At 71.8% G+C, this 81,941-nt stretch carries 75 protein-coding genes, 3 tRNA genes and 1 pseudogene (1 of these 79 only partly in view); 38 read left to right on the top strand and 41 right to left on the bottom strand.

The genetic code is table 11. From position 1 onward, the window contains the following. The first annotated feature begins 158 nt into the window (after positions 1-158). Positions 159-1,409, top strand: coding sequence for a phosphoribosylamine--glycine ligase (gene purD, locus AB0J36_RS10390; RefSeq protein ID WP_357395034.1), 1,251 nt, complete (start codon positions 159-161; stop codon positions 1,407-1,409). Between the two features lie 4 nt (positions 1,410-1,413). On the opposite strand, the gene AB0J36_RS10385 is transcribed toward purD, so the two are convergent. The 3 genes from AB0J36_RS10385 to AB0J36_RS10375 form a co-directional block, all read right to left on the bottom strand. Next, positions 1,414-2,976, bottom strand: a complete 1,563-nt coding sequence (locus AB0J36_RS10385) for an AMP-binding protein (protein ID WP_357395035.1) — start codon at positions 2,974-2,976, stop codon at positions 1,414-1,416. Between the two features lie 248 nt (positions 2,977-3,224). Further along, the gene (locus AB0J36_RS10380) at positions 3,225-4,439 is read right to left on the bottom strand and encodes an acyl-CoA dehydrogenase family protein (RefSeq protein WP_357171679.1); all 1,215 of its coding nucleotides are present in this window, start codon (positions 4,437-4,439) and stop codon (positions 3,225-3,227) included. A 1-nt stretch (position 4,440) separates the two neighbouring features. Next, positions 4,441-4,893 carry an SCP2 sterol-binding domain-containing protein gene (locus AB0J36_RS10375; RefSeq protein WP_355048433.1) on the bottom strand — a complete coding sequence of 151 codons (453 nt, stop codon included), beginning with the start codon at positions 4,891-4,893 and terminating at the stop codon, positions 4,441-4,443. 68 nt (positions 4,894-4,961) lie between these two features. Between AB0J36_RS10375 and AB0J36_RS10370 the strand changes: the two genes are divergently transcribed. Further along, on the top strand, positions 4,962-5,600 hold the full coding sequence (locus AB0J36_RS10370) for a TetR/AcrR family transcriptional regulator (protein WP_355048432.1): 639 nt from the start codon (positions 4,962-4,964) through the stop codon (positions 5,598-5,600). Here AB0J36_RS10370 and AB0J36_RS10365 read toward each other — a convergent pair. Continuing rightward, a complete protein-coding gene (locus tag AB0J36_RS10365; RefSeq protein ID WP_357132279.1) occupies positions 5,575-6,231 on the bottom strand; it encodes a VTT domain-containing protein in 657 nt (218 codons plus the stop codon). The two genes, AB0J36_RS10370 and AB0J36_RS10365, sit on opposite strands and share 26 nt — an antisense overlap. 167 nt (positions 6,232-6,398) lie before the next feature. Here AB0J36_RS10365 and AB0J36_RS10360 point away from each other — a divergent pair, with 167 nt between their 5' ends. Then, positions 6,399-7,550 (top strand): histidine kinase, encoded by a 1,152-nt coding sequence (locus AB0J36_RS10360; RefSeq protein ID WP_357395036.1) that lies wholly within the window; start codon positions 6,399-6,401, stop codon positions 7,548-7,550. Then, complete coding sequence (locus tag AB0J36_RS10355) at positions 7,547-8,188, top strand: response regulator transcription factor (protein ID WP_357132182.1); 642 nt, start codon at positions 7,547-7,549, stop codon at positions 8,186-8,188. Before AB0J36_RS10360 ends, AB0J36_RS10355 begins: the two co-directional genes overlap by 4 nt. Before the next feature lie 24 nt (positions 8,189-8,212). Here AB0J36_RS10355 and AB0J36_RS10350 read toward each other — a convergent pair whose 3' ends face one another. Together AB0J36_RS10350 and AB0J36_RS10345 are read right to left on the bottom strand one after the other, a co-directional pair. Continuing rightward, positions 8,213-8,833, bottom strand: a complete 621-nt coding sequence (locus tag AB0J36_RS10350; RefSeq protein ID WP_355048429.1) for a DedA family protein — start codon at positions 8,831-8,833, stop codon at positions 8,213-8,215. 122 nt (positions 8,834-8,955) lie between these two features. Continuing rightward, positions 8,956-9,885 (bottom strand): SMP-30/gluconolactonase/LRE family protein, encoded by a 930-nt coding sequence (locus AB0J36_RS10345; protein ID WP_357395037.1) that lies wholly within the window; start codon positions 9,883-9,885, stop codon positions 8,956-8,958. 110 nt (positions 9,886-9,995) lie between these two features. Between AB0J36_RS10345 and AB0J36_RS10340 the strand changes: the two genes are divergently transcribed. After that, the gene (locus AB0J36_RS10340) at positions 9,996-10,490 is read left to right on the top strand and encodes an Lrp/AsnC family transcriptional regulator (protein ID WP_357395115.1); all 495 of its coding nucleotides are present in this window, start codon (positions 9,996-9,998) and stop codon (positions 10,488-10,490) included. On the opposite strand, the gene AB0J36_RS10335 is transcribed toward AB0J36_RS10340, so the two are convergent. The 6 genes from AB0J36_RS10335 to AB0J36_RS10310 form a co-directional block, all read right to left on the bottom strand. Next, positions 10,482-11,750: an adenylosuccinate synthetase gene (locus AB0J36_RS10335; RefSeq protein WP_357395038.1), complete on the bottom strand. Its 1,269-nt coding sequence runs from the start codon at positions 11,748-11,750 to the stop codon at positions 10,482-10,484. The two genes, AB0J36_RS10340 and AB0J36_RS10335, sit on opposite strands and share 9 nt — an antisense overlap. Next, the gene (locus tag AB0J36_RS10330) at positions 11,747-12,706 is read right to left on the bottom strand and encodes a hypothetical protein (RefSeq protein WP_357171672.1); all 960 of its coding nucleotides are present in this window, start codon (positions 12,704-12,706) and stop codon (positions 11,747-11,749) included. Before AB0J36_RS10330 ends, AB0J36_RS10335 begins: the two co-directional genes overlap by 4 nt. A 10-nt stretch (positions 12,707-12,716) precedes the next feature. Continuing rightward, positions 12,717-13,682: a serine/threonine protein kinase gene (locus AB0J36_RS10325; protein ID WP_357395039.1), complete on the bottom strand. Its 966-nt coding sequence runs from the start codon at positions 13,680-13,682 to the stop codon at positions 12,717-12,719. Continuing rightward, positions 13,679-14,434, bottom strand: coding sequence for an NUDIX domain-containing protein (locus AB0J36_RS10320; RefSeq protein ID WP_357395040.1), 756 nt, complete (start codon positions 14,432-14,434; stop codon positions 13,679-13,681). Before AB0J36_RS10320 ends, AB0J36_RS10325 begins: the two co-directional genes overlap by 4 nt. 88 nt (positions 14,435-14,522) lie before the next feature. Then, complete coding sequence (locus tag AB0J36_RS10315) at positions 14,523-15,338, bottom strand: MaoC/PaaZ C-terminal domain-containing protein (protein ID WP_357171826.1); 816 nt, start codon at positions 15,336-15,338, stop codon at positions 14,523-14,525. A gap of 233 nt (positions 15,339-15,571) precedes the next feature. Further along, positions 15,572-16,918 (bottom strand): 3-oxoacyl-ACP reductase, encoded by a 1,347-nt coding sequence (locus tag AB0J36_RS10310; protein ID WP_357171668.1) that lies wholly within the window; start codon positions 16,916-16,918, stop codon positions 15,572-15,574. A gap of 54 nt (positions 16,919-16,972) precedes the next feature. Here AB0J36_RS10310 and AB0J36_RS10305 point away from each other — a divergent pair, with 54 nt between their 5' ends. The 4 genes from AB0J36_RS10305 to purB all read left to right on the top strand — a co-directional run bounded on the left by AB0J36_RS10305 (position 16,973) and on the right by purB (position 23,311). Beyond that, positions 16,973-18,265, top strand: a complete 1,293-nt coding sequence (locus AB0J36_RS10305) for an acetyl-CoA C-acetyltransferase (RefSeq protein WP_357132160.1) — start codon at positions 16,973-16,975, stop codon at positions 18,263-18,265. Positions 18,266-18,423: 158 nt separating this feature from the next. After that, positions 18,424-19,437 carry a glycosyltransferase family 2 protein gene (locus AB0J36_RS10300; protein WP_357395041.1) on the top strand — a complete coding sequence of 338 codons (1,014 nt, stop codon included), beginning with the start codon at positions 18,424-18,426 and terminating at the stop codon, positions 19,435-19,437. Then, positions 19,391-21,826 carry a hypothetical protein gene (locus AB0J36_RS10295; protein WP_363660417.1) on the top strand — a complete coding sequence of 812 codons (2,436 nt, stop codon included), beginning with the start codon at positions 19,391-19,393 and terminating at the stop codon, positions 21,824-21,826. The genes AB0J36_RS10300 and AB0J36_RS10295 overlap by 47 nt, the downstream gene beginning before the upstream one ends. Positions 21,827-21,886: 60 nt before the next feature. After that, a complete protein-coding gene (gene purB / locus AB0J36_RS10290; protein ID WP_357132151.1) occupies positions 21,887-23,311 on the top strand; it encodes an adenylosuccinate lyase in 1,425 nt (474 codons plus the stop codon). Positions 23,312-23,476: 165 nt separating this feature from the next. On the opposite strand, the gene AB0J36_RS10285 is transcribed toward purB, so the two are convergent. Together AB0J36_RS10285 and AB0J36_RS10280 are read right to left on the bottom strand one after the other, a co-directional pair. After that, positions 23,477-24,040, bottom strand: a complete 564-nt coding sequence (locus tag AB0J36_RS10285) for a YbjQ family protein (RefSeq protein WP_357132148.1) — start codon at positions 24,038-24,040, stop codon at positions 23,477-23,479. Positions 24,041-24,063: 23 nt separating this feature from the next. Beyond that, entirely contained in the window at positions 24,064-24,747 is a 684-nt protein-coding gene (locus AB0J36_RS10280; RefSeq protein WP_355245595.1) for a trypsin-like serine protease, read from the bottom strand. A 356-nt stretch (positions 24,748-25,103) separates the two neighbouring features. Here AB0J36_RS10280 and purS point away from each other — a divergent pair, with 356 nt between their 5' ends. Genes purS through AB0J36_RS10260 form a run of 4 tightly spaced genes read left to right on the top strand, consistent with a single transcriptional unit; the run spans position 25,104 to position 29,559 of the window. Beyond that, complete coding sequence (purS, locus tag AB0J36_RS10275) at positions 25,104-25,367, top strand: phosphoribosylformylglycinamidine synthase subunit PurS (protein ID WP_007454310.1); 264 nt, start codon at positions 25,104-25,106, stop codon at positions 25,365-25,367. Next, positions 25,364-26,047, top strand: a complete 684-nt coding sequence (purQ, locus tag AB0J36_RS10270; protein WP_355048413.1) for a phosphoribosylformylglycinamidine synthase subunit PurQ — start codon at positions 25,364-25,366, stop codon at positions 26,045-26,047. The genes purS and purQ overlap by 4 nt, the downstream gene beginning before the upstream one ends. Before the next feature lie 55 nt (positions 26,048-26,102). Then, positions 26,103-28,799, top strand: coding sequence for a phosphoribosylformylglycinamidine synthase subunit PurL (purL, locus tag AB0J36_RS10265; protein ID WP_357132140.1), 2,697 nt, complete (start codon positions 26,103-26,105; stop codon positions 28,797-28,799). Positions 28,800-28,803: 4 nt separating this feature from the next. Continuing rightward, positions 28,804-29,559 (top strand): 2-phosphosulfolactate phosphatase, encoded by a 756-nt coding sequence (locus tag AB0J36_RS10260; RefSeq protein ID WP_357132267.1) that lies wholly within the window; start codon positions 28,804-28,806, stop codon positions 29,557-29,559. Between the two features lie 255 nt (positions 29,560-29,814). Here AB0J36_RS10260 and AB0J36_RS10255 read toward each other — a convergent pair whose 3' ends face one another. Further along, a complete protein-coding gene (locus AB0J36_RS10255) occupies positions 29,815-31,596 on the bottom strand; it encodes a carboxypeptidase-like regulatory domain-containing protein (protein ID WP_357395043.1) in 1,782 nt (593 codons plus the stop codon). 427 nt (positions 31,597-32,023) lie between these two features. On the opposite strand from AB0J36_RS10255, the gene AB0J36_RS10250 reads away from it, so the two are divergent. The 5 genes from AB0J36_RS10250 (at position 32,024) to amcA (ending at position 36,736) form a co-directional block, all read left to right on the top strand. Beyond that, entirely contained in the window at positions 32,024-32,377 is a 354-nt protein-coding gene (locus tag AB0J36_RS10250) for a sterol carrier family protein (protein WP_357132134.1), read from the top strand. Between the two features lie 168 nt (positions 32,378-32,545). Continuing rightward, complete coding sequence (gene purF, locus AB0J36_RS10245) at positions 32,546-34,084, top strand: amidophosphoribosyltransferase (RefSeq protein WP_363660416.1); 1,539 nt, start codon at positions 32,546-32,548, stop codon at positions 34,082-34,084. 62 nt (positions 34,085-34,146) lie between these two features. Next, complete coding sequence (gene purM, locus AB0J36_RS10240) at positions 34,147-35,301, top strand: phosphoribosylformylglycinamidine cyclo-ligase (protein ID WP_355048408.1); 1,155 nt, start codon at positions 34,147-34,149, stop codon at positions 35,299-35,301. A 126-nt stretch (positions 35,302-35,427) separates the two neighbouring features. Further along, positions 35,428-36,531, top strand: coding sequence for a cyclophane-forming radical SAM peptide maturase AmcB (gene amcB, locus AB0J36_RS10235; RefSeq protein ID WP_357171825.1), 1,104 nt, complete (start codon positions 35,428-35,430; stop codon positions 36,529-36,531). Continuing rightward, positions 36,500-36,736 carry a multiple cyclophane-containing RiPP AmcA gene (gene amcA, locus AB0J36_RS10230; protein ID WP_357132129.1) on the top strand — a complete coding sequence of 79 codons (237 nt, stop codon included), beginning with the start codon at positions 36,500-36,502 and terminating at the stop codon, positions 36,734-36,736. The genes amcB and amcA overlap by 32 nt, the downstream gene beginning before the upstream one ends. A gap of 142 nt (positions 36,737-36,878) precedes the next feature. Here the strand turns inward: amcA and AB0J36_RS10225 are convergent, their stop codons facing one another. Both AB0J36_RS10225 and AB0J36_RS10220 read right to left on the bottom strand, forming a co-directional pair. Further along, positions 36,879-37,094, bottom strand: coding sequence for a DUF3073 domain-containing protein (locus AB0J36_RS10225; RefSeq protein WP_007454329.1), 216 nt, complete (start codon positions 37,092-37,094; stop codon positions 36,879-36,881). A 302-nt stretch (positions 37,095-37,396) separates the two neighbouring features. Continuing rightward, positions 37,397-38,479 carry a Glu/Leu/Phe/Val dehydrogenase gene (locus AB0J36_RS10220; protein ID WP_357395045.1) on the bottom strand — a complete coding sequence of 361 codons (1,083 nt, stop codon included), beginning with the start codon at positions 38,477-38,479 and terminating at the stop codon, positions 37,397-37,399. A gap of 195 nt (positions 38,480-38,674) precedes the next feature. Here AB0J36_RS10220 and AB0J36_RS10215 point away from each other — a divergent pair, with 195 nt between their 5' ends. Continuing rightward, a complete protein-coding gene (locus tag AB0J36_RS10215) occupies positions 38,675-39,514 on the top strand; it encodes a hypothetical protein (protein WP_357132123.1) in 840 nt (279 codons plus the stop codon). Positions 39,515-39,765: 251 nt separating this feature from the next. Further along, positions 39,766-39,975 carry a BldC family transcriptional regulator gene (locus AB0J36_RS10210; protein ID WP_007073996.1) on the top strand — a complete coding sequence of 70 codons (210 nt, stop codon included), beginning with the start codon at positions 39,766-39,768 and terminating at the stop codon, positions 39,973-39,975. An 82-nt stretch (positions 39,976-40,057) separates the two neighbouring features. On the opposite strand, the gene AB0J36_RS10205 is transcribed toward AB0J36_RS10210, so the two are convergent. Beyond that, positions 40,058-40,450 carry a PPOX class F420-dependent oxidoreductase gene (locus AB0J36_RS10205; RefSeq protein WP_363660415.1) on the bottom strand — a complete coding sequence of 131 codons (393 nt, stop codon included), beginning with the start codon at positions 40,448-40,450 and terminating at the stop codon, positions 40,058-40,060. A gap of 53 nt (positions 40,451-40,503) precedes the next feature. Between AB0J36_RS10205 and AB0J36_RS10200 the strand changes: the two genes are divergently transcribed. Then, the gene (locus tag AB0J36_RS10200) at positions 40,504-41,283 is read left to right on the top strand and encodes a class I SAM-dependent methyltransferase (RefSeq protein ID WP_357132117.1); all 780 of its coding nucleotides are present in this window, start codon (positions 40,504-40,506) and stop codon (positions 41,281-41,283) included. A 45-nt stretch (positions 41,284-41,328) separates the two neighbouring features. Here AB0J36_RS10200 and AB0J36_RS10195 read toward each other — a convergent pair whose 3' ends face one another. Further along, a complete protein-coding gene (locus AB0J36_RS10195) occupies positions 41,329-41,619 on the bottom strand; it encodes a hypothetical protein (protein ID WP_357132114.1) in 291 nt (96 codons plus the stop codon). A gap of 178 nt (positions 41,620-41,797) precedes the next feature. Between AB0J36_RS10195 and AB0J36_RS10190 the strand changes: the two genes are divergently transcribed. Then, positions 41,798-42,655 (top strand): 3-hydroxyacyl-CoA dehydrogenase family protein, encoded by an 858-nt coding sequence (locus tag AB0J36_RS10190; RefSeq protein ID WP_357132261.1) that lies wholly within the window; start codon positions 41,798-41,800, stop codon positions 42,653-42,655. Further along, positions 42,652-43,395: an enoyl-CoA hydratase/isomerase family protein gene (locus AB0J36_RS10185; protein ID WP_363660414.1), complete on the top strand. Its 744-nt coding sequence runs from the start codon at positions 42,652-42,654 to the stop codon at positions 43,393-43,395. Before AB0J36_RS10190 ends, AB0J36_RS10185 begins: the two co-directional genes overlap by 4 nt. 68 nt (positions 43,396-43,463) lie before the next feature. Here the strand turns inward: AB0J36_RS10185 and AB0J36_RS10180 are convergent, their stop codons facing one another. Further along, positions 43,464-44,807 carry an ABC transporter substrate-binding protein gene (locus tag AB0J36_RS10180; RefSeq protein WP_363660413.1) on the bottom strand — a complete coding sequence of 448 codons (1,344 nt, stop codon included), beginning with the start codon at positions 44,805-44,807 and terminating at the stop codon, positions 43,464-43,466. A 155-nt stretch (positions 44,808-44,962) separates the two neighbouring features. Here AB0J36_RS10180 and AB0J36_RS10175 point away from each other — a divergent pair, with 155 nt between their 5' ends. After that, entirely contained in the window at positions 44,963-45,352 is a 390-nt protein-coding gene (locus AB0J36_RS10175) for a hypothetical protein (protein WP_363660412.1), read from the top strand. A gap of 40 nt (positions 45,353-45,392) precedes the next feature. On the opposite strand, the gene AB0J36_RS10170 is transcribed toward AB0J36_RS10175, so the two are convergent. After that, the gene (locus AB0J36_RS10170; RefSeq protein ID WP_357171662.1) at positions 45,393-45,842 is read right to left on the bottom strand and encodes a hypothetical protein; all 450 of its coding nucleotides are present in this window, start codon (positions 45,840-45,842) and stop codon (positions 45,393-45,395) included. A 128-nt stretch (positions 45,843-45,970) separates the two neighbouring features. Here AB0J36_RS10170 and AB0J36_RS10165 point away from each other — a divergent pair, with 128 nt between their 5' ends. Then, positions 45,971-46,675, top strand: a complete 705-nt coding sequence (locus AB0J36_RS10165; protein ID WP_357171661.1) for a DUF2786 domain-containing protein — start codon at positions 45,971-45,973, stop codon at positions 46,673-46,675. A 97-nt stretch (positions 46,676-46,772) separates the two neighbouring features. Here the strand turns inward: AB0J36_RS10165 and AB0J36_RS10160 are convergent, their stop codons facing one another. Beyond that, positions 46,773-47,297 (bottom strand): SRPBCC family protein, encoded by a 525-nt coding sequence (locus AB0J36_RS10160; protein ID WP_355048395.1) that lies wholly within the window; start codon positions 47,295-47,297, stop codon positions 46,773-46,775. A gap of 166 nt (positions 47,298-47,463) precedes the next feature. Here AB0J36_RS10160 and AB0J36_RS10155 point away from each other — a divergent pair, with 166 nt between their 5' ends. Both AB0J36_RS10155 and AB0J36_RS10150 read left to right on the top strand, forming a co-directional pair. Continuing rightward, a complete protein-coding gene (locus AB0J36_RS10155; protein ID WP_363660410.1) occupies positions 47,464-48,456 on the top strand; it encodes a hypothetical protein in 993 nt (330 codons plus the stop codon). 140 nt (positions 48,457-48,596) lie between these two features. After that, a complete protein-coding gene (locus tag AB0J36_RS10150; RefSeq protein WP_363660409.1) occupies positions 48,597-48,923 on the top strand; it encodes a hypothetical protein in 327 nt (108 codons plus the stop codon). 126 nt (positions 48,924-49,049) lie between these two features. Here AB0J36_RS10150 and AB0J36_RS10145 read toward each other — a convergent pair. From AB0J36_RS10145 to AB0J36_RS10110, 8 genes are all read right to left on the bottom strand, one after another. Further along, positions 49,050-49,123, bottom strand: a tRNA-Phe gene (locus tag AB0J36_RS10145). 99 nt (positions 49,124-49,222) lie between these two features. Beyond that, a tRNA-Asp gene (locus AB0J36_RS10140) sits at positions 49,223-49,296 on the bottom strand. Between the two features lie 31 nt (positions 49,297-49,327). Beyond that, a tRNA-Glu gene (locus tag AB0J36_RS10135) sits at positions 49,328-49,400 on the bottom strand. Positions 49,401-49,543: 143 nt separating this feature from the next. Next, complete coding sequence (locus AB0J36_RS10130; RefSeq protein ID WP_357132069.1) at positions 49,544-50,344, bottom strand: polysaccharide deacetylase family protein; 801 nt, start codon at positions 50,342-50,344, stop codon at positions 49,544-49,546. A 76-nt stretch (positions 50,345-50,420) separates the two neighbouring features. Further along, positions 50,421-51,365 (bottom strand): MerR family transcriptional regulator, encoded by a 945-nt coding sequence (locus AB0J36_RS10125; protein WP_357171658.1) that lies wholly within the window; start codon positions 51,363-51,365, stop codon positions 50,421-50,423. Beyond that, entirely contained in the window at positions 51,355-51,978 is a 624-nt protein-coding gene (idi, locus tag AB0J36_RS10120; RefSeq protein WP_357132063.1) for an isopentenyl-diphosphate Delta-isomerase, read from the bottom strand. Before idi ends, AB0J36_RS10125 begins: the two co-directional genes overlap by 11 nt. Beyond that, positions 51,975-53,456: a phytoene desaturase family protein gene (gene crtI / locus AB0J36_RS10115; RefSeq protein WP_363660408.1), complete on the bottom strand. Its 1,482-nt coding sequence runs from the start codon at positions 53,454-53,456 to the stop codon at positions 51,975-51,977. Before crtI ends, idi begins: the two co-directional genes overlap by 4 nt. Before the next feature lie 28 nt (positions 53,457-53,484). Continuing rightward, complete coding sequence (locus AB0J36_RS10110) at positions 53,485-54,627, bottom strand: polyprenyl synthetase family protein (RefSeq protein ID WP_357132057.1); 1,143 nt, start codon at positions 54,625-54,627, stop codon at positions 53,485-53,487. 64 nt (positions 54,628-54,691) lie between these two features. On the opposite strand from AB0J36_RS10110, the gene AB0J36_RS10105 reads away from it, so the two are divergent. Both AB0J36_RS10105 and AB0J36_RS10100 read left to right on the top strand, forming a co-directional pair. After that, complete coding sequence (locus AB0J36_RS10105; RefSeq protein WP_363660407.1) at positions 54,692-55,615, top strand: phytoene/squalene synthase family protein; 924 nt, start codon at positions 54,692-54,694, stop codon at positions 55,613-55,615. Next, complete coding sequence (locus AB0J36_RS10100; protein WP_357132051.1) at positions 55,612-56,937, top strand: deoxyribodipyrimidine photo-lyase; 1,326 nt, start codon at positions 55,612-55,614, stop codon at positions 56,935-56,937. The genes AB0J36_RS10105 and AB0J36_RS10100 overlap by 4 nt, the downstream gene beginning before the upstream one ends. On the opposite strand, the gene AB0J36_RS10095 is transcribed toward AB0J36_RS10100, so the two are convergent. Next, complete coding sequence (locus AB0J36_RS10095; protein ID WP_357171655.1) at positions 56,938-58,014, bottom strand: serine hydrolase domain-containing protein; 1,077 nt, start codon at positions 58,012-58,014, stop codon at positions 56,938-56,940. An 89-nt stretch (positions 58,015-58,103) separates the two neighbouring features. On the opposite strand from AB0J36_RS10095, the gene AB0J36_RS10090 reads away from it, so the two are divergent. The 8 genes from AB0J36_RS10090 (at position 58,104) to AB0J36_RS10055 (ending at position 72,960) form a co-directional block, all read left to right on the top strand. Beyond that, on the top strand, positions 58,104-59,579 hold the full coding sequence (locus AB0J36_RS10090; protein WP_357171654.1) for an FAD-dependent oxidoreductase: 1,476 nt from the start codon (positions 58,104-58,106) through the stop codon (positions 59,577-59,579). A gap of 101 nt (positions 59,580-59,680) precedes the next feature. Further along, positions 59,681-60,685 (top strand): LacI family DNA-binding transcriptional regulator, encoded by a 1,005-nt coding sequence (locus AB0J36_RS10085; RefSeq protein WP_357171652.1) that lies wholly within the window; start codon positions 59,681-59,683, stop codon positions 60,683-60,685. A 294-nt stretch (positions 60,686-60,979) separates the two neighbouring features. Then, the gene (locus tag AB0J36_RS10080) at positions 60,980-62,359 is read left to right on the top strand and encodes an extracellular solute-binding protein (protein ID WP_363660406.1); all 1,380 of its coding nucleotides are present in this window, start codon (positions 60,980-60,982) and stop codon (positions 62,357-62,359) included. A gap of 83 nt (positions 62,360-62,442) precedes the next feature. Continuing rightward, positions 62,443-63,402: a sugar ABC transporter permease gene (locus AB0J36_RS10075; RefSeq protein ID WP_357132035.1), complete on the top strand. Its 960-nt coding sequence runs from the start codon at positions 62,443-62,445 to the stop codon at positions 63,400-63,402. Positions 63,403-63,413: 11 nt separating this feature from the next. Beyond that, positions 63,414-64,301 (top strand): carbohydrate ABC transporter permease, encoded by an 888-nt coding sequence (locus AB0J36_RS10070; protein ID WP_357132032.1) that lies wholly within the window; start codon positions 63,414-63,416, stop codon positions 64,299-64,301. 98 nt (positions 64,302-64,399) lie between these two features. Further along, a complete protein-coding gene (locus AB0J36_RS10065; RefSeq protein WP_363660405.1) occupies positions 64,400-66,061 on the top strand; it encodes a glycoside hydrolase family 13 protein in 1,662 nt (553 codons plus the stop codon). A gap of 142 nt (positions 66,062-66,203) precedes the next feature. Next, the gene (locus tag AB0J36_RS10060; protein ID WP_363660404.1) at positions 66,204-69,122 is read left to right on the top strand and encodes a discoidin domain-containing protein; all 2,919 of its coding nucleotides are present in this window, start codon (positions 66,204-66,206) and stop codon (positions 69,120-69,122) included. Between the two features lie 133 nt (positions 69,123-69,255). Then, the gene (locus AB0J36_RS10055; protein WP_363660403.1) at positions 69,256-72,960 is read left to right on the top strand and encodes a discoidin domain-containing protein; all 3,705 of its coding nucleotides are present in this window, start codon (positions 69,256-69,258) and stop codon (positions 72,958-72,960) included. A 1-nt stretch (position 72,961) separates the two neighbouring features. On the opposite strand, the gene AB0J36_RS10050 is transcribed toward AB0J36_RS10055, so the two are convergent. Further along, positions 72,962-73,762, bottom strand: coding sequence for a crotonase/enoyl-CoA hydratase family protein (locus AB0J36_RS10050; RefSeq protein ID WP_357132020.1), 801 nt, complete (start codon positions 73,760-73,762; stop codon positions 72,962-72,964). A 78-nt stretch (positions 73,763-73,840) separates the two neighbouring features. On the opposite strand from AB0J36_RS10050, the gene AB0J36_RS10045 reads away from it, so the two are divergent. Next, complete coding sequence (locus AB0J36_RS10045; protein ID WP_357132017.1) at positions 73,841-74,695, top strand: DUF2231 domain-containing protein; 855 nt, start codon at positions 73,841-73,843, stop codon at positions 74,693-74,695. Between the two features lie 682 nt (positions 74,696-75,377). Here AB0J36_RS10045 and AB0J36_RS10040 read toward each other — a convergent pair. The 9 genes and pseudogenes from AB0J36_RS10040 to AB0J36_RS10000 all read right to left on the bottom strand — a co-directional run. Next, positions 75,378-76,427 (bottom strand): annotated as a pseudogene (locus AB0J36_RS10040) (LysM domain-containing protein); the annotation flags it as partial. 14 nt (positions 76,428-76,441) lie between these two features. Then, positions 76,442-76,888: a pilus assembly protein TadG-related protein gene (locus tag AB0J36_RS10035; protein ID WP_357132014.1), complete on the bottom strand. Its 447-nt coding sequence runs from the start codon at positions 76,886-76,888 to the stop codon at positions 76,442-76,444. Further along, positions 76,885-77,352, bottom strand: a complete 468-nt coding sequence (locus tag AB0J36_RS10030; RefSeq protein WP_357132011.1) for a TadE/TadG family type IV pilus assembly protein — start codon at positions 77,350-77,352, stop codon at positions 76,885-76,887. Before AB0J36_RS10030 ends, AB0J36_RS10035 begins: the two co-directional genes overlap by 4 nt. Continuing rightward, complete coding sequence (locus AB0J36_RS10025) at positions 77,349-77,795, bottom strand: TadE family protein (RefSeq protein WP_357171646.1); 447 nt, start codon at positions 77,793-77,795, stop codon at positions 77,349-77,351. Before AB0J36_RS10025 ends, AB0J36_RS10030 begins: the two co-directional genes overlap by 4 nt. A 5-nt stretch (positions 77,796-77,800) precedes the next feature. Next, a complete protein-coding gene (locus AB0J36_RS10020) occupies positions 77,801-78,004 on the bottom strand; it encodes a hypothetical protein (protein ID WP_357132005.1) in 204 nt (67 codons plus the stop codon). Between the two features lie 24 nt (positions 78,005-78,028). Further along, complete coding sequence (locus tag AB0J36_RS10015; protein WP_357132258.1) at positions 78,029-78,898, bottom strand: type II secretion system F family protein; 870 nt, start codon at positions 78,896-78,898, stop codon at positions 78,029-78,031. Between the two features lie 37 nt (positions 78,899-78,935). Next, positions 78,936-79,838, bottom strand: coding sequence for a type II secretion system F family protein (locus AB0J36_RS10010; protein WP_357132002.1), 903 nt, complete (start codon positions 79,836-79,838; stop codon positions 78,936-78,938). Positions 79,839-79,842: 4 nt separating this feature from the next. Beyond that, positions 79,843-81,378: a CpaF/VirB11 family protein gene (locus AB0J36_RS10005; protein WP_357171644.1), complete on the bottom strand. Its 1,536-nt coding sequence runs from the start codon at positions 81,376-81,378 to the stop codon at positions 79,843-79,845. Further along, positions 81,368-81,941, bottom strand: the 3' portion of a protein-coding gene (locus AB0J36_RS10000; RefSeq protein WP_357131996.1) for a ParA family protein. The gene runs 227 nt beyond the window's last position; 574 of the gene's 801 nt are visible here — the last part of the coding sequence; the start codon falls outside the window, past its right edge; it ends in the stop codon at positions 81,368-81,370. The genes AB0J36_RS10005 and AB0J36_RS10000 overlap by 11 nt, the downstream gene beginning before the upstream one ends.

The following is an 81,941-nucleotide window of genomic DNA, read 5'->3' as shown; positions in this document are numbered from 1 at the left end:
GATCAAGAGGTTTGCGTCAAATCCGCGCCCCTTCCTGACGCAAACCTCTTGATCACCGGGGGGCGGGGGCTGGGGGCCGGGGCCGGGGGCGAGGGCCCGGGGGGCGGCGGGGCGGCGGGGCGGGGTGGGGGGTTGGGTGGGCAGTAGGATGGGGCGTTGTGCGGGTTCTCTTGGTGGGTGGTGGGGGGCGCGAGCATGCGCTTGCCCTCGGGTTGGTTCGTGATCCGGCTGTCGACGCGTTGATTGCCGCTCCGGGTAATCCGGGGATCGCCGAGGTCGCCGAGATGAAGGCCGTTACCGCGACCGATCCGGCCGCCGTGGCGGCGCTGGCGGTGGAGACCGCAGCCGACCTGGTGGTGATCGGCCCGGAGGCGCCGCTGGTCGCCGGTGTCGCCGATGCCGTACGAGCCAAGGGCATCGCCGTTTTCGGCCCGTCGGCCGAGGCCGCCCAGTTGGAGGGTTCGAAGGCGTTCGCCAAGGACGTGATGACCGCCGCCGGTGTGCCGACCGCCCGGGCGTACGTCTGTACGGACGAGGAGAGCACCGCGCGTGCGCTCGACGAGTTCGGCGCGCCGTACGTGGTGAAGGACGACGGTCTCGCCGCCGGCAAGGGCGTGGTGGTGACCGACGACCGGTCCGCCGCGCTGGCGCACGCCGCGGAGTGCGGCCGGGTCGTGGTCGAGGAGTTCCTCGACGGCCCGGAGGTCAGCCTGTTCGTGGTCACCGACGGCGAGGCCGCCCTGCCGCTGCTGCCAGCGCAGGACTTCAAGCGGATCGGCGACGGCGACAGCGGCCCCAACACGGGTGGCATGGGAGCGTACGCGCCGCTGCCGTGGGCACCGCCGGGCCTGGTCGACGACGTCATGCGCGACGTGGTGCACCCGACGCTGGCCGAGCTGCGCCGCCGGGGCACGCCGTTCGCGGGCCTGCTCTACGTCGGCCTGGCGATGACCGCCGCCGGCCCCCGGGTGATCGAGTTCAACGCGCGCTTCGGTGACCCGGAGACCCAGGTGGTGCTCGCGCTGCTGGAGACTCCCCTGGGTGGGTTGTTGCAGGCGGCGGCCACCGGCACGCTGGCCGAGCACCCGCCGTTGCGCTGGCGGGACGGCGCCGCCGTCACCGTGGTGCTCGCCGCGCAGGGCTACCCGGCCGCGCCGCGCACCGGCGATGTGATCACCGGCGCGGACCGGCCGGGAATCATCCACGCGGGCACCGCCCGCCGGGCCGGCGACGGCGCGTTGCTGTCCGCCGGCGGCCGGGTTCTCTGTGGTACGGCCACCGGCCGCGACCTGGCGGCTGCCCGGGAGGCGGCGTACGCGCTGGTGGACGGGGTGGAGTTGGCGGGCTCGCAGCATCGCACCGACATCGCCGCGGCCGCGATCGCCGGCCGGATCACGATCCCGGGCTGACCTCTCAGCCGTAGTAGCGGCGCAGCTCGCGGGCGAGGACCTTGCCGGTGGCGTTGCGGGGCAGGTACTTCACGTAGACCACGTCCCGGGGTACGGAGAAGCGGGCCAGGTAGTGCCGGACGTACTCGCGGACGGCCTCGGGGTCGAGCGTCTCGCCGGGGTGCAGGGCGAGGAACGCGGCGAGTCGCTGGCCGTACTCGGGGTCGGGTACGCCGATCACGGCGGCCTCGCGTACCTGCGGTAGCTGGGCGAGCAGGTCCTCCACCTCGGACGGGAACACGTTCTCGCCGCCGGAGACGATCATGTCGTCGGCCCGGCCGTCCACGAAGAGCAGTCCGTCGGGGTTGAGCCGGCCGAGGTCTCCGGTGTCGAGCAACCCGTCGCGGGTCTCCCGGGTGGCACCCGAGGTGTATCCCTCGAAGAGCATCTCGTTGCCGACGAAGATGCGCCCGACCTGTCCCGGCGGGACCGGTTGGCCGGCGTTGTCGAGCAGTTCCAGTCGGGTGCCGTGTGGTGGTCGGCCGGCCGTGGTGGGTGCCTGGCGCAGGTCCGCCGGGTTGGCGATGGACGCCCAGGAGACCTCGGTGGACCCGTACATGTTGTAGAGGACGTCTCCGTACGCGTCCATGAACTTCGGTGCGAGCCCGCCGGGCAGGGCCGATCCGCTGACCGCGACGACCTTGAGCGTGGGGCGTGGGTCCGGTGGGGGCACCTCCAGCAGTCGTTGGAGCATCACGGGTACGGCGAAGAGGGCGTCGCAGCGGTGGGTGACCAGGGCGGCGAGTGTGGCGGCCGGGTCGAAGCGGCGGTGCAGCACGATGGTGGCCCGCAGCGCGAAGCACACCTGGAGCGCGGCGAATCCCCAGGTGTGGAAGATCGGGGCGGCGATCAGCACCCGGTCCTTCGTGTGCAGGGGTATGCGGTCGATGATGGACACGAGCGGCCCGAAGCCGCTGGGTGTGGGACGGCGGGCGCCCTTGGGAGCACCGGTGGTGCCCGAGGTCAGCACGATGATCCGGCCGTCGCGCTCCGGCGGGTGCAGCTCGCCCGGTAGCGCCCCGGCCACCAGTTCCTCGCGGGCGCGTTCGTCGAGGCGGGGCAGTTCGGCGGGGAGGCCGAGGACCCGTTCGGCGAACTCGTCGTCGTGCACCAACAGCCGCAGCCGCTGTTCCTCGGCGACGGTGGCGAGTTGGGCGGCGGAGAGGCCCGTGTTGACGAGCACCGCGTCGACACCGAGCAGGGTCGCCGCGACGATCGTCTCGATGAGCCCGTGGTGGTTGCGGCAGAGGACGCCGATCCGGTCGCCGGGTTGTACGCCGAGCCCGGACCGCATCGACCGGGCCATCCGCTCGGCCCGGTCGAGGAGCGCCTGGTAGGTCAGCTCGACGCCGTTTTCGTCGATGATCGCCGGTCGCCCGGGGTCGCGGGCGGCCGCCTGGCGTAGTTCGCCGGCGAGGCTCCATCCCCAGGTACGCAGCGCGTTGAGCTGCGAGGCGATTCGGACCGGGCGGCCCGGGGTGAGCAGACCGCGACGGGTCAGCGTGGTGACGACGAACGGCAGGTCCATGCCGCAGACCTCCTTGGGGGCGGTGCGCGGACAGCCCCATCCGGCGGGGCGTCTTCCTTGATCATGCACCCGACGCGCCGGGCGGCCCAGCCGACGTCGGCGTGGGGTGACGTAGTCGGCACGGTTAGGCAGAAGCAGGATCGCCGGGTACGGGTCTGGCGGCACCGACCTGGGCCCGCGCCGACCGGTCGGGCCGTCGGCCGGAGCGGCCGCCGACCCGACGCTGGTCGGGCGCGAGGAGCGGAGGGTCAGCGGATCTGCATGCCGGAGATCGCTCGGGAGATGACCAGTCGCTGGATCTCGGACGTACCCTCGAAAATGGTGTAGATCTTGGCGTCGCGGTACCAGCGCTCGACCGGGTGGTCGCGCAGGAATCCGGCGCCGCCGAGCAGTTGTACCGCCTTCTCGGTGACGGACACCGCGACCTCGCCGGCCTTGAGCTTGGACATCGAGCCCTCGCCCGCGGTGAACGGGCGGTTGTTGCGGCCCATCCAGGAGGCCCGCCAGACCAGCAGTCGCGCGGCGTCGATCTCCATGCGCATGTCGGCCAGCGTGAACGCGACCGCCTGGTTCTCGATGATCGGCCGTCCGAACTGGACCCGGTCCTTGGCGTAGTCCAGGGCGTACTCGTAGGCGGCCCGCGCCACGCCGAGTGCCTGCGCGCCCACGGTGGGTCGGGACAGTTCGAAGGTACGCATCGCGGCCTGCCCGCTGGCGCGTTGCCCGGACCGGGCTCGTGCCAGGCGTTCGTCCAGGGCGTCCTTGCCGCCGAGCAGGCAGCGGCCGGGCACGCGTACCTCGTCGAGGAAGACGTCGGCGGTGTGCGACGCGCGCAGGCCGAGCTTGCGCAGCTTGCGGGTCGCGGCCAGGCCGGGGGTGCCCGGCGGTACGACGAACGCCGCCTGACCGCGCGAGCCGAGCGTGGGATCCACGGAGGCGGTGACCACGTGCACTCCGGCGATGCCGCCGTTGGTGGCGTACGCCTTCTGGCCGGTGAGCACCCACTCGTCGGTGGCCTCGTCGTAGACGGCGCGGGTGCGCATCGCGCTGACGTCGGAACCGGCCTCGGGTTCGCTGCTGCAGAACGCGGCGACGGCGGGCGAGTCGACGTCGCCGAAGCACTGCGGCACCCACTCGACCATCTGGTCCGGGGTGCCGGTGCCGTAGATGGCGGCGACGGCGAGGGAGGTGCCGAAGATGCTCAGGCCGATGCCGGCGTCACCCCAGAAGAGTTCCTCGCTGGCGATGGGCAGGGACAGCCCGGTCGGGTCGGCCCAGCAGGTGGCGAGGAACTCGAAGCCGTAGAGGCCGACCTTCGCGGCCTCCTGGATCACCGGCCACGGGGTGTCCTCGCGTTCGTCCCACTCGGCGGCGGCCGGGCGCACGACCTCGGCGGCGAAGCCGTGCACCCAGTCGCGTAGATCCCGCTGTTCCTCGTTCAGGTCGAGCGAGAACTCGGCCATGTCAGGCCTTGGGGATGTCGAACAGGTTGGCGATGTTGGCGGCGAGGCCGAGGTCGCCCTTCGCCTTCAGCTTGCCGGTCATGAACATCATGACCGGGTTGGCGCCGCCGGAGACGATCTTCAGGAACTCGACCGGGCCCATGGTGAGGCTCAGCTTCGGGTCGTGCTGCGGGGTCTCGTTCACCTCGCACTTGCCGTCGGCGATGGCCACCTCGTAGGTGTCGCTGCCGCCGTCGGGGCGACCGGTGATGATCCAGTGGATGACCGCGTTGGTGGAGCCGGCCCGGTCCGCGCGGAACAGCGACGGCATCCGGCCGAACACCTCACCGAGGACCTTGCCGCGCAGCTCGCCGGCCATCACCTGGGCGATCTTGTCGTCCGGGGTGGACTTGACCAGCTGGGCGAACTCCTTGGGCCCGACGTTGGCGAAGTTGGCCGGGTCGAAGTCAGTCATGAGACGCGCCTTCCGGAAGATTTGGCTACTCGTGCGTAACCCTACGCACGAGTAGGTATGCTCGCAAGGTGTCCACGCCTCCCGCGTTCAAGCGCCTCCCGCGCGCCGTACGCGAGCAACAGATGCTCGACGCGGCCGTGAAGGTCTTCTCCCGGCGCGGCTTCCACGCCGCCAGCATGGACGAGATCGCGGAGGACGCCGGCATCTCCAAACCCATGGTGTACGCGTACCTCGGCACCAAGGAGGAGCTCTTCGTCGCCTGCCTGCACCGGGAAGGGACCCGGATGATGCAGGCCATCGCCGGTGCCGCCGCCCCCGACCTGCCGGCCGACGAGCGGCTGTGGCGTGGACTCAAGGCGTTCTTCGGCTTCGTGGGCGCGCACCGCGACGGCTGGGCGGTGCTCTACCGGCAGGCCCGCGGCGAGCAGCCGTTCGCCGGTGAACTGGCCACCATGCGCGCCCGGCTGGTCGAGGTGGTCGCCGGGATGCTCGACCACGCGCTGCGCGAGGAGGGTCGCGAGATCGCGCCCACCGACCTGGAGGTCGTCGCGTACGCCCTGGTCGGCGCGACCGAGTCGCTGGCCGACTGGCTCGCCGACCACCCGGAGGCCGACCCGGAGAAGACTGCCACCCGGATGATGAACGTGGCCTGGCTCGGCGCCGCCCAGCTTCTGCACGGCGTCACCTGGCGTCCGCCGGTCGACTGACGGCCTCGGCGGAGAAAGCCTCGGTGTCCGGCGTCGCACGGCGGTGGTTGCGCAGCCAGCGGGCCACCTCGACGACCACCGTCACCGTCAGGGCGAGGCCCAGACCGAGCAGGAGACCGCGAAGAGGGTCCTGCTCGAACGCCAGCCCGCCGACGTAGCCGACCAGCGCCGAGTAGAGCCCCCACGAGCCGGCGGCGAGCGCGTCGAAGGCCAGAAAACGTCGCCGGGGGAACCGCACCGCACCCATGGTGAGGGTGACCGCGGTCCGGCCGCCCGGCACGTAGCGGGCCACGGTGAGGATCAGACCACCGCGCGTCGCGATTCCCCGACGGGCCCGGTCGATGGCCCTTGAGCGTCGGCCGTCGGCCGGCAGCCGGCCCAGCAGTCGCGCTCCGCCGCCCCGCCCGATGGCGTACGAGACGTGGTCGCCGACGAGCGCCCCGGCGGCGGCCACCACGATGACCGCGGGCAGGTACGGCGTTCCCGAGGCGGCGAACACCCCGGCCGTGATCACCGCCGTCTCGCTCGGCACCACCGGAAAGAAGCCGTCGAGCACGGCGATGGCGAAGAGGGCCAGGTACACCCAGGGCGAGGACATCGTGTCGTGCAGCAGGTCGAGCAGATCCATGATCCTGATGCTGCTGTCCGGGGCGGCCCCCGCCATCGGCCAGTGGTCAGGCGGGCGACACTACTTAGGTAGCTGTCGGCCCGGACGACGGCTCAGGGTGTTCCCCCACCACACCCCCGTCCTGTGCCGCGAGGCGGGCCGGCCCGTCCACCAAGCCCTACGCTCGCTGCGTGGCATCCACCACCGTCGCCGTCCGGCGAGCCTTCCAGCGGTACGCCTCGCTGCTGCTCGCGGTCGTTGTCGGGGCAGCGGTGTGGGCCAGCGCGGCCGGTGACCTCGGGGTCCGCTCGCCGCTGCCGGGCGTCGTCACGCTGGTCCTCGCCGTCGCCTCCGGCTGGGCCAGCGCTGCCGTGGGTACCCGTCGCTGGCCGTTGTTCCTGGTCGCGGCGGTTGGTTGGCTGGTGCTCGCCGCCGCGGCGGCCGGGGTGGTCGCCTCGTACCAGGCGGGGGTGCGGCTGCGGGGCCGCCAACTTGCCGGCTACCTCGTCGGCGTCGCCGTGGTGCTCGGCGGTGGGGTCGTGGTCGGGCAGCAGGTGGGTGGCGTACGCCGGATCACTACCGCGACCACCGGCAACGTGCTGCTGCTCGCCGTCTGCCTGGTCGGGCTTCCGTTGCTCTTCGGCCTCTGGATCCGCGCGCGTCGGGACACTCTCGCCGCGCTGCGGGACCGGGCCGAACGGCTGGAGCGCGAGCAGGAGGCCCACGCCGACCGGGTCCGCGCCGAGGAGCGGACCCGGATCGCGCGGGAGATGCACGACGTGGTGGCGCACCGGGTCTCGCTCATGGTCGTGCACGCCGGGGCCCTGGAGGTGACCGCCGCGAACCCGGCGACCGTCGAGACCGCCGCGCTCATCAGGACGACCGGCCGGGCGGCGCTCACCGACCTGCGTGAGGTGCTGGGTGTGCTCCGCCAGGCCGAGGCGGCGGTGTTGCCGGAGCGGGGGCTCGACGCGCTGGACGAGCTGATCGGGGAGTCCCGTGCCGCCGGTCTGCGGGTGTCCCGGGAGGACGAGGGCGCGCCGACCGCACTGCCCGCGACGTTGGGGCGCACCGCGTACCGGGTCGTCCGCGAGGCGTTGACCAACGTGCGCAAGCACGCGGCCGACGCCGAAACGGTCGTTCGCCTGCGCTTCCTCCCCGACGGGCTGGAGGTCGTCGTGCGCAACGGTCCGTCCGTGGCCGGGCCGGAGCTGCCCGGTGCCGGGCAAGGGCTGCTCGGGCTGCGGGAGCGGGTGGAACTGCTCGGCGGCCGGCTGGACGCGACGTCCGTCGACGGCGGTTTCCTGGTCCGTGCCCTGCTCCCGTTGGCGGGTGTGGCGTGATCCGGGTGCTGGTCGTCGACGACGAGCAGCTCGTCCGCGCCGGGCTACGGCTCATCCTCGAGGCGGCGAAGGACATCACCGTGGTCGGCGAGGCGGCGAACGGCGCCGGCGCGCTGGAGCAGGCCCACCGGTTGCGCCCCGACGTGGTGCTGCTCGACGTGCGGATGCCGGGCGTCGACGGGCTGACCGTCGCGCCGGAGTTGGTCGCCGCCGGCCCGAGGGTGATCATGCTGACCACCTTCGACCTCGACGAGTACGTGCACGGGGCGCTGCGTGCCGGTGCGGTCGGCTTCCTGCTCAAGGACACTCCGCCCCACGAGTTGGCCGCCGCCGTCCGTACGGTGGCCGCCGGCCACGCGATGCTGGCCCCGACGGTGACCCGGCGGCTGATCAGCTCGTTCGCCGAGCGAGGTCCGGCCCGTCGGGACGCGGCTCGCGAACGGCTCGCCGCGCTCACCGGACGGGAGCTGGAGATCGTGCGGGAGGTGGCACGCGGGCACGGCAACGCCGAGATCGCCAGGCGGCTGACGATGAGCGAGGCCACCGTGAAGGCGCATGTCAGCCGGGCGCTGGCGAAACTGCACGTGGGCAATCGGGTGCGGTTGGCGATCCTGGTGCACGACGCCGACCTGCTGTGACGTACCCCGGTGGCCGGGCGGCGATCACCGGCGGGAGGCCGCGCGCCGGTGTGCCTGGCGGCGCAGCCACCGGATCCCCTCCAGGCCGAAGGTGATGACGAGGGAGACTCCCACCCCGACCAGTACGCCCTTCACCGGGTCGCGTTCGAAGGCCAGCCCGCCGAAGTATCCCAGCAGGCCGCAGTACACGGCCCAGGTGAACGCCCCGATGCTGTCGTAGAGCAGGAACGCGCGGCGGGAGTAGCCCACCGCGCCCATGGTGAGGGTGACGGCGGTCCGGCCACCCGGGACGTACCGGCTGGTGGTCAGGATCATCCCGCCCCGGCGGTCCACCGCGCGGCGGGCCCAGTCGGAGCTGGCTCGCCGGCGGCTGCCGTCGGGCAGCCGGGCCAGCCGGCTCGCGCCACCGCCGCGCCCGATGGCGTACGAGATGTGGTCGCCGACCAGCGCGCCCACGCCGGCGCTGACGATCACGAGGGTGAGGCTGGGGTGACCGCCGCTGGCGGACAGCACCCCGGCGGTGATCACGGCGGCCTCGCCGGGCACCGCAGGGAAGAACGCGTCGACCGCGGTGAGGCCGAAGATCACCAGGTACACCCATGGCGAGGTGACCGTCCCACGGAGGAGGTCGAGCAGGGCGTCCATGCCCCCATGTTTGATGGCTCGGCGGCGGTCGGTGGCGCTTCGCCGACATTGCGCCGAATGGTCATCCGATCACCCCCTTGGCGCGGGCGACGAACTCCCGCACCTCGGGGGCATGGCCTCGCTCACTGCTTCTCGCTGCTGGGCGGAGGGTAGTGGGCGCCGTTGAAGGTGACTCGCAGCGAGTACACCGAGGTTCCGGCGGTGATGAACAGGTGGTTGCGTTTCGGCCCACCGAAGGCGAGGTTGGCTACCGGTTCGGGTAGCAGCAGCTTGCCGATCAGGGTTCCGTCGGGATCGAAGCAGTGCACACCGTCCCAGGCCCCCGCCCACACCCGCCCAGCGTCGTCGAGACGAATGCCGTCGAAACGGCCGAAGTCGCACTCAGCGAAGATCTTCCCACCGCTGAGGCTGCCATCGGCGGTGACGTCGAAGACGCGGATGTGACTCGGGTCCTGTCGGGTGTCCACCACGTAGAGCTGCTGTTCGTCGGCCGAGAACGCCAGGCCGTTGGGGCGGCTGAAGTCATTCGCGACGACGCGCATGTCGCCCGTCCCAGGGTCCAGGCGGAACACATAACAGGCGCCGTCGAACTCGTTGTCGCCTCTGTTGCCCTCATAGTCGTTGTGGATGCCGTAACTCGGGTCGGTGAACCAGATCGTGCCGTCGGCGCGGACGACCACGTCGTTGGGGCTGTTGAGCCGCTTGCCCTGGAAGCCGTCGGCCAGCACGGTGATCGTGCCGTCGTGCTCGGTGCGGGTGACCCGCCGATTGCCCTGCTCGCACGTGACAAGCCGACCCTGGCGGTCCACGGTGTTGCCGTTGGCGTAGCCCGAGCCGTGGCGGAAGACGCCGACAGCGCCGGTGGTCTCATCCCAGCGCAGCATCCGGTCGTTGGGGATGTCGCTCCACACCAGGTAGCGGCCTGCCGGAAAATACGCCGGCCCCTCAGTCTTGCGTGCGCCGCTGTGTAGCAGTTCGACGACAAAGTCGCCGTCGCAGCCACGGAACCGCTCATCCAGCAGGCGGAATTCAGTGGGAACAGTGTCGGTCATCGCCATCCCTCCCCTTGCGTCGGAGCATCATTCGGCAAAGGCACGTGGAAACCATACCTGGTATGGTAGGCAAGCCGGTCAACCGAATTGCGTTCAATGGAGATGCCTCGGTGGTAGATGACATCGACCGCGCGCTGCTGGCGCAGCTGCAGCGCGACGCCACCCAGTCCTATGCGGCACTGGCCAAGGCGGTGGGACTGTCCGCCGGCTCCGCCCATGACCGGGTACGCAAGCTGCGCGAACGCGGCGTGATCCGCCGGACCACCGTCGACGTCTCCCCGGCGCTCGTCGGCCGTGGCGTGTCGGCGTTCGTGATGGTCAGTGCCGACTCCTGGATGGGCGACGCCCGGACCAGCGACGCGCTTGCGGCTATTCCCGAGATCCAGGAAGCGCACATCATCGCCGGCGCGGCATCACTGCTGGTGAAGATCCGTACCGCGACGACCGAAGACCTGCAAGCGGCGCTGCGCCGCATCTTCGGCGTCGACGGCGTCACCGGCACCCAGGCCATGGTCGTGCTCGAGACGTTCTTCGAACGGCCGGTGAGCGTGCTCGACCAGCCCAGCGACCCGCACCCGCCGGACGCCGACGCGCCGCTACGTTGAGACCGAGCCGACCAGGGCCGGTGGGGTGAGCAGCGGACCGCACGGGATCTTGTCGTCGGCGGTGGGCCCGTGCGAGGTCAGCACCACCGGCGTGGCCAACTCCGCGCCCACCGCCTCGGCCCAGTCGGCCGGAGCGTCGTCGTACACCGGGCGGGAGCGCAGCAGGCGGTCGGTGAGCGCGGCCTGCCGGTCCAGGTCGCCGGGCGGGCCGGGGATGAGCCGGTCGCCGGTGTCGTAACGACGGCAGATCCGCAGGTCGGGACCGGCGAGGTCGAGATGGGTCAGCGCCAGGCCGTCGACCCCGCCGGCCGCCGCGAGGGCGTACCGGTGGGCGACGGCGTCGAAGTGGCCGAACCGGAACCGGCCCTGCCACGGGTTCGTCGGGTTGTGCCCGTCGACGAAGGGCAGCGTCGGGTCCTCGGTCACCAGCGGGCCGGGACCGTGCCGGGTGGTGACGGTCCGCAGCACGCCGATCCGGGTCAGCTCGCCGGCCTGTCCCGCCTCGGCGAGCAGCCGGTCGACGTTGGTGAACGTGGTGGTGCTCCACGTCGTGTACGGGTGGAAGCCGTGCCACTCGTCGAGCAGCACCCCCTGCGCGCCCTCGAAGACGCAGGTCCCCGAGCGCAGCGCCCCGGCGAGCCAGGTCCGGTCGACGATGGCGACCCGGCCGGCGAACCCGGTGTACGCGGGCAGGCAGTCCTGCACCGGCGGCGCGTCCAGCGGGCCGAGTTCGGCGGTCAGCCGGTCCCGCAGAACCGTCAACCGGCGGCGCAGCAGGGCAGGACGCCGGCAGTCGCCGACCCGGGGCGCGTCCTCGGGGTGGGCGAGGCCGTACGCGACGGTCTCGCCCACCCCCAGCCCGCAGGAGCCGTGCCGGGCGGCGCCCCGGGCGATCTCCCGGGCCCGGTTGGCGGCCTGGTGGTACGGGGTGGCGAGCAGCGCCTCGGAGTCGACGGTCAGCCGGTCCAGCGCGTCGGGCACCCCGACCGTGGCGAGATGGTCGGCCTCGGCGGCCAGGGCCAGCGGATCCACCACCACGTGCCGGGACAGGTGTGTCCCGACGCCGGGGTGGAACGTGCCCGCGCCGAACTGCGCGAACGTGTGGTGCCGCCCGTCGCGCAGGACGACGTTGTGCGCCGCCTGCGCGCCCCCGTTGAAGCGGACCACCGTGTGCACCGGGCGGGTGGCGCAGAGCCAGTCCACGACCGTGCCCTTGCCGGCGTCGCCGAAGCCGAGGTCGACCACCGCCACGTGATTCACAGCCGGGTCACCCCGCCGGTGGTGTCGTGGAACGCCGGCAGCGTCGACACCTCGGCCCGCCGACCCCGGCCGAGGCGGGCCAGCGCCTTGGACACCGTGCCGGTGGCGCCGGAGCCGGCGCGGTCCAGGTGGCGCAGGCCCTCGTCCAGGTCGATGGCCTGCTCGCCGAGGCCGATGGTGACCGCGATGGTCTCGCAGACCGCGTCCAGGTCGTCGAGCACGACGGCGTTCTGCCCGAGCAGGTCCCGCCAGAAGTCGAGCACCTTCGTGTTGCCGGCGTGGCTGCTGCCGGCGGGGAGCAGGTAGTAGGTGTCCCACCGCCGGGTCACCTCGTCGACGATCTGGCGCAGCGCCACGTCCTCGCCCAGGTTGTCACCGATCAGGCCGGCCACCTCCCGCGCCTTGACCCGCTGGTACGCCAGTTCGTCGCCGATGACGAACAGGTAGCCGCGCCGGCCGCGCTTCTCCCAGTTGTCGGTGGCGGTGTGCCGGGCCATGAAGTACAGGGCCAGCTCGTACGACTCGCTCATCTGCCCGCCGCCACCACCTTCGAGGACGATCCGGCCGAGGTCGTCGTCCATCCGGTTGTCCGACTCGAACTGGCCCACCTGCAGGGGCACCCGGTCGCAGGTGGCGTCGCCGATCGCGCCGAACATGATCTGCGGGTCGCTGGCGTAGCCCTGCCGTTGCAGGAGCCCGAGCAGTTGCGGCAGCTTGGTCTGCAAAACCCGCGGCACCATGCGCATCGAGCCGGTCACGTCGAAGAGCACCGCGACGGGCGTCGAGCGGGGGTGTTCGGCGGAGTCGCGGCTCTCCCGGGTCGCGTCGCGGGGGTCGAGCGCGGGGTGCACGGTCCGTGCCCCGCTGTCGCTGTAGGAGAACGCGCTGCGGCCGGTGGAGCGCCGGTAGCGGTCGGCGGCGTCGTACACGTCGGTGGACCAGGTTCCACTGCCCATGACAGCTCCTTTAGAGGGTGAAGGGTCGGAAGGTGCGTGGCCCGTAGAGCCGGTCCAGCACCTGGTCGAGTTCGCGCAGCAGGCCCCAGGCGTCGTCGGGCCGGCCGCGCAGGGAGGTCTGCCGGCAGCCCTGCGCGAAGGCGTTTAGCTCACGGGGTGCGCGCGGCCCCATCAGCCAGCTCATGCACGCGCTGGCCATCGCGAGGTCGGTGCCCGGACCGCAGGGCTGCCTGCGCAGCACCTCCTGCGGGTACCAGTCCTCGTGGTCCGGCACGAGCGCCGGGACCCTGGCACCGGCCGGGGCCGAGAAGCACCAGTCGACGAGCACCACGCCGTGGGCGTCCGGCTCGATCAGCACGTGTCGCGGCAGCACCGCGCCGTGCACCACGCCCGCCCGGTGGGCCAGGCCGAGCACCACCAGCAGTCGCCGCCACATCCAGGCCACGTCCCGGGCGTCCAACCCGTCGGGGTACGCGCGCCGCACCGCGTCGAGGTCGTGCAGGCCGGGCGCGGTGGCGAGCACGGTGATCCGCCGTTCCGCGCCGGTCGCGGGGTCGCGGTGCGCGAATTCGTCGACGAGCCGGGGTACGTACGGCAGGTAGCGCGGGTCGCCGCGCTCGGCGATGGTGTGCAGCGCGTGTGCCTCCCGCGCCATCAGGTCGTTGTCGGTGGGGCGTCGGGGGAGCTTGAGCAGCCGGTCGTCGCCGACGTCGTACAGGTCGGCCAGGTCGCCCGAGTGCGCCGGCGTGCCGAGCCGGTAGTCGCCGAGGACGGTGGTCCGCCGGGCCTGCCACCGGGTCGTGACGTGGACGAACGCGTCGAGGGCGTCGGCGCGTACCCCCGGGTCTGTCGGCAGCCGGTCGGGGTGCAGGGCCGCGACCAGCTCGCGGTAGCGGCGGGCCGGCTGGTCGGCGCCGAACAGCTCGGCGTCGGTGCGGGCGGCCGTGACCAGGTCGATGGCCTCGGCGGTCCTCATCGCACCGTCTCCTCGCGGGCCGGTCGCAGCAGCGCCGGGTGCAGCAGCCGGGCGTCGCCGGCCCGGTAGAGCCGGGCGCGGGGGCCGCCCCGGGCACCGCCGCGCTCGGTGCTCGCGCCGGTGCTCTCCACGAAGCCCGGCACGGAGAGCACCTTGCGGTGGAAGTTGCCGGCGTGCAGCGGGTGACCCCAGACCGTCTCGTAGACGGCCCGCAGCTCGCTGATCGTGAACTCGGCGGTGAGGAAGCGCGTGGCGAGCGGGGTGTACTCCAGCTTGGACCGGGCCCGCTCCAGCGCGTCGTCGATGATCCGGCCGTGGTCGAAGGCGAGCTGCCGGCTGGTCAGCGCCGTGACCGGCAGCCAGCTCGCCTCGTCGGCGTCCGAGCCGGCGGCGGCGTCCGGCAGGTCGGGGGCGAACGCGAGGTGGGCGATCGAGACGACGCGCATCCGCGGGTCACGGTCGGGAGCGCCGTAACTGCCCAACTGCTCCAGGTGTACGCGCCGGAGCCCTTCACCGCCGAGCCCGGTCTCCTCGGCCAACTCCCGGCGGGCGCCGGCGGTCAGGTCCTCCTCGGGGCGGACGAACCCGCCGGGCAGCGCCCAGTGCCCCGCGAAGGGTGCCTGGCCACGCCGGATGAGCAGCAGGTGCAGTTGGCCGTCGCGAATGGTCAGTGCCACCACGTCGACGGTCACGGCGACCGCCGGGTAGTCCCGAGGGTCGTACGCGGCCAGGAATCGCTGCTCGTCAACCATGTCTCTCTCAATCTGAGAACATCTCGCTGTGAGAACAACTTAGCGCAGACGTGCGCCCCTGCCAACCCCTTGGATCGGCAGGGGCGCGTCAGCGCACGAGACCCACCAGGTGCGGCCGGCCGCCGGAGTCGTGCAGGGCGAACCCGTCGTCCGGCAGGAGGGCGAAGTTCACCGTGCTCGGCAGCGGTACGGGCAGCTTGAAGGCCACCTCGACGGTGTAGGCGTCCGGCAGCCGCGTCTCGAGCGCGGCCAGGCATCGCGCCTTGCTCCACATGCCGTGCGCGATCGGTTGGCGGAAGCCGAACAGTCGCGCGCCGAGCCGGGAGGTGTGGATCGGGTTGTGGTCCCCGGAGACGCGCGCGTACTCGGTGCCCACCCGGGGCTCGACCCGCCACCGGGCGGTGGCCGTGGGCGGTGTCGGACGTTCGCCCCGCTCGCGGCCGCCGGGTGTGCGCTCGCGGCCCAGGTACGTCGAGACGCCGCGCCAGACCTCCTCCCCGTCGACCGAGCCGACCAGCACCACGTCCACCTGCCGCCCCCGGTCGTGCGGGCGCAGGTCCTGGGCGTACGTGGTGAAGTCGAGGGTCTCGTCGGCGGTGATCGGGCGATGGATGGTGATCCGGTTGCCGACGTGCACCACGCCGGTCAGCGCGATGGGGAAGCCGGGCGTGGTCATCAGCCGCAGGGCCAGCGGAAAGCCCAGGATGTGCGGGTACGTCCCGGGCAGCCGGTCGGTGAGCCGGAACCCGCACACCCGGTCGTAGTCGGCCAGGTGGGCCCGGTCGACCCGCACGCCGCGAACGGCGAGCTCGACCGCCGGCAGGTCGTTGCTCTTCCGCCCCCGGCCCAGGCCCGGCAGCGCGCCGAGCGCAGCCCGCCGGTAGAGCGCCCCGGCGGCCGGCATCCGGGCCAGCTCGACGAGCTCGCGGCCACCCGTGCCGGCCGGCCCGTGGCCGCCCAGGTCGGTGGTCACCTCGGTTGCCGACGCGCTCAGGTCGTGTGTCTGCTCGACGCTCGGGTCGGCGTCGGTGGACTCCGGCCGGCGGATCGCGTCCAGGGTCTCCCGCGACAGGATCTCGGTCGGGCCCTCGATCAGCTCGTGGACCGACAGGTCGTCCGGCTCTCTCTTGCGGCCCATCACGCCCCCAGCAGACTCTGGCCGCAGACCCGGACCACGTTGCCGCTGATCGCGCCGCTCGCCGGCCAGGCCAACCAGCCGATCGTCTCGGCCACGTCCACCGGCAGCCCGCCCTGGGCCAGGCTGTTCATCCGTCGGCCCGCCTCGCGGACGACCAGCGGGATGCGGGCGGTCAGCCGGGTCTCGATGAAGCCGGGCGCCACGGCGTTGACGCTGATCCCCCGGTCGCGCAGGGCCGGGGCGAGAGAGTCGACCAGGCCGATCACGCCGGCCTTGCTGGTGGCGTAGTTGGTCTGACCCCGGTTGCCGGCGATCCCGGCGATCGAGGACACCCCGATGATCCGCCCGCCGGCCGGGATCAACTCCCGTTCCAGCAGTACGTCGTTGATCCGCTCCTGACTGGACAGGTTGACGTCGATGACCTGGTCCCACCGGTCGGCGTCCATCCGGCCGAGCGTCTTGTCGCGGGTGATGCCCGCGTTGTGCACCACCGCGTCGACGCGCCCGTGCCGGGTGGCCAGGTGGTCGGCGAGCCGGGTCGGCGCGTCCGGGGCGGTCAGGTCGAGCTGGACCGCCGTACCGCCGATGTCGTTCGCGACCGCCGCGAGGGCGTCCCCGGCCGCCGGGATGTCCAGCGCGACCACCTGGGCGCCGTCGCGGGCGAGGACCCCGGCCAGGGCCGCGCCGATTCCCCGGGCCGCCCCGGTGACCAGCACGACCTGCCCGTCCAGCGGACGGTTCCAGTCGTCCGGGGCGGTCGCCGTGCCGGTGCCGACCCGGACGACCTGCCCCGAGACGTACGCGGACCGGCCGGACAGCAGGAACCGGAGGGTCGCTTCGAGGCTGGTGGCATCACCGTCCCGAGCCACCTGGACGAGCTGGGCCGTGGTGCCCCGGCCGAACTCCTTGCCGATGCTGCGGACCAGCCCTTCCAGGGCCCGCTGGGCGGTCGCCTCGCGCGGGGTCGGGCACTCACCGGGCGGGGTGCCGAGCACGATCACCCGGCCGCTGGGCAGCAGGGTGCGGGCGTGCGGGTGGAAGAAGTCGTAGAGCTGGCGCAGTTGCGTCGAGTCGGTGATGCCGGTCGCGTCGTACCCGAGAGCGCCGAAGCGGTCCTGCCCCTCGGCCGTGCCGCCGTCGCGCAGCTCGACCCCGGCGGCGGTCAGGATCGTCCGGACCGGCTCGGCGAGTCGGCCGCCGTCGGCCGCGCCGAGCAGCGCCGGGCCGGGCAGCAGCGGGTCGCCGGGCTGGTGCCGGCGCAGTCGCGGCGGATCGGGCAGCCCGAGACGCTTCACCAGCGTGCGGCCGGCGGCCGATTGGACGAAGCTCGCGTACCTGTCGGTCATGGGCGTAGCCTACTGGCGAGTAAGGTTCGAGCAACACTCGCGAGGAGGCGGATCGTGCAGAGCATCCGGAGGGTCGCGGTCATCGGGGGCAACCGCATCCCCTTCGCCCGTTCCAACTCCCGCTACGCCGACGCGTCCAACGCCGACCTGCTCGGCGCGGCGCTCGACGGTCTGATCGCCCGGTACGGGCTGGCCGGGCAGCGGGTCGGCGAGGTGGTCACCGGGGCGGTGCTCAAGCACTCCCGCGACTTCAACCTCACCCGCGAGGTCGTCCTCGGATCCCGGCTCGACCCGCACACCCCGGCGTACGACATCCAGCAGGCCTGCGGCACCGGCCTGGAGGCCGCGATCCTCGTCGCCAACAAGATCGCCCTCGGTCAGCTCGACGTGGGCATCGCCGGCGGTGTCGACACCACCTCCGACGCGCCGCTCGCGGTCAACGAGGACATGCGTCGTACGCTGCTCAAACTCAACTCCGCCCGCACGGTCGGCCAGCGGCTGAAGATCGCCGCGAAGCTGCGCCCGCTCCAGCCGTTCAAGCCGGACATCCCCCGCAACGCCGAACCGCGCACCGGCCTGTCCATGGGTGACCACGCCGCCCAGACCGCGCTGCGCTGGCAGATCGACCGGCGCTCCCAGGACGAGCTGGCACTGCGCTCGCACCAGCGGCTCGCCGCCGCGTACGACAAGGGCTTCTTCGACGACCTGATGACGCCGTACCTGGGCCTGACCCGCGACCAGAATCTCCGCCCGGACACGAGCGTGGAGAAGCTCGGCGCCCTCAAGCCGGTCTTCGGCACCCGCGGCCCGGACGCCGAGCAGGCCACCATGACCGCCGGCAACTCCTCGCCGCTCACCGACGGCGCGTCCACCGTGCTGCTGGCCAGCGAGGAGTGGGCTGCCGCGCACAACCTGCCGGTGCTGGCCTGGTTCAGCTGGTCGGAGACGGCGGCCGTCGACTTCGTACACGGCGACGAAGGGCTGCTGATGGCCCCCGCGTACGCGGTGCCCCGGATGCTGGCCCGCGCCGGGCTCACGTTGCAGGACTTCGACTACTACGAGATCCACGAGGCGTTCGCCTCGCAGGTGCTGGCGACCCTCGCCGCCTGGGAGTCGCCGGAGTTCTGCAAGGACCGGCTCGGCCTGGACGCCCCGCTGGGCGCGATCGACAGCGACCGGCTCAACGTCAACGGTTCGTCGCTGGCCGCCGGGCACCCGTTCGCCGCGACGGGTGGGCGGATCGTCGCCACGCTGGCCAAACTGCTCGCCGAGAAGGGCAGCGGACGCGGGCTGATCTCCATCTGCGCGGCCGGCGGCCAAGGCGTGACCGCCATTTTGGAGCGTTGAGCGCTCGATCGTCCCTTACCGGGGTGACCGCCAGCAGGCGTTAACGGACTGTTCAGCGGGCCGTCCGCAGGCGGTGGGTTTACCACGCGACGGTGATCGCTGCCGCGTCTTCGACGCAGCGCTGATCACTCCTGCGTGCGGAACGGGGCCGTATCTCCATGGAGTCCGTCGTCCCCGGGACGACCACCCTGTCGGTGGTCATCCCGATGTTCAACGAGACCGCTGTCATCCCGGCCCTGGTGGCCCGACTGCGGCCGGTGCTCGACGCGCTCGGCGTCGACTACGAGGTGGTCGCCGTCGACGACGGCAGCGCCGACAACACCGTGTCGGTGCTCTTCGACCACGGCCGGAACTGGCCGCAGTTGCGGGTGCTCCGGCTCCGGCGCAACAGCGGTCACCAGGCGGCGTTGACGGCGGGCCTGCACCGGGCCGTCGGCCGGTGGATCGTCAGTCTCGACGCCGACCTGCAGGACCCGCCCGAGGCCATCGCCGAGATGCTGCGGGTGGCCCGGACGGACGCCGTGGACGTGGTCTACGGCGTCCGGGCGGACCGCAGCACCGACACCATCTTCAAGCGCAACACCGCCCGCGCCTACTACTGGGTGATGCGGCGGATCGTGGGCGCCGATCTGCCCGCCCAGGCGGGTGACTTCCGGCTGCTCAGCCGGGACGTCGTCGAGGTGCTGCGGCGGCTGCCGGAACGCGCGCCGGTCTACCGGCTGCTGGTGCCGTCGCTCGGCTTCCCCAGCGCCGAGGTGCGCTACACCCGCGCGGCGCGGGCCGCCGGGGAGACCAAGTACCCGCTGCGTCGGATGGTCGCGCTGGCCTGGGAGAGCACGGCGAACTTCTCGGCCGCGCCCTTGCGCCTGGCCACCTGGATGGGGATGTCGAGCTTCCTGCTCTGCCTGGCCCTGATCGTCTTCGGCATGGTCGTGCACGTCTCCGGTGCCACCATCCCCGGCTGGACCTCGATGTTCGTCGCGGTGCTGTTGCTCAGTGGGGTGCAGTTGGTCTGTCTCGGCCTGCTCGGCGAGTACGTCGGCCGGATCTACGCGACAGTGCAGAACCGGCCCGCCTTCCACGTCGGGTTCGACTCCCGGGACGGGGTTCCGGGCGCGGAGGCAGATGCACGTGGTCGTGTCGGTGACGACGTTGTCCGCCTCCGTGGCTGACGCCCTGCTGGCCGAGCGGGTCGACACTCCGGCCCCAGCCTCGGCCCCGCACCGGAACGCTCTCGTGCCGATTCTCAGCACGCTTCCGTGGGTGCTCGTGATCGGCGCGCTGCTCGTGGTGTGGTCACGGGGCAGCGTGCCGGTGCCGGACCTCGCGGGGTTCTCCGCGTACTGGGCGTTCGCGCTGGTGCTGCCCGGGACCCTGGTGCACCGCGCGCTGCGCGGCGGTCGCGGCAACCTCCCCGAGGACCTCGGCTTCGGCGCGGCCACCGGCCTGCTGTTGGAGATCGTCGCCTGGGCGTTGGCAGCGGCGGCCGGTCAACAGACCCTGCTGCGGTGGTGGCCGCTACCCGTACTCGTCGCGTTCGCCGCCGTGCCCGGGCTGCGCCGGCACTGGCGGGTCGGCGAACGCCGTCCGCTGCCGGTCGGTTGGCACTACGGCATGGGCGCGGCGCTGCTGGTGGTGCTGGCCTGGGGGTACGTCCAGTGGCGGATGGTCCCGCTGCCTCCGGTGTCCGGCGGCTACTACCAGGACGTGCTCTACCACCTGGGTCTGGTGCAGGAGTTGACCCGGGCGATGCCGTTCGAGTTGCCGCACGTCGCGGGGGAGGCGCTGCGCTACCACTACCTCTCCGACGCCCACATCGCCAGCGGCAGCATGATCACTGGCATCGCGCCGACGACGGTGCTGCTGCGACTCTGGTTGGTACCGGTGGTCGGCGTGGCGGTGGTGCTCGCGGCCGGGCTCGCCCGCGACCTGAGTGGAGCGGTCTGGGCCGGTCCGGTGGCCGCCCTCACCGCTTTCACCGGTGCGGCGGTCACGCTCGGCTCGCCCGTGGGTGCGTCCGGCGAGATGCCGCTCTCCTACGCCAGCCCCTCCCAGACGTACGTGCTGGTGCCGTTGTTGCTGCTGGCCGGGCTCGTTGTCGACGCGGCCAGGGGGCGTTCCCTCGGCCCGGCCTGGCCGCTGGTCCCGGCGCTCGGGCTGGTCTGTGCGGGGGCGAAGTCCAGCGCGTTGCCGCCGCTGATCGCCGGCCTGGGTCTCACCGCCGTGGTGTTCTGGTGGCGCAAGCGGCAGATCCCCCGACCCGCCCTGGTGGCGTTGGCCTGCCTGGTGGCGGCGATGGCGCTCGGTTTCCGGCTGTTCGCCGGTGGCGGGGCCTCCACCCTGCGCGTGCAGGCGTTGGCGTTGCTGCACTTCGTCGCCCCGTACGCCGAGACGCTCGGGCCGGGTGACGGGATCTGGCCGAGCGCACCGCTGCCACCGGGCATCAACGACGGTGGTGTCCTCGGATGGCTGCTGGCGTTCGCGGTGGTGGGCTGGTGGGTGCTGGGTCAGTCGCCACGGTGGGTGGGCATGGGCCTGCTCCGCGAGCGTGGGCACCGGGCCGATCCGGCGGTCTGGCTGCTCGCCGGCACGGTCCTCGCCGGGGCCGCCACCACCTGGGTGTTCCAGCACCCGTCGATCAGTCAGATCTACTTCTGGATGGGCGTCATCCCGATCGGCGTCGTGCTCACCACCTGGTCTCTCGCTGCGGCTCGGGCGTCCTGGCCGGTGCTGGTGGTGCCCGCCGTGGCCGGCGGGTTGGCGGGGCTCGCCACCGCCGGCACGGTGGTGGGTTTCGCCGTGCCGAGGATCAGCCGGCCCGGCACCCCCACCACCTCGACGATCGAGGGGTGGCTGCGGGTCCTGGGTCTCTCGGCCGCACGGTACGTGCTGTTCGTGGCGGTTGCCGCCGCGCTCGCCGTCGCAGTGGCGGCCCTGTGGGGGCGTCGCGTTTCGGCGCCGGCAAATGCGGGAGCAGGTCGTCGGCGAACGGTGACGATCGCCGTGGCCGGGGTCACCGCGGCGCTGCTCGGTGCCAGCGCCGCCGTCGTGCTGGGCGGGACGGTTCGCTCGGTGCTGACCGAGCCGGGGCCGCCGGCCACCGGACCGCAGCCGTACTCGCTGACCGCCGCCGAGATGCGCGCGGCGCTGTGGCTTGACGACAACGCCGCCGACGATGACGTGGTCGCCACCAACGTCCACTGCCGGCCGGTGCGGACCACCCCGCACTGCGACGCCCGGGCGTTCTGGGTGACCGGGCTGGGCGGGCACCGCACGGTGGTGGAGAGCTGGGGCTACACCGACGCGGTGGTGGCCGCGCACGGCGTCGACAACCTGGGGTACGCCCGGCAGAGCTTTCCCGACCAGGAGTTGCTCGCGCTCAACGACGGGGTGTTCAGTGCGCCGACCCTGGCCGACCTGGATCGGCTCCGGACGGAGTACGGGGTCCGTTGGCTCTTCGCCGACAGCAGGGCCGGTGCGGTGTCGCCGGAGCTGGCCCGGCTGGCCCAGATCCGGCTGGTCGCCGGCCCGGTGACCGTCTACGAGCTCACCCGATCCTGACCGCCTCCGGGGTCCGGCCCGGTCCAGGCGCCGGTCAGCGGGTGCGGGACAATGAGGTACGTGACGACGATCCCGAACGTGCTCGCCAACCGGTACGCCTCGCCCGAGTTGGTCGCCCTCTGGTCGCCCGAGGAGAAGGTCCGGATGGAACGGCGACTGTGGCTCGCCGTGCTCCGCGCACAGCGTGACCTGGGCGTGGCGGTCCCGGACGGCGTGGTCGAGGCGTACGAGCGGGTGCTCGACCAGGTCGACCTCGCGTCGATCGCCGAGCGGGAGCGGGTCACCCGGCACGATGTGAAGGCCCGCATCGAGGAGTTCAGCGCGCTGGCCGGGCACGAGCACGTGCACAAGGGGATGACCTCGCGCGACCTCACCGAGAACGTCGAGCAGCTTCAGGTGCGTGCCTCGCTGGAGCTGATCCGGGACCGGGTGGTGGCGACCCTGGCCCGGTTGGCGTGGCTCGCGTACGAGCACTCCGAGCTGGTCATGACCGGCCGCTCGCACAACGTCGCCGCGCAGGCCACCACGCTGGGCAAGCGCTTCGCGTCGGCGGCCGAGGAGCTGCTCATCGCGTACGACCGGCTGGAGGAGCTGATCGCCCGCTACCCGCTGCGCGGCATCAAGGGCCCGGTGGGCACGGCCGCCGACCAGCTCGACCTCTTCGACGGCGACGCCGACAAGGTGGCCGAGCTGGAGCGACGGGTCGCCGAGCACCTGGGCTTCTCGCGGGTGCTGGACAGCGTCGGGCAGGTCTACCCGCGCTCGCTGGACTTCGACGTGCTGGCCGCGTTGGCGCAGACCGCCGCCGCGCCGTCGTCGCTGGCCACCACGATCCGGCTGATGGTCGGCCAGGAGCTGGTCACCGAGGGATTCAAGCCGGGTCAGGTCGGTTCCAGCGCGATGCCGCACAAGATGAACACCCGTTCGTCCGAGCGGGTGAACGGCTTCGCGGTCATCATCCGGGGTTACCTGTCGATGGTCGGCGAACTGGCCGGCGACCAGTGGAACGAGGGGGACGTCTCCTGCTCGGTGGTCCGTCGGGTCGCTCTGCCGGACGCGTTCTTCGCCGCCGACGGGCTGTTCCAGACGTTCCTCACCGTGCTCGACGAGTTCGGCGCGTACCCGGCGGTGATCAACCGGGAGTTGGAGCGCTTCCTGCCCTTCCTGGCGACCACCAAGATCCTGGTGGCGGCGGTCCGGCGGGGCGTCGGCCGGGAGGTCGCCCACGAGGTGATCAAGGAGCACGCGGTCGCGGTGGCGCTGGCCATGCGCGAGAAGGGCGCCCCGGAGAACGACCTCTTCGACCGCCTGGCCGCCGACGGCCGCCTCGGCCTGTCCCGCGCCGACATCGACACCCTGGTAGCCGACCGCACAGCCTTCGTAGGAGCGGCCAAGTCCCAGGTGGAGCAGGTAACCCGCAGAATCACCAAGGTCGTGGAAACCCACCCCAACGCCGCCACCTACACCCCACCCCCCATCCTCTAACCCCCCCCCGGTCCCCCCCGGTCCCCCCTCTTGCGCCCCGCGCCCCCTTCTGGCCCGGTGATCAAGAGGTTCGCGTCAACTTTGATCTCCCTGGTGACGCAAACCTCTTGATCACCCGAGGTGGAGGGGAGGTGGAGGGGAGGGGGAGGGGTGGGGTTTGGGCGGTCAGTCGCCGGTGGGGGTTTCGGCGGCTGTTCGCAGGGTGGGGGCGCTTGCTGGTTCGGCGATGCCGCCCAGGGACTCGGCGAAGGCGGGGTCGGTGGCGGTGTCCGCTGCCACCGCCGGCTGGTCGGGCGGCATGACCGCGGGCATCGTCGGTACGGCGACGACCGCCGTGCCGTACGCGCAGATCTCCATCCACATCTCGCCGCAGTCCCGGCTGTCGAAGCGCATACCGATCACGGCGTTCGCGCCGAGCCGCAGGGCCTCCTCGCCGAGGCGGGTCACCGAGTCGGTGCGCCACCGGGTCAGGTTGTCGGGCGCCATCGGGTCGTACGCGCCACCGCGCAGGTTCTTGACCCCCTCGCGGTACGGGTTGCGCGTCCTGGCCATCGATGACACCACCTCACCGAGAATCTGGCGGATCTCGTAGCCGGGCAGTTGCTCTGTCGTCACGACCAGCACGTTTCCGATGCTGTCAGGAGTTGCGCGACCCGATCGGGTGCCGTGTTCACCTGATCGGATGCTGCAAAACGGCGCGGCGCGGACGGCCGGCGCGGGGCCGACCATCCGCGCCGCACGGGCGCTAACCGTCAGACACCGGCCACCGAGGTGATCCAGGCCCGGTTGTACGCGACGCTGCCGTAGTTCTGGATGTTGTAGCCGTCGGCCGTGGAGGCCACGCCGACCTGCTGGCCGTTGTAGAACTGCGGGCCGCCCGAGTCGCCCCGCCAGGCGTTGCCGTTGATCCGGGTGCTGCGGATGGCCTGGCCGCCGTACGCGTCGGTGACGTTGGTGCTGGTCACCTGGACGGTGGCGGTCTTGAGCTGGCTGGACGCGGAGCAGCCGCTGTAGCAGGTCATGCCCCACCCGTAGATCGAGTTGGTCGAGCCGACCGGCGGGTTGCTGCTCGCCAGGGAGACCGTCGAGGTGCTGACGGTGCTGGACAGGCGCATGAGGGCCAGGTCGTTACGGGTGTAGGTGGCGCTGACGGTGCGGGTGACCCCACCGGAGGCGCGGTAGACGCTGCCGACCCGGACGGACATCGTGCCGCTGATGCAGTGCCGGGCGGTGAGCACCCACTGCGCGGCGATCACGCTGCCCGAGCAGGTGAACGAGCCGTTGCTCAGCACGGCGGCGGCCCAGGGGGCGGACGAGACGGTGCCGCCGCCGATGATGGGCTGGGGGCCGGCCGGGGCAGCGGACGCGCCGGACGCGGCGGCGAGGGCGCCGACCAGCGCCGTGCTGATCAGGGCGAGCAGGGGACGAACGCGCATCGGTGGACTCCTTGGGGCGGGTGGGGCCCGGGGTCGCCGGGTGCCCGGGGGCGACGACGGGAGGTCCCCATCGCCGCTGGCATCGAGCCATGTCGATGTACTGTAGGGCTGGCGGACATCGTTTTCAAGAAGCTGATCGAGTTCAGTCAATGTAACGATTCGGCTACCCGCTGCGCCGTATATGCCCTGCTGAGGCGGCCTGTGCCGGGTTGCCGCGCGCGCTCGCCGCCGGTTATGTGGATCACTGCCTGAACTGCGCCCGGCCGGTGCGTCCGCGACGGAATCTGCCAGGTACGCTGGCTGCGCTCGCCCGTTGTGGGTAGGCACCCAACTGCGTACACAGTCAGGAGTGCCCAGTGCCTCGCGTCGTCGTCGACGTCATGCTCAAGCCCGAGATCCTCGATCCGCAGGGCCAGGCCGTCGCAAACGCGCTGCCCCGGCTCGGCGTCAGCGACGTCGCCTCAGTCCGGATCGGCAGGCGGATCGAGATCGACTTCACCGGTGAACCGGACCTGGACCGGGCCCGGGAAATCGCCGACAAGCTGCTCGCCAACCCGGTCATCGAGGACTTCACCGTCCGCCTGGTCGAGACCGACGAGACCGCGGACGCCCGCTCGTGACCGCCCGGGTCGGTGTGGTCACGTTCCCCGGCTCGCTCGATGACGGGGACGCGGCCCGCGCCGTCCGGATCGCCGGCGCCGAGCCGGTCCGGCTCTGGCACGGCGACGAGAACCTGCACGGGGTGGACGCCGTCGTCCTGCCCGGCGGGTTCTCCTACGGCGACTACCTGCGCTGCGGGGCCATCGCCCGGTTCGCCCCGGTGATGGAGACGATCGTCGACGCCGCCCAGGGCGGTCTGCCGGTGCTCGGCATCTGCAACGGCTTCCAGATCCTCTGCGAGGCGCACCTGCTGCCGGGCGCGCTCACCCGCAACCAGCACCTGCACTTCCGCAACCGGGACCAGGTGCTGCGCATCGAGTCGGCCGGCACCGCGTGGACCAACGCGTTCCAGGCCGGCCAGGAGGTGCTGATTCCGGTCAAGAACGGCGAGGGCTGCTACGTCGCCGACACCGCGACGCTGGACCAGCTCGAAGCCGAGGGCCGGGTCGTCGCCCGCTACGTCGGCGGTAACCCGAACGGGTCGCAGCGCGACATCGCCGCGATCACCAACGCCGCCGGCAACGTGGTCGGCATCATGCCGCACCCGGAGCACGCGGTGGAGGCGCTCACCGGCCCCTCGCTGGACGGTCTCGGGTTCTTCACCTCGGTCCTCAAGCACCTGGTGGGGACCCCAGCGTGAGCATCGGTCAGCTCAACCGCCGCTCTGGCGGGCACGAGCGCAGCGAGGAGAGGTCATGACCACCCATCCGGACCCGGTACGGGACACTCCGGAGGCGTACTCCGCCCCGGCGCAGCCGACCGAGCCGCCGGCGCAGCCCACCGCCCCGGCGGTCGCTCCCGCGCAGCCGGCGAGCGCCGACTGGACCGACGGCGTGGACACCGTGCCCCGTGCCGGTGGCACCCCGGGCGAGCTTCAGCCGTACACCGAGCTGGGCCTGCGCGACGACGAGTACGACCGGATCCGGCAGATCCTCGGCCGCCGGCCCACCCAGTCCGAGCTGGCCATGTACTCGATCATGTGGAGCGAGCACTGCTCTTACAAGTCGAGCAAGGTGCACCTGCGTCAGTTCGGTGAGAAGGCCCCGCAGAGCGACCGCCTGCTCGCCGGTATCGGCGAGAACGCCGGTGTCGTGCAGGTCTCCGACAAGCTGGCGGTGACCTTCAAGGTCGAGTCGCACAACCACCCGAGCTTCGTCGAGCCGTACCAGGGCGCGGCGACGGGTGTCGGCGGCATCGTCCGGGACATCCTCGCCATGGGCGCCCGCCCGATCGCGGTCATGGACCCGCTGCGCTTCGGCGCGGCGGACCACCCGGACACCGCCCGGGTGCTCACCGGTGTGGTCGCCGGTGTCGGCGGCTACGGCAACTGTCTCGGCCTGCCCAACATCGGCGGCGAGCTGGTCTTCGACCCGTCCTACCAGGGCAACCCGCTGCTCAACGCGCTCTGCCTGGGCGTGCTGCCGGTCGACCGGCTGCAGAACAAGGCCGCCGCCGGCCCCGGCAACGTGGTCGTGCTGATGGGCGCGAAGACCGGCCGGGACGGCATCGGCGGCGTCTCGGTGCTGGCCAGCGCCACCTTCGACGAGGGCAGCGAGGCCCGTCGCCCGGCCGTGCAGGTCGGCGACCCCTTCACCGAGAAGCTGTTGATCGAGGCGTGCCTGGAGCTGTACGACGGCCAGCTGGTCGTCGGCATCCAGGACCTCGGTGGTGCCGGCCTGACCTGCGCGCTCACCGAGACCGCCGCCGCAGCCGGCACCGGCATGCGGGTCTGGCTGGAGCGGGTGCCGCTGCGGGAGCCCTCGATGGACCCGCACGAGATCCTGGCCAGCGAGTCCCAGGAGCGGATGCTGCTGGTCGTCGAGCCGGACAAGCTCGACGCGGTGCTCAAGACCTGCGAGAAGTGGGGCGTCCTCGGCACCGCGATCGGTGAGGTCACCGCCCCGGAGCCGGACGGCCGCCCCGGTCGCCTGCTGATCACCTGGCGGGACCACCTGGTCGTCGACGTGCCGCCGGGTTCGCTGGTGGACGACGGCCCGGTGTACGCCCGTCCGATGCGTGAACCGGCCGACCTGATCCTGCTCCAGGCAGACCGTGCCGAGACGCTGCCCCGCCCGGCCGACCCGGACGCGCTGCGGGAGACCGTGCTGCGCATGATCGCGTCGCCGAACCTGGCCGACAAGACCTGGGTCACCGAGCAGTACGACCGTTACGTGCTGGGCAACACCGTGCTCGCCCAGCCGGAGGACGGCGGCGTGATCCGGATCGACGAGCAGACCGGGCTCGGCGTGGCGCTGTCGGTGGACGGCAACGGCCGGTACGCCCGGCTCGACCCGTACCAGGGCACCAAGCTGGCCCTCGCCGAGGCGTACCGGAACGTGGCGGTGACCGGCGCGAAGCCGATCGCCGTCACCAACTGCCTCAACTTCGGCTCGCCGGAGGACCCGGGCGTGATGTGGCAGTTCGCCGAGGCCGTGCGCGGCCTGGCGGACGGCTGCCTGGAGCTGGGCATCCCGGTCACCGGCGGCAACGTCAGCTTCTACAACCAGACCGGCGCCGCGGCCATCCACCCGACCCCGGTGGTCGGTGTGCTGGGCGTGCTGGACAACGTGGCCGACCGGGTGCCGATGGGCTTCGTCCCGCGTCCCAGCGGCGACCACGACCAGCTCTACCTGCTCGGTGAGACGAACGTGGAGCTGTCCGGCTCGGAGTGGGCCTGGGTGACGCACGAGCACCTCGGCGGCATCCCGCCGCAGGTTGACCTGCTCCGCGAGAAGGCGCTGGCCGACCTGCTGGCCGAGGCCGCCCGGGTGGGCCACCTCAGCTCGGCGCACGACCTGTCCGACGGTGGTCTCGCCCAGAGCCTGGTCGAGTCCTGCCTGCGGCGTGGCGTCGGCGCCCGGATCGCCGTGCCGGAGCAGTTCGCCGAGGGCTCGATGCCCTTCGTCTACCTCTTCAGCGAGTCCGCGACGCGGGCGCTGGTGTCGGTGCCGCGTGGCCACGACAAGGCGTTCGCGGCGCTCTGCGCCGAGCGGGGCGTGCCGTTCGAGCTGATCGGTGTCACCGACCCGTCCGGCGGGGCGCTCGAGGTGCACGGGCAGTTCCGGATCGGCCTGGACGAGCTGCGCGCCGCGCACACCGAGACGCTCCCGCGCCTCTTTGGTGGCACCGCCGCCGTCGAGGCTGTGCCGTCGGCTGTCACCGAGCCCGCCGTCGCCGAGGTGCCCGCCCCGGCCGCCGGCGTGGCGGGCGCGGTCGAGGCCGTGCCGCTGCCGGCCGCCCCGGCCGAGCCGGTGGACGCGTCGGAGGTGCTCTCCGAGCCGATCGCCTCGGCCGGCCCGTCGCCACAGACCGGGGCTGTCGACCCGATCGGGTCGCAGCAGCCGTCCGAGTCTGGTTCCGGTGCCACCGAGCCGTCGCCTGACGAGCGCTGAGGCGTTGACGGCGGCCGTCTACGGCCAGCCCGGGTCAGGCGCCAGGTTCGACTGGGGCCTGACCGGGGCGGCCGAACTCGGCCGGGTCTGCGCGGCGCTGGTGGTGGTGGACGTGCTCTCGTTCACCACCGCCGTGGAGGTGGCGGTCGCCCGGGGTACGCGGGTGCACCCCTTCCCGTGGGGTGAGCAGGCCGCCGAGTACGCGCTGCGGGTCGGCGCGGTGGCGGCGGTCGGCCGTCGCCGGGTGACAGCCGACCACCCGTGGTCACTCTCACCCGCCGCGCTGAGCGCCGCGCCGACCGTCGCGGACCTGGTGCTGCCCTCGCCGAACGGCTCGGCCATCAGCGCCGCCGCCAGCGCCACCGGGCTACCGGTGGTCGCGGCGTGCCTGCGTAACGCGCGCGCCGTCGGGCGTTGGCTGCGCCGCCAGGGGTACGGCACGACGGACGCCCCGATCGGCGTCATCGCCTCCGGGGAGCGCTGGCCGGACGGGTCGCTGCGCCCCTGCGTCGAAGACCAACTCGGTGCGGCGAGCGTGCTGGACGCTCTGTCCGGGGTGCCGGGCGGTCTCTCCGTGGAGGCGGCCATGGCGCTCGCCGCGCTGGCCAGCACTCCGGACGTACCCGCCGCGGTACGCGGCAGCGTCTCCGGCCGGGAGTTGACCGAGGGCGGCTTCGAAGCCGACGTCGACGTCGCCGTCCAGGTCGGCGTGTCCGAGGTCGTGCCGGTCCTCCGCCAGGGCGTCTTCTCCGCCGCCTGACCCACCCCGCACAGCACCCGCCCCCCGCAGCTCCCGTCCCCGGACGCCCGCCCCGGTGGCACCCATCCCGGCGGCACCCGCCCCGGTGGCGCCCACGGCGATGATCATGAAGTTATCGCCCCGACACGCCGTGCGCGTGGGCAATAACTTCGTGATCGACGAGGTGGGACCGGGTGGGGGTGGGTGGGGGTTACGGCGAACGGCCGCCCGGTCTTCCGGGCGGCCGTTCGCGGTGCGCTGTGGGTAGTGCTGGTGTTAGTCGTCCAGCCAGTCGAGCCGGCGGCCGCCGCGCTCGGTGGGCGGGGGACTGTCCGGACGGGCCCGGCCACCCTGCTGCTGCTGGCCGTAGCCGCCCTGGTCGTAGCCCCGGTCGTCGTAGCTGCCGCGTTGCTGCGGGGGCTCCTGGCCGTAGCCGCCCTGGTCGTACCCGCCGCCAGTCTGGCCGTAGCCGCCCTGGTCGTAGCCCCGGTCGTCGTAGCCGCCGCGTTGCTGCGGGGGCTCCTGGCCGTAGCCGCCCTGGTCGTACCCGCCACCGGTCTGGCCGTAGCCGCCCTGGTCGTACGCGTTGGTCTGCTGGCCGTAGCCGCCCGTCGGCTCCGCCCCACGACCGCCGCCGTACGGGGCGGTCGGGTCGGGCTGGCCGTAGCCCTGGCCCTGCTCCGGCTGGTACACGCCGGTGGCGTACGGGTCGGCCGGCGCCGGGTACTGGGTGCTGTCGCCGGTGTACCGGCCGGTCGGCTCGTCGAAGCGCTCGCCGTAGCCGCCGGCTGCCCCACCGGCGGGAGCCGGCGGGTAGCCGCCCGCGCCGGCCGGCGCGGTGTAGTCACGGCTGCCGTAGCCGCTACCCGAGGAGGGCGCGCCGCCGTAGCCACCATCCGGGGCCGCCGCGCCGCCGTAGCCACCATCCGGGGCCGCCGCGCCGCCGTAGCCCGCGCCGGAGCCGGGTGCGGCGCCGTAGCCGTCCGCGCCACCGCCGTAGCCGCCGTCCGGCGTTGCCCCGGTGCCGTAGCCGCCACCCGAGGCGGGGGCGTTGCCGTAGCCGCCGTAGCCGCCCTGGCCGGGCTCGTCGTCGTAGCCGGTCCCGCCCCAGCCCTGCTGGCCCGCCGCGCCGTAGGGCTGCGCTGGCGCGCCGTACGGGTCCGGCGGGACGTCGTCGACGACCGGGCGGTGCATCATGGTCGGCGCCTCGCTCAGCGCCGCGCCGCCGACCATGGTCGGGTCGGGCGCGCCACCGGGGCGGTTGACCACCCGGGTCTGGTCGTCGGCCCCGCGGAAGGCCCCACGGGCCGCCGGCACCGCGCCGCCGGCACCGGCAGCGCCGGCCGCCGCCGGCTCGTCATCGTCGTCGCCGCTCTCGCGGCGCTTCATCCACAGCAGGACGATCGTGCCGACGCCGGCCGCGACGAGCAGGCCGCCGAGCAGGATGATCAGGTACGAGCCGAAGCCGCCGCCGTCGTCCTCCTTGCTGGCGTTCGCCGGGGCGCCCGGGCTGGCCTCCTCGGAGGGTTGGTCCTCGGCACCCTCCTCGGTCGCCTCGTCGGTGGGGGTGGCGTCGGCGGTGGGCGACGGGGTGGCGCTCGGCGTCACCTCGACCTTGATCTCCAAGGTGATCCGCTGGCCGGTGATGGTCTGCCCGGCGTTCGCGGTGAAGCTCTTGAACGCCTTGATGTTTTCGGAGGACGCACCCAGGTCGATCCGACCGGGAGTGATCGGGCTCTGACTGCTGCCCGTGAACTTGAAGTTGCCACTGCCATCGGCGACGGCGTCGTAGCGGTGACCGGCGGTGTCCTGGAGGAGGACGAACGCGTTCGGCACCGGCTCGCCGTCGGCCTTCTTGACCACCTTGCCGGAGACCGACTTCACCGTCTGGTTCTGCTGCGGCGGGGGCGGCGATGCGGCCTTCGCGGTGAGGTTGACCGTGGTCGAACCCTGTCCGTTTCCGAGGCCGGCGCTGGCCCTGACGGTGACGCGAGCGGACCCGTTCGAAGCGTCGTCCGCCACCTTGAACTTGGCCGTGTAGGTCTTGGCCTCGGTCACGTTCCCCTGCGAGCAACCATCGATGCACTGAAGCTTGGGGTTGTCAGAACTGACAGTTACATCGGCGGGAACTGGTTGGTCGTCGAAGCTGAGCGTGTAGCTCACTGTCGTCTCGCCGCCCGCTTGGACGGTGCCCGGGGAGGCTGAGACGTTTGTGACCTTGGGAGCGGCCATTGCTGGTGTGGCGGGGACGGCGAGCAGAGCGCCGGCAACCAGCGCTGCGACCACACCGGCCCGCTGCTTCCAGGCACGTCGGTGTGTTGACACGTCCACCGCCTTCCGGGCTGACGTCCCTCGACCGGCGGGGCGCCGGGCCGGGGATCATCACGGTACGAATACGCCGTCGGCCACTATGCCTTGTCTCACTGGATCGGCGCGACCCAGGGCCAACGTCAGGTGCTCCACCTGTGGGTCGTATCGTCCCGTCGTGTCCTCTCCGCACAGTAAGTCCGCCGCCGTCGTGGCGGCTCTGTCGGCGCTTGACGAGGGGCGTACGCCCGAACGGCCGGTACTCCGGGAGGCGGTCCGGTCCTTGTTGGCCGTCCTCACGGAGCGCGCCCCCGGCCGATCGGTGGAGGTGCGCGTTCCACCATACGGTGCGATCCAGTGCGTCCCCGGTCCTCGACACACCAGAGGAAACCCGCCGAACGTGGTCGAGATGTCGCCGCAGACCTGGTTGGAGCTCGCCACCGGTCGGCTCGGGTGGGCCGACGCGGTCACCGATGGACGTGTTCAGGTGAGCGGCATTCGGGCGGACATCTCGGCCTATCTGCCCCTCTAGCTGCGCCGATGTCCGAGTGATCGTGACTCTCGGCAGGGAAATCGTGACTATCTGTATTGACGCTGACTCGCGTACACTGTCAGGCGACGAGAGTGGTCCCGGCCGAGAAGTGTGGATCCGACCCGTGATCCCCGCCAGGCCGGTCCAGACCAGCATGAGGGAGCGGTAGTGCCCCGAGGCGACGGCCGGCTGAGCCACGACCTTGACCCCCAACGACCTGGCCCCCAGGATGCCTGCGGCGTCTTCGGCGTGTGGGCCCCCGGCGAAGAGGTCGCGAATCTGACCTACTTCGGCCTCTACGCCCTGCAGCACCGCGGCCAGGAGGCGGCGGGCATCGCGGTCAGCGACGGCTCGGGCGTGGTGGTCTACAAGGATCTCGGCCTGGTGGCCCAGGTCTTCGACGAGCCCACCCTGGCCAGCCTGCGCGGCCACCTGGCGATCGGGCACGCCCGATACTCCACGACCGGCGCGTCCAACTGGGAGAACGCCCAGCCGACCATCCGGTCGACCGATTCCGGCACGACCATCGCGCTGGCCCACAACGGCAACCTGGTCAACACCGCCGAGTTGGAGAAGGAGGTCGCCGAGCGCGGCCTGGTCGCGGACGGCTCGACCAACGACACCTCGCTGGTGACCATGCTGCTGGCCAGCCGCCCCGACCTGTCGGTCGAGGCCGCCGCGCTCGAGGTGCTGCCGCAGCTACGTGGGGCGTTCAGCTTCGTCTTCATGGACGAGTCGACGCTGTACGCGGCCCGCGACCCGCACGGCGTACGCCCGCTGGTGCTCGGCCGGCTGGAGCGTGGCTGGGTGGTCGCGAGCGAGACCGCCGCGCTGGACATCGTCGGCGCGAGCGTGGTGCGCGAGATCGAGCCCGGCGAACTGATCGCGATCGACGAGGAGGGGCTGCGGTCCACCCGCTTCGCCGCGCCCGAGCCGAAGGGCTGCCTCTTCGAGTACGTCTACATCGCCCGCCCCGACGCGACCATCGCCGGGCGGAACGTGCACGCGGCGCGGGTGCAGATCGGCCGCCAGTTGGCCAAGGAGCATCCGGTCGAGGCCGACCTGGTCATCCCGGTGCCCGAGTCCGGCACCCCGGCCGCGATCGGGTACGCGGAGGCGTCCGGTATCACCTACGGCGCGGGCCTCATGAAGAACCCGTACGTGGGGCGGACCTTCATCCAGCCGTCGCAGACCCTGCGTCAGCTCGGCATCCGACTCAAGCTCAACCCCCTGCGGCAGAACGTGCGTGGCAAGCGGCTGGTGGTCGTGGACGACTCGATCGTGCGCGGCAACACGCAGCGGGCCATCGTCCGGATGTTGCGCGAGGCGGGGGCGCTCGAGGTGCACGTCCGGATCTCCTCCCCGCCGGTGAGTTGGCCGTGTTTCTACGGCATCGACTTCGCCACCCGGGCGGAGCTGTTGGCCAACGGGTTGGACAACGACGGCATCCGGCGTTCCATCGGCGCCGACACGCTGGGTTACGTATCGCTTCCCGGCCTGATCGCCGCGACCGAGCAGCCGAAGACCCGGCTGTGTCGGGCGTGTTTCGATGGGGAGTACCCGATCGAGCTGCCGGCCGGCAACCTGATCGGCAAGCATGTGCTCGAAGGGATGGGCCGCTGGGTCGCCAACGCGCCGCCGGAGGCCCCGGAGAGCTTCGGCTCGCTCGTCGCCACTCCGGGTGGCGTGACCGCAAACCGCCCGTAGCACCAACCGGCGCGGCCCGGCCACCGCCGGCGCGGCACCGAGAACCACAAAAGGGGAGAACCGTGACGCACGTGTCCGAGCGCAGCGGCGCAGGAAGCAGCCCGAACGGCGCTGGCAGCGACCACCAGCCGTGGACGGGCGGTGCCGGCCGCCAGCGGGGCAAGCGTTCCGTCTCGTACGCCGACGCCGGGGTCTCCATCGACGCGGGCGACCGCGCGGTCGAGCTGCTGAAGTCGAAGGTGCGCGAGACCCGGCGCCCCGAGGTGCTGGGTGACCTCGGCGGCTTCGCCGGCCTGTTCCGCCTGGACACGAAGAAGTACAAGAACCCCATCCTGGCGTCCTCGACCGACGGTGTGGGCACCAAGCTGGTCATCGCCCAGCAGATGGACATCCACGACACGGTCGGCATCGACCTGGTCGCGATGGTCGTCGACGACCTGGTCGCCTGCGGCGCGGAGCCGCTGTTCCTGCTCGACTACATCGCCACCGGCGAGGTCGTTCCGGACAAGGTGGCCGAGATCGGCGCGGGCATCGCCGACGGCTGCCGGTACGCGGGCTGCGCGCTGCTGGGCGGGGAGACCGCCGAGCACCCCGGTGTGCTGCGCCCGGACGAGTACGACATCTCCGCGACCGGCGTCGGTGTGGTCGAGGAGGCCGACATCCTCAGCCCGGAGCGCGTCGAGGTGGGTGACGTCGTCATCGCCATGCGCTCCTCCGGCCTGCACTCCAACGGCTACTCGCTGGTCCGGCACGTGCTGCTCGGCGCCGCCCGGATGCGACTGGACATCGTGATCGACGACTTCGGCCGGCAGCGGACCCTCGGTGAGGAGCTGCTGACCCCCACCAAGATCTACGCCAAGGACTGCCTCAAGCTGATCGAGGAGGCCGAGGTGCGGGCGCTGTCGCACATCACCGGCGGTGGCATCCCGGGCAACCTGGTGCGGGTGCTTCCCGAGCACGTCGACGCGGTGGTCAACCGGTCCACCTGGAAGCCGCAGCCCATCTTCGACCTGATCCAGTCGAAGGGCCGGATCGACGACCAGGACATGGAGTCGACGTTCAACATGGGCGTCGGCATGTTCGCGATTGTCTCGGCCGAGGACGCCGATCGCGCCCTGGCCACGCTGACCGGTCGTGGGGTCGAGGCCTGGCAGGCGGGCGAGATCATCGAGGGCACCGGCAACGTGCAGATGGTGGGTCAGCACACCCGCGGCTGATCACGCTCCGGTGACCGTACGGGCACCTGATCAGGGCTTCACCCGAGTGGCCGGCGCCGCCTAGCCTGAAAGGCTCGGGCTGGGCGGAGGAGGGTGATGGCTGCTGGGGAACCGACGTTCAGCGGGATGCGCGGGCTGGCCGCCGTCCCGTCGTACGTCGTCATGCAGCCCACCACGCTGTGCAACCTCGACTGCGCGTACTGCTACCTGCCGTTCCGGTCCGCCGACCGGCGGATGTCGGTGCCGGTGGCCGAGGCGGTGGCGGCGGCGGTCAACCCGTGGGCGGCCTCCGGGCGCTTCTCCGTCGTGTGGCACGGCGGCGAGCCGCTGGCGGCCGGTCGGGAGCACCTGGCCGCCCTGATCGCGCCCTTCGGGCCCGAGGTCGAACACCACGTGCAGACGAACGCCACGTTGATCGACGACGAGTGGTGCGAGTTCTTCGCCCGGCACGAGATGCGGGTCAGCGTGAGCGTGGACGGGCCGCGTGAGCGCAACGGCGACCGGGTCAACCGTGGCGGTCAGCCGGCGTACGACCGGATCCTGCGTGGTGTGGCCGCGCTGCGCCGGCACGACCTGCCCTTCTCCGCGCTGGCCGTGGTGTCCCGGCCGACGCCGGGCCTCGCCGCGGAGCTGTACGACTACTTCCTCGATCTGGGCTGCGACGTGCTGGGCATCAACATCGAGGAGACCGAAGGGGTCAACACCCGCGACAACAGCCACGACCCGGCGGCGGTGACCACGTTCTGGGCCGAACTGGTGGCGGCCTGGCGGCGGGCGCCCCGGATCCACCTGCGCGAGGTCGAGTGGTCGCTGCGGTACGCGGCGGCGGTCCTCGACGGCACGGCGGACGGTGTGCTGCCCCGCCGGCTGGATCCGATACCCACCATCGGGCACGACGGCTCGGTGACGGTGCTCTCCCCGGAGTTGGCCGGCTTCACCGACCCGCGCTACGGCGACTTCAGCAGTGGGAACGTGCTGACCACTCCGCTGGCCCGGATCCTGGCCGGTGCCGCGTCGACCTCGTGGGTCGGCGAGTTCCTGACGGGGGTGGAAGCGTGTCGGGTGTCGTGCCCGTATTTCGGCTTCTGTGGTGGCGGTCACGCTGCCAACCGTTACTTCGAGCTGGGGCGTTTTGACGGTACGGAGACCGAGCACTGCCGCAACAGCAAGATCCGCCTATTGGAGGGAGTGTTGGAGCATGCCCGAGATCACCAGTCACCGGCGGCCTGAACGCGAAGCGGACGATGCCCCGGACGACGTCACCGAGCGCGTGCGGGAGGCCGCCCCCGGGCTTGTCGCGCTGTTGCAGGAGGCCGCGGACGCACGGCGGCTACGGGCCGAGGTGGCGGGCGGAGACGGCGTCAGCGCGGTCTGCGCGTGGAACCACTTCGAGAACATCCCGACGTTCTACAACTGGAACAACCGGCCGCGCTAGGGCGGCCGTGATCAGGGGCCTGTCGGCCAGACGGGGTAGTCCCCGGCCAGGGCAGGCCCCTGATGATCGGCACCGATCTCGCTCCCGAAGGACACATGCGTGAGCACGCGGGGGTTACCGCGTGCTCAACTACGTCGAGAGGTCAGCGGGTCGGACGGACCCAGGGATCGGGGTCGTCGTCCGCGTGATTCTCATCATCGTCGTCGACGAACTCTTTTGAGTCGTCGTCGAAGTGGTGCTCAGACTTACCAGCACCCGCCAGTTCGCGCTGCAAGGCGGTGAGGTCGGTGTTCGGGGAGTGGTACTTCAACTCCCGGGCCACCTTCGTCTGCTTGGCCTTAGCACGGCCGCGCCCCATGGCTCGACCCCCTCGCACAGAATGCGGGGCAGCCCGAAGGCGGGCCCCGATGACGTCAGGCATCTCTCGTGGCTCTTACGGTACATGGGGATGCCATCGTTCGGCACCTCGGGTTACCGTCAGCCGGCTCTGCGCGTCGCGGCGATCCGGCCGTCACCCAGTGTACCTGGTAAGGAGCGGAACGGAGAGCACCCGTGACACCGGGCAAAACACGCCAAACTTGACCCGGGCCTCAGCCTACCGAGTCGGGCCGGTACAGGAGGCCCGGAGGCGGATCCCGGTCGATCCGCCTCCGGGATGCCTCAGCGCAGGTGGATCGTGCGCAGCCGACCGACCTCGGCCATCCGCCGCTCGGCCAGCCGGTCCGCGGCGACCGCGGGCGGCACGCCCTCGTCGTCCGCCAGGCGCAGGATCTCCCGGGTGGTGTCGTAGATCCGGGTGGCCCGCAGCTTCGCCCGGTCGAAGTTGAAGCCCTCGATCTCGTCGGCCACCTGGATCACGCCGCCGGCGTTGACCACGTAGTCCGGCGTGTAGAGGATGCCGCGGTCGGCCAGCAGCTTCTCGATCCCCGGGTGCGCGAGCTGGTTGTTCGCCGCGCCGGTCACCACCTTGGCGCGCAGCGCCGGAACGGTGTCGTCGTTCAGCGCGCCGCCCAGCGCGCAGGGGGCGTACACATCGATGTCCGCGGCGACCAGCGCGCTGGCGTCGTCCACCAGGGTGACCTGCGGGTGGTTGGCGCGTACCCAGGCCAGGGCCTTCGGGTTGACGTCCGTGGCGACCACCTCGGCGCCGTCGTCCAGCAGGTGCCCGGTCAGGTATTTACCGACCTTGCCCAGGCCCGCCACGCCGACCCGGCGACCGTTCAGGCTCGGCGTGCCCCAGACGTGCTCGGCGGCCGCCCGCATCCCCTGGAACACGCCCCAGGCGGTGAGGATCGACGAGTCGCCGGCGCCACCGTGCTCCACGCTGCGGCCGGTCACGTAGCGGGTCTCGCGGGCGATGATGTCCATGTCGGGCACGTAGGTGCCGACGTCGCAGGCGGTGTAGTAGCGGCCCGCCAGCGACTCCACGAAGCGGCCGTACGCGCGCAGCAGCGCCTCGCTCTTGATCTGCTCCGGGTCGCCCCAGATGACGGCCTTGCCGCCGCCCAGGTCCAGGCCGGCGAGCGCGTTCTTGTACGCCATCCCACGGGACAGGTCGAGCACGTCGGCGAGGGCGTCGTCCTCGCTGGCGTACGGGTAGAAGCGGGTGCCGCCGAGCGCGGGCCCCAGCGCGGTGGAGTAGATCCCGATGATCGCCTTGAGGCCGCTCTGCTTGTCCTGGCAGAAGACGACCTGTTCGTGACCGGTCGATACCGGGTCGTCGGTGCTCGCGAATACGCCCATGACTGGCTCCTACGATGGTGTGCGTTCCTTGTGGGACGCGGACCTGGTGGACCCCGGCGGGGATGCTGCCGGTGTGATCGAGCCTAGTATCGGCCGCCGTGCGACCGCCCGACGTGCCGCCGCCGTCCCACGGTGCGGGGCGCGCGGTCCGCACCGCTGGCCGCGCCGGGGTGCGGTTCATGGGAGGATCGCGCGGTGCCGTCGCTCTTCGCTTCTTACCTGCGCGTGTACGAGCCGCTGACCGCCTTCGACCGGGACCGGCAGAGTTACTGGCGTCGCTATGTCTCGGAGGGACGGGCGATCGCCCCGGTCGAGGGACCCGGCCGGCAGCGGACGGCGGTGATCGAGGCGCTGGGCGCGGGCTGGACCCGCCTACCCGACCTGCCCGAGGAGGCGTACGTCCTGGAGACGGACGACAGCCTGCTGGTCTGCCCCTGGAACCTGCGCATCCGGGTCGCTGAGGCGGCGCTCAACGCCCGGGACGGGGTGCCCCCGGTGCTTGCCGACGCCTTCGTGCCGCCGGTGCTCGCCGGGCAGGCCCGAGCGGTCGTCGACGACTGGCGCAGCGGCGCCCGGGTTCTGGAGCACGGGGTGCCCCGGGTGCACGAGCAGATCGCCACCTGGGGCGTACCCCTGCGGTGGTTCGTGCTCTTCGACCCGACCGAGCGGGACCTCGTCACCCAGCCGGGCCGGCGGGCGCTGCGCTACCGGACGGAGATCTCCAAGGCTCGTCGTCGTTCGTCCCGGGCGTTGTCGGTGCTGCGTAAGTCGGTGGGTGAGGCGCCGATCACCGAGGCGGTCCAGGAGGCGGCGCGCTGGCTCGAGGAGTTCCACCCGGGCTCGGTGGTGGAGCTGGACTACGGCGGCCTCGTCGACCTGCTCTCCGATGAGACTCTCGCCGCCGACGACTCGCCGGAGCTGGTCGCCGGTGGCCTCGCGGGCCTGTCGCGGGGGGAGGCGGACGAGGCGTCGGCCGCGTACGACAAGTTGGTGGCCCGCTGGCGCGCGGTGCAGCTTCTGGAGCGGTGCAACTAGGGCAAATCGCCCCTAGGAGCGCTCCCAAAGCGAGGGTGTCTCGTAGTTGACGCATCACGAACCGTGATCATGAGTCCGAATAAGGTACTTTCTGCCGTGTAAAAGTCGTAAAAATCGGGCATGGTTCATCCGTCCGTCTAGGGACCTTCATCCGTTCGGCCCATGTCGGACATCGGGGACTAGCCGGACCATGGGAGACGCGTCGGCCGGCGGGACCCCGGCCGATGTCTATACATGTGGAGGAGTGACCGATGGCATCGCGAACGCACGAACCAGAGCCGCTGCTCACACCGGCCGAGGTGGCGTCGATGTTCCGTGTCGACCCGAAGACGGTGACCCGGTGGGCGAAGGCGGGCAAGCTCAGCGCCATCCGCACCCTGGGTGGCCACCGTCGATACCGCGAGTCGGAGGTCAGGGCGCTGCTACAGGGCCAGATCCCGCAGCAGCGGCAGGGCGACTGACCCGATAGAGGTTTCCGGAAAGGGGCGGTGGATTTCGATCCACCGCCCCTCTTCATGTCCGCTCAGCTCCGACGGTGGCGCGTCAGTCCGTGTCGGGGCCGGTCAACGTCACCCGGATGCCGACCGTGCCGCCCTCACCGCGACGGAACCGGCTGCCCAGCAGGCTCAGCCGACCGATCAGGCGGTACTTGTGCTTGAGCAGGTCGCGAACCCGGCCCGTGTCGCGGCCACCGTAGAGGCTCGCGTGGGCGGGCACCTCCGCGCCGTGCGGCCGGCCCCGCACGTCGCACGGCGCAACAGTCACCTCGCCGTTGTGGTGGATCCGCTTGACCTTCCCCGAGTCGGCGCGGGTCCACACCGCCAACGCGTCGCCGTCGCGGACCGCCCAGACCGGGGTCGGCACCGCCCGGCCGTCCTTGCGGAAGGTCGTGAGCAGGATGTACTTCTCGGCCGACAGTCGGTCCAGCGTGGTCACGCCGCCAGGATAGGCCGCTGCGGGCCACTGAGCGGCCAGATAGCGTGAACGGCGTGACGGGGGAGCCTGGAATTGGTGACGTTGTCGGTGAACTGCTGCGGGACACGCTCGCCGTGGCGACCGGGGTCGGGCCCCGGCCGATGGTCGGCGGTCGGCTGCCCCGGCCGGTCATCGAGATCATCGAGCGGGACGACGGCCTGATCAACGGCGCTCCGGCGGCGCACTACCTCGACGGGCCGGCCGACTGGCAGCCGTACGACCACCGGGCCGTCGACCGGGCCCGGGGCGAGACGCTTGACGTCGGCACCGGGGCCGGCCGGATCGCGCTGCTGCTCCAGGAGCGCGGCGTACCCGTCACCGGCCTCGACACGTCGGCGGGCGCCCTCGACGTGAGCCGACGGCGTGGCGTACGGCGGCTGGTGCACGCAACGGTGGACACGCACGTCGCCGACGGCCGGCGCTACGACACGTTCCTGCTGCTCGGCAACAACCTCGGGCTGTTCGAGGGGCGCGAGCGGGCCCCGGCGTTCCTCGCCGCGCTCGCCGCGCTGGCCCGACCGGGAGCACAGATCATCGCGCACGGCACCAACCCGTACGGCACCCGCGACCCCGTGCACACCGGCTACCACGAGCGCAACCGACGCCGGGGGCGGCTCGGCGGCCAGCTCCGGCTCCGGCTGCGCTACCGGGAACTCGGCACCGAATGGTTCGACTACCTGGTCTGCTCGCCGGACGAGTTCGCCGAGCTGGTGCACGGCAGCGGCTGGCGGTTGATCGATGTGGACGACCGCGACGCCCCCTACTACCTGGCCACCCTGCGCCTCGCCGGCTGAGCGACGGCTCCCGCGCCGCGACGGACGCGGGAGCCGTCGTACGACTCAGACCTGAACGGTCGGGGGCAGCGGCTCGGGCGGGAGGCCGCCGTCGCCGTCGACGACCTCGTCGGGGGTGCCGTCCTCGTCGAGGTCGACCATGGTGATGTCCACCTTGCCGTCACCGTCGGTGTCGAACTGGAACAGGTCGGCCTTGCCGTCGCCGTCGGTGTCCACCACCCACACGTCGGTCTTGCCGTCGTTGTTGGTGTCGGCGCGCAGCAGGTCGACCCGTTCGTCGCCCCGGGTCTCCACGGTTTCGGAGTCGGTCGTGACGCTCTCCGGTGCCTGGCTCATCTCGATGCGGTCCTTCCCTTGAGTTGACGGGCCGTACGTACCCGATCCCGCGCTCCCCCACGCATCGGCGGGGTACCGGGCTGTCTAGGGTCGCACCATGAGCGAGCGCAGCGGGCCGAGCACCCGGGCCGGCGTGGCGGAGACCCCGCGCGCCCACCGGGACGGACAGGGAGGCGTGATGAACGATCGTTTCGTGGTCGTCGGTGCGGGCACGATGGGGCTCGGCATCGCGTACGTGGCGGCCGGCGCCGGTCACGCCGTCGAGCTGGTCGAGGTGGACGCGGACCGGGGCGCGACCGCGCTGACCCGGCTCGCCGACCTGTGGGAGCGCGCGGTGCAGCGCGGCAGGCTGACCGCCGACGAGGCCGCCGCGTACCGGCAGCGGGTGATCCTGCGGCCGAGCCTCGCCGACGTCGCCCCCGCCCCGGGAGTGGTCGTGGAGGCGGTCCCGGAGCGGCTGGAGCTGAAGCGGGCGGTGCTGCGCGACGCCGCCGCCCTGAACCCGGCCCTGCTCGGCAGCAACACGTCCAGCATCGCCATCGGCGAGCTGGCCGCGGCTCTGGACGCGCCCGAGCGCTTCCTCGGCCTGCACTTCTTCAACCCCGTCTGGGCGATGGCGCTGCTGGAGATCGTGGTCGGCCCGGCCACCGCCGAGGAGACCACCACCGCGGCCGTCGCGCTCGCCGGCCGGCTGGGCAAGGACCCCGTCGTGGTACGCGACATGCCCGGCTTCGCGACCTCCCGCCTCGGGGTCACCCTCGGGCTGGAGGCGATCCGGATGGTCGCCGACCAGGTGGCCAGCCCCGCCGACATCGACAAGGCGATGGTGCTCGGCTACCGGCACCCGATCGGGCCGCTGGAACTCACCGACCTCGTCGGCCTGGACGTGCGCCTCGACATCGCCCGTACCCTCCAGGCCGCGTACGGGGACCGCTTCGCGCCACCGGAGCTGCTGGTGGAGATGGTGGCCGCCGGACGGCTGGGCAAGAAGTCCGGGCACGGCTTCTACCGCTGGGAAGGTGGCGTCAAGCAATGAGTGGTCTGCGGATCGAGGAGCGGTCGGACCGGCTCGTGGTGACGCTGGCCCGACCGGAGAAGCGCAACGCCATCGACGCCGACCTGATCGCCGAGATGCACGAGGTCTGCGCCGAGTTGGAGGCCCGTCCCCGGCTGCTGCTCCTGACCGGCGGCGCGGAGGGCATCTTCGCCGGTGGCGCCGACATCGGCCAGCTCCGCGAGCGGGGCCGCACGGACGCCCTGGCCGCGATCAACTCGGCGGCCTTCGCGCGGATCAGGGCACTACCCATGCCGAGCGTGGCCGCCGTGGACGGGCCGGCGCTGGGCGGCGGCGCGGAACTGGCGTACGCCTGCGATCTTCGGGTGTGTACGGCCCGGGCGGTGTTCGGCCAGCCGGAGGTGCGGTTGGGCATCCTGGCCGGCGCTGGCGCGACCCACCGACTGCCCGCCCTCATCGGCGAAGGTCGGGCCAAGGAACTGCTGTTCACCGGCCGTCGGGTGGACGCGGCGGAGGCCCTGCGGATCGGTCTGGTGAACCGGGTGGTGGACGAACCCGGCGAGCTGCTGACGACGGCGCACGGGCTGCTGGACGAGATGGCCCAGGCCTCGCCCCTGGCGTTGCGGCTCACGAAACTGGCCGTCGACGCGCCCGCCGCCGCGCACCCGCAGCTCGACCTGGTGAGTCAGGCGGTGCTCTTCGAGGACGAGGAGAAGCACCGCCGCATGACCGAGTTCCTGGAACGCCGCCGGGCCCGCTGACGCGGCAAACGGGAACGGCCGCATCGGCTGTCGAGCCGGTGCGGCCGTACGCGGTCCGCAGGTACTGCTCAGTGCCGGATCTGCACCCCGCTGTCGGCGAGCGCCCGGATCACCTGGGCCGACTCACCGAAGCCGATGATCAGGACGGCGTCCGCGCCGAACTGCTTGATCTCCTTCGCGCCGCCGGAGAAGTCCACCGGCGCGGCCTTGGCGTCTGCCGGCGGGTCGTACGTGAGCAGCTTGAGTCGGTCACCGGGAATGCCGGCCTTCTCCAACTCGTCACGGACGGTGGCCTGCAGGCCCTCACCGTAGGAGTCCTTACGGGCGACGATGACGATCTTCTGCGACCCGTCGCGGAGGACCACGTCGGCCAGCGCCCGGCCCTGGAGGCTGTCCGGCGGGGCGGTACGGAAGTAGAGGCCCTTGTCCTCGACGTCGGTCAGGCCGGCGTCGGTGTTCGACGACGAGAAGAGGATCTTCCCGGCCTTGACCACGTCCGGCAGCACCTCGCGGGAGATGCCCGACGCGCCCGCGCCGATGATGATGCTGACCCCGTCCGCCACGTGTTTGGCGACGGTCGCCTTGGCTACCGCCGGGTTGGTGCCGTCGTCGCCGTCCTTCCACGTCACCGGCTTGCCCAGCACGCCGCCCGCGGCGTTGATCTCCCGGATGGCCAGCGCCGCGCCGGCCGCCATCGGCGGGTACGCGATCGCCAGGTCGCCGGTCTTCGGCAGCAGACCGCCCACGATCAGCGGCTTCTGGTCGTCGGCGTCACCGGGGCGCGGCTTCTTGCCCTTCGGCGGCGTCTTGGTGCTCGCCGCCGACTCGGAGCCCGCGCCGACGAACTCGGTCTTGCCGTCGTTGAGCTGTTGGCCGTCGAAGGTCAGCGTGGCGTAGCTCGCGGTGGCCGGCTCACCCTTGTCGGTGAAGCCGGCGCGGGTCAGCGAGACGCTGCGGTACTCGATGTCCTGCCCGGCCCGGGCCAGCGTGAGGCAGGCGGCCGGGGTCTCGCAGCGCTGTCCGTTGTTGGTCACGCCGACGATCTGCTTGGCGATGGCCGCCGGGTCGGTGCTGCCGGCCAGTTGGGCGGCGAGCACACCGATGACCACCGCGTCGTACGTCTCGGCGGAGTAGAGGTAGTCCGTCAGCGCCGGATTGACGGACCGTAGCCGGCCCTTGAAGTCTTCGGGCAGTGGGGTGAGTGGCGTGGTCCCCTTCATTCCGTCGACGAGGTCGGCGCGTTCCTTCAACTCCGCTGGGTAGGAGTTGAGCATGTTGCCGTCCGTGCCGTAGAGGCGCACCTGTTGGGCGCTCCCCTCCTGGGCCTTGTCATCCCCGCAAGCGCTTGTGGCGAGCAGGATCGTCGCGCAGGCAGCCAGTGTGGCCACCCGCGAGCGGCGTGATACGAGCATGGTCGTCCTTCCTCCGGCGAAGGTCCGCTGCGCACATTAGCGTGCCCGGGCCGGTCGCGGGACCGTGGAGGCGGCGCAATGCGTAGGTAGCTCACTGTGAATACACACAGTGACGGAAGTGCCGTGGCTTGACCCCCCGTCCTACTGTGCGCTGCGTGACGGACCTACCACAGCAGACGTTCGACGACGCGACCGCCGTGCTCCGATCGGCGCTGGCCGGGGACGGGGACGCCGTGACGGGTACGTTCGACGCCGTCGTCGACCGGGCCGGCCTGTCCGGGGCGTACGGGGTCGCCTGGTGCCTGGCCGCGACGATGGTCGGTGACGCGCCGACGAGCACCGGATGCGCGCTGGAGTTCCCGGGCATCGAGCAGGCGGACTACGACACCCGCTGGGTGGCCCGCTTCGTGAGCGCCTACGCCAACCGGGACGTATCGACCGGCGAGGCCCTGTTCGGCGCGGCGGCGGCCGACGGGCTGCTCTCCGACTGCCTGCTCACGCTCGCCGGCTCGACGATCGCCACCCTGCGCAGCCGCGCCGTTTGAACGCGGCACCCGCTTCGGGTGCCGCGTCCGCGCGGGCCGTTCAGAAAGCGTGGTACGCGACCAGCGGCTCGTACTCGTAGCGCAGGTTGTCGAAGCGGACCCGGAAGTTGACCCCGTCCCGGACGTTCGTCGCGACGACGGTCCAGCCGGAGTTGGCCGGCAGGTAGGTCCAGTAGTTGCAGTTGCTGGTCTTGTCGATGAAGATCACGCAGGCTTCGGTGGCGTACGCGCTGGTGTTGCGGACGTTGATGTCGCGGCAGCGGGTTGTGGTGCGGTACGGGCCGGCCTGGCCGCCGTAGCCGCCGGTCTGGAAGAACGAGCGGACCGCGCCGCCGTAGCAGGTGGCGAGCGGCGCGAAGAGGTTCGGCCCCGAGGTGAAATCGGTGGAGTCGGCGCTCGGGGTGGCCGTGGCGGCCTGGGCGGGTGCGCCGGTGGCGAGCAGCGCGGCGGCCGTGGCGACGGCGAGCAGGCGAGCGGTCGGGGATGACATGCAGGCGGCCTCCGAAAACAGTTAACTGACTGTCCGTATTGGACGTACGAGCTGACCGTGACGATGATACTGATCGATTAATCGCGGCGTGGTCCGGGATCGTCGGTCGGGTGTGATAGCTCTGGGGCATGTCCGAGGCCATGCTCAGCAAGGTGCGCAAGCTGCTCGCCCAGGCCGAGGATCCGGCCTGCACTCCCGCCGAGTCGGCGGCGTTCACCGCCAAGGCGACCGAGCTGATCGCCCGCTACGGCGTCGACAGGGCGCTGCTCGCGGTCCGCGACCCGACCAGCGACCCGGTCGGCGACCGCGTGCTCGACATCGTCGCCCCGTACGCGCGGGACAAGGTCGGCCTGCTCGCGGCGGTCGCCGAGCCGCTGCGCTGCCGCTGCGTCCGGCGTAAGCAGGGCAACGGCTTCGTCGCCCACCTGTTCGGCTTCGCCAGCGACCTCGAACGCGTGGACCTGCTCTTCACGTCGCTGCTCGTACAGGCCGCACACGGGCTGGCGGCCACGGCGGTGCCGGCGGACGACCATCCGGCCGCCTTCCGGCGCTCCTGGCTCGCGGGCTTCGCGGAGGTGATCGGGGGGCGGCTCTGGGCGGCCGAGTCCGCGGCGGCCAGCGAGTCAGGCGCCCCGTCGATGGCGTTGGTGCTGGCCGACCGCTCCGACCGGGTGCAGCGACGGCTCACCGAGGAGTACCCGCGACTGCGTACCGCTCCGGCTCGTCGCCTCGGCGGCACGGGCTTCGGCTCCGGCGCCGAGGCGGGCAGCCGCGCTCACCTGGGCGGCCGTAATCTCGACACCGGCCGGGTCGGTCGACAACTCGGCCACTGACCCCGGCCCGGCGCAGCGCGGCTTGGCGCGGCCGGGCCCGGCGCGGCCCGGCCTGGATCAGCCCGGCTCGGCCTGGATCAGCCCGGCCCGGCGCGGCTCAGGCGGTGTGCGGGCCGCCGCGCGACACCGTGGCGAGATAGCGGGTCAGCAACTCGTGCCAGCCCGCCGTGAGCGCCTTGCGATAGCCCTCGGCCGCCTCGCCGTGCCGGTCGAAGTGCCGGTGCTCCAGCTCGACCCGGGTCCGTTCGGGGCCGTCCGGCAGGAACAGCACCTCGACCTCGCTCGCCTTCGCCGGATCCGGCACCGGCACCCGGTCCGGCCCGAGCTGCCAGGCGAAGACCAGCCGTCGAGGCGGATCCCACGTGAGCACCCGACCCCAGTCGGCCCGGAAGCCGTACGGGCCGATCTCGTAGAGCATTCCGCCGGCCCGGGGCTCCATGCCCAGCTCGGCGAGAGCTTCCGGACCGGACCAGGTGTACTCGGTGACCCACCACTCGGTCAGCTCGTCGGTGAACACGGCGAACGCCCGCTCGGCGGACCCGGGGACGAGGAGACTGCACCGTAAGGAGAAGCGCTCCAGGTCCTGCCGAATGTCGGCCGGATCAGCCATCCCCTGTCCCATAGGCCCGGACCATACCGGCTGATGCCCGGGTGTGCAGCTTCCGCAGTGCCCTTTTCCAGACAGTGGGTTGCCGAGTCGTCACGCACGGGATGGCCCGCCGGAAAGCGGGTAACCGCGCCGGACGGCCCGGACCACCGGGTTCGGCGCACGGGCGGAGCGGGAGAGCATGAGCGAGAACGCGCAGCAGCGACGGCCGGAGCGGGACGCCGACGCCGGAGACCCGGACGTGCTCCTCGACATCCCGAAGGTCTCGGTCGACTCGATCCGGCTGGCCGTGGACGGGCTGGACGCCGACATCTCGCTGCGTGCCCGGCTGGCCAACCTGCTTCAACTCGACGCGGGCGTACGGGTCCACCTGCACGGCGTCGAACTGGACATCGACGGGGTACACGCCGAGGCGCAGCTACGGGTACGACTGGAGCAGTTGGTGACACTCCTGGGCCGCGCGCTCGACACCATCGACAACAACCCGCAGGTCATCGAGTCTCTCTCGCGCGCGGGCGCTGGCGCGCTCGACGACGTGAACCGCAGTAGCGAGCAGTTGGCGGCCCGCGCCGCCGAGATCACCGCTCGCGCACAGCACGGCAACGTCCGCGACGAACTGGCCCGGCAGGCGGGTGTGCCCGGCGGGGGCGGCGACCAGAGGCGGGTACGGCCGGTCCGCCCGGTGAGTCCGTCGGCCGGTGCGCCCGTCTCGACCCCCGCTCCGGGCCCGTCCGGCGCTCCCGCCGGTGGCCGAGGTGACAGCGGGCAGCCAGAGGGCGGCCCGTCCGGTGGTGGTCCCTCCGGCGAAGGTCCGAGTAGGGGCGGCCCGACTGGGGCGGGTCGGGCCGGCGGTGGCCCGGAGGCGCGCGGGGAGGGCGGCCAAGCCGGTGGCGGCCCCGCTAGTGGCGGGCCAACAGGTGGTGCCCAGGGCGGCGGTCGGCAGGGTGGTGGTGGTCAGCACGGCGGCGGCCAGCAGAGTGCCGGTCAGCACGGCGGCGGAGGTGGCGGGCAGGTTGGCGGTGGCGTCGCGGGTGGGGCGCAGGCAGCGGCCCAGAACGCGGCGCAGCTCGCCGAGCAGGCGAGCGAGAGCATCCGCCAGGCCGGGCGCAGCGTGTGGGAGGCGATCCAGGGTGGGATCGCCCAGCACCGCCAACAGGGCTGCGGGGACCAGTGACACAACATCGAGATCTTGGACAGTTTCCGTTCGGCCCGAACTGTGCTGTCCAAGATCTCGTACCCGCCGCGATCGGGCCGTGGAAGTGCCGTGCGATCTGTCGGCGATTGCGACCTTGACGCGCAATCGATGATGGCTGCATGAGCCTGGATGACGGTGACCCGGTCTTGATTGCCGTGAGCCTTGCGGCCGTGGTCCTCGGCCTCGCCTGGGCTGTGCTGGGCGCGCGGGTGGCCCTCTCACGGCGGTTTCCCGCAGCCTGGGTTCGACTGGTACGCCCGACGCCGATCCAGCGGGCCCGGCCCGTGCGGATGGGCTGCGCCCAGGTCATGAGCGGCGCGGGCCTGGTCGCGTATGGCGCAACGTTCCTCGTGCCCATGCCCTATCCAGTGGGAGTTGCACTGATCGCGGTGTTCCTGTTGCTTCTGCTGAGTGCGGCGGGATCGGTGGCGCTGCTGCGCCGCTAGCCGCGCATGGTGGTGGGCCGGGCAGCAACCAGGGGCAACGGCGACGGACGCAGCGAGGGCACAAAAGCAAGATCCCCACCTGCGTATTCGCTGGTGGGGACCTCTGTAGCCCGGCGAAAGGCTATGTGGCCAGGGGCGGGGTCGAACCGCCGACCTTCCGATTTTCAGTCGGACGCTCGTACCAACTGAGCTACCTGGCCGTGTTGCTCGGCTCATGCTACCCGCCAGCAGATTGAGCTGCTGACAGGATCACACGCTCCGATACGCAGAACGCCGCGCGAGGCGCGGCGTCAGCGCTGCGGTCCTGACGGGACTTGAACCCGCGACCTCCGCCTTGACAGGGCGGCGAGCACTCCAACTGCTCCACAGGACCTAGCTTGTGTTGCTCCGGCTTGCGCCGGTCGTGCCCCCAACGGGATTCGAACCCGTGCTACCGCCTTGAAAGGGCGGCGTCCTGGGCCGCTAGACGATGAGGGCGGCCCCGCCATCATTGCACATTCGCAACTTCAAGCGGACTTGCTCCCATCCGGCCCCGCCGGAGGCTTGGAAAGCATACGTGATGCCTGGCCGGTCGACAAAACCGGTATGGCCGGGGCCGTCGGGGAGCGCATAACCGCAGGTCAGGGTCCATCTGCCTTGAGCCGGGTGATGCCGTAGCGGTGCTTCAGGTCGGCGATCAGGTGCGGGCAGGCGGCGAGCGTCGCGGCCCGGTTTCCGCCCCCGTCGTGCAGCAGCACGATGGAGCCGGGACGTGCCGAGTTGTGGACCCGGTTGGCGATCGTGGTGGCGGTCGGCTTGTCCCAGTCCTGCGGGTCGACGGCCCAGTGCAGGGGGTGCATGCCGAGCTCCTTGGCCACCGCGAGGACCTCTGGCGTCCACCGGCCACCGGGTTGGCGGTAGAAGGGCACCGGCGTGCCCGGGGCGGCCTTCTGGATGGCCTTGTTGGTGCGGGCCAGGTCGGCCTTGATGTCGGCGACCGGTCGACGGGCGAGGTCGAGGTCGTGCCGCCAGCTGTGGTTGCACAGTTGGTGGCCCTCCCGGACGATCCGCCGGATCAGCTCGGGGTGCCGCTGGGCCTCGAGGCCCACGACGCAGAAGGTGGCCGTCACGTGGGCCGCCTTCAGTTGGTCGAGCACCTTGGGCGTCCAGGCGGGGCTGGGCCCGTCGTCGAAGGTCAGCGCCACGGGCCGTACGCCGGTGTTGCGCCGGAGCCCGGCCGGGAGCTTCGCCGGCAGCGGTCGCAGCGGCGGTTTCGGCGGCTTGGTGCGGGTGGCGCTCGGGGTGGGCGTCGGCGTGGGGCTGGTGGTCGACTCGACGGGCAGCGGCGGCCCGGCGACGTGGATGGCAGTGTCTGGCTGGGCGCAACCGGACAAGACCAGCACCACGGCGAGGACGGACGCCAGGGCGGCGCGGGCTTGCATCTGTTCGCTCCCGGAGGGTCGGGGTGGGCGGACCACTCCGACGGTAGTGGAAGCGGCCGGGGAGCCGACAGGTCGGTCAGGCCTCTCGCGACTGGTCCAGCGAATCGCGGACCGCCACCGCCAGTGAGACCGCCTCGGCCAGGTCGACCGGCCGGACCACTCCGGCGGGCAGGCCATCGGCCCGCCAGCCCGGCCCGGCGGCGAGGATCAGCAGCGGGCGGCGGGGTGCGGCGAGCAGCGCGCTGAGTTGGTCCGGGTCGGCGGTGGCCCGGGTGTGTGACCAGAGGACCACGGCGGCCGGTCCGGTCCGGTTGACCGCCTCGACGAGGGCGGCCACCGGCACCCGGGCGCCCAGCATCCGGTAGCCCACCCCGGCCTCGGCGAGCGCGGCGGCCAGTGCCTCCAGGGGCAGGGTGTGCTGCTCCTCGTCGGCGCAGGAGAGCAGGATCCGGGCGGGCCCGGCGGGCGGGTTGGCCCGGCTGGCCGCGGCGAACGCCTCCGACACGCACCGGGAGACCAGGTGCTCCACCTCGATGAGGCCGGAGGTGGCGACATGCCGTTCGCCGATGCCGGCGAGCACCGGCCGCAGCAGGGTCTCCCAGGTGGCGACGACCCCGCTGGCGGCGATCGTGTGCGCGATCGTCTCGTTGATCACCGCCGCGTCCAGGCGCATGGCAGCGCGGGCCAGGCCCCGGGCCGCCGGGCCGGCGCGGCCCACCCCGATGGCGCCGCCGCCGTCGCGGCTCGCCGGACGGATCCGACCCCGGGGGACGGTGTCCAGGTGCGTGCGGTCCGGTCCCTGCCGGGCCCATTGAGCCGCCTCGGCCGGGCTGACGCCCTCGGCGGTCAGCCGCCGCATGGTTTCGAGGCGGGCCAGGTCGGCCGGCGTGTACCGGCGGTGATGGCCGGGCACGTGCTCGCTGGGCCCGAGCCCGTAGCGCTGGTGCCAGGTACGCAGCGTGGTGACCGCGACCCCCAGCCGGCGCGCCACGGCGCCCGCGCTCAACGCCTCATCGGCCACCCGACCGCTCCACCGCGTCGTCCGCCGGCGATCCGGGCGGGGTCGTGGTGGTGGAGCCGGGGGTGTCCGACGAGGACCCCGAGGGGCGCAACAGACGGTTCACCACCCCGCCCAGCCAGGGCGCGTACGAACGAGGGTCCCGGTCGAGGTCGGCTTCCAGGGCGGCCGGGTCGGCCCAGCGCAGCTCGGCCACCTCGTCCGGGTCGGGGCGCAGTGGCGCGACGGGCCGGAACTCGCCGCGCAGCACGTGGTCGTACTCGAACTCGACCCGACCGGTGGTGGGGTCCTCGGCGTAGTAGACGTAGACGCCCACCTGGGTCAGCTCGACCGGACCGGTGCCCAACTCCTCACGCAGCCGCCGGTTGGCCGCCTCGGTGAGCGACTCGCCCGGCCGGGGGTGGCCGCAGCAGGAGTTCGCCCACCGCAGCGGAAAGCGGGTCTTGACCGCGGCCCGTCGTTGTAACAGCACCTGGCCGTCCGGGTCGACGAGCATCACCGAGAATGCCCGGTGCAGTTGCCCCGGTGGTTGGTGTGCGGCGGCGACGGTGGTGTCTCCGTGGGCTCGCCCGTTGTCGTCGACCAGCTCGACGAGGTGGTCCTCGCGACTGCTCATCGTCCCTCCCCCGTGATCCGGCCGGCGGCCAGCTTGCCAGAGATCAACACCATCGGTACGCCCACGCCGGGTTGGGTGCCGGAGCCGACGAAGACGACGTTCGGCAGGTGTCGGTGCAGGTTCGACGGGCGGAACGGCCCGGTCTGGAAGAGGGTGTGCGCGGCGGCGAACGGTGTGCCGGCGGCCATGCCCTGCTCGGCCCACTCGGCGGGGGTGATCGCCCGCAGCACCTCGACGCCGTCGCCGAACCCGACGTAGCCGCGCTCCTCCAGCGTCGCGATGAGCTGGTCGCCGTACCGCTGGGTCAGGTCGCCACGCCACTCGAAGGGCGCCCGATCGAGGTTCGGCACGGGCGCGAGCACGTAGTAGGTGTGCCGATCCGCTGGTGCCACCGACGGGTCGGTCCGGCTGGGATTGGTGACGAGCAGCGACGGATCGGTCATCAGCTCACCCCTGCGGATGACCTCATCGAAGGTGCCCTTCCACGCGCGTCCGAAGTGGATGTTGTGGTGGGCGATCTTCGCATAGCCCTGCCGCGAGCCGACGTGCAGGACGACGCAGGACGGCGAGTAGGTGAGGCGTCGCGCGGGCGCGGCGGGCAGCAGGTCCCGGTAGGCGACCGGCAGGTCCGGGTTGAGCACCACCACGTCCGCCGGCACCAGCTCGCCGTCGGCGGTCAGTACGCCGGTGGCCCGGCCGTTCGCGGTCTCCACCCGGGTCACCGTGGTGTCGTACCGGATCTGCACGCCGTGCTTCTCGGCCGCGCCGGCCATCGCGCGGGAGACCGCGTGGATGCCGCCCCGGGGGAAGTAGACCCCGGCAACCGAGTCGAGGTACGCGATGACCGCGTAAATGGCCAGCGCGTCGTGTGGGGCGAGCCCGGCGTACATCGCCTGGAAGGAGAAGATCCGCTGGGTACGCGGGTCCCGGAAGAACTGATTGATCTTGGTCTGGAGGCGGCGGAAGGCCCCACCGGTGAGCAGCTTGAGCAGGTTGCCGGTGAGCAGGTCGGTCGGCGCGTCCAGGTTGCGCTCGATGAAGTCGGCCCGCTCCAGCCGCCACAGCTCGCGCGAGTAGTCGACGAAGCGCAGGTAGCCGTCGGCCTCCCGGGGACCGCAGACCCGGGAGATCTCGGCGGCCATCCGGGTGGTGTCGGTGCGTACGTCGAGGGTCGACCCGTCCGGGTAGTACGCCCGGTACGCCGGGTCCAGCGGGGTCAGGTCGAGCCAGTCGCGCAGCTCCTCGCCGACGGCCCCGAGCGCCTCGGCGATGAGGTCGGGCATGGTGAGCACGGTCGGGCCGGTGTCGAACTCGTACCCGTCCACGGAGAGTCGGCCCGCGCGCCCGCCGGGGACCGGCTCGCGCTCCAGCACCGTCACCTGCCGGCCGCTGCCGGCGAGGTGCAGCGCACAGGCGAGCCCACCCAGCCCGGCGCCCACGACCACCACCCGGTCCGTCCGTCCCGTCACCGTCCGCACGTGACCACCTCCTCGAGATCCTCGGTCATCAGGCCCGCCGACTGGTGGCAGCGGTGGCCAACCCGGTCAGCGCGGTACGCGCCGTCCGGTCCACGGGCGCGCTGTCGAGCGCGGCCAGGGCATCGCCGACCCGCTCGGCGATCATCCGCTCCACCCGGGCCACCGCACCGGTCGCGGCGACCACGTCGGCGAGCCGTTCGACGGGTTCGCCGTCGGTCTGCTCCAGCGCCCGGAGCTGGCTCGGCGTGGCCAGTTGGCGGGCCAGCATGAGCAGCGTGGTGGGCTTGCCGACGCGCAGGTCGTCGCCGGCCGGTTTGCCGGTCGACTCCGGGTCGCCGTAGACGCCGAGCAGGTCGTCGCGGAGCTGGAACGCCTCGCCGACGGCCAGGCCGTAGCGGGTGTACGCGGTGACCAGCGCGTCGTCGACCGTCACCCCGGCCAGGCGGGCGCCGAACAGCAGCGGTCGCTGCACGGTGTAGCTGGCGGTCTTGTAGCGCGCTACGCGCAGCGCCCGATCGACCGACCAGCTTTCCGGGTCGTTCTCGCCGAGCACGTCCAGGTACTGCCCCGCGACCGTCTCGACCCGCATCTGGTCGTAGCAGCGGCGGACCTCGAACAGCCTCGCCGGGGTGATGGCGGTGCGGGCGAGCAGCTTGTCGGCCCAGACCATGCAGAGGTCGCCGATCAGCACGGCGGCGGCCTCGCCGAACCGGTCCGGGTCGCCCCGGTGACCGGCGGCGACGTGCTGGGCGGCGAGCGCGACGTGTGCCGTGGGCCGGCCGCGACGGGTGGTGGAGGCGTCCATCACGTCGTCGTGGACCAGCGCGAAGGTGTGCAGCAGTTCGAGCGCGGCCAGCGCGGGCAGGACTGCGGGGAGCGGTTCGTCGCCACCGACGGCCCCGCGCCAGCCCCAGTAGCCGAACGTGGACCGGATCCGCTTTCCGCCCGACAGCACGGCCGCGCGTGCGGCGGACGCGAATCCGCCCATGGCTGCGTCGATCTCGGTGAGTGTGTCGACCTCGGCGGTGAGGAAGGTGGAGAGGGTCTCGTCGACCGCGGTGATCAGGTCCTGGGTGTAAGCGGCCAGGACAGCGCGGACCGGGTCGTCCCGCTCGCCTGGCTCCGTCGGCGCCACACGTACCGCGTTGCCCGCAACTGCGTCGTTGGCCATGTGGACGAGCGTACCCTAGGGTACGAGTTGCGTCGATTGGTGCGTCGATATTTGAGGAGGGCCCGTGGACACCGATCTCACCGCTGCCTATGACCGGTGCCGTGAGCTGCACAAACGTCACGGCCGCACCTACTATCTCGCCACCCGGCTGCTCCCCGCGTGGAAACGGCGACACGTGCACGCTCTCTACGGATTCACGCGGTACGCCGACGAGATCGTCGACAGCACCGAGGCCCTCCCACCTGCCGAGCGGGCCGCCCTGCTCGACGACTGGGCCAGCCGGTTCGTGGCTGGCCTGCACGGCGCGTCGGTTGACGACCCGCTGCTGCCGGCCGTGCTGCACACGATCGCCATCTTCGATCTGGACCGGGACGACTTCGCGTCGTTTCTCAAGAGCATGGCGATGGACCTGACGGTCACCTCGTACCCGACATACGACCACCTGCTCGACTACATGGAGGGTTCGGCGGCGGTGATCGGCACGATGATGTTGCCGATCCTGGGCAGCTCCGACCCGGCGGCGGCCCGCGAGCCGGCCCGGCAGCTCGGCTTCGCCTTCCAGCTCACCAACTTCATCCGGGACGTCGCCGAGGACCTCGACCGGGGCCGCACCTACCTCCCCGACGAGGACCTGGCGAAGTTCGGCGTCACCCGCGAGGAGCTGATCGAGGCCCGCGACCGAGGGCAGGGCACGCCCCACACCCGCGAGTTGATCGAGTACGAGGTGACCCGGGCCCAGGCGCACTACGCCGCCGCCGCGCCCGGCATCACCATGCTCGCTCCCGCCTCGCAGGCGTGCATGCGCACGGCGTACGCGCTCTACGGCGGCATCCTCGACGAGGTGGCCGCGCAGGACTACGACGTGTTCGCCCGTCGCGCCCTGGTGCCGCAGCGGCGACGGATGGCGGTGGCCGCGCGTGCTCTGCTGACGTCGACGGGTACCCCGGTCACGATCCCGGGCCCGACGGTCCAGCCGGCGGCCCCGTGAGCGGGGGCACCGCGGTCGTGCTCTTCACCCGCGACCTGCGGGTACACGACCACCCGGCGCTGGCGACGACCTGCGCGGCGTTCGACCGGGTGGTGCCGTTGTACGTGCTCGACCCGACCCTGGCCGGGTTGTCGGCCAACCGCACCCGGTTCCTGCACCAGGCGCTCGCCGACCTGCGGGACGCGCTGCGCGAGCGCGGCGGCGACCTGGTGGTGCGGCGCGGCGACCCGGTGGCCGAGACGATCGGGCTGGCCGGCAAGGTCGGTGCCACCGCCGTGGCGCTCTCCGCCGACGTCAGCCACTACGCCCGCCGGCGGGAGCGCCGACTGCGGGCCGAGTGCGAGCGGCACCGGCTGCACCTGCGGCTCTTTCCGGGGCTGACGGTCGTCGAGCCGGGCGCCCTGCGGCCCGGCGGCGGAGGCGACCACTACCGGGTGTTCAGCCCCTACCACCGGGCGTGGGCCGCCGCCCGGTGGCGCGAGGAGTTGGCCGCGCCGCGCCGCATCGTGCTGCCCGACGGGGTGAGCGTGGGCGGGTTGCCGGCGCTGCCGGCGGGGGAGTCACCGGACGCGGCCGTCGGCGGCGAACGCGTCGCCCGGCAGCGGCTCGCCGACTGGCTGCCCGAGCTGGGCCGGTACGACGACCAGCACGACGACATGGCCGGCGACGACACCTCCCGCCTCAGCCCGTACCTGCGCTTCGGTTGCGTGTCGCCGATGTCGGTGGCCAACCGGGCCGGCGACCGGTCCGGTCCGTTCGTGCGGCAGATCTGCTGGCGCGACTTCTACTACCAGGTCACCGCCGCGTTCCCGCAGATCTCGACGGCCGCGTACCGGCGGGGCGCCACCGAAGAGTGGCGCTACGACGATGACGCCCGCACGGCCTGGGCCGAGGGCCGGACGGGCATGCCGATCGTGGACGCCGGGATGCGGCAGATGCGGGCCCAGGGTTGGCAGCACAACCGGGCCCGGCTGATCACCGCCGGTTACCTCACCAAGCACCTGGGGCAGGACTGGCGGGCCGGCGTACAGGTCTTCTTCCGCTGGCTCCTCGACGGCGACGTGGCCAACAACTCCGGCAACTGGCAGTGGGTCGCCGGCACCGGTAACGACACCAAGCCGTACCGGGGGTTCAACCCGGTCCGGCAGGCCGAGCGGTACGACCCGGCCGGCGACTACGTACGCCGGTGGGTGCCGGAGTTGGCGCAGGTGTCGGGCAAGGCCATCCACCAGCCGTGGAAGCTGCCCGACGACCTTCGCCGCACGCTTGACTATCCGCCGCCGCTCACCGTGCCCGGCACCGATCCGGTCTGGCTGCGCTGATCAGAGGCAGGAGTGCAGCACCTCGGCCAGCTCGTCGACCCGGTCGTGTTCGGCGAGCTGTGCCGTGACGTACGCGAGCGTGTAGCCGCGTACCGGGTCGGCCCAGGCGCTGCTGCCGCCGAGCCCGCCCATGCCCCAACTGAGGTCGGGTTCCCACTGCATGCCCAGCGTCCACCGGACCCGGCGGTCCAGCACCACGTCCGGGCCGTCGTACTGGACCCGGGTCGCCTCGTCGAGAAGGGCGGGGCTGAACAGCCGTACGCCGTCCAGGACGCCGCCGGCCAGCAGACCCGCGTAGAGCCGGCCCAGGCCGACGGAGGTGGCGTGCAGGTTGACCGCCGGCATCTCGGCACCCCGCCACAGCGGACTGTTCAGCACGGCGAGGTCCAGCCCACCGGCCGGGTTGCCCAACGCCCTCGCCCGCAGGGTCTCCGGCTCGCCCAGCTTGCGGATCGGCCACTCCGGGTCGCCGTAGCGCAGGTCCGCGCAGCGCCGTTGGTCCGTCTCGGCCAGCCCGAACCCGAGGTCGAGCTGCCACGGGCCGGCGATCTCGTCGGCGAGGAAGCGGCCCACGCTGCGGCCGTCCACCCGGCGGACCAGCTCGCCCACCAGGTGGCCGTACGTCCAGGCGTGCTCGCCGGCCAGCGTTCCGGGCGGCCATTCGGGCTCGGCGGCGGCCAGGTCGCCGGCGAGCAGCGCCCAGTCCGCGACCGCGCTGGCCGGCCGGGGCACCGGGAACGCCGGCAGCCCGGCGGTGTGCGACAACACGTGCCGCACGGTGGCCGGGGTACGGAACTCCGGCCAGTACCGCTGCACGGGCGAGTCCAGGTCGACCCGGCCCCGGTCGACGAGTAGCAGCAGGCACAGCGCGGCCACCGGCTTACCGACCGAGTAGACGTTGACCAGCGTGTCCGGTCGCCACGGTTGGCCGGACGGCCCGTCACCGGCGCGGAACCCGCCCACCAGGTCGACCACCGGCTGGCCGTCGTACCAGATGGTGAGGCTGGCACCGGTCTCCCGGCCGGCGGTCAGCAGGTCGTGGAAGCAGTCCCGGACGGGGGCGAAGCGTGCGTGCATCGGATCACCGTAGGCGCTCCGGAGCGGTACGCCCGCCGACTTTCCGGACCCCGGTGGTCGGGACGGTGCCGTTGGGGGATGCTGTTCCGGTGGCGGAGCCGGAGCTGGTGGATGTTGTCGTGGTGGGCCTCGGGGTGGGCGGCGAGGAGGTGGCCGAGCGACTCGCCGAGGCCGGCCTGAGCGTCGTCGGTGTCGAGCGGGACCTCGTCGGCGGCGAGTGCCCGTACTGGGGCTGCATCCCGAGCAAGATGATGATCAGGGCCGCCAACGCGCTCGCCGAGGCGCGTCGGGTCGACGGGCTGGCGGGCACGGCGCAGGTCCAGCCGGACTGGGCGCCGGTGGCGAAGCGGATCCGCGAGGAGGCCACCGACACCTGGGACGACAAGGTCGCGGTCGACCGGTTCACCGGCAAGGGTGGCCGGTTCGTCCGGGGTAGTGGCCGGCTCGACGGCCCGGCGCGCGTCCGCGTCGGCGACCAGGTGTTCCAGGCCCGGCACGGCATCGTCCTGGGCACCGGCACCCGGCCCTCGGTGCCGCCGATCGACGGCCTGGCCGACACGCCGTACTGGACCAACCACCAGGCGATCGAGGTCGAGGAGCTGCCGGAGTCGCTGCTGGTGCTCGGTGGTGGCGCGATCGGGCTGGAACTGGCCCAGGTCTTCGCGCGCTTCGGCGTCCGTGTCACCGTGGTGGAGGCGTTGGACCGGGTGCTGGCCGTGGAGGAGCCGGAGGCTTCCGACGTTGCCGCCGCCGCGCTGCGCGCCGACGGCGTCGAGATCCACACCGGGGTACGCGCCGAACGGGTCGACCATGACGGTGACCGTTTCACGCTGCACGGCGGTGGTGGGGCGGAGTTCACCGCCGAGCGCCTGCTCGTCGTCACCGGGCGTCGGGCGCACCTGGAGGAGTTGGGGCTGGACACCGTCGGCGTCGACGCCGAGCAGCGTTACCTGCCGGTGGACGACCGGATGCACGTCACCGAGGGCATCTGGGCGGTGGGTGACCTGACCGGCGAGGGGGCGTTCACGCACATCGCCATGTACCAGGCGGCCATCGTGGTGTCCGACGTCCTCGCCCACTACCGGCAGGCGACCGCCGGCCCGGACGCGAGCGGGACCGCCAGCGTGGTCGGCGGTGCGATGGGTTCCTCCAGTTCGCTGGCCGCCAGCGGATCGAGCGGCTCGGCCGGTACCGTCCCGCGCGCCGACTACCGCGCGCTGCCCCGGGTGACCTTCACCGATCCCGAGGTCGGCGCCGTGGGGCTGACCGAGCGGCAGGCCCGCGAACGCGGGATCAACGTGCAGGTCGGGTTCACCAAGCTCAGCAGCTCGACCCGGGGCTGGATCCACCGGGTCGGCGACGAGGGCTTCATCAAGCTCGTCGCGGACGCCGACCAGGGCGTGCTGATCGGCGCGACGTCGGTCGGCCCGGCCGGTGGCGAGGTGCTGTCGGCGCTCGTGGTGGCGGTGCACGCGGCCGTGCCGCTGAGCCAACTGCGGCACATGATCTACGCGTACCCCACGTTCCACCGTGCCATCGAGGACGCGCTGCGCGATCTGTCCTGACCACGAACCGGTTGAAGCCTGGCGAGCTGCGACAGTTGCACCGCAAAATCTGACCGTTTCACGGTTCATTTCTTTCATTTCTGTGACGTACGATTGCGGCCGTGACCAAGCGGTTGACTGAAGTTGCCAAGAAGGCGGGCGTCAGCGAGGCCACCGTCAGCCGGGTGCTCAACGGTCGGGACGGTGTCTCCGAGGCGACCCGGACGGCGGTGCTGACCGCGCTCGACGTGCTCGGCTACGAGCGGCCGACCAAGCTGCGCGGTGAGCGTGCCCGGCTGGTCGGGCTGGTGCTGCCCGAGTTGCAGAACCCGATCTTCCCGGCGCTCGCCGAGGTGGTGACCGGGACGCTCGCCCAGCGCGGCTACACGCCGGCCCTGTGCGCCCGCACCATCGGCGGCGTGTCCGAGATGGACTACGTCGAGATGCTCCTCGACCACCAGGTGTCCGGCGTGATCTTCGCCGGCGGCTCGTACGCGCTCGCCGACGCCCGGCACGACCACTACCGACGGCTGACCGACCGGGGCCTGCCGGTGGTGCTGGTCAACGCCGGTGTGGACGAGCTGGGCTTTCCCCGGGTCTCGACCGACGACGCGGTGGCGGTGGAGCAGGCGTACGGGCATCTGCGCTCGCTCGGCCACGAGCGGATCGGGATGGTGCTCGGCCCGGAGGGGCACGTGCCGTCCCGCCGCAAGCTGGACGCGATGGTGCAGGCCGCCGACTGGAGTGACGCCGAACGGGAGTGCGTCGAGCGTTCCAGCTTCTCGATGGAGGGCGCCCGGGTCGCCGCGACGAAGCTGGTCGAGCGGGGCGTGACCGGCATCATCTGCGCCAGCGACGTCCTGGCTCTGGGCACGATCCGGGCCGCCCGGCGGCTGGGTCGTGCGGTGCCGACGGACATCTCGGTGGTGGGCTTCGACGACTCCGCGTTCATGACCTGCACCGATCCGCCGCTGACCACTGTCCGGCAGCCGATCGAGACGATGGGACAGGCGGCGGTGGACCTGCTGGTGACCCAGATCGAGGGTGCCGGCGTCCTGCAGGACGAGCTGCTGTTCGAGCCGGAGCTGGTGGTCCGCGGCTCGACCGCGCCCGCACCCCGCCGGTGATCGCGCTCCTGGCCCACTGACCGACCTTCCCCGAAGGCCGTCGACCGCTCTCGCGGTCGACGGCCTTTTTGGTGCGCAAGTAGCCGCATAACGGGCGCAATCCCGCATCCTGTCGTCGTCTGTCGCCCCGATGTCGAGTCCTTTCAAAACCTCGTCGACACCTTGCTGAAATGAGTCGTGCTCGTTACAGTGACTCCACTCACACCTGGCTTCGGCGCAGCTACAGGGCGTCAGGTCGTATCACCGCAGATCAGCGCATCTCATGGAGACACCCGTTCCCGAAGGGATGGACAGATGTCCGTACCGCAATACCGAAGGGCTGCGACGCTGGCGCTCGTGGCCGGCCTGGGGTTCAGCCTCACGGCATGCTCCACGAAGAGTGACGACAAGGACTCGACCGCCGGCGGCAAGGTCACCATCACCGTCGACTGCCAGCCGGTCGGCGCGCAGAAAGAGCTGTTGAAGAACTGGAACGACGACGTTGCCGAGTTCCAGAAGCAGAACCCGGACATCGTCATCAAGAGCGTGAGCGTCGGCGAGCAGTGCAACAACCCGCCGGACTTCACCGCCCGCCTGGCCGGCGGCACCGTGACCGACGTGTTCTACGGGTACATGACGGATCTTCAGCAGGTGCTCGACTCCGGTCAGGCGATGGACATCTCCCAGTACGTCAACAAGGACACGATCTCCACCTGGGACAGCGTCGACCCGGCGCTCAAGGAGGTCTTCACCGACGGCGGCAAGCTCTACGCCGTACCGGTGAAGAACTACTCGATGGGCCTGGTCTACAACAAGGTCCTGTTCCAGCAGGCCGGGTTGGACGTCAACAACCCGCCCAAGACGTGGGGCGAGGTCCGGGCCGCCGCCAAGAAGATCTCGGCGCTCGGCAACGGCATCGCCGGCTACTCGGAGTACAGCGCCGGCAACACCGGCGGCTGGCACTTCACCTCGCTGCTCTACTCGCAGGGCGGCCAGGTGCTCACGGCCGACGGCAAGAAGGCCGACTTCAACAACCCGATGGGTAAGCAGGTCCTGCAGAACATCAAGGACATGCGGTACGGCGACAACAGCATGGGCTCCCGTCAGCTGCTCCAGTGGGGTGACCTGCTCACCAACGCCGGTGCGGGCAAGGTCGGCATGTTCATCGGCGCGCCGGACGCCACCCAGGCGATCGTCAGCCAGTTCCAGGGCAAGTTCCAGGACTGGGCGATGAGCCCGCTGCCCGGCCAGGACGGTCCGGCGAAGGGCACGCTCGGCGGTGGCGAGGGCTACTTCTTCAAGAAGGACCTCTCTCCCGAGCAGGTCAAGGCCGGTCTGAAGTGGGTCGCGTACCAGAAGCTGACCCCCGGCAAGGGCCAGTTCGACTACGTGCGCGCCAAGCCGCAGAACTATCCGGTGGGTCTGCCGCAGCCGCTGCTGTTCGCCAACGGCAGTGAGGTGCAGAAGCAGGAACTCGAGCTGCGCAAGGCCAACGCCAACGTCGACACCACGAACTTCGCCCTCTTCGAGGCGACCCCGGTGCCGATCAAGGGCGAGCCGCGTAACGCCCAGGCGATCTACGCGGTGCTCGACGCCGCGATGTCCGGGGTGCTGACGAACCCGAACGCGAACATCGACGCGCTGCTCAAGACGGCCGAAGAAAAGGTCAACCAGCTCCTCGCCGCGGAGAGCTGATCCGCAGGTGTGGGGGCCGTCGCACCGGCCCCCACACCCCGGCGCCGTACCGTCCGCCCCACCGATCTCCGCAGGAGTGTGCCGTGGCGATCACCGCCGCCCCCCAGGCCCCCGGGAAACCGGGCCGCCCGATGCCGTCGTACGCGGCAGGGCCGAAGCAGCGTACGAGCCTCGGCCGCAAGGTACGGGACAACCTCACCGGGCACGCCTTCCTGATCGGCGCCGTGCTCTGCTTCCTGGTCTTCTCCTGGTACCCGATGGTCCGTGGCGTCGTCATGAGCTTCCAGCGGACCCGGCGCGGCGAGACGACCTGGGTGGGCTGGGACAACTACACCCGCCTCCTCGCCGACCCCAGTTTCTGGCCGGCATGGAAGAACACCTTCTACTTCACGCTGCTCGCGCTCGTGCTCGGGTACGCGGTGCCGTTCTTCGTGGCGATCCTGCTCAACGAGTTCCGGCACGCCAAGGGCTACCTGCGGATCCTGGTCTACCTGCCGGTGATGCTGCCGCCGGCCTCGGCCCTGTACCTCTTCAAGTTCTACGCGTACGACCCCAGCGAGGCCGGGCTGTTCAACGCGATCCTCAAGGCGCTGCACCTGCCGACGTCGCAGTGGATGCAGTCGCCGGAGATGACGATGCCGGCCATGGTGATCGCGTCCACCTGGATGAACATGGGCGGCGCTGTGCTGATCTACCTGGCGTCCCTGCAGAACATCCCCGGCGAACTGTACGAGGCCGCCGAGCTCGACGGCGCCGGGATCTTCAAGCGGATCCGCCACGTGACGATCCCGCAGACCCGGCTCATCCTCGCGCTCCTGGCGATGATCCAGATCGTCGCCACGATGCAGCTCTTCATCGAGCCACTGATCCTCGCCAACGGCGCGGGCGCGGAGGACTCCGCGACCACCGTGGCGTACCTCATCTACCAGCACGGGTTCTTCCAGAACGACCTCAACGGCGCGGCCGCACTCGGCGTGCTCATGCTCGTGGTGCTGGCCGGCTTCTCCGCCGTGTACGTGCGGCTGACTGCGAAACAGGACTAGGACGGCGCGCAATGGCACAGGACTCCGGAACCCGGACCCTCATCTCGCATGCCCAGATCAGCCGAGGGCGCGGGCGGGTCATCTACTGGACGCTGCTGGTCGTCGTCGTGACGGCGTTCACGCTCGTCTTTATCGGGCCGCTCTACTGGATGGTCACCGGCGCGCTCAAGTCCGGCCAGGAGATCGCGCAGACCCCACCCACGCTGTTCCCGAAGGACCCGCAGCCGCAGAACTACATCGACGCCTGGAACAACCTGGAACTCGCCAAGCTGCTGTTCAACACGTTCTACTACGCGATCGGCGCGGTGCTGTTCCAGCTCGTCCTCGACGCGGCCGCCGCGTACTCGTTGTCGAAACTGCGACCGATCTTCGGCAACGTGATTCTCGGGCTGATGCTCGCCACGCTGATGATTCCGGCAATGGTGCTCATCGTCCCCCAGTACGTGACCGTTATCGACCTGCCGATCCTGCACATCAACCTGCTCGACTCGCCGTTCGCCATCTGGCTGCCGCTGGTGGCGAACGCATTCAACATCTTTCTGCTGAAGCGATTCTTCGATTCGATTCCCGAAGAATTGATGGCGGCGGCCCTGGTCGACGGGGCGACGTCGCTGCGGACGCTCTGGTCGATCATCCTGCCGATGTCCCGCCCGATCCTCGGCGTCGTCGCGATCCTGGCCATGACGGCGGTCTGGAAGGACTTCCTCTGGCCGAAGCTGGTCATGCCCTCACCGGAGACCCGGACGGTCAGTGTCGGCATCTACTCCTTCGCGGGCGGTACGCCCATGAACATCGTGATCGCCGCGTCGGTCATCGCCGCCATCCCGACCGTTATCGTCTTCCTGATCTTCCAGCGGAACATCATGTCTGGCCTGACCGCCGGCAGCATCAAGGGATAGCCACCACCGAAGACAGCGGAGCGAACAACGGCCGTTCGTCCGACACACAATCGCCACCGGCGTACCCGGCGACGTACTGACGCAGAAAGCAGGTGCTCGTGTCCACAGCAGACAGCAGTCCGTGGTGGCGTGGAGCCGTTATCTATCAGGTGTACCCACGCAGCTTCGCCGACGGCAACGGTGACGGCATCGGTGACATCGCAGGTATCCGCTCCCGCCTGAACCACCTGTCCGCGCTTGGCATCGACGCGATCTGGTTCAGTCCCTGGTATCCGTCGCCGATGGCCGACGCCGGGTACGACGTGTCCGACTACCGCGACATCGATCCGGTCTTCGGCACGCTCGCCGAGGTCGAGGCGCTGATCGCGGAGGCGCACGAGCTGGGCATCCGGACGATCGTCGACGTGGTGCCCAACCACTGCTCCGACGCGCACCCGTGGTTCCAGGCCGCGCTGGCCGGCGGTCCGGGGGCGCCCGAGCGGGACCTGTTCTGGTTCCGCCCCGGGCGGGGCCCGAACGGCGACCAGCGGCCCACCGACTGGGTGGGTGAGTTCGGCGGCGAGACGTGGACCCGCACCACCAACCCGGACGGCACGCCCGGCGACTGGTACCTGCACCTCTTCGCCCCCCAGCAGCCGGACTTCAACTGGGACCACCCCCGGGTACGGGCCGAGTTCGAGGACATCCTGCGGTTCTGGTTCGACCGGGGCGTCGACGGCATCCGGATCGACTCCGCCGGCCTGCTCGTGAAGGACGGGACGCTGCCCGAGGTCGAGCCGGACCGGCCGCACCCGTTCCACGACCTCGACGGGGTGCACGACATCTACCGGGGCTGGCGGCGGGTCGCCGACTCGTACGCCGACCGCGCGCTGATCGGTGAGGTGTGGTTGCCGGACCGGCAACGGTTCGCCAACTACCTGCGCCCCGACGAACTGCACGCCGCGTTCAACTTCGACTTCCTCGGCTGCGCCTGGGACGCCTCCGCGCTGCGGGAGAGCATCGACGGCACGCTGAGCGCGCACGCGCCGGTCGGCGCGCCCGCCACCTGGGTGCTCTCCAACCACGACGTGACCCGGCACGTCACCCGCTACGGCCGGGCGGACACCACGTTCAGCTTCGCCGCGAAGCGCGAGGGGATCCCCACCGACCTGGAGCTGGGCACCCGGCGGGCGCGGGCCGCCGCGCTGCTGTCACTGTCGCTGCCCGGCGCCGCCTACGTCTACCAGGGCGAGGAGCTGGGGCTCTGGGAGGTCGAGGACATCCCGTACGCGATGCGGCAGGACCCGATGTGGGAACGCTCCGGACGGGTCGACCCCGGGCGGGACGGCTGCCGGGTGCCGCTGCCCTGGGCCGGTGACGAGCCGCCCTTCGAGTTCAGCCCCGAAGGCTCGGCGGCGCCCTGGTTGCCCCAGCCGGCCGACTGGAAGGACCGGACGGCGCTGGCGCAGACCGGCGACGCGGCCTCGATGTTGGAGCTGTACCGGGAGGCCATCCACGTCCGGCGCGCCGAGGCGGCGCTCGGCGCCGGCGAGTTGACCTGGCTGCCCGCCCCGGACGGCGTGCTGGCCTTCAGCCGCGGCGGCGGCTTCCACTGCCTCGTCAACCTCACCGACGCGGCGGTGCCGATGCCCGTCGACGGGGAGGTGCTGCTGGCCAGCGGCCCCCTCGACGACGGGCTGCTGCCGTCGGACACCGCCGTCTGGCTGCGTACCCCCGACGAGGCCGACGGACCGCGCGCGGACGCCGCCGCCCTGACCTGATCCGACGTGGTGCCGGCGGTCCCGTCCCGACCGCCGGCACCACACCACCCGCCCACCGCGCCCACGAAGGGAGTACGAGGGACCGCCACACCGCACCGACACGGGGGACCTGGCCTGCCTGACGAAAGGGAGAGCGCAGCTCATGGCCAACCACACCACCGGCACTCCGCCCCACCTTCGACACCCGGCCCGGGCAGGGTTGGCCGCCATCGCCGCCACCCTGCTCGCGGCCACCACCCTGACCACCCTCGCGGTCACCGGCAGTGCCACCCCGGCCTCGGCGGCCGGGTTGTCCCCCTTCGACATCTCCGGCCGGGGCGCCACCGTCCCCTTTCTTGAGCAGGAGGCGGAGAAGGCCGCGCACAACGGCACGAAGATCGGCCCGGACCGGCGCTACGGCACGCTGCCGTCGGAGGCGTCCGGCCGGGAGGCGGTCACCCTCGACGCCGTCGGTGAGTACGTCGAGTTCACGCTCACCGCTCCGGCCAACGCGGTCACCTTCCGGTACAGCCTGCCGGACAACTCCTCGGGCACGGGCCGGGACGCCACCATCGACCTGCGGGCCAACGGCAACCTGCTGAAGTCGGTCCCGGTCACGTCGAAGTACGGCTGGTACTACGGCGGCTACCCGTTCAACAACAACCCGGGCGACACCAACCCGCACCACTTCTACGACGAGACCCGGGCGTTGTTCGGCAGCACCCAGCCGGCCGGCACGAAGATCCGGTTGCAGGTCTCCTCGACCGCCCAGTCACCCACCTTCACGATCGACCTGGCCGACTTCGAGGTGGTCGCGCCGATCGCGAAGCCCTCCGGTGTCATCGATGTGGTCACCGACTTCGGCGCGGACCCGACCGGCGCGACCGACTCGACCGCGAAGTTCCAGGCGGCGGTCGACGCTGGCAAGGCCCAGGGCCGGGCGGTCTGGATCCCGACCGGCACGTTCACCCTCTGGGACCACGTGGTGGTCGACGGGGTGACCCTGCGCGGCGCCGGCCCCTGGTACTCGGTGCTCGGCGGCCGGCACCCCACCGACCGCAAGCGGGCGGCCGGCATCTACGGCAAGTACGTCCCCGGCGGCGGCTACACCGGTGAGATCCGGTCGCACGAGGCGAACGGGCCGAGCCGCAACGTCACCCTGCGGGACTTCGCCATCATCGGCGACATCCGCGAGCGGGTGGACGACGACCAGGTCAACGCGCTGGGCGGGGCGATGACCAACTCGGTGGTGGACAACCTCTGGTTGGAGAACACCAAGGTCGGCGCGTGGATGGACGGGCCGATGGACAACTTCACCATCCGCAACAGCCGGATCCTCGACCAGACCGCGGACGGGGTGAACTTCCACACCGGCGTCACCAACTCGACGGTGACCAACACGTTCGTCCGCAACACCGGCGACGACGCGCTCGCCATGTGGGCGCAGAGCGTGCCGAACGTCAACAACTCGTTCACGCACAACACCATCGGTGTGACGCTGCTGGCGAACCACCTGGTGAGCTACGGCGGCCGGGACATCAAGATCACTGACAACGTGACGGCCGACTCGTTGACCAACGGCGGCGGCATCCACGTCGCCAACCGCTACCCGGGTGTGCAGGGCGACACCGCCGTCCGGGGCACCTGGACGATCGCCCGGAACACGTTGATCCGCAACGGCAACTCGGACTACAACTGGAACTTCGGCGTCGGGGCGATCTGGTTCTCCGCCCTGAACGAGGCGTTCCAGCAGGCCACCATCAACATCACCGACACCGACATCCTGGACAGCTCGTACGCGGCGCTGCACTGGATCGAGGGTCAGACCAGCGGCATCAACCTCACCAACGTCCGCATCGACGGCGCCGGCACGTACGCGCTCCAGGTGCAGGCACCCAGCCAGGTGTCGTTCACCAACGTGCGGGCCACCAACATCGCCCAGAGCAACCCGATGCACAACTGCGTGGGTGGCGGCTTCCAGATCACCCAGGGCTCGGGCAACTCGGGCTGGTACACCTCGACCCCGTACTGCGGCCCGTGGCCGGAGCCGCAGTGGGGTGGTGGGCCCAGCACCCCGCCGACCACCGGCCCGACCACCGGCCCGACCACCGCGCCGCCCACGACCGCGCCGCCGACCACCGCGCCGCCGACCACCGCGCCCCCGACGACCCCGCCGCCCACCGGTGGGAACCTGGCGCTGAACCGGTCGACGGTCGCGACCAGCACCAACCAGAGCTACACGGCGGGCAACGTGGTGGACGGCAACGCCTCGACCTACTGGGAGAGCGCCAACAACGCCTTCCCGCAGTCGGTCACCGTCGACCTGGGCGCGGTCCGCTCGGTCGACCGGGTGGTGCTCAAGCTGCCCGCCGGCTGGGAGCAGCGCACCGAGACACTGTCGGTGCTCGGCTCCACGGACGGCTCGTCGTACGGCACGCTGGCGTCGTCCGCCGGTCGGGTCTTCGCACCCGGCTCGGGCAACACCGTGTCGATCGGGCTGCCCTCCGGTGACCGCCGCTACATCCGGGTCACCGTGACCGGCAACACCGGCTGGCCGGCCGCGCAGCTCAGCGAGGTCGAGGTGTACGGCGGCACGCAGACCACGGCCCCGCCCACCACCGCGCCCCCGACGACCACCCCGCCCCCGACCACGCCGGCCCCCACCGGCAACCTGGCGGCGGGACGGTCGATCACCGAGACCAGCCACTCCGACGTGTACGCCGCGCCCAACGCGGTGGACGGCAACGCGAACACCTACTGGGAGAGCGCCAACAACGCCTTCCCGCAGTCGCTGACCGTCGACCTGGGCGCGACCCGAACGGTGTCCCGGGTCGTACTGAAGCTGCCGCCGTCGTCGGCCTGGCAGACGCGCACGCAGAACCTGGCGGTGCTCGGCTCCACCGACGGCTCGGCGTTCAACACCCTCAAGGCGTCCGCCGGCTACACCTTCAACCCGTCCAGCGGCAACACGGTCACCGTGACCTTCACGGCGACCAGCCAGCGGTACCTGCGCCTGACCGTCACCGGCAACACGGGCTGGCCCGCCGGTCAGCTCAGCGAGTTCGAGGTCTACTCCAGCTAGGCCGACGGCCCCCGCCCGACCAGGGCGGGGGCCACCGCACCGTCCCCCACCTGTCGCGGCACGACGGGCGTACCCCTGCGCCCGTCACCGGGCAACGCACCCCACACCACCCCCGAAAGAGGTGTAGCGACCGATGTCCAGAAACGGCCCCACCCGAGGCACCCCGCGAACCGGCTCGCCCGGTTCGACCGTCCGAGCCGACCGATCGCCGGCCCGCCGCCGACTGCTCGCCGGCACGCTCGCCGGACTGCTCCTCGCCGCCGCTCCCGCCGTCACCCCCGCGACCGCGGCCCCAGCGGCGACGCCCGCCTCCGCACCCGCGGGTTCCGCCCGCGCGGCCCTGCTCGCCGGGCTCTCGGCCACCATGAGCGCCAGCAGCTACAACCAGAACTACGTGGCGAGCAACGCGAACGACGGCAACGCCTCGACCTACTGGGAGAGCGCCAACAACGCGTTCCCGCAGTGGATCCAGGCCGACCTGGGCGCGACGGTCGGCGTGGACCGGGTCGTGCTGAAGCTGCCGCCGTCGTCGGACTGGCAGACGCGTACGCAGACGCTGTCGGTGCTCGGCTCCACCAACGGCTCGTCCTTCAGCACCCTGAAGTCGTCGGCCGACTACACCTTCAACCCGAGCAGCGGCAACACCGCGACCGTCAGCTTCACCGCCGCCAGCACCCGCTACGTCCGGGTGCAGGTCACCGGCAACACCGGCTGGCCGGCCGCGCAGCTCTCCGAGGTGGAGGTGTACGGATCCAGCGGCAGCACCGACACCCAGGCCCCCAGCGCCCCCGGCAACCTGGCGTACACCCAACCGGCCAGCGGGCAGATCCGGCTCACCTGGTCGGCGTCGAGCGACAACGTCGGGGTGACCGGGTACGACGTCTACGCCAACGGCGCGCTGCGCGGCAGCGTCAGCGGCTCGACGCTGACGTACACCGACAGCCAGGCGGACAGCGCCACGGTCTCGTACTACGTGCGGGCCAGGGACGCGGCCGGCAACCAGTCATCGAACAGCAACACGGTGACCCGTACCGGCACCGGCAACCCGCCCACCGGGAGCAACCTGGCGGTCGGCAAGCCGATCACCGCCTCCGGGTACGTGCACACGTTCGTGGCGACCAACGCCAACGACAACAACGTGGCCACCTACTGGGAGGGCAACGGCAACCCGAGCACGCTGACCGTGCAGCTCGGCGCGAACGCCAGCCTCAGCCAGATCGTGCTGAAGCTCAACCCGGACTCGGCGTGGGGTACGCGTACCCAGAACATCACCGTGCTCGGCCGGGACCAAGGCTCGTCGAGCTTCACCACGCTGGTCGGCGCGACGAACTACACGTTCAACCCGGGCAGCGGCAACACGGTGACCATCCCGGTCTCCGGCGCGGCGGCCGACGTACGCCTCTCGATCGCCTCGAACACCGGCGCCCCGGCCGGTCAGGTGGCCGAGTTCCAGGTCTTCGGCACCCCCGCGCCGAACCCGGACCTCACCGTCACCGGCATGTCGTTCAGCCCGTCCGCACCCGTCGAGACCAGCACCGTCACGCTCTCGGCGACCGTGCGGAACGCCGGATCGGCGGCCTCCGCCGCGACCAACGTCAACTTCTACCTGGGCTCCACCCGGGTCGGCACCGCGTCGGTCGGTGCCCTCGCGGCCGGCGCGTCGACCACGGTCAGCGCCAGCATCGGCACCCGCGACGCGGGCAGCTACCCGCTCAGCGCGAAGGTCGACGAGTCGAACACCGTCGTCGAGCAGGACGACACCAACAACAGCTACTCCAACCCCAGCCCGCTGGTCGTCAGCCCGGTCGCCACCAGTGACCTGGTCGCCTCCTCGGTCGCCTGGTCGCCGGGGAACCCGTCGGCCGGCAACACCGTCACGTTCTCGGTGTCGATCCGCAACGCCGGCAGTGTGGCGTCGGCGTCCGGTTCGCACGGCATCACGCTCACCGTTCTCAACGACTCCGGCACCGTGGTCCGTACCCTGACCGGCTCGTACTCCGGTGTGATCAACGCCGGGGCCACCGTCGGCCCGGTCAACCTGGGCACCTGGACGGCGGCGAACGGCAAGTACACCGTCCGGGTCGTGCTCGCCGCCGACGCCAACGAGCTGCCGGTCAAGCAGACCAACAACACCTCCGACCAGCCGCTCTTCGTCGGGCGTGGCGCCAACATGCCGTACGACATGTACGAGGCCGAGGACGGCGTGGTCGGCGGCGGCGCGAACGTCGTGGGCCCGAACCGGACCGTCGGCGACGTCGCCGGTGAGGCGTCCGGCCGGCGTGCGGTGACCCTGAACTCGACCGGCGCCTACGTCGAGTTCACCACCCGGGCCAGCACCAACACGCTTGTCACCCGCTTCTCCATCCCGGACGCGGCGGGCGGCGGGGGCATCAACTCGACGCTCAACGTCTACGTCGACGGCACGTTCCACAAGGCCATCGACCTGACGTCCCGCTACGCCTGGCTGTACGGCAACGAGACCAGCCCGGGGAACACTCCGAGCGCGGGCGGACCGCGCCACATCTACGACGAAGCCAACGTCATGCTCAACTCGACCGTGCCGGCCGGCAGCAAGATCCGCCTGCAGAAGGACGCGGCCAACACCACCACGTACGCGATCGACTTCATCAACACCGAGCAGGTGTCGCCGATCGCCAACCCGGACTCGGCGCGGTACGCCACGCCGACCGGCTTCACCCACCAGGACGTGCAGAACGCCCTGGACCGGGTCCGGATGGACACCACCGGCAACCTGATCGGGGTGTACCTGCCCGCCGGCAACTACTCCACCTCGTCCAAGTTCCAGGTGTACGGCAAGGCGGTCCAGGTGACCGGCGCGGGCCCCTGGTACACCCGGTTCAACGCGCCGTCCGGCCAGGAGAACACCGACATCGGCTTCCGGGCCGAGAACTCGGCGGCCGGCTCGTCGTTCAAGAACTTCGCGTACTTCGGCAACTACACCTCTCGCATCGACGGTCCGGGCAAGGTGTTCGACTTCTCCAACGTGTCGAACATCGTGATCGACAACATCTGGGCCGAGCACCAGGTCTGCCTCTACTGGGGCGCCAACACCGACTACATGACGATCCGGAACTCACGGATCCGCAACCTGTTCGCCGACGGCGTCAACATGACCAACGGCAGCACCAACAACCTGGTCAGCAACAACGACGCACGGGCCACCGGCGACGACAGCTTCGCGCTGTTCTCGGCGATCGACGCGGGCGGCGCCGACATGAAGGACAACGTCTACGAGAACCTGACGTCGACGCTGACCTGGCGGGCCGCCGGCGTGGCCGTCTACGGCGGCTACGGCAACACGTTCCGCAACATCTACATCGCGGACACGCTCGTCTACTCCGGCATCACCATCAGCTCGCTCGACTTCGGCTACCCGATGAACGGCTTCGGCGCGAGCCCGCCGACGAAGTTCGAGAACATCTCGATCGTGCGAGCCGGTGGGCACTTCTGGGGTGGGCAGACCTTCCCGGCGATCTGGGTGTTCTCCGCCTCGAAGGTGTTCCAGGGCATCCGCGTCAGCGACGTGGACATCGTCGATCCGACCTACAGCGGCATCATGTTCCAGACCAACTACGTCGGTGGGCAGCCGCAGAACCCGATCACCGACACGGTCTTCACCAACATCTCCATCAGCGGCGCCCGCAAGAGCGGTGACGCCTACGACGCCAAGTCCGGCTTCGGCATCTGGGCCAACCCCATGCCGGAGTCCGGGCAGGGTCCCGCCGTCGGGTCGGTCACCTTCACCAACCTGCGGCTGAGCAACAACGCGGTGGACATCCAGAACCCCACGACGACCTTCACCATCAACCGCAACTGATTCACCCGGTAGCCGACGCCGCCGGGAGGTCCCACCCTCCCGGCGGCGTTGTGCCGTGCCGGCCCTCGCCCGCGGCGAACCGGGCCGCGCCGGCCAGCGCGTCGGTGTCCAGCGAATCCATCCCGTACGCCAGTTCGGTCGCCAGCGCCTCCGCCTCGGGCCGTCCGACGCCGGCCAGCAGGGCCGCCCGGTCGTTGCGCAGGCAGGTCTGCGGGTGCCGCGCGATCGCCGTCGCCAGTTCCTCGGCCGCCGCCCGCGCCTGGCCCGTCGGCACCACCCGGTTGGCCAACCCCATGGCGTACGCCTCGTCGGCCGGCACCGCCCGCCCGGTGAGGATCAGGTCCATCGCGCGGCTCTCCCCGACCAGTCGAGGCAGCCGGACCGTGCCGCCGTCGATCAGCGGTACGCCCCAGCGGCGGCAGAACACTCCGAGCGTGGCGTCGGATTCGGCGACCCGCAGGTCACACCAGAGCGCCAGTTCCAGACCGCCGGCCACCGCGTACCCCGAGATGGCCGCGATCACCGGCTTGCTGAGCACCATCCGGGTGGGACCCATCGGGCCGTCCCCCTCCGGCTCCACCCGGTTGCCTCTCGGCGTGCCGATGGCCTTCAGGTCGGCTCCGGCGCAGAACGTGCCGCCCGCCCCCCACAGCACGGCGACCGCCGCGTCCGGATCAGCCTCGAAGGCGCGGAAGGCATCCGCCAACGCCCGAGCGGTAGCCCCGTCGACAGCGTTCCGCGCCTCCGGCCGATCCAGAATCACCGTAGTGACAGCCCCGTTGCGCTCCACCCGCACACCCATCCCGCCAGCATGCCCGCCCCCGGCAGGTTTGTCGTCAGCGACCGGTTTGGGAGGGGGATCGCCGGGAAGTCGGTACTCGTGCGAGCGCTATTGACGAAAGTTGAGCAGGACTCCCGGCTGGACCGCGCGGGTGACCGGTTGCAGAAGGCTGTCCTGGGGACGCTGCGACCGCGGCGACTGCGGGACCTGCTGCACGGCGTGACGCTGGGGCACCCGCTGCACCCGGCCATGGTGCAGGTGCCGGTCGGGGCGTGGATCAGTGCCGCCGTGCTGGACCTGATGCCAGGGCAGCGCCGACCGGCGACCGTGCTGGTCGGCTTGGGGACGGTCAGCGCCCTGCCGGCGGCGGTCGCCGGGTTGAACGACTGGGCGGCGCTCTCCCGGGACCAGCGCCGGGTCGGCCTCGTGCACGCGGCCGCGAACACCGTCGGTGTCGGCCTCTACGCCGGCTCACTGGCGGCGCGGCTCTCCGGGCGGAGCGGCGTCGGCAGGGCGCTCGGGTTCCTCGGCCTCTCCGCCGTCAGCCTCGGCGCGTACATCGGCGGGCATCTGGCGTACAAGCAGGGCGCCCAGGTCAACCAGAGCGTGTCCGAGCTGCACCGGATGAGCGACGGCTGGCACTCGCTGGCCGACATGGCCACCCTGCCGCAGCGCACGCTGATCACCCGAGAGGTAGACGACGACATCTCGGTGATCCTCTACCGCCACGGTGACGAGGTCACGGTGATGCTGGAGCGGTGCCCGCACCAGAGCGGGCCGCTGGGCGAGGGCGAGGTCCAGGAGATCGACGGCCACGCGTGCGTGGTCTGCCCGTGGCACGGCAGCGCGTTCCGTCTCAACGGCGGCGAGGTCATGCAAGGTCCCTCCGGCAATGACCAGCAGATCCTGCCCACCCGCATCCAGGACGGCGTGCTCCAGACCCGTCTCCCCTGACAGCGTGCTGCGGGGTCGACGATGACCGGCCGCCCTCGACGCACTGATGCCACATAGTCATCTTGATGACTATGTGGCATCAGTCTGTCCGGGGTGTCCGCTCCCGGGCGCGTGTGGGGCACGGCGCTCGGGCGTTGGCCGCGCGTGGGCCACTCGCGCTCGGGCGTCGGCTGTGTGTGGGCCATGGCGCTCGGGCGTTGGCCGCGCGTGGGCCGCAGCTCCCGGGCGTCGTTCGAGCGGAACTCGGCGAGCGGGGCTGCGACCTACGCGTGCGGGTGCCGGCTCAACCCCGCCGGTGCCGACCGCCCTGGACGCCGTCGTCGTCCCATTCGCCGACCGCTCCGGCGCTACGACCGGGCAGGGCCAGCGGCGTGCCGGTCGGAGGGCCAGTGGGCGGGGCGGGCGTCTCGGTGGCCGCCGCCGCACGACGGGCGGCCCAGGCGGCGCCACTGCCCGCTCGACCCGCGTCACCGCTCCAACCCGCCTCACCGCTCCGACCAGGGCTGCCGCTCCGACCCGCGTCACCGCTCCGAGCAGTGCTGCCGCTCCGACCGGGGTTGCCGCTCCGACCAGTGCTGCCGCTCCGGGAGGCGCGGCTCTCGGTGGTGGAGCTGCCGCCGACCCGGGTTGACCGGCGTCGCGGGGTACGGGCGGCCGCAGTCAGCCGGGGTGCGGCGCCGGCCGTGGCCGGCCGACGGCGGAGACCGAGGACCGCGCCGATCTGGGCGCCGACGATGCTCGCCACGGCCAGGACGGCGGAGACGGCCAGCGGTCGGTTCACCCGGTCGGTGGTTCCGGCCCGGGCCGCGCCGACGGTCATCGTGGGTGCCTCACCCGTCGACTCCGTACCGCTGGGTGGTGCCTGCTGTGTGCGCTCCGGCGCCGACCGCTCCGGCGCCGACCGCTCCGGCGCCGACCGCTCCGGGGCCGGTCGCGCGGGCGGTGTGGGCGCGGCGGGTCGACCGACGAGTTTGCCGGTCGCGTGCGAGCGTGCGCCCTGGTCGGTGGCCTCCGCCGGGAGCCGGAGCAGTTGCCCGGGACGAATCCGGTCCGGGTCGTCCAGCCGGTTCAGCTTGGCGAGTTGCCGGTAGTCGTCGAACTCGTCGAGGTACCGCTCGGCCACCTCGCCGAGGTAGTCGCCCCGGGCAACGCGGTACACCGGCGCAGCCTGGTCGCCGGGGCTCGGCCCGCCCGGCGCGACAAGTCCGAGCGGCCCGCTCCCCAGGGCGTCGCGGGGCCCGCTCGCGGCCAGGCCCAGCGGGGTGCTCTCGGTGAGCCGCGTGGTGGTGGCCGACGCGCTCGGCTGGGCGTACGCCGGACCGACGTAGACCGCGGCGGCGCTGGCGGCGGCCGGGCTGGCCGCGAGGATCAGGGCGACCGAACCGACCAGCGCGGCGGCGGCCTTCTGCTGGCGGCTCATTCCGGGCAGCTTCGGCGCCGGCCGGCGCAGGGTCTGCGCGCCCAACTCGACGAGGACGGAGAAGGTGAACGTGGCCCAGCCGAACCAACCGGCCAATGCCAGGGCCCGAAGGAAGAGTTGCCCGTCGTCCCGGCTGGTCAGGGTGGTGCCCACCTCGGCGAGGGTGGGCAGATGGTCGGGCAGGGGATTGCCGGCGAAAGCGAGCAGCGCGACCGGCGCGCCCGCCACCAGGGCGCAGAGCACGACGAGCGCGCCGAGGCCGGTGAGGACGCGTCCCGTCCGCCGTACGACGGACCGACCCGATGCGGACATGGCTGCCTTCCTTCCTATGGGACCGGGGGTGGGGCTGTGGTGATGGCCCGTGCGGTCGCCTCTCCGGTGATGGTGACCTGGTCAGCGAAGCCGAACAGGCCGAGCATCGAGCGGCGGTAGGTGATCGTGAGGCGTACCCGGACGACGACCTCCCCGGCGATCTGCGGGAAGCTCACGGTGTGGCTGGTGGTGGAGCCGACGGCGGTGAGGTATTCGGCGACCGCCACGCGGGCCTGCGGCTGGTCGATCCGCGTCGGCCCACCCTCGATCGCGGTGGCCCGGTCGATGGCCTGCCCGCCCGCGCGGGCCGCCTCAGCGGCCAGGTTGTCGGCGCGTTGCAGCGTGCGGAGCTGGCCCGCGCCGTCGAACGAGAGCCCCACGATGGCCAGTACGCCGATCATCGCCACGGCCAGGAAGATGCTGACCCGGCCGTGGTCGCCGGAGAGCGTACGGAGGTTCATCGTCGGCTCCGGTAGCGGTCCAGGGGCGAGGTGAAACTGGCCTCGATCTTGTTCTCGGTGGGCATGCCCGGTAGGGCGTTGAGCCGTAGGTCGCGGAACGACACCCGGCACTCGACCGTGACGGTGACCGTCGCGTTCTGGCCGAGCGCGCTGCGGTAGGCGTCGTCGAATCCGGTGTCGCTGTTGCCGACCCTGCCGCCGAAGGTCAGGGTCGGAGCGGCTCCGCAGTCCAGTCCGTGCCAGTCCAACTGCTCCTGGGCTGCCTTGCGGGCCTGTTCCTTCGCGTCGGTCGGGTCGCGGGAGATCGACGCGGCGCGGGCCGCGTCGTGCGCGGCGGCGTCGAGAGCCTCCGCCGCCACCGCGCTGCGTCCGGCAACGCCCGCCAGCACCATCAGCGCGATGAACGCGGGCGCGAGCACCGCCACCTCGATGGAGACCGAGCCGCGCTCGGTGGTCCGGCTCACGGCGCTGTCACCCGCTCCACCGGCCCGTGCGCGGTCTGCCCGATCTCGAAGTCCATGCCGGGTACGACCGACAGGGACCGGCCGGTGACCGTGCAGGTCACGTCGACCTCGCTGGTCACACAGCTCGGACCGCCGGCCTTGTCCCAGCCCAGCAGCCAGCTACCGCTGGTGGACAGGAACTGCTTGGCGCTGGCTACTCCGGCGCCGTCGGACGCGTTGTACCGCCGTTCGGCGTTGACCCCGCTCTGGGCGGCGTTCAACGCCGTGGCACGAGCCAGGAAGACGGCCGCCACCTGGAGCGACGCGAACAGCAGCACCAGGATCAGCGGCATCACCACGGCCAGCTCCACCGGATTCGCGCCCCCCTCCCGGTCGCCGGTCACGAGACGACGCCGGGCAGCGGAAACCGCCCGGCGCCACCTCGGGTACGTGACTCGGCGCATGCCGGCTACTTCGGGTTCGTGTGGCCCGGGATGGCCTTCATCCAGTCGTTGGCCTTGCCGAGGGCCAGGCCGGTGACGATGGTGGCCACGAAGACCAGGCCGAAGATGATCACCGCAGTCGGTACCGGGCTGTCGCCCCGCTCGCCGTCCCGGCGTAGCTCGGCGAAGCGCGTCGTCACCACGACGTGCAGGTAGGTGAGGATGGACATGGCGTACTCCTTCTCGGGGTCGGATCAGACACGGGCGATGAACGGGTAGACGACGAAACCGAGCAGCACGAAGACGAGGAGCGCGCCCGGAATGTCGAGCTTGCTGGTCACGCCCTCGGCGCGGGCCAGGTTGTCGGTGCGGATCTGGTCGCGTAGCGAGTCGGCCCGGCTGCGCAGGGTCTCGTGCACCTGCGCGCCCTCGCTGCCGGAGGAGCGCATGATCGCGCCGACGTCGCCCAACTCCGGGATACCGATCTTGTCGGCGAGGTCGCGCAGCTCGTCCCAGGGGGCGTGCATCTGCATCTGGGCGATCCGCAGCGCCTCCTGAAGGCGGTCGAACACCCAGCCGTCGCAGACCGCCGCGGCCCGCTCCAACGACTGCACGGGCCCGTGCGCGGCGGAGAGCTGCAACGCCACCAGATCCAGGTACGTGCAGACGGCCTGGCGGAACTCGTCGCGGGCGGCGTCCGCCTTGGTCAGGACCGACCGGTGCGCCAGCAGACCGGCGACGAACGCCATGCCGAGGCCCCCGAGCACCGGTACGACCAGCGGCAGCGAGATGCCGAGGACGAACAGCGCCACCCCGAGCAGGGTCGGCGTGGCCAGTCCGATCAGCGCGGACAGCAGCACCGACAGCGCGTACTGCTCGGGGGTCTGGCCGATCAGGGCGAGCTGCCGGTGCGGCGGTCGTAGCCAGCGGGACAGCCCGCTGAGCCAGTCCAACCGCCGGGAGGCGGGAGTGGCCACCCGGCCGGTACCCGGCGGCTGGTGCAGGCGGCGCAGCGCCGGGCCGAGCGCGGGAGTGGCCGGCACCAGCTCGCGGATCACCAGGAACAGGCCCAACCCGATCGCCGCCCCGCCGGTGACGGCGACGCCGAGGAGCCAGTTGACGATCATCGCGGGCCTCTTGCCGGCACCGTGGCGCTCGCGCTCACGCGACGACCTCCTGTGGGTCGGGCGCCGGCAGGAACCGGGCCGGTCGCTGCGGCTGACTCATCGAGCGGACCCAGGCCAGCAGGCCGATGAAGGCGATGCCGAGCGCGGCCATCACCACCTGACCGGTCGGGGTGCCGTACGGCTCGATGTACTCGGTGTTGATCAGGCCGTACGCCAGCGTCGCCAGCGTCATCCCGGTCAGGAACCGGACCGCGAACCGGGGCTGGGTGCGCTTGGCCTCGATCTCCCGGCGGGTCGCCACCTCGGCGGACGCCGCGCCGGCGATCGAGCCGAGTACGTCGCCCAACCGCTCGCCCCGGTCGGTGAGGTGCAGGATCAGGGCCGCCACCACCTGGTCGCAGACCGGGTCGCCGATCTCGTCGGCGAACGCCAGCAGCGCGGAGCGGGCCAGCCAGCCGGCCTGCAACCGGGCGGCGAGCAGTCGTACCTCGTCCTCGATGCCGGGTGGCACGCTGCCGATCGTGCTGATGATCGCCTGTTGGAGGCCCTGGCCCGTACCGGAGACGTCCTTGAGTCGGCGGGTCCACTCGCCGACGGCCTCGATCCGGGCGATCGCCCGCTGCTCGGCCTTGCCCACCGCGAACAGCCACGGCGTACCGGGTACCGCCACCGCCACGAGCAGCCCCACCACCGGTAGCCCGGTCAGCAGGAACGCCAACGCCCCGGCGACCACCGCGGCGAGCAACAGCGCCTGGTAGGACCGCCGCTCGGCGGGCGTGGCGCCGGAGCCCCGCCAGAGGCGACTCAGGCCGGGCCCCGCTCCCGGGCCGGGGCCCGGGGGTCGACGGGTGCCGACCAGCGCGACCACCGCCAGCAGGAGCCCCGCCACGCAGGCGGCCCCGGAGACCACCGCGATCAACTCCAGGCTGTTCCCCATCAGGTCACCGCCGGGCCAGTCGGGTCTGTCGGGGCCGCCGCCACGCGCCCGTACCGGCCTCGATCCACCGGGTCAGCAGTCGGGAGTCGTACCCCACGCGGAGCAACTGGTCGCGGACGCGTTCCGGCAGGTGCCGGGGGACCGCGCGGCCGTCCGGACCGGGACCGAAGACGGTGGTGGTGGTGATCCGTCCGGCCTCGCCGGCCCCGATCACCTCCTCCACGTGCGAGACGAACCGGTGCTTACGTCCGCCGATCGCGCTCTCGTCCTCGACGGTGACGTAGACGATCAGGTCGAGGGCGTTGCCGGCCATCCGACGTGCCTGGTCGACGGTCATCTCGCGGCCGTGCGCCAACGCCAACTCGACGATCCGCTCGCCGACACCGGCGGCCGTACGGGCGTGGATCGTGCACATCGAGCCCCGGCTGGTGGTCATCGCCTGGAGCATCGGCACGATCTCGCGGGACCGCACCTCGCCCACGATGATCCGCAGGACGCCCATCCGCAGCGACAGCGGGATCAGGTCGGCGATCGTCACCTCGCCCGCCGGACGGCCGTCGAAGCCGCGCTCGCCGTGCCCTTCCCGCGCCTCGAAGCTCATCACCGCCCGGTGCCGTTCGCGGCGGCGCGCCGGCAGCAGTTCCCGGCTCTCCTCCAGCAGCACGTACGGCTCGTCGGGCGGGATCTCGTTCATCAAGGCCCGGATGATTGTGGTCTTTCCGGCGCCGGCCAGCCCGGCGACCATGATGTTCAACCCGGCGCGCATCGCCGCGCGCAGGAAGTCACGCAGCAGCGGGTCGATCATCTCGTCCAGGTCGCCCCGGCTACCGGCGACGTCGTCGAGGCTCACGTCCAGGGTGTTGTGCTTGCGGATCACCGCGTACGGGCGGTGGCTGACCAGGAACACCGCCGCCAACCGGCTGCCGTCGGGCAGTTGCAGGTCGAGGGTGGGCTTCACGGTGGACAGGGACCGCTCGGTCGCGCCGGCCCGCCGCGCCGCCGCCTGGAGGATCTCGACCAGTTCGGCGTCGCTGTCGGCGATCGGCTCGCCCCAGTCCACCCCGCCGCCGTGTCGGGTGATGCGCACCTGGTCGCAGCCGAGGATGTGCACCTCCTCGATGGTGTCGTCGACCAGCAGGGTCTGTAGCCGGCCGAGTCCGACCAGCTCGGCGGTCACCTGGTCGAGCAGCAGACGCTCCTCGCCGGCGGCCATCGGCGTGCCGGCCCGGCGGACCGCGTCGGCGTACTCGGCGACCACCTGGACGGCCAGCCGCGCCCGCTCGGTGTCCTCCTCGTCGGCGGTGAACTCCCGCCCGCGCTGCCACAGGGTGAGTCGTTCGGTGAGTTCCCGGCGCAGCTCCCGGACCACCTGGAAGTCCATCCGGGGTCGAGGGGCCGTCTCGGGCGGCGGCGTGGGCGTCGGCTGCGGCATCGGCGGCACGTGGTGGTGCCGGCCGTTCGCGGGGGTCAGCGGTGGCGCGGTGGACGTCGCGCCCGGCGGCTGCTGGCGGGGGTCGGCCGAGACGGGTTCAAACCGCATCCGGCACCCCCTGCTGTACCGGCCAGGCCAGCCGGGCGCGTCGCCGTTCCAGCAGCGCCCCGACCGGCACCTCCAGCGCGGTCGCCGCGCGCAGCAGCGGCCGTCCGGCCCGCACGGTCCCACCGAGGCCGAGCACCCCTGCGGTACGCGGGTCGTGCGGCAGCCGGGCGATCACCGGCAGCCTCAGCCCGCGACTGATCTCGGCGCGCCCGTGCCCGTCGCCGACCAGCAGCAGCCGCAGGGTGCCCGGCGGTACCCGGTGCTCGGCGAAGTCCCGCTCGATCGTGGTGACCACCGCCCGCGTCCCGGACAGGTCGGGCAGGTTCGCCCGGGTCACCAGCAGCACCACCGAGGCGGCCCGCAGCAGTGGCCACGGTGGGCCGTTCACGTGCAGTCGGCCGCAGTCGACGAGCACGTCGTAGCCGGGTGTGCCCCGGTCCAGGGCGTTGAAGTAGTCGGCGAAGCGCTGCCAGAGCGGGGTGACGCTGCCGGCCTGCGTCGGGTCGACCAGACCGGGCAGCAGCAGCCGTTCCCGGCGCGGCGCGTCCAGGTCGACCAACTGG

The sequence above is a fragment of the Micromonospora sp. NPDC049662 genome, from assembly GCF_040675055.1.
In the GTDB taxonomy this organism is placed as follows: domain Bacteria; phylum Actinomycetota; class Actinomycetes; order Mycobacteriales; family Micromonosporaceae; genus Micromonospora.
This window is presented reverse-complemented; position numbering and strand designations above follow the sequence as displayed.

Coding starts and splice junctions, on each gene's coding strand:
- AB0J36_RS10110 (WP_357132057.1), bottom strand. CDS start 54,627: ATGGCCAACGACGCAGTTGCGGGCAACGCGGTACGTGTGGCGCCGACG.
- AB0J36_RS10280 (WP_355245595.1), bottom strand. CDS start 24,747: ATGCGCGTTCGTCCCCTGCTCGCCCTGATCAGCACGGCGCTGGTCGGC.
- AB0J36_RS10080 (WP_363660406.1), top strand. CDS start 60,980: ATGTCCGTACCGCAATACCGAAGGGCTGCGACGCTGGCGCTCGTGGCC.
- AB0J36_RS10225 (WP_007454329.1), bottom strand. CDS start 37,094: ATGGGGCGCGGCCGTGCTAAGGCCAAGCAGACGAAGGTGGCCCGGGAG.
- AB0J36_RS10350 (WP_355048429.1), bottom strand. CDS start 8,833: ATGGACGCCCTGCTCGACCTCCTCCGTGGGACGGTCACCTCGCCATGG.
- AB0J36_RS10210 (WP_007073996.1), top strand. CDS start 39,766: ATGGCATCGCGAACGCACGAACCAGAGCCGCTGCTCACACCGGCCGAG.
- AB0J36_RS10190 (WP_357132261.1), top strand. CDS start 41,798: ATGAACGATCGTTTCGTGGTCGTCGGTGCGGGCACGATGGGGCTCGGC.
- AB0J36_RS10155 (WP_363660410.1), top strand. CDS start 47,464: ATGAGCGAGAACGCGCAGCAGCGACGGCCGGAGCGGGACGCCGACGCC.
- AB0J36_RS10315 (WP_357171826.1), bottom strand. CDS start 15,338: ATGCCGGCCGCCGGGGCGCTCTACCGGCGGGCTGCGCTCGGCGCGCTG.
- AB0J36_RS10195 (WP_357132114.1), bottom strand. CDS start 41,619: ATGAGCCAGGCACCGGAGAGCGTCACGACCGACTCCGAAACCGTGGAG.
- AB0J36_RS10220 (WP_357395045.1), bottom strand. CDS start 38,479: ATGGGCGTATTCGCGAGCACCGACGACCCGGTATCGACCGGTCACGAA.
- AB0J36_RS10310 (WP_357171668.1), bottom strand. CDS start 16,918: ATGACCGACAGGTACGCGAGCTTCGTCCAATCGGCCGCCGGCCGCACG.
- AB0J36_RS10060 (WP_363660404.1), top strand. CDS start 66,204: ATGGCCAACCACACCACCGGCACTCCGCCCCACCTTCGACACCCGGCC.
- AB0J36_RS10385 (WP_357395035.1), bottom strand. CDS start 2,976: ATGGACCTGCCGTTCGTCGTCACCACGCTGACCCGTCGCGGTCTGCTC.
- AB0J36_RS10330 (WP_357171672.1), bottom strand. CDS start 12,706: ATGGGCAGTGGAACCTGGTCCACCGACGTGTACGACGCCGCCGACCGC.
- AB0J36_RS10295 (WP_363660417.1), top strand. CDS start 19,391: ATGCACGTGGTCGTGTCGGTGACGACGTTGTCCGCCTCCGTGGCTGAC.
- AB0J36_RS10185 (WP_363660414.1), top strand. CDS start 42,652: ATGAGTGGTCTGCGGATCGAGGAGCGGTCGGACCGGCTCGTGGTGACG.
- AB0J36_RS10325 (WP_357395039.1), bottom strand. CDS start 13,682: ATGAGGACCGCCGAGGCCATCGACCTGGTCACGGCCGCCCGCACCGAC.
- AB0J36_RS10285 (WP_357132148.1), bottom strand. CDS start 24,040: ATGGTCGGCCCCGCGCCGGCCGTCCGCGCCGCGCCGTTTTGCAGCATC.
- AB0J36_RS10095 (WP_357171655.1), bottom strand. CDS start 58,014: ATGCACGCACGCTTCGCCCCCGTCCGGGACTGCTTCCACGACCTGCTG.
- AB0J36_RS10375 (WP_355048433.1), bottom strand. CDS start 4,893: ATGACTGACTTCGACCCGGCCAACTTCGCCAACGTCGGGCCCAAGGAG.
- AB0J36_RS10170 (WP_357171662.1), bottom strand. CDS start 45,842: ATGTCATCCCCGACCGCTCGCCTGCTCGCCGTCGCCACGGCCGCCGCG.
- AB0J36_RS10005 (WP_357171644.1), bottom strand. CDS start 81,378: ATGCGGTTTGAACCCGTCTCGGCCGACCCCCGCCAGCAGCCGCCGGGC.
- AB0J36_RS10180 (WP_363660413.1), bottom strand. CDS start 44,807: ATGCTCGTATCACGCCGCTCGCGGGTGGCCACACTGGCTGCCTGCGCG.
- amcB (WP_357171825.1), top strand. CDS start 35,428: ATGCGCGGGCTGGCCGCCGTCCCGTCGTACGTCGTCATGCAGCCCACC.
- AB0J36_RS10345 (WP_357395037.1), bottom strand. CDS start 9,885: ATGACCGACACTGTTCCCACTGAATTCCGCCTGCTGGATGAGCGGTTC.
- purL (WP_357132140.1), top strand. CDS start 26,103: ATGACCACCCATCCGGACCCGGTACGGGACACTCCGGAGGCGTACTCC.
- AB0J36_RS10020 (WP_357132005.1), bottom strand. CDS start 78,004: ATGTCCATCCTCACCTACCTGCACGTCGTGGTGACGACGCGCTTCGCC.
- AB0J36_RS10010 (WP_357132002.1), bottom strand. CDS start 79,838: ATGGGGAACAGCCTGGAGTTGATCGCGGTGGTCTCCGGGGCCGCCTGC.
- AB0J36_RS10300 (WP_357395041.1), top strand. CDS start 18,424: ATGGAGTCCGTCGTCCCCGGGACGACCACCCTGTCGGTGGTCATCCCG.
- AB0J36_RS10130 (WP_357132069.1), bottom strand. CDS start 50,344: ATGCAAGCCCGCGCCGCCCTGGCGTCCGTCCTCGCCGTGGTGCTGGTC.
- amcA (WP_357132129.1), top strand. CDS start 36,500: ATGCCCGAGATCACCAGTCACCGGCGGCCTGAACGCGAAGCGGACGAT.
- AB0J36_RS10025 (WP_357171646.1), bottom strand. CDS start 77,795: ATGCGCCGAGTCACGTACCCGAGGTGGCGCCGGGCGGTTTCCGCTGCC.
- AB0J36_RS10380 (WP_357171679.1), bottom strand. CDS start 4,439: ATGGCCGAGTTCTCGCTCGACCTGAACGAGGAACAGCGGGATCTACGC.
- idi (WP_357132063.1), bottom strand. CDS start 51,978: ATGAGCAGTCGCGAGGACCACCTCGTCGAGCTGGTCGACGACAACGGG.
- AB0J36_RS10320 (WP_357395040.1), bottom strand. CDS start 14,434: ATGGTTGACGAGCAGCGATTCCTGGCCGCGTACGACCCTCGGGACTAC.
- AB0J36_RS10050 (WP_357132020.1), bottom strand. CDS start 73,762: ATGGGTGTGCGGGTGGAGCGCAACGGGGCTGTCACTACGGTGATTCTG.
- AB0J36_RS10165 (WP_357171661.1), top strand. CDS start 45,971: ATGTCCGAGGCCATGCTCAGCAAGGTGCGCAAGCTGCTCGCCCAGGCC.
- AB0J36_RS10055 (WP_363660403.1), top strand. CDS start 69,256: ATGTCCAGAAACGGCCCCACCCGAGGCACCCCGCGAACCGGCTCGCCC.
- AB0J36_RS10160 (WP_355048395.1), bottom strand. CDS start 47,297: ATGGGACAGGGGATGGCTGATCCGGCCGACATTCGGCAGGACCTGGAG.
- AB0J36_RS10070 (WP_357132032.1), top strand. CDS start 63,414: ATGGCACAGGACTCCGGAACCCGGACCCTCATCTCGCATGCCCAGATC.
- AB0J36_RS10035 (WP_357132014.1), bottom strand. CDS start 76,888: ATGAACCTCCGTACGCTCTCCGGCGACCACGGCCGGGTCAGCATCTTC.
- AB0J36_RS10150 (WP_363660409.1), top strand. CDS start 48,597: ATGAGCCTGGATGACGGTGACCCGGTCTTGATTGCCGTGAGCCTTGCG.